The following is a 109,708-nucleotide window of genomic DNA, read 5'->3' on the forward strand; positions in this document are numbered from 1 at the left end:
TGGCCTACCCGCGCAACCTGCTCGCCCCCGACGAGGACGTCGTCGTCGACGCCCACCCGCACTGGAAGGCGCTCGTCGGCCCCGTCATCGTGTCGGCGCTGTCCATCGCGCTCGTGAGCCTCGTGCTGTGGTGGGTCGCGTCGGCCGACATGAACGCCACGCTCGAGGCCGGGCTGTGGATCGCCGCGGCGGTCGTCGCGGTCGTGCTGATCGCGTGGCTCGCGGTCTCGCCGTTCATCCGCTGGTCCACGACCCACTTCGTCATCACGGACCGGCGCGTGATCTTCCGCACCGGCGTGCTCACCAAGACGGGCATCGACATCCCGCTCGCGCGCATCAACACCGTGCAGTTCCGTCATGGCCTGGTCGACCGGATGTTCAAGACGGGCACGCTCATCATCGAGTCCGCGTCCGACGACCCCCTCGAGTTCGACGACATCCCCAACGTCGAGAAGGTCCACGCGCTGCTCTACGACGAGGTGTTCGAGTCGATCGAGGGCGACGACGAGCCCCCGGGCGGCACCGCCCGCGCGTAGCGCCGGCTCCCCGCGACACCCCGGGCGGGTCGCGCATTGTCCTTGTGCCGCCGCATCTGCGGCGATAGCCTCGCCCTCATGCCGCATCTGCGCATCTCCGAGGCCGCATCGCTCGTGGGCGTGAGCGACGACACGATCCGCCGGTGGATCGACGCGGACGGCGTCGCGACCGTGCGGGACGGCGCGGGCCGCATCCTCGTGGACGGCGTCGACGTGGCCGCGTTCGCGGCCCGCACCTCCGCGCCCGAGGACCCCACGGACGTGCGACGCTCGGCGCGCAACCGCTTCACGGGCATCGTCACGCGCGTGGTCGCGGACGGCGTGATGGCGCAGGTGGATCTCCAGTGCGGGCCGCACCGCGTGGTGTCGCTCATGAGCGCGGAGGCGGCGCGCGAGCTCGCGCTCGAGCCCGGCGCCGTCGCGACCGCCGTGGTGAAGGCGACCACCGTCATCGTCGAGACGCCGGGCGGCGCGCGGTGACCCGGCGCGCCCTGCCCACCCTCGCCGCCGCGGTCGCCGTGCTCGCCGCGGCCGGGTGCACCGCATCGTCCGCCGACGGCGCCGCCAGCCCGTCCACCGAGCAGCTCACCGTGTTCGCCGCCGCGTCCCTCACCGACGTGCTCGACGCCATCGACGCGCGCTTCGAGGCGGAGCACCCCGGCGTCACGGTGGTCGCGGCGTTCGCGGGCTCGTCGGACCTCGCGTCGCAGATCCGGGAGGGCGCGCCCGCCGACGTGTTCCTGTCCGCCGACGAGGCCCAGATGGACACCATCGCCGACACCCTCGACGGCGACCCCGTGCTGTTCGCGACCAACACCCTCACGATCGCGGTGCCGGAGGGCAACCCCGCCGACGTGACCGGGCTCGCGGACCTCGCGGACCCGTCCGTGGTGAGCGTCGTGTGCGCGCCGCAGGTGCCGTGCGGCGCGGCGGCCGAGCGCCTCGCCGCGCTCGACGGCGTCACCCTGGCGCCGGCCTCCGAGGAGCAGAACGTCACCGACGTGCTGGGCAAGGTGGCGGCCGGCCAGGCCGATGCGGGGCTCGTCTACGTCACGGACGTCGCGCGCGCATCCGGGATCGAGGCCGTGCCGATCGACGGCGCCGACCGCGTGGCGAACCGCTACCCCGCCGCCGCGCTCGCCGATGCGGCCGACCCCGACCTCGCTGCGGCCTACGTCGCGTTCCTCGCGGGCGACGAGGCGCGTGGCATCCTCGCCGACGCGGGCTTCGCGGCGCCGTGACCGGGGCCATCCGATGACCGGACCTCGCTGGCTGGCGCCGCTGGCCGCGCTGGGCGGGCTGCTCGTCGCGCTGCCGCTCGTCGGGCTGATCGCGCGCGTGCCGTGGTCGCGGTTCGTCGCGCTGGTCACCTCGGAGGACGCGCTCACCGCGCTGGGCCTGTCGCTCCGCACGTCTCTCGCCGCCACCGTGCTCACCGTGACGCTGGGCGTGCCGCTCGGGTTCGCGCTGCGCGCGCTCACCGGGGCGCTGCGGGGGGTGGTGCGGGCGCTCGTGCTCGCGCCGCTCGTGCTGCCGCCCGTGGTGGGCGGCCTCGCGCTGCTCTACGCCTTCGGTCGACGCGGGCTGCTGGGCGAGACGGTCGGCGGGTCGCTCGCCTTCACCACGGCGGCGGTGGTGATCGCGCAGACGTTCGTGGCGATGCCGTTCATGGTGGTGTCGGTCGAGTCCGCGCTCGCCGCGACCACGGGACGGCGCGAGGCCATCGCGGCGACGCTCGGCGCCTCGCCCACGCGGGTCCTCGCGCGCGTCACCCTCCCGACGCTCGCCCCGGCGCTCGCGACGGGCGCGGTGCTCGCGTTCGCGCGCGCCCTCGGCGAGTTCGGCGCGACGCTCACGTTCGCGGGCTCGCTCGCGGGCGTGACCCGCACCGCGCCGCTCGACATCTACCTGCTGCGCGAGACCGACCCCGAGGCCGCGGCCGCGCTGTCGCTCGTGCTCGTCGCGGTCGCCATCGGCGTGGTGGCGCTCGCCTACCGGCCCGTGCGGAGCGCCTCGTGACCGCGCTGGCGGCGGACGTGCGGGTGCCCGCGCGCGGCGTCGACGCGTCCCTCGAGGTGGCGCCCGGGCGCACGCTGGTCCTGCTCGGCCCGAACGGCTCGGGCAAGTCGACCGCGCTCGAGGCCGTCGCGGGCATCGTGCCGGGCGCAGCGGTGACCCTCGACGGCGCCGCCGCGCCGCGCGCCGCCCGCGACCGCCGCATCGGCCTCCTGTCGCAGGACGACGCGCTCTTCCCCGCGATGTCGGTGCGCGACAACGTCGCGTTCGGGCCGCGCTCGCGCGGGGTCGCGCGGGCCGAGGCGCGCGCGGAGGCCGACGCGTGGCTCGCCCGCGTCGGGCTCTCGGGCCTGGGCGACCGGCGCCCGCGCGAGTTGTCGGGCGGGCAGGCGAGGCGCGTCGCGATCGCGCGTGCGCTCGCCGCGCGGCCCCGCGTGCTGCTGCTCGACGAGCCGTTCGCGGGCCTCGACGTCGGCGCCGCGAGCACCGTGCGCGGGCTCGTCGCAGGGCTGCTGTCAGGCGTCACCGCGATCGTCACCACCCACGACGCGCTCGACGCGCACGCCCTCGCCGACGACGTCGCCGTGATGGAGGCCGGGCGCATCGTCGAGGCGGGGCCGGCCGCCGAGGTGCTCGCGCGGCCGCGCACGGCGTTCGCGGCGCGCATGGCCGCGCGCGTGCTGCTCGAGGGGACGATGCGCGGCGGGGCGCTCGAGCTGTCCGGCGGCACGCGCGTGCCGGTCACCGGCGGTCCGGGCGCGGGTGCGCGGGCGGCGATCGCGCTGCGACCGGCGGCCGTCACGGTGTCCCTCGGCGACGCGCCGCGCTCCCCCGCGCTCGTGTGGATCGCCGACGAGGTCGCCGGGCTCGAGCCGCGCGGCGACGAGGTGCGCGTGCAGGGAACCGTATGCGCCGCGGACGTCGATCCCGCGGTCGCCGGCGCGCTCGCCGCGCGCGCGCCCGTGTGGTTCGGGGTGCCGCGCGGCGAGGCCGCGTACGCGCTCACAGGCTGAGGGGCGCGTGCGGGAGCGCATCGCAACCCGGGGGAAACACGCGCGTTCGTAGACTGGCCGGCATGGCCCCGGACCTCACGGGCGTGCCCGCGCACGTCATCACCGTCTCCGACCGCGGCGCGGCGGGCGAGCGCGAGGACGCGTCCGGCCCGATCCTGGCCGATGCGCTGCGCGCCCTCGGCGCGGACGTCGCCACCCGTATCGTGCCCGACGGCATCGACTCGGTCCGCGCCGCCCTGAACGCGGCTGTCGGGGGCGGGGCGCGCATCGTGCTCACCACCGGCGGCACCGGGCTCGGGCCGCGCGACCTCACCCCCGAGGCGACGGCGCCCCTGCTCGCCCGCCCGCTCCCCGGGGTCGCCGAGCGCCTGCGCGCCGTCGACGCGGAGGCGGTGCCCACGGCGGTGCTGTCCCGCGGGCTCGCCGGGGTGACGGCGGCGCCGCGGAGCGCGATCGTGGCGAACGTCGCGGGCTCGACCGGGGCCGCGCGGTCGGCGGCGGCCCTCCTCGCGGCGATCCTGCCCCACGCGGTCTCGCAACTCGACGGGGGCGACCATTGATCGCGATCGCCGCGGTCTCGGACGCGCCGCTGTCGCTGTCCGCGCACGTGGACGCGGTCGCGGGGCCGCGCGCGGGCGCGATCGCGACGTTCCTCGGCACCGTCCGTGACCACGACCCGTCCGTCGAGGGCGTCGTCGTCGGGCTCGACTACTCGGCGCACCCGTCCGCGGCCCAGGTGATCGCCGAGATCGCCGCGCGCCACGACGCCCCCGACCTCGTCATCGCCGTGACCCACCGCATCGGCTCCCTGGCCGTCGGCGAGGCCGCGATCGTCGCGGCGGTGTCCGCGCCGCATCGTCGCGAGGCGCTCGACACGGTATCCGCGCTGGTGGAGGCGGTGAAGGCCGAGCTGCCGGTATGGAAGCGCGAGCTCCTCGCGGACGGCACTCACACGTGGGTGGGGCTCTCGTGAGCGACGCCCTGGTCGACCGGTTCGGGCGTGTGCACCGCGACCTGCGCATCTCGCTGACCGACCGCTGCTCCCTGCGCTGCACCTACTGCATGCCCGCGGACGGGGTGCCGTGGCTCGCCTCGTCCACCCTGTTGTCGACCGACGAGCTGGTGCGCCTCGCGCGCGTCGCCGTCGGGTTGGGGGTGACGGAGGTCCGCCTCACGGGCGGCGAGCCGCTGCTGCGGCCCGACGTGGTCGAGGTGGTGGCCGCGCTCGCCGCGCTGCGGACGCCCACCGGGGACCCGGTGGACCTGTCGCTCACCACGAACGCGCTGCGCCTGCCCGCGCTCGCGGCACCGCTGCGCGACGCCGGGCTCGCGCGCGTGAACGTCTCGCTCGACACGCTTCGACGCACGCGCTTCGTGGAGCTCACGCGGCGGGACAGGCTCGCGGACACGCTCGCGGGGATCGAGGCGGCGCGCGTCGTCGGATTCTCCCCGATCAAGCTCAACGCGCTCATCATGCGCGGGGTGAACGACGACGAGATCGTCGAGCTCGTGGACTTCGCGGTCGAGCGGGGGCTCGAGATGCGCTTCATCGAGCACATGCCGCTCGACGGGGGCCACACGTGGCGGCGCGAGGAGATGGTGACCGCGGAGGAGATCCTCACCGCGCTGCGCGCGCGCTTCCCGCTGGAGGAGCTGGGGCGCGACGGGTCCGCGCCGGCGTCGCTGTGGCGGATCGCGGGGACGGCGGCGACCGTCGGGGTGATCGCGTCGGTGACGGGCGCGTTCTGCGACCGCTGCGACCGCGTGCGCCTCACCGCCGACGGCCAGTTCCGCAACTGCCTCTTCGCGCACGACGAGTCCGACCTGCGCACGCTGGTTCGGGGCGGCGCGGACGATGCGCGGCTCGCCGCAGCGATGGTCGCGTGCGTGGCGCGGAAGAGGGTCGGGCACGGGATCGACTCGCCGTCGTTCGTGCAGCCGCTGCGGCCGATGAGCGCCATCGGGGGCTGACGCGCCGCGGGGACCGATGTCCACAGGCTTCCCGCCGACGGAACTTATCCACATACCAGGGATGATGGTCGGGAGTGGATGTCAGACCCCTCTGTTTGACTGGGTGCCATGGAGATCTCGATCATGGATGTCGCGAAGGGGCTGGTCCCGCTCACGCCCTTCGCGGGCCGTGACCTGGGCACCCTGACGGAGGCCGAGCTCGCGGCCGCGCATGACCTGTCGTGCCGGCTGACCCGGCTGGCCGAGGTCCCCGCCGCGCTCATCGCCGCCGAGCTGGCGCGCCGCTCCGCCGACAAGCCCGGCGGCGGCATGGCACGCCGCCAGGGCCACCGCAACGCCACCCGCATGGTCGCGAAGGGCCAGGGCGGCACCACCGGGCAGGCACGCGACGCGATCGTGACCGGCGGGCTCCTCGGCGGCGACGGTGAGGGCGACGGCACGGGCGAGGAGGCCGTGCGCTGGCCGGCGATCGCGGCCGCCGTCACGACCGGCGACCTGTCCCTCGCCCAGGCCCGCCTCCTCATCGAGACCCTCGACGGCCTCGTCGACACCGACGGCCCCGATGCCGACTTGGGGCGCCTGCACGCCCTCGAGGCGCAGCTCGTCGCCAAGGCGCTGAAGCTGTCGCTGATGGACCTGCGCAAGGTCTGCCTCGACGTCACCGCCCGCTGGAACCCGACCGCCTGGCAGACCAAGGAGACGCAGCGCCACGCCCAGCGCTACCTGAACTTCACCGAACGCGCCGACGGGATGTTCGCCATCACCGGACTGCTCGACCCCGCCTCCGCCGCACCCCTGATCGCCTGGGGCGACACCCAGGTCAGGGCCGCATTCAACCAACGCCGCGACGAAGGCCTGGGCCCAGCCGAGCCCGGCGAGGCCGGACGCATCCGCGCCGACGCGTTCGTCGACCTCGCCCGCCACGGCATGCGCTGCGACCAACCCGGATCCGGCATCTCCACCACCGTCGTCATCCGCCTGTCCGAGGAGGCGCTCCGCACCGAGCTCGGCCTCGGCTCCTGCGACAGCATCTCCACCCCCCTGACCGGAGGACAGCTGCGCCGCATGGCCGTCGACGCCGGCATCCTCCCCCTCGTCCTCGGCACCGGCTCCCGCGTCCTCGACCTGGGCTACACCAAGCGCTACTTCACCCCCGAGCAACGCCTCGCCCTGGCCGAACGCGACGGCGGCTGCGCGTTCTGCCACGCCCCCGTCGCCTGGTGCAACGCCCACCACATCGACTGGTGGGCCAAAGACCTCGGCCGCACCGACCTCTCCAACGGAGTACTCCTCTGTACCCGCTGCCACCACCGCATCCACGACGACGGCTGGCAGGTCCGCGCCACCGCCACCGAGGTGTGGTTCATCCCACCCGCCACCGTCGACCCCACCCGCACCCCACGCCAAGGCGGCAAAGCAGCCCTCCACATCCCCCTCTGACCACCCCGCCCCCACGGCGCCACCCCGACCACCCCGGAGGCGCCGCACCGGCATGCGCCGGCGCGCCGTCGACGGGTTGGGCCGCTCAGCCCCCCGCGAAGGGGGGCAGCACGTCGACGAGGTCCCCGGCGACGAGCGCGGCGGAGTCCTCGAGTCGCGACCCGTCGCGCAGGAGGGCGCACTGCGCGATGACGCGAGGCGCATCGTCCCCTCGGGAGGCGAGCGCCACCCGCAGGTCGCGCGCGGTGGCCGCCGGGAGCGCGACCTCCTGCGCCCCGACCGCCTCGGCCGCGGCCGCGAACAGGCGCACGCGGACCGCGCTCACTCCGCCCGCCTCCACGACCCCGACTTCCCGCCCTCCTTGGCGATCAGCCGCACGTCGCGGATCGAGGTGCCCTTGTCCAGGGCCTTCACCATGTCGACGATGTTGAGGGCCGCCACGGACACGGCCGTGAGGGCCTCCATCTCGACGCCGGTACGGTCGGCGGTCGACACGGTCGCGGTGATCGCGACCCCGGCGTCCTCGACGGCGACCTCGACCACGGCGCCGTGCACCCCGATGACGTGCGCGAGCGGCAGCAGCTCGGGCGTGCGCTTGGCCGCCGCGATGCCCGCGATCCGGGCGAGCGCGAGGGCGTCACCCTTGGGCACGGTGCCGTCGCGCAGCGCCGCGACCACGTGCGGCGCGCACGCGACGAACCCGGCGGCCGTGGCGCTGCGGACCGTGGGCTCCTTGCGGGTGACGTCGACCATGCGGACCTGGCCGCGCGCGTCGAGGTGGGTGAACAGGGACTCGCTCATGCGGTGAACCTCCTGACCGCGACGATATCGCCCGCCGCGACCTCGTCGAGATCCGCCCGCACCCGCGCCAGCCCGTCGGCCGCGGCCAGCCGCGCCGCCAGGTGCGAGCCCGAGCCGCCCGCGGTCGCCGGCCGCACCCCCGCCGCCGCCGTCACCACCGGCATCACCTGCTCCCGGCCCGGCGGGCACCGCCAACCCTCGAGGGCGCGCATCGGCACCCACGCGGGCTCGGGCACGCCACGCATCGCCCGCACCGCGGGACCCACGAACACCTCGACGCACACCGCGACCGCGACCGGGTTGCCCGGCAGGCAGATCACGGGCATGCCGCTCACGGTGCCGAGGCCCTGCGGTTTCCCCGGCTGGATCGCCACCTCGACGAAGTCGACCCCCGCGGGCGCGAGGCCCGCCTTGACCGGGTCGTGCGCGCCGACGCTCGCCCCGCCGGTCGTCACCACGAGGTCGGCGTCCGCGGCGGCGACCGCCGCGAGCACGTCCCCGGGCGAGTCGCCCACCGCGCCGAGGGCGACCGGGACCGCGCCGAGCGCGCGCAGGGCCGCCTCGAGGTAGACGGCGTTCGACTCGAAGATCTGCCCGGGGCCCAGGGACCCGCCGGGCGCCACGAGCTCGTCGCCCGTCACCAGGTACGCGACGCGCGGCGCCCGCGTCACCATGACGCGCGCCACCCCGGACGATGCGGCCGCGGCCAGGTGCCGCGCGCCCAGGAGGGTGCCGGCCGGGACGACCAGGTCGCCCTCCCCCGCGTCCTCGCCGCGACGGCGCACGTACGCCCCGAGCGGCGCCGGCGCGTCGACGAGCACCGTGCCGTCGGTCGCCGCGACCCGCTCCTGGGGGATCACCGCGTCCGCGCCCACCGGCACGGGCGCACCCGTCATGATCCGCACCGCCTGCCCGGGGCCGACCGACCCGTCCCACGGGTGACCGGCCGCGGACTCCCCCGTCACCGCGAGGCCGACGGGAGCGCCCTCGGTCGCCACGGCGACGTCCGCGGCGCGCACCGCGTAGCCGTCCATCGCGGAGTTGTCGAAGGGCGGCAGCGCGACCGCCGCATGGACGTCCGTCGCGCAGACCGCGCCGAGCGCCTCGGCGAGCGGCACCACCTCGAACGCCGGCGGCGGCACCACGACGAGCACCTGCGCGAGGTGCTCCGCCGCGCTACGCACGGACCCCTCCGGCGACCCCGATCGAGCGCCACGCGCCGTCGCGCGCGTCCAGTACCTGCAGCGTGCCGCGCAGCCCGGGCCCGGCGCCCGTGAGCAGCACGAGCGCCTGCGACGCCATCGCCGCGCCCACCTGACCGCACAGCGGGCCGAGCACCCCGCCGGCGTCGCACACCCCGAGGTCCGGGGCCGGCTCGGTCGGGAACAGGTCGCGCAGCGTGACACCGTCCCCGAACACCGTGACCTGGCCGAACCACCCCTGCACCGCACCCCACACGAGGGGCACGGCGCGCGCCTCGCACGCGTCGGCGACGGCCAGGCGCGAGGGCCACGTGTCGGTGCAGTCGAGCACGAGGTCGTGGCCGTCGAGCAGGTCCTCCGCGGTACCGGCGGACAGCCGCGCCTCCACCGCGCGCACCTCGACCCCGGGCGCGACCCGGGCGAGCGCGGATGTGGCGGCGGAGACCTTGGCAAGCCCCGCGTCGTCCGGGCCGAACAGCACCTGGCGGTGAAGGTTCGACACCGCGACACGGTCCGAGTCGATCAGCGTGAGCGCGCCGACGCCCGCCGCGGCGAGGTACAGCGCCGCCGGGCATCCCAGCCCACCCACCCCGACGATCGCGACGCGCGCACGCGCGAGCGCCTCCTGGCCGGCCTCGCCGAACCCGGGCAGTGCCCGCTGGCGGACGTATGCGTCAGCTCCCACCTGCGTCACGGTACCGGTCCAGCACGATCTCCACGAGGCGGGGATGCGGCGCGAGCGGGGCGGTCACGTGGTCGGCCCCCGACTCGGCGAGCCGCTTCTGGAAGAAGCCCGGTGCCAGGAGGAACGATGCGACGGCCACCTCGAAGTCCTCGCCGTTGGCGCGCGCGTCGGCCACCGCATCGGCCACCGTCGGGTGGATGCCCGCGGCGTAGCCGATGCGCACCGGCCCGCTCCAGCGGGCGCGGAGCATCTCGGCGGCCGCCTCCGTGTCGGCCTGGCTGCGCGGGTCCGAGGACCCGGCCGCCGCGAGGATCAGGGTGGCGGTCTCCGGGATGTGCGCCTCGTGGATGCGCTCCATCACGATGTCGATGAGCCGCGTGTCGGGTCCGAGCGCGGTCGCCGCGACGATGTCGTCGCGACCATGCACCGCCTCGGCGATGTCGTGGTAGACGTGGTATCCGCCGCCGAGCAGCAGCGGCACCACGACCGCCGCGGTGCCCGCTCCCGCCGGCGCGGTGTCGATGGCCTCGACCACGTCGGCGACGAACGGCCCGTGGACGTCGACGAAGGCCTCGCGCACGTCCGTCTCGGGCAGCGCCGCGCGGACGTCCTCGACGAGCCTGCGGATGGCCGCCTGGCCGTCCTCGTCGCGTGTGCCGTGCGCGCACCCGATGAGCACGCTCATGCTCCCGTCCCGTCCCGCATCGTCCCCCCTGTCAGCCACCGCTCACCCGATGCCACCCGGACCTCCTCGTCAGGACTAGTGCTCCGGCGTCGCGGCGATCTCCGAGGCCAGCAGGTCCGGTCGTGCGACGTCTCCGACGACGATAATGGCGGGAGGTTTCACCCCTGTTTCTGCCGCGATAAGAACTATGTCGTGGAGGTTGCCGCGAGTGACACGCTCGTCGGCGGTGGTCCCGGACTCGATGATCGCGACGGGTGTGGCGGGGTCCGCGCCGCCCGCGAGACCGGCCGCCACGATGTCCGGCAGCGCCTTGACGCCCATGAGGACCACGACCGTGGTGCCGTGCGCCATCGCCGCCACGGCGGCCGGGGCCGCGCCCGCGTGACCGCTGGTGACCAGCACCGAGGTGGACACGCCTCGCTGCGTCACGGGGATGCCCACCCGGGCCGGCACGGACAGCGCCGAGGTCACGCCGGGCACCACCTCGACCGGCACGCCGGCCTCGAGGCACGCGTGGACCTCCTCGCCGCCCCTGCCGAGCACGAACGGGTCGCCGCCCTTGAGGCGCACCACCGTCCTGCCCGCGCGCGCGTGGGACACGAGGATGCGGTTGATCTGGTCCTGCGGGACCGGATGGTTGTCGGGAGACTTGCCGACGTTGATCACCTCGACGTCGTACGGCACCGCGACGAGCAGCTCGGTCGCCCCCAGGCGGTCCGTCACCACCACGTCGGCCTCGGACAGCGCCTGCCGTCCGCGCACCGTGATGAGGCCCGGGTCGCCGGGACCCGAGCCTACGAGGATGACCCGGCCCTCGCCGGGGCGGCGACGGCGCAGGTCGACCTCGCCGGCGTCGATGTGCGCCGCGACCGCGTCGCGGACCGCGCGGATGCGGCGCGGGTCGGGGCTGTCCGTCGACACCACTCCGACGAGCAGGTCGCCGTGGCGGGACGTGGCCGCCTGGCGCGCGGAGCCGCGCGACGCGTCGGACGAGTCGATGCAGAACACGCGTCGCGCCTCCGCCCAGGCCGCGACCTCGGCGTTCACCGCGGAGTCGTCGGTGGCGGCGAGCACCAGCCACGCGTCGTCCAGGTCGGCCTCCTCGACGCGCCGCGCGACCCATTCGAGGTCGCCGTGCGCGGCGTGGCCGCGCAGGTCGTCGGAGGCCTCCGGGGCGACGATGCGCACGCGGGCGCCCTCGGCGAGGAACCGGCGCACGCGTCGGGTCGCGGTGGCGCCGCCACCCGCGATCACCACGCGGCGCCCGCGGAGGTCGAGGCCGAGGAGAGCGGTCACGCGGCACCTGCCCGAGGGGTCGTCATCGGGCCATTGTGGCGGTCGCGCGGGGCGCGGCCAAGTCGCGTACCCCACCCGGTATCCGGGCAGGCACGCGGCGGGGTCAGACCCGCGCCGCGACCTCCGAGTCCGCCCAGTGGGCGACAGTGGAGACGATGTGGCGCACGTCGTGGGCCGTGTGCGCGGCGGAGACGAACCACGCCTCGTAGGCGCTCGGCGGCAGCGCGACGCCCTCGCGGCGCAGCGCGTGGAACAGCCGCGCGAACGCCTCGGTGTCCTGGCGGGACACCTCCTCGAACGTGGTCGGGGCCTCGGACAGGCCGAGGAAGATCGAGAACAGCGTGCCCGCGCGACCCACGGCGTGCGTGATGCCACGCTCGGTCAGGGCGCCCGAGACGCCCTCGAGCAGGGTCGACGCGACCTTCGCGACCTGCGCGTGGACCTCGTCGGTGAGCAGGCGCATCGTCGCGAGGCCCGCGGCGACCGCGACGGGGTTCCCCGACAGCGTGCCCGCCTGGTAGACGGGGCCGAGCGGCGCGAGCTGCTCCATGAGGTCGCGGCGGCCGCCGAGCGCGGCGACCGGGAGCCCGCCGCCGATGACCTTGCCGAACGTGACCAGGTCGGGCGTCCACGGGTCGAGGCCCGCAGCGAGGTCGTGGTCGCGCTCGACGCCCCAGTAGCCGGAGGGGCCGGCGCGGAAGCCCGTGAGGACCTCGTCGAGGATCATCACGGCGCCCTCGTTGCGGCACAGCGTCGAGATAAGGCGGTTGAAGCCCGCGGGCGGCTGGATGACACCCATGTTGGCGGGCGCCGCCTCGACGATGACGGCGGCGATCTCCGCGCCGTGCTCCGCGAACGCGTCGGTGAGCGCGGCCTCGTCGCCGTAGGGCAGCACGATCGTGTCCCCCGCGGAGCCGCGCGTGACGCCGGCCGAGTCCGGCACGCCCGCGGTCGCGAGGCCCGAGCCCGCCGCGACCAGGAGCGCGTCCGAGTGGCCGTGGTAGCAGCCCGCGAACTTGATGAACTTGTCCCGTCCTGTCGCGGCGCGCGCGAGGCGGATCGCGGTCATGGTCGCCTCGGTGCCGGTCGACACCAGGCGGACCCGCTCGGCGGGCGCGTAGCGGTCGCGGATGATCTCCGCGAGCTCGACCTCGGCCTCGGTGGTGGCGCCGAAGGACAGCCCCTTCGCGGCGGCGGCCTGCACGGCGGCGACCACCTCGGGGTGCGCGTGACCCAGGATGGCCGGGCCCCACGACGCCACGACGTCGATCATCTCGCGGCCGTCCGCGTCGACGATCCGGGACCCGCTCGCGGACGCGATCGGCACGGGCTCCCCGCCGACGCCGTTCCAGGCGCGCACGGGCGAGTTCACGCCGCCGGGCAGGATCGCGCGGGCGCGCTCCGAGTACAAGGACATTCAGATCTCCTTGAGCCAGGCGGCGAGCTCGAGCGCCGCGTAGGTGACGACGATGTCGGCGCCGGCACGGCGCATCGACGTGAGGGCCTCGAGGTGCGAGGCGCGGCGGTCCAGCCAGCCGTTCGCGGCGGCCGCCTCGATCTGGGCGTACTCGCCCGACACGTGATAGGCCGCGACGGGCACGCGCGACTGCGCGGCGACCTCCGCGACCACGTCGAGGTACGGCAGGGCGGGCTTCACCATGACGATGTCGGCGCCCTCGAGCTCGTCGAGCTCGGCCTCGTGCAGGCCCTGGCGGCCGTTCGCGGGGTCGATCTGGTAGGTGCGTCGGTCGCCCTGGAGCTGACTGTCGACGGCCTCGCGGAAGGGCCCGTAGAACGCGGACGCGTACTTGGCGGCGTAGGCGAGGATCGCGACGTCGGTGAACCCCTCCGCCTCGAGCGCCTCGCGCACCACCGCGGTCTGGTGGTCCATCATCCCGCTGAGCCCCAGCACGTGGGCGCCCGCGCGGGCCTGCGCGAGTCCCATCTCGGCGTAGACCTCGAGCGTGGCGTCGTTGTCGACCCGTCCGTCGGCGGACAGCACGCCGCAGTGGCCGTGGTCGGTGAACTCGTCGAGGCACAGGTCGGCCATGATGACGAGCCGGTCGCCCGCCGCGTCCGCCGCGACGGCGATGGCGCGGTTGAGGATCCCCTCGGGATCCACGGCCCCGGAGCCGCGCGCGTCGCGCACCGACGGGATCGCGAAGATCATGAGCCCGCCGAGGCCCGCGGCGATCGCGTCCTCGACCAGCCCGGGAACGGCCGCCAGCGGGTGCTGCGAGACCCCAGGCAGCGACGTGATGGGGCGCGCCTCGGTCAGGTCCTCGTGCACGAAGACCGGCAGCACCAGCTCGGACGCGTGCGGGCGCACCTCGCGCACGAGGCGGCGCATCGCAGGCGTGGTGCGCAGGCGGCGCGGGCGGTACGAGGTCATGCGTGGTCCTCCTTCGAGGCGGCGGGATCGAGCGCCGCGTCGAGCGCGGCCCGGATCCCAGCGTAGGTCGGCGTGTCGGCGACGGCGTCCACGGTCAGCCCGGCGGCGCGGGCCCCGGCCTCCGTGGTGCGCCCGATGGCGACGATGCGCGTGCCGGGGGCGACGCGCGGGCAGGCGGCGGCGAAGCGCTCGGCGACCGAGCCGGACGTCAGCAGCACGGCGTCGAACCCGCCGCCCGCGACCGCGGCGACCGTCGCATCGTCCATCCCGGGACCGTCGACGGTGCGGTACGCCTCGATCGCGTCGACCTCCCAGCCCTTGCGGGCGAGCCCGCGCGCCAGGACGGGCGAGGCGAGGTTGCCCAGCGGCGCGAGGACGCGGCCCTCGCCCGACGGGAAGGACTCGACGATGCCGCGGGCGTCCGCCCGGTCCGACGGCACCAGGTCGACCGCGAGCCCGACCTCGGCGCACACGCGCCGGGTGGCCTCCCCCACCGTCGCGACGCGCGCGGCGGGCTGGGGCGCGGCGAGGGTGCGGCCATGGGCGCGCGCGACGCGGTCCATCGCGAGCACCGCGTTCCGGCTGGTGACGGCCATCCACGCGTAATCCCCCGCGAGCCACGCGAGGGTCGCCGCCTCGAGCGCGGCGGCGTCGGCGGGGGGCGCGATCGCGATGAACGCGACCGGCGTGACGAGCGCGCCCTCGGCCGCGAGGTCGTCGGCGAAGGCGGTGCGCTCCGCGGTCACGGGGACCAGCAGGCGGCGCCCGGCGAGGCTCACGCGCGGCCCATGAGCTTCTCGGCGCCGCGGCCCAGCAGCGAGAAGCCGCTCTGGCGGCCGATCGCGGCGGCCTCGGCCAGCACGCCGGAGTTCCGCTCGTTGAGGGCGAGCCGGCCGTCCTGGCCGATCACGCGCGTGTGCAGCGTGAGGCGGTCACCGTCGACGGTCGCGTGCGCGGCGACGGGCGCGGCGCAGCCGGCGTCGAGGACGCGCAGCGCCTCGCGCTCGGCGGTCACGCACGCGCGGGTGGCGGCGTGGTCGAGCGTGGCCAGCAGCTCCCGCAGGGCGTCCGACGCGTCGGAGCGGATCTCGATCGCGAGCGCACCCTGGCCCGGCGCGGGCACCATCGCGGAGACCGACAGCGGCTCGGTCGCGTCGGCGGCGCGGCCCAGGCGGTTGAGGCCGGCCGCGGCGAGCACCACGCCGTCGAGGTCGTCCCCGATGTGGCCCAGGCGGGTGTCGACATTGCCGCGCAGCGGCCGGACGTCGAGGTCGGGGCGCACCGCGAGCAGCTGCGCGGCGCGGCGCGGGGAGCCCGTGCCGATGCTCGCCCCGTGGGGCAGCTCCACGAGCGTGCGGCCGTCGGTGCACAGCGCGTCGCGCGGGTCCTCGCGCTCGGGGATCGCGACCACGTCGAGACCCGGGTAGGGCTGGGTGGGGACGTCCTTGAGGGAGTGGACGATGAAGTCGCAGTCGTCCGCGAGCAGCGCCTCGCGCAGCGCGGTGACGAAGACGCCGGTCTGCGACAGGCCCACGAGCGAGCCGCGGTCCACGTCGCCCTTGGTGGTGACCGTGACCAGCTCGACGGTCGCCTCCACGCCGGCCTCGCGGGCCGCCGCGACCACCGCATCGGCGAACTGCCCCGACTGTGCCGTCGCGAGCGCGGATCCACGGGTGCCGAGGCGGAGATTCATGCGGTCAAGGGTAGTCGCCGCGCGCGGCACCCCGTGCCCATCAGCGGCGGTAGCCGGGCCCCACGAAGACCAGCGCGACGGCCACGAGCGCGAGGCCCAGCGCCACCCACGCGGGCGCGACGAAGCCCAGACCGCCAGCGATGACGATCGCGCCCAGGCCCGTGCCCAGCACGGTCGCGGCGTTGAGCGCCGAGTGCGCGAGCGCCGCGCCCAGCGACGGCGACGTGTGGGTCGCGTCCATGAGGTGCGCCTGGGCGGCCTGCGAGAAGGTCTGGATGCACGCGCCGAGCAGCACGAGCGCGACGACGACCGGCCACCCGAGCGTGCCGACTAGCCCGAGCAGCAGCAGGGTCGCGGCCACCCCGATGATGCCGACCCGCGAGGTCAGCAGCACCGAGCGGTCGGTGAGGCGGCCGCCGAGGAACGCGCCCGCGGTCATGCCGAGCCCGAACAGCACGAGGATCACTGTGACCGCGGTGCTCGAGAACCCGTTGGTCTCCTCGAGCAGCGGCACGATGTACGACTGCACGGCGCCGAGCCCCGCGAAGCCCACGGTCACGGTGAGGATCGCCGTCCACAGCACCTTGCCGCGCAGCGCCGCCAGGTCGCCGCGGAAGCCCCCTCCCGGGCTGCCCGGCACCGACGGCGCGAACGCCCACATGAGCACGAAGCCGAGCAGGCCGACCGCGGTCACGACCGCGTACGCGACGCGCCAGCCCGCGTGGACGGACAGCCACTGCATGCCGGGCACGCCGATCACGGCCGCCGCCGTCAGCCCGTACATGAGCGTCGCGATCGCCTGACCGCGGCGCTCGGGGCCGAGCGCGAGCACGCCCACGTAGGTCGCGGTGCCGAGCAGCGCGCCGTGCGGGAGCCCGTTGAGGAAGCGGATCGCCATGAGCGTCTGCACGTTCGGCGCGAGCGCGGTGGCCGCAGCGGTGACCACGAAGAAGCCGGACATCGTCAGGAGCAGGCGGCGGCGGTTCCACCCCGCGAGCCCGACCATCAGCAGCGGCGCGCCGACCACCACGCCCAACGCGTACGCGACGATGGTCCAGCCCAGGGTGTCGACCGCGGTGCCGAGGTCGCTGGTCTGGTCGAGGATCACGCCGGCGGCACCCTGCTGCGACAGGCCTATCGCGAATCCCGCGACCACGAACCCCGCGAGGACGAGCGCGGGGTTGGCGGCGTGGGCGGTGCGCGGCAGCAGCCAGCGCGGGGTACCGGCCTCGGAGGCCGGAGGCAGAGCGGTCATCAGCTACCTTGCGTGACGAGCCACACCGCGGACGCGGTGGCGGGCGGGACGACGATCACGGTCGCCTCCGCGGTCTCCACTCGGATCCCGCCGCCGTCGCCGGGGCCGTGCACGCGGATCGAGGCGTCCACCGTCAATCCTAGGGTCGCGAGGTCCCGCAGCACGCCGGGATCCGCGTCCGACAGCCGCACGACGGTCCAGTCGCCGGGCGCGGCATCGGCGAGGTTGGTGCCGTCGAGGGTGACGATGCGTCCCGCGGCCGTGGGGATGGGGTCGCCGTGGGGGTCGCGCGTGGGGTGGCCCAGCAGCCTGTCGATCGCGTCGATCATGCGGGCCGAGCACGCGTGCTCGAGCACCTCGGCCTCGTCGTGCACCTCGTCCCACGCATACCCCAGCTGGGTCACCAGGAACGTCTCGATGAGCCGGTGGCGGCGGACCATGTCGAGGGCCTGCCGCTCGCCCGCCTCGGTCAGCGTGATCGCGCCGTAGGGGCGGTGGTCGAGCAGTCCCGCCGCGACCAGCTTGCGCACGTTCTCCGAGACGGTCGGCGCGGACACCCCGAGCCGCTCCGCGAGGAGCTTGGTGGTGACGGGCGTGTCGGACCACTCGGTGGCGCTCCACACCACCTTGACGTAGTCCTGCGCGGTCGGCGTCAGCGGCGCGTCGGTCATCGTCCCTCCCGGTGCAGCGCGGCCGCGGTCAGTCGTCGCGCTTGTTGCGCATCGCGATGACGAGGGCGACGATCGCGGCGCCGACGGCGAAGAGGATCACGTAGACCGCGGGGTTGGTGCCCGGCTGCTCCGTGAGGTAGGGCGCCTGGTAGCTGGGCGTGGTCGACGGGGTCGGCGCGACCGCGCCGGCGCTCGCGGAGGCCGACGGGGACGCGCTCGGCGAGGCCGATGCGGAGGGCGAGGCCGACGCCTCACCCGGCGGCGCGTAGGTGAAGGTGACGGTGCCCTCGATGGGGTGGCCGTCGGCGGACACGACTCGGAAGCTCAGCACGTTGTCCCCGGCCTGCAGCGTGCCGGCGGGCACCTGGGCCGTGATCGTCTCGGTGACGGGGGTGTCGATCTCGAGCGCCGTGCGGGTGCCGTCGGGCGCCTCGAGCGCGAGCTCGTTGCCGATGTCGAGCAGCTGCTCGGTGAACTCCAGCGAGACCTCGCTCAGCTCGGTCACCGTGGCACCCTCGACGGGCGTCGAGGAGACGAGCGCGGTGTGGGCGGACGCGGGTGCCGCGGCGAGCGCGACGGCGCCGGCGGCCGCCGCCAGGGCGGCGAGGGAGCGGGTGAGAACGCGGGGCATGGGGAAAGTCTCGCACGCGGCCGCCACAGCCTTCATCGACCCGTCACCCGATGGTCACGCGACATCAAGCCCCACGCAACCGGGGGTTCGCCCGCGGTCCCGAGACTGGCGGACGTGAAGGTCGCGCTGGTCGCAGAGTCGTTCCTGCCGCACACGAACGGCGTCACGCATTCGCTCCTGCGGGTGCTCGATCACCTCGCCGCCCGCGGCGACGAGGCGGTCGTCATCGCCCCCGAGGCGCCCGGTGCCCCCGAGGCCGTCGCGGGCGCCCCCGTCATTCACGTCCCCGCCGTCGGCTGGCCTGGCTATCGCGACGTCCGGGTCGCGCTGTCGACGGTGCGGCGGCTCACCCGGCTGCTCGACGAGGTGCGTCCCGACGTGGTCCACCTCGCGTCGCCGTTCATGCTGGGCTGGGCCGCCGTGCGCGCCGCCGCGGACCTCGGGCTGCCGACGGTCGCGGTCTACCAGACCGACGTGCCGTCCTACGCGGCGTCGTACCGCGCGCCCTGGGGCGAGCCGCTGCTGTGGGCGCGCGTGCGCCAGATCCACGCCGCGGCGGACCTCACGCTCGCGCCGTCGACCGCCGCGATGGGCCAGCTCGCATCGCTCGGCGTCGACAGGCTCCGGCTGTGGCCGCGCGGCGTCGACACGGCGCGCTTCTCTCCCGCGCATCGGGACGATGCGCTGCGGGCCGCGTGGGCGCCCGGCGGCGAGGTGGTGGTCGGGTACGTGGGCCGGCTCGCGGCCGAGAAGCGCGTCGGGGACCTCGCCCGGCTGTCCCGGATCCCCGGGGTGCGGCTGGTCGTCATCGGCGAGGGGCCCGAGGGGCCCCGCCTGCGGCGCGCGATGCCGGACGCGGCCTTCGCGGGCTTCCTCGGCGGCGGCGAGCTCGCGCGCGCCGTCGCGAGCCTCGACGTGATGGTCCACCCGGGCGAGCTCGAGACCTTCGGGCAGTCCATCCAGGAGGCGCTCGCGTCGGGCGTCCCGGTGGTGGCACCGCGCCGCGGGGGACCGATCGACCTCGTCGAGCACGGTACGAACGGCTTCCTCTACGCTCCCGGGCGGCTCGATCACCTCGAGGACGCCGTCGCGTCGCTGGTCGCGCAGGAGGACATGCGCTGGCTCCAGGGCGCCCACGCGCGGGTCTCGGTCGAGGGCCGCACGTGGCCGCGCGTGTGCGAGGCGCTCGTGCGCCACTACGAGGCCGCGATCGCGGCGCGGGCGGTGACGCGATGAGGATCGCCCAGGTCGCGAACTTCCACGGCCCCCGTTCGGGCGGGCTGCGCACCGCGCTGCACGCGCTCGGGAGGGGCTACGTGGAAGCGGGCGACGACGTGCTCCTGGTGGTCCCCGGCGACCACGACGGGGTCCGCGACACCCCGCACGGGCGCGTCCTCACGCTCCACAGCCCGCCCCTGCCCGGCAGCGGCGGCTACCGCGTGCTCACGCGGCTCGGCGCGGTCGAGGACGCGCTCACCGCCTTCGCGCCCGACGCGCTCGAGGTGTCGGACCGCACCACGCTGACGGGCCTCGGCACGTGGGCCCGCGCGCGCGGCATCCCCGCCGCGTTCGTCGCGCACGAGCGCGTCGACGGGCTCCTCCGGGAGGCGCTGCCACGCCTCCCGGAGGCCACGGTCGCGCGCCTGGCCGACGCGCACGCGCGCCGCATCGCCGGCCGCTTCGACACCCTCGTCGCGACGACCGCGTTCGCGGGCGAGGAGCTCGCCCGGGTCGGCGCGCCCGTCGAGACCGTGCCGCTCGGCGTCGACCTCGACCGCTTCCACCCGCGTCACGCGAGCGCCGCCACGCGCCGCGCCCACGCCCCCGACCACGCGCCCCTGCTCGTGCTCGCCTCGCGGCTGTCGCGCGAGAAGCGGCCCGGGCTCGCGATCGACGCGGTCCGCGTGCTCGCCGCGCGGGGCCGGCCGGTGCGGCTCGCCGTGGCGGGCGACGGGCCGGCCGCCGGGCGCGTGCGCCGAGCCGCCGCCGGCCTCGACGTCGAGCTGCTCGGCTTCGTGTCCGACCGCGCCGCGTTCGCCGCCCTGCTCGCGAGCGCGGACGTCGCGGTCGCCCCCGGACCCATCGAGACGTTCGGGCTCGCCGCGCTCGAGGCGCTCGCGTCCGGCACCCCGGTCGTCGTGAACGCCGCCTCGGCCCTGCCCGAGGTCGTGGGTGACGCGGGGCTCGCCGCCGCGGGCACCCCCGAGGCGTTCGCGGACGCGATCGAGCGCCTGCTCGCGCGCGACGCCCGGGAGCGCCGCCTCGCGGCGCGGGCCCGCGCGGTCGCGTTCCCGTGGTCCGCGTCCGTCGCCCGCATGCGCGCGCTCCACGCGCGGAGCCTGGCGGGCGTGCCGTGACCGGGCCGCGCATCGTCGCGCTGGGCGACTCCATCACGCTCGGCGTCGGCGACGGGGTCCAGCACGCGCGCGGCGACGTCGGCTGGGCGGCGCTCGCCGCGGCAGCGCTCGGCGCCTCAACTTTCGTCAACCTCGCCGCCAACGGGGTGCGGGCCCGCGACCTGCACCAGGTCCAGGTGCCGCGCGCGCTCGCCGCGCGCCCCGACATCGTCCTCCTCACGGCGGGCGGCAACGACGTGCTGCGCGGCGACTTCTCCCCCGCCGAGGTCGAGCGCGCCCTCGGCGCGTGCCTCGACGCCCTCGCCGGGCCCGGGCGGCGCCTCGTCACGGTGTCGCTCGACCGCATCGGCCTGTTCGACCTCGTGCCCCGCCGGGTCGGCGACGCCATGGCGCGTCGCATCGGCCTCGCGAACGCGGCGATCGCGCGCGCCGTCGCGCCGCGAGACGTCGCCGTGATCGACGGCGCGACGTTGCTCGCCGGCCTGGGCCGCGGCGCGTGGCACATCGACCGCATCCACCCGTCGCCGGCCGGGCATCGCGCGCTCGCCCGGGCCGCCGTCGACCTGGTCGCGCCCGACTGGCCCGCGCGGGGCCCCGTCCCTCCGCCGCCCCCGGCGCCCGGGCGCGCCGCGGTCGCGGCCTGGCTCGCGGTCAACGGCGTGCCGTGGGCGCTCAAGCGCAGCCGGGACCTCATCCCTCAGGTCACGCGGGTGGTCGCGCACGAGCTGCGCGAGGAGCGTGCGGAGCGCGCCGGGCGCCGCTCCGCGGGCCGGGCGCGGGCCGACGCCTGACCGGGCCCGGACACGACGAGGGCGGGACCCGAAGGCCCCGCCCCGCGTGCGCGCGACGCGCTAGACCAGCCAGCTCTTCTCGCCGACGAGGCCACGCCACCACTTCCCGATGCCGATGGTCTGGTGCTCGAGCTCCAGGTACACCGCGGAGAAGATGGCCAGGATGTAGATGATGTGCTCGTCGAACAGGGGGTTGGTCGACGGGAACATCTGCGTCATGTACATGAACAGCAGCATGAGGCCGCCGGCCCACGCCGCGACCTTGGTGCCGATGCCGAGCATGAGCGCGAGACCGACGCCCAGCAGGCCGAGCATGAACGGCCAGTCGGTCCACCGGTCGGCGCCCAGGTTGACGAAGAAGTCGTGGAACGGGCTGTTCACGTTGCCCGCGTACACGAGGTAGCCCTCGGTGACGTGCCCGCCCTTGACCCACGCGCTGTCGCACAGGGTGGAGATGGAGTAGCTGCCGTCGTCGTTCGTGGTGCGACACGTGGAGTACCCCAGGCCCAGGAGCTTGTCCAGGAAGGCCCAGAGGAAGTAGAAGCCCAGCACGATGCGCGTCAGGCTCAACATGACCCAGCCGAACTTGCTGCCCGTCTGACTGGTCGTGGTGGTGGTCGGTTCGGTGCTGCTCATCATTGCCTCCTGGGGATGCGATGCGGTGCGGTCCGAGGCCCTTGGCCCCACGGACGCCGTTGTCCGCACCGCCCACGCTACGCCGGATCGCGCATCGTCGCTGGAAGCGGACGAAAACGCGGGCCGCCTCGGGGGAAGCACAACGGGGCCCCGCGGATCGCGCGGGGCCCCGTGAGCACTGCAGGGAGGCTAGACCAGCCAGGCGTTCTTCTGCACGATGGGGAGCTTCCTCCACCAGGTGCCGAGCCCGACGTCCTGACGGGCGAGCTCGACGTGCACGATGCCGAGGATCGCGACGATGTAGATGATGTGCTCGTCGAGGATCGGGTTGGTGGCGGGCCACATCTGCGTCATGTACATGAAGAGCAGCATGAGCATCGAGGACCAGGCGGCGACGCGGGTGCCGATGCCGAGCATGAGGGCCAGGCCGATGCCGAGCAGGCCGAGCATGAAGATCCAGTCGGTCCAGCGCTGCGCGCCGAGGTTCACGAAGAAGTCGTGGAACGGGCTGTTGGTGTTGCCGCCGTAGACCAGGTAGCCCTCGGTGACGTGGCCGCCGTTGATCCACGCCTTGTCGCAGAACGCGTCGATGGTGACGGCGCCGCTCTCCGCGACGGTGCGGCAGGTCGAGAACCCGAGGCCCAGAAGCTTGTCGAGGAAGGCCCACAGGAAGTAGAAGCCGAGCCCGATGCGGGTGACGCTGAGCATGACCCAGCCGAGCTTGCTTCCAGTGGTGGCGGTCGCGCTCTCGGCGACCTGCGAGTTGACTGCCATTGTCGTTCTCCTTTGTCGCGGACCTTGTGGGCCCTGGGCACCGGGGTAGCGCCTACGAGAACGCTATGGCCGCGACATCACCGCTGGCAGGGACCAGGGTCCCAGATTCATGCGCAGTCATGGGAATTGTGCGGACAGGTGCGCCTCGACCGCCGCGACCATGTCCACCGACGGGTCCAGCAGCCACTGGACCTGGAGCCCATCCATGACCGCGACGAGCTGCGCGGCCGCCAGGCCGGCCCCTCCGACGGGCTCGCGCGCGCCGTCCTCGACGGCCTCGCGGTAGGCCCGCGCGACGGCCGCGCGCAGGTTCGCGTAGCGGCGCGCGAAGTACGCGTGGGCGGGATGGCCCGCGTCCGTCGCCTCGGCGGACAGGGTCGCGTAGAGGGAGACGATGCCGGGGCGGCCGACGTTGCGCCTCACCGTCGCGACGAGCTCGTCGAGCAGCGCCCGCCCGCGCAGCTCGTCGAAGCTGACGGCGCGACCCTCGGTGTCGTCGCGGCGCTCGAGGACGGCCATGAGCAGCGCCGCCTTGGTCGGGAAGTGGTAGATCAGCGCCGGGTGGGTCAGCCCGCAGCGCGCCGCGATCTCGCGCACCGAGGTGCCCTGGAAGCCCGCCTCGGCGAACGCCTGGGTCGCCGTGTCGAGGATGTGCTCGCGCGTGGCCCCGCCGCGGTCCGACAGCTCTCTCGCCATGCCCCGCCCCCCGTCCCGACCTCGCGGTCGCATCGTTTCGAGCATTGTTTTACCATGTGGTAGAACTCATCCCAGAGTAGCCCACCGCCGCGCGAGAGGATCCGCCCATGACCACCCCGTACCTCGACCCGTCGCTGACGACCGCCGCGCGCGTCGCCGACCTCCTCGGCCGCATGACGCTCGCCGAGAAGGTGGGCCAGATGATCCAGATGCACACGTACGACGGCGTGCCCCATCTCATCGAGGAGATGCACGTCGGCTCGATCCTGCACGCCTCCCCCGAGCGCCTCGCGCAGGCCCACGCCCTCGTCGCGGAGACGCGCCTGCGCATCCCGCTGCTCATCGGCGAGGACTGCATCCACGGCCACTCGTTCTTCAAGGGCGCGGAGATCTACCCGACGCAGCTGGGCATGGCCGCGACCTTCGACGCGGGCCTGCTCGAGCGCGTCGCGCGCGCCACCGCCGTCGAGGTCTCGGCGACCGGCATCCACTGGACCTTCTCCCCCGTGCTGTGCATCGCGCGCGACCTGCGCTGGGGCCGCGTGTCCGAGACCTTCGGCGAGGACCCCTACCTGCTGGGCGAGCTCGGCGCCGCGATGGTACGCGGCTACCAGGGCGACGGCCTGTCCGACCCGACCGCGATCCTCGCGACCGCGAAGCACTTCGCGGGCTACTCCGAGACCCAGGGCGGCCGCGACGCCTCCGAGGCCGACATCTCGCGCCGCAAGCTGCGCTCCTGGTACCTGCCGCCCTTCGAGCGCGTCGCGCGCGCCGGCTGCGGCACGTTCATGCTCGGCTACCAGGCCACCGACGGCGTGCCGATCACCATCAACGAGTGGCTCCTGGGCGACGTGCTGCGCGGCGAGTGGGGCTACGAGGGCACCCTCATCACCGACTGGGACAACGTCGGCAACCTCGTGCGCGAGCAGCGCCTCTTCCCCGACTACGCGCAGGCCGCCGCCGCGGCCGTCAACGCGGGCAACGACATGATCATGACCACGCCCGCGTTCTTCCAGGGCGCGCAGGACGCCGTCGCGCAGGGCCTGCTCGAGGAGTCGCGCATCGACGAGGCCGTCGCGCGCATCCTCACCCTGAAGTTCGACCTCGGCCTGTTCGAGGACCCGCGCCTCGCGGACGTCGAGCGCCAGGCCGCGGTGATCGCCCAGCCCGCGCATCGTGCCCTCAACCTCGAGGTCGCGCGCCGCTCGCTCGTGCTGCTCGAGAACGACGGCACCCTGCCGCTCGCCGCGGACCGCCCGCTGCGCCTGGCCGTCGTCGGCCCCAACGCCGACGACCCCGACACCACGCTCGGCGACTGGGCCGGCGCGTCCGGCCAGGCCGACTGGCTCATGGAGGGCCACCCGCGCGAGATGATCGCGACCGTGCTCGACGGCCTGCGCGCGCTCGCGCCCGCGGGCTCGGAGGTCACGTACGCGAAGGGCGCCGAGATCATCACCACCGGCCCCGACCCCAAGGGCGCCTACTTCCCCGACGGCCAGCCGCGCCCGCACATCGCGTTCCCCGTCGAGCCCGACGCCGCCATGATCGCGGAGGCCGTCGCGGCCGCGCAGGGGGCCGATGCGGTGGTCGCCGTCGTGGGCGACCGCATCCAGCTGGTGGGCGAGGGCAAGTCGACCGCGACCCTCGAGCTGCTCGGCGGCCAGGTCGCGCTGCTCGACGCCCTCGTGGAGACCGGCACGCCGGTGATCCTCGTGGTGCTCGCCTCGAAGCCGCACGTGCTGCCCGCGTCCGCGGACCGCGCCGCGGCCGTGATCTGGGCCGCGAACCCCGGCATGGCCGGCGGCACCGCGGTCGCCGAGCTCCTCCTGGGCGCGATCGAGCCCAGCGGCCGCCTGCCGATCTCGTGGCCGCGCCACGTGGGCCAGCAGCCCACGTTCTACAACCAGATCGACGCGCAGCACGGCTACCGCTACGCCGACCTCACGCAGGACCCGCGCTGGGTGTTCGGCGACGGCCTGTCGTACTCGTCGGTCGCCTACGCCGACCTGCGCCTCGCCGCGACGGAGCTCACCGCCGCCGACACGATCGAGGCGACCGTCACCGTCACCAACACCGGCGACCGCCCCGTGCTCGAGACCGTCCAGGGCTACGTCCGCGACGTCAACACGTCGGCCACGTGGGCCGACCGCGAGCTCAAGGCCGTCGCGCACGTAACGATCGAGCCGGGCGCATCCGCGGAGGTCGCGCTTCGGATCGCCGTCGCCGACTGCACGATCGTGAACGCGCGCGGCGAGCGCGTGGTCGAGCCGGGCGCGTTCCAGGTGCTCGTCGGCCCCACCTCGCGCCTGTCCGACCTGCTCACCGCGGACCTCTCGGTAGCGTGACGCCATGACGGTCCCCACCCCCGCCGCCGCGGTCGCGCCTCACCTCAGGCGCGCCCGCATCGGCGTGTCGATGATCTTCTTCACCAACGGCATCGTGCTGGGCGGCTTCGCGCCGCGTGTGCCCGAGATCCGCGCGTCTCTCGGCATCTCGTACGGCACGCTCGGCGTCGCCATGGCGATGTGGTCGGTCGGCGCGCTCGCGCTCGGCCTCCTCGCGGCCGTGATGATCCGGCGCTTCGGCTCCGCGAGGGTCGCGACGATCACGATGGCGGTGAGCGCCACGGCCATGCTCGCCGCGGGCCTCGCCCCGAACGTGTGGACGTTCGGCGCCGCGCTGTTCGTGGTCGGCGTCACCGACGCGTGGGTGGACGTCTCGCAGAACGCCCATGGCCTCGAGGTGCAGAAGCTCTACAAGCGCTCGATCCTCAACGCGTTCCACGGCCTGTGGTCCATCGGCGCCGTCGCGGGCGGCCTCATGGGAGGCGCCGCCGCGGGCCTCGGGATCGCGGTGCCGTGGCAGTTCGCGGCGTCGCTCGCGATCGTCGTGGCGGCGAACCTGGTCGCCTACCCGATGCTCCTCAAGAAGGACACTGCGACCCCGGACGAGGTCGACCACGCCGCCGACGAGGCCGCCGTCCCGCAGCACACGCCGCTGCGCCAGATCCCGGTGAGGGTGTGGGGCACGCTGCTGGCGCTCACCGTCATCGCGATCGCGGGCGGCTGGGCCGAGGACGCCGCCGCGACCTGGTCCGCCAGCTACCTCACCGACGAGCTGCTCGCCGGCGCGACGCTGGCTTCGCTCGCGTTCGTGTCGATGCAGGGCTTCCAGTTCGTGGGCCGCATGGTCGGCGACCGCATGGTCGACCGCTGGGGCCAGCGCGCCGTGGCACGCTTCGGCGGCGTCCTCGTCGCGGTGGGCATGGGCCTCGCGCTCGCCTTCCCGTCGGCCTGGGGCACCATCGCGGGCTTCGGCGCGGCCGGCTTCGGCGTGGCCACGCTCATCCCGGGCGCGATGCACGCCGCGGACGAGCTCCCCGGCCTCCGCGCGGGCACCGGCCTGACGATCCTGTCGTGGCTGCTGCGCCTCGCGTGGCTGCTGTCGCCGCCCGTCGTCGGTGCGATCGCCGACGCCACGTCGCTGCGCGTGGGCCTCACCCTCGTGCCGGTCTTCGGGATCCTGGTGGTGGTGTTCGCGGGCAGCATGGCGCCGCGCAAGGAGACCGCGCCCTCCGCCGCCCTTCGGGACGCTCAGTCCTCCTGAATCGCCTCCGCGGCCGGATCTCGGGACACTGAGTCCTCATGACCGTCACCAAGGCCGACCCCGCCGCCCCGCCCGGCTTCTTCGAGGCGGAGGCGGCGGGGCTGCGCTGGCTCGCCGAGGCGGGCGGCGCCCACGTCGCGCGCGTCGTCGACGTGGCCCCCGGGCGCATCGTCCTCGAGCGGATCGCGCACGCCCGCCCTACCCCCGCGGCCGCCCGCACCTTCGGTCGCGACTTGGCACGCACGCACGCGGCCGGCGCGGCGGCGTTCGGCGCGCGCCCGGACGGCTGGGCCGGGCCGCTCTTCATCGGCAGCCGCGAGATGCCCGCGCTCACCTCCCCGACCTGGGGCGCGTTCTACGCCGAGGCCCGCGTGCGACCCTTCATCGACCCCGCGCTCGCCGCCGGGTTCCTCGCCCCGGACGAGGCGCGCATCGTCCACCGCGCGTGCGACGCCATCGCGGACGGCGCGTTCGACGACGACGCCCCGCCCGCGCGGATCCACGGCGACCTGTGGGCCGGCAACGTCCTCTTCTCCCCCGCGGGCATGGTGCTCATCGACCCGGCCGCGCACGGCGGCCACCCGGAGACGGACCTCGCGATGCTCGCGCTGTTCGGGCTGCCTTTCCTGGACGATGCGCTCGCCGGGTACGCCGACGAGGCGCCCCTGCGCGTCGGCTGGCGGACCCGCGTGCCCCTCCACCAGCTGCACCCGCTGGCCGTCCACGCCGCGGGGCACGGGAGGGGCTACGGGGTCGCACTGGCGGACGCGGCCGCGGCGGTGCTGCGGCTCGCCTAGAGCTCGACCGACTCCCCCGGAGCGAGCCGCTCGACCGACACCGGCACCAGCGCCCCGGCGCTCAGGAACCGCGTCGCCGAGGCCAGCCCGATCTCGGACAGCATCGCGTCGTGGATCTGGAAGGCCCGTACGGGTGCGACCGCGCGCACGAGGTCCGCGGCATCCCCGAAGCGCGCCCACGGCCCGCTCACCGGCACGAGCAGCACCTCGACGTCGACGGGCGGCGCCTCGTACGAGTCGCCGGGGTGGAACACCCGCCCGTCGACCACGTACCCGACGTTCTCGAACAGCGGCAGGTCGGGGTGGATGACGGCGTGCGTGCCGCCGTGCACCGTCACGGACAGCCCGCCCGCGGAGAACGCGTCGCCGGGCGCGACCGCCGTCACCTGCGCCGGGAACCGCTCCTCCCACTCCGCCACCACCGACGCGGGGCCGAACACGCGCAGCTCGGGCCGCGCCGCGAGCGCGTCGAGGATCGGCTCGGCATCCACATGGTCGGGATGCACGTGCGTGTAGAGCACGGCGGGCGCGGCGGCGATGAGGGCGGCCGAATCCGGCTCGTAGACGCCGGGGTCGACCAGCAGGCTCCCCGCATCGGAGGCGAGCGAGACGCACGCGTGGACATGCTTGGTGAGACGCATACCCCCAGTTCACCACGCGCATCGTCCCGCGCCGGCCAATGCCCCGAAGGTCCCGGGCGCACGCGCCCGCGCGCCGGTGGAATAGATCCGAGGGGCTGGCGTTGATTACATGCGTACGCATATAATCGGCGGCATCGGCCGGGGCGAAGGTCCCGGGCCCGGCAGCGACAGCCCCCGAAGGAGGCACACCATGCAGTTCGGCATCATGTCCGTCTCGGACATCACGCGCGACCCCGTCAGCGGCCACACGCCCTCGGAGGCGGAGCGCATCAAGAACATCGTCCGCATCGCGGTCCACGCCGAGGAGGTGGGCCTCGACGTCTTCGCCGTCGGCGAGCACCACAACCCGCCGTTCTTCTCCTCCTCCCCCACCACCCTGCTCAGCCACATCGCGGCCCTCACCGAGCGCCTCGTGGTCACCACCTCCACGACGCTCATCACCACGAACGACCCCGTGCGCCTCGCCGAGGAGTACGCGATGCTGCAGCACCTCTCGGGCGGCCGCATGGACCTCATGCTCGGCCGCGGCAACACCGCGCCGGTGTACCCGTGGTTCGGCCAGGACATCCGCCAGGGCCTGCCGCTCGCGCTCGAGAACTACAACCTGCTGCACCGCCTGTGGCGCGAGGACGTCGTGGACTGGGAGGGCCAGTTCCGCACCCCGCTGCAGGGCTTCACCTCGACGCCGCGCCCGCTCGACGACGTCGCGCCGTTCGTGTGGCACGGCTCGATCCGCACCCCGGAGATCGCCGAGCAGGCCGCCTTCTACGGCAACGGCTACTTCGCGAACAACATCTTCTGGCCCAAGGAGCACTACCAGCGCCTCATCCGCTTCTACCGCCAGCGCTTCGAGCACTACGGCCACGGCACCCAGAAGCAGGCGATCGTCGGGCTCGGCGGCCAGGCGTTCATCGCGAAGAACAGCCAGGACGCGCACGACCAGTTCCGCCCGTACTTCAACGAGGCCCCCGTCTACGGCAACGGCCCGACGATGGAGGACTTCGAGTCCATGACGCCGCTGAGCGTCGGCAGCCCGCAGGAGGTCATCGACAAGACCCTGACCTTCCGCGACGCGTTCGGTGACTACCAGCGCCAGCTGTTCCTCGTGGACCACGCGGGCCTGCCCGTCGACATGGTCCTCCACCAGCTCGACCTGCTCGGCGAGCACGTCGTGCCCGTCCTGCGCGCGGAGCTCGAGAGCCGCCGCGACCCCGAGGCGCCGGCGAACCCGCCGTCGCACGCGGACCTCGTCACGGCCAAGTACGGCGACGAGTCCCCGCGCCAGCCGCGTCCCAACGCCAACCGCGGCGACAACGTCACGGGCGGCTCCCCGTACCAGGACTCCGAGACCGCCGTCTCGGAGTACCCGACGCTCTAGGAGGGACGATGTCCACCGCACCCGACGCTCCCGCCGTCACCCGCGCATCGTCCCGGGGCCGCACGCGGCTCGCGAACGAGGCCTGGGAGGCCGCGTTCACCGCGCACTCGACGCTCATGCGCCGCTTCGCCGAGGAGGACGTGTGGGCGGGCCTGTCGATGCGGGAGTACGACGTCCTCTACACCCTGTCCAAGTGCGACGGGCCGCAGCGGCTCGGCGACCTCGGCGCCCACGTGCTGCTCAGCCAGCCCGGGCTGTCGAGGCTCGTCGACCGCCTGGTCGAGCGCGGGCTCATCAGCCGCTGCGTCGACCCGACCGACAAGCGCGCGGCGCACCTCAGCCTCACGGACGAGGGGCGCGCGATCCAGCGCACGGTGGGCCGCGCGCACGGCGCGTCCGTCGCCGCGGCCATGACGGCCCGCCTCACCGACGAGGAGCTCACGCTCCTCGAGACCCTCTCCCGCAAGCTCATCTCCGACCCCGAGGAGACCCCATGACCGACTACCGCCTCGTCGTCGTCAGCGCCGGCGTGTCCGACCCCTCGTCCACGCGTCTGCTCGCCGACCGCGCCACCCAGCGCGTGACCGACCTCGCCCGCGAGCGGGGCCACGCCGTGTCCATCACCACGGTCGACCTGCGCGAGCTGCTGCAGGAGCTGCCCGCGGCGCTGTCGAGCCAGCTGCTCGGCCCGCGCTTCACCCGCGCGATCGACGCGCTCGGCGCGGCCGACGCCATCGTCGCCGCCACGCCCGTCTACAAGGCGGGCGCGTCCGGCCTGTTCACGAGCTTCTTCCAGGTGCTCGACAACGACCTCCTCATCGGCAAGCCCGTCATCCTCGCCGCGACGGCGGGCACCGCGCGCCACGCGCTCGTGGTCGACGAGGAGATGCGCGCGCTGTTCGCCTACCTGCGCGCACTCCCGGTCCCGACGAGCCTGTTCGCGTCGACCGAGGACTGGACCGACACCGCGCTCGGCACGCGCATCGACCGCGCCGCGCGGGAGCTGGTGCTGCTGATGGAGTCCGGCTTCGCGCGTGCCGTGAGGGACGATGCGTGGGGCGCCTACCAGCACACCTACGGCTCGGCGGGCGGCACGGAGCTGGACATCGACCTGGACTCCGACATGATGAGGTTGGCAACCGGCGGCTCGCTCCGCACGAGCGCCGAGGACGACCCGTTCGACCCCAGGAGGGCGTGATGACCGTCGAGGTGACCCGCGTCGCGGACGCCGGCCGCTACGAGATCACGGTGGACGGCACCCTCGCGGGGGTGGCCGAGTTCCGCTTGCGGTCGGGGCGCATCGTCTTCACGCACACCGTGATCGACGAGGCCTTCGAGGGCCGCGGGCTGGGCTCGACGCTCGCCCGGGAGGCCCTCGCCGACGCGGTCGCGCGCGGCGAGGTGATCGTGCCCCTGTGCCCGTTCATCCACGACTACCTCGAGCGCCACGACGTGCCCGGCGCCGACGTGGAGTGGCCGGCCGCATGACCCGCCTGGACGCCGGACCCGTGCCCGAGGTGCTCTGCCCCGGCGCGGGCCGGCGTCCCGGGCCCGTCGCGACGGTGCTCGAGCCGCGCGACGTGCCCCTGGGCGGCCTGCGCGCGATGACCGTCCGCCGCTCCCTGCCCCAGCGGGGGCTCACGACCATCGGCGCGTGGTGCTTCCTCGACCGGTTCGGCCCGCAGGAGGCGCGCATGCGGGTCGAGCCCCACCCCCACATGGGCCTTCAGACCGTCACCTGGCCCCTGACCGGGGAGATCCGCCACCGCGACTCGCTCGGCTCCGACGCGGTGCTGCGGCCCGGCGCGCTCAACCTCATGACCGCGGGCCACGGCGTCGCGCACTCCGAGTACTCGCTCGGCGAGGCGCCTGTGGCCCTCGACGCCCTTCAGCTGTGGGTCGCGCTGCCCGAGGAGGCACGCCACGGCGCCGCCGCGTTCGAGTCGCACGCGGCCCTGCCCGAGGCGGCCCTCGGCGACGGCGCCGTCGCGACGGTCATCCTCGGCACGCTGGCCGGTGTGACCTCGCCCGCCACCACGTACACGCCCATCGTCGGCGCCCAGGTCTCGCTCGCGCCCGGCGCGAGCGTCGCCCTGCCGCTCGACCCGGCGTGGGAGCACGGCCTCGTGCCCCTCGCGGGCGACCTCGCGGTCGCTGACGGTTCGGGGACGCTCCCGGCGGCGCCGGAGGGCGGCATCCTCTACCTCGGCACGGACCGGGATGCCGTGACCCTGACGTCCGTGCACGGCGCCACCGTGGTGCTGCTCGGCGGCGAGCCGTTCCCCGACGACGTGATCATGTGGTGGAACTTCGTCGCGCGCGACCACGACGAGATCGTCGCCGCGCGCGACGCGTGGAACGGCGACGACGGCCGCTTCGGCACGGTCCCCGGCCACGGCGACGTCCGCATCCCCGCGCCGCCCCTGCCGGAGGTGCGGCTCAAGCCGCGTCGGCGCGGGGCGTGAGCTCGCGCGCGGCCGCCCGTCCCGCGTCCTCGAGCCACCGCTCCGGCTCCACCATCGCCGCCTCGCGCGAGCCCGCGAGCACCGTCAGCGACGCCGACCACACGCCCGGGTCCTCCGCGACCTCGCCGGCGATCACCGCGACGCGCGGGAACGCCGCGAGCGCGTGCCCGGCCACCTTCCCGCCGCGGGACTGCGCGTCGAAGCGCCCCTCGCCCGTGATGACCAGGTCGGCGGCGCGCCCGGCCTCCTCGAGGCCGGTGAGGCGCGCGATCTCGGGCGCGCCCTCGCGCAGCGTGGCGCCCCACGCGAGCAGCGCGTAGCCCACTCCCCCGGCGGCGCCCGCGCCGGGCACGTCCGGGTCCGCGCCGAGCCGCGCCGCGACCCCCGCGAGCCTCGCCTCGAGGGCCGCGACCTCGAGCGGCGTGGCGCCCTTCTGGGGTGCGAACACCGCGGCCGCCCCGTCGGGCCCGAGCAGCGGCGCCCGCACGTCGGTGAGCGCGATCGCTCCGCCGGGAGGCGGGCGCCGGTCGCCCAGCGCCTCGAGCATCGGCAGCCCGCCGTCCGTGGAGGCCGAGCCCCCGAGCGTCACCACGAGCCGCTCGCAGCCCGCGTCGAGCACGCGCGCGATCACCTCGCCCAGGCCTCGCGAGGTCGCGCCGAGCGGGTCGAGGGCGGGCATGAGCCCGATCCCCGCGACCATCGCGAGCTCGACCACGGCGGTGCCGTCGAGGAGGTCGAGGTAGACGCCTCCCGTGCGGTCACCCGACGGGCCCGTGATCACGCCGACGCTGCGCGGCACGGCCCGCGGGACGGCCCTCATGAGGGCCCGCAGCGTGCCCTCGCCGCCGTCGGCCTGCGGCAGCTCGACCACCGCATCGTCCGGGCGCACGTCCCGCCAGCCGCGCGCGATCGCCGCCGCGGCCCGTTCCGCGGGGCACGAGCCCTTGAACGAGTCGGGCGCGACCACGAGGCGCATCGTCACGCCTCCTCGCGCGCCCGCGCGACCACGCGGCCCCGCTGCGAGCGCGGGAAGCGCTCGAGCATGGCGCGGATCTCCGCCGCGGTGGCGTCGGAGCCGAAGATCTCCGTGGGCGGCTCGAACGCGACGCCGGCGGCGAGGGGGCCGGCGTCGACCGGGTCGAAACCGAGCGCGTCGACGAGCGCCGCCACGGCCGCCCGGTCGGCCGCGTCGTCGCCCGCGACCGCGAGGCCGCGCCGCTCGGGGTGGCCCGCGGGGCGCCCGAGGTTCTCGAGCTCCCACACGCTCGCATGGCCGAACGCCTTGACCACGCGCGCGCCCGCGAGGAACGCCTGCACCGTCTCCGAGGTCGAGGTCGTCGGGTCGTCGAGGTCGGGGCGCGCGCCGTCGAGCTCCCACCAGTAGTTCATCGCGTCGACCACGAGCCGGCCGCGCAGCAGGTCCGCGGGCAGCGTCCGGTACCGCCCCAGCGGGATCGCGAGCACCACCACGTCGGCCGCGCACGCCGCGGCCGGGTCGTCGGTGGACGATGCGACGGTCGCCTCGAGCCCCGCCGCCCGGCAGGCGCGCGCGAGGGCGGCACCCACGCGCCCGGCACCCAGGATGCCCACCGTCCGGGGCGGGGCGGTCACGGTCGTCTCGCGCGCATCGTCCACGCGCACGAGGCTACCGACGCGTCACGGCCGTGCGACCTCGACCACGGCGTACACGCCGTCGTCGGCGAGGCACACGAGGGCGTCCGCGACGGGGATCCCCGCCACGGCGAGCAGGGCGGCGACGTCCTCGAGCGTGCGGCGCCTCACCGGGGGCCACGCGACCACCCCCGACGGCCGCGGGCGCTCCTCGAGCATCGTCGAGAACACGAACGAACCGCCCGGGCGCACGAGCGCGTACGCCTCCGCGAGCGCGGAGGCCGCCTCGTGCGGCTCGACCGAGTCGAGCAGGCCGAGCGCCTCGACCAGGTCCTGGGTCTCGGCGCCGATGCGGGCGGCGAGCCCGTCGAACGGCGACGCCGCGATGAACTCGTGGGCCGCGGGGTCGATCCCGTGCCAGAGCGCCACGCGGCGGCTCGCGGCGAGCACGTCGGTGCACGTCTCGACGAACGTCGCGAACACGTCGGCGCGCGCGTCCGCGGCCGCGCTCATCGCGCCGATGAGCGGGAACGCAGGGCCGCACGCGAGGCTGGTCCAGCGCACCGTGCGGTCGACGTCGATGACGGAGCGCACCGCGAGCCACTGCAGCACCCGGGCGCGGACGCGGACCGCGCGGGCGTCGACGTCGTGGGTGAGGTGGCGGCGCAGGGTGCCGTCGAGCGTGGCGCCGGAGAACGGCGCGACCCCGTCGGCGAGCGTCGACAGGCGTGCCGCGTGCGGCACGTAGACGTTGGGCAGCGCCGCGGGCGTGCCCACGCGCGCGGACCACTCCGCGAACACGCCGGTCGAGACCGGCGAGAGATGCGTGCCGGGGTCCGGCGACTCGTCGTCGGACTCGTCCCCGACCGCCAGTCGCAGCGCCCTCAGCCCTGACGGATGGAGCGCGGCCTCCCTTACCCGCACGTCGCGCCTCTCGAAGCGTCGCGCGGCCCCCTCAGCCGTGTGCACCATCAGAACCTCGCATCCCCCGCCGGCCGGCGGTCCCCCAGGACGAATGTGCCGGCGGGGTGCGCCGCCGGCGGTTGGCTTGAACGATGTTATGCGCGCCTCCGCCGCCTGACAAGCGCGGGCCGTGCCGCCGGGGTCCCCCGGACTGGGGGCTGACGCGATGTCGGACCCCCGGCGCACAATGGTCCGCATGACCGACGACCTGGTGACCCGCGACCGCGACGACGACGAGGTACGGGCTCGCGCCGCGGTCGGGAGCGCCTCGGAGCGCGACCCGGCGACGGCACGGCGGGACTCGATCGTCATCTGGGTGCTCATCGTCGCGGCCTTCGTGGTGATCCTCAACGAGACCGTCATGGGCGTCGCGATCCCCCACCTCATGGAGGACCTCGGCATCACCGCGGTCGCGGCGCAGTGGCTCACCACGGCGTTCCTGCTGACCATGTCGATCGTGATCCCGATCACGGGCTTCCTGCTCCAGCGCTTCCCCACGCGACCCGTGTTCCTCACCGCCATGTCGCTGTTCACGGCTGGCACCGTCGGCGCGGCGCTCGCGCCCGGCTTCGAGGCGCTGCTCGCGGCGCGCGTGGTGCAGGCGGGCGGCACCGCGATCATGCTGCCGCTGCTCATGACCACCGTGATGCAGCTCGAGCCGCCCGCGACGCGCGGGCGCCGCATGGGGTCCATCTCCGTGGTGATCTCCGTCGCGCCCGCGATCGGGCCCACCATCTCGGGCCTCATCCTCACGACGTTCTCGTGGCGCTTCATGTTCGTGTTCGTCGCCCCGATCGCGGCGGCCGTGCTGGTGATCGGGTGGCGCCTCATGCGCAACGTGACGGAGCCCAAGGAGGCCCCGATCGACGCGCTGTCCATCGTGCTGTCCGCGGTCGGCTTCGGCGGGATCGTGTTCGGGCTGAGCCGCATCGGCGAGGCGCAGGGCGAGGGCGTGCCGCTGTCCGCGATCGCCTGGATCGTCGTCGGGGCCCTCGCGATCGCGGCGTTCGTGTGGCGGCAGATCGTGCTGCAGCGCGTCGACGACGCGCTGCTCGACCTGCGCACCTTCCGCGAGCGCACGTTCGCGGTGTCGATCGTGATGTTCGTCATCATGATGATGGCGCTGTTCGGGATGATCATCCTGCTGCCGCTGTTCATGCAGGAGGTGCTGGGCCTGAGCGTGCTGCAGAGCGGGCTCATGCTGCTGCCCGGCGGCCTGCTCATGGGCCTGTGCGCGCGCCCCGTGGGGCGTGCGGTCGACCGCTTCGGTCCGCGCGTGCTGCTCGTGCCGGGCGCCGCGATCCTCGCGGCCGGGCTGTGGGTGCTCGCCGCGATCCTCGACGCGTCGACGCCGTGGTGGGCCCTGCTGGCCTGCCATGTGACCCTGAGCGCGGGGCTCGCGCTGATGTTCACGCCGCTGTTCACGGCGAGCCTCGGCGCGCTGCCGCGCACGCTGTACTCGCACGGCTCCGCGACCGTGTCGACCATGCAGCAGGTCGCCGGCGCCGCGGGCACGGCGCTGTTCGTGTCGACGATGGCCGCGGTCGCGGGCGCCCGCACGGCCGAGGGCGCCGCCCCGCTCGACGCGGCCGCGGCCGGCATCGCGACGTCGTTCGCGATCGCCGCGGGGCTCGCGACGTGCGCGGTGGTGGCGGCCTTCTTCATCCAGCGCCCCGTCGACGCGCCGGAGCACGTGGGCCACTAGCCGTCGCGCCCGCGTGGGCGCGCGGCTCAGGACTCGAAGCGCGTGACGGACCCCGGCGCGAGGGCGGCCTCGAGGCGCGCCGCCATCTCGGGCGACATGGGCGGCAGCGCGTCGACGTCGAACCACGCGACCTCGGAGTTCTCGCCGTCGGCGGGGAACGGCTCGCCGCTGACGTAGCGGCACCGGAACGTGAGGTCGAGGAACTGCACCTGGTCGCCGTTGGGATAGGTCGCGGGCGCCTGCACGTGGACCCACGCGAGCACCTCCGGCACGGCGACCACGCCGGCCTCCTCGAGCAGCTCCCGCGCGGCCGCGACCGCGGGCTGCTCCCCCGGGTCGATGATGCCGCCGATGGTGCCCCACGTGCGGAAGTCCGAGCGATGCGCGAGCAGCACCTCACGCGCTCCGGGACGCGAGGCCGAGTCGCGCACCACGACGGCGGTCGCGCTCATGAGCCACAGGCGCTGGGAGCCGACCCTCTCGCGCAGCTCGAGGATGAAGTCCGGGGTCGCCATGCGGCCACGCTACCCCGGCGCGCCGGGCCGCGACCAGGACGGACGGCGGTCAGAGGGTCCAGCGGCACACGTCGTCGTCGACCAGGCACGCGGCGATGCGGTTCGCCATGTCCTCGGGCATGTCGGGCATCTCGTCGAGCTCGAACCACGCCGCCTCGGTGTTCTCGCCGTCCGCGGGGAACGGCTCACCCGACACGTAGCGGCACCGGAACGTGAGGTCCAGGTACTGGGCGCGGTCGCCGTTGTCGTACTCCATCGGCGGCAACGCGTGCACCCACATGAGCGCCTCGGCCACGGCCACGACGTCGGCCTCCTCGAGGCACTCGCGCACGGCCGCGACCGCGGGCTCCTCGCCTGGATCGACGATGCCCGTGACCGGCGTCCACCAGCCGTTGTCCGCGCGCTTGACGAGCAGCACCTGCCGCGAGCCATCGCGCTCGGGCGAGGGGCGCAGCACCACGGCCGTCGCGGCGGGCAGCCACAGCAGGTCGGTGCCGATCTTGGAGCGCAGGTCGAGGATGAACTCAGGGATCGCCATGGCGTCACGCTACCGCGCGCCGCGCGCGGCCCCGCCGTCCCCCGTGGCGTCAGGCGGCGGGGGCCTCGATCGTCACCCACGTCGGATGCTTGGGCACGCGGCCGTCGCCCGACGAGCGCCCGGTGAGGCGGCGCCCGATCCACGGCAGCACGTAGCGGCCCACGTAGCGGGCCTGCTCCACCGCCCCGGGCCGGGACGGCCCGCCCGCGGGCGCGATCGGGAGGTCGGTCTCGACCCCGAGCGCGCCGAGGACGCGCGCGGCGACGCGCGAGTGCCCGAGCGGGTTGAGGTGGAGGCGGTCGTCGTCCCAGTACGCGGCGCGGCGCATCTCCGGGTCGCGGTAGTTGTCGACGAACGTCACGTCGGGGCGCTCGGCGACCAGGGTGTCGACGATCCCCATGAGCTCATCGGCGCGCGTCGCGAACGTCCGCCCGCGGGGCAGCCGCTCCGTCGGGTCGGGGCCCGAGAGGATCACCAGGCGCACGCCGGCGTCCGTGCAGCCGTCCACCACGCGCCGCATGAGCTCCTCGATGCGGGCGGCGTCCCAGCCGGGCCGCATCATGTCGTTGCCGGAGCCGTTGAAGGTCATGACGTCGGGCAGCGGGTCGAGTGCGAGGGCCGCGTCGAGCTGCTCGGTCGCGATGGGCTCGATCAGCCGGCCGCGGATCGCGAGGTTCGCGTACTCCACGGATCCGTGCGCCTGCGCGAGCCCGATCGCCACGAGGTCCGCCCAGCCGCGCACGCCGCCGTCCGGCTGCGGGTCGCCGACGCCCTCGGTGAAGCTGTCCCCGATCGCCACATATCTCACGTCTGTCGAGGGTAGCGCGCCGAGGGGAGCGGCCGTGACGCCGCTCCCCTCGGCGGGCCCGTCAGGCCCGGACCGTCGCGTCCGCCCCGGCGGCGGGCGAGGCCTCGCGCGAGGCCGCGTGCTTGCCGGCGAGGTAGCCGAACACGAGCGCCGGGCCCAGCGTCGAGCCGGCGCCCGGGTACGTGCGGCCGCACACGGACGCGCTGGTGTTGCCGGCGGCGTAGAGCCCCTCGATGACCCTGCCCGCGGTGTCGAGCACGCGTGCGTGCTCGTCGGTGAGGAGCCCGCCCTTGGTGCCGAGGTCGCCCAGCACGATCTTGATCGCGACGAAGGGTCCGTGCGCGATCTCACCCAGGTTGGGGTTCGGGCCGTGCCCGGGGTCGCCGTAGTAGTTGTCGTAGGCGTCATGCCCGCGGTGGAAGTCGCGGTCCACGCCGTCGCGGGCGAAGGCGTTGAAGCGCTGCACGGTCGCCTTGAACGTGTCCTTGTCGACGCCCATCTTGTCGGCGAGCTCCTCGAGCGTGTCCGCCTTGACCGCGACGCCCTCCTCGTAGAACGTCTTCGCGCCCATGAGGAACGCGTTGTTGAGGTAGCGACGGCGGTGGCGCACGTCGAGCACCATCCACGAGTGGTTGGTGCGCTCGAGCCCACGCTCGATCATCGCGTGGCCGAAGTCGACGTAGCTGGTCGACTCGTCGACGTAGCGGCTGCCCTCCTGGTCCACCACCATCGAGAACGGCATGGACCGCTCGGAGACGATGAAGATCGGGCCGGACTTCGACGTGGGCGCCACCGACGGGCCCCACCACGCATCGTCCATGAGCGCGACGCCGGCGCCGTGGCGCATCGCGATCGCGATCGCGGTGCCCAGGTTCTCCGGGTTGCCCGACGACGCCTCGACGTCGAGCCCCTGGTACTCCTTGCGCCACTCGGCGTTGTGGTCGAAGCCGCCGGCGCCCAGGTGGACGCCGCGGCGCGCGCGGATGCGGCGCTCGCCGTCCGGGCCCGCGACCACGGCGCCCACGCACGCGCCGTCCTCGATCACGAGGTCCGTGAGCGGGGTGGACAGGCGCACGTCGACGCCCTGCTCGACCTTCGCGATCCACATGAGCCGCGCCGCGAGCGACGCTCCCAGACCCGTGAGCCTGCGGCCGGTCACCGCGCCGCCGACGGCGCGGAACACGAAGCGCGCGCCGCCGACCATGCCCGAGAACGTCGACCACGAGCGCGCGAGCAGGTAGGTGTCGCCCGCGAACAGCGGCAGGCCGGGCGGCATCGAGTAGCGCGCGTGGTCGTACCAGTCGCCGAAGCGCTTGGCGTTGAAGGGCGCGGGCTCGACCGTGCGGCCGCCGGCGCGCCCGCCGGGCAGCGTCGGGTAGTAGTCGGGGTACTCCTTGGCGGTCTGCCACACGAGGCCGTGGTCCTCGAGCCACCGGTGGACCACCGGCGAGGTCCGCACGAATGCCCGGCGCCGCTCGAGGGACGATGCGGGACCCACCTCCTCGGGCGTGCCGACACAGGCGTCGAGGTAGGTGAGCACATCGCCCTCGGAGTCGGGCACGCCGATGTCCTTCATCCCCGGATGCGTCGGCAGCCAGCATCCGCCGCCGCTCATGGCGGTCGAGCCGCCCCACTTGTCGGAGCCCTCGACGACGAGGACCTCGAGCCCCTCATCCGCCGCCGCGATCGCCGCGGACATCGCCGCCGCGCCGGTGCCGACCACCAGGAGGTCGACCTCCTCGTCCCACTGCGTCATGCGCCCTCCCCTTCGAGAACCGCACCGGACAGCATTGTCCGGATGCTTCGGCCGACATTACCGGACAAGTCCGTCCGGTTGAAGGGGTCTCAGCCCATCCGCACCACGAGCGAGCCGCGGGCGCGGCCCGCGCGCAGGTCGCCCAGCGCATCGTCCACCCCGTCGAAGCCGTAGGTCGTGACGGCGGGCGCGAGGCGCAGGTTGCGCGCGAGCCGCAGGAACTCGGCGCCGTCCGCCCGCGTGTTGGCGGTGACCGAGCGCAGGTCGCGCTCGTAGAACAGCGAGCGGTCGTAGTCGATCTCGGGGATGGGCGACATGTGGATGCCGGCGCTCACGACGGTGCCGCCGCGCGCGGTCGCGTCGAGCGCCTGGGTGAGGATCGCGCCGACGGGGGCGAACACGATGGCCGAGTCGAGCAGCTCGGGCGGGACCGCGCCCTCTCCCCCGACGTAGTCGAGCTCGAGCTCGCGCGCGAGCGCCTGGTTGCGGTCGCCACGGGTGATCGCGACGACGGTCGCGCCGGCCGCCTTCGCGAGCTGCGCCGTGATCGACGCGCTCGACCCGAAGCCGTAGATGCCGAGCACCCCGCCGGGCGGGAGGTTGGCGCGCCGCAGCGCGCGGAACCCGATGATGCCGGCGCACAGCAGCGGCGCGAGCGCGAGGGCCTCGTCGTCGTGCGGCAGCGGGTAGGCGTACGCCTCGGGCACGGTGAGCAGCTCGGCGTAGCCGCCGTCGCGGTCCCAGCCGGTGAAGGTCGCCTCGGGGCACAGGTTCTCGCGCCCGGACCGGCACCATCGGCACGTTCCGCACGTGCGGTGGAGCCACGCGACCCCGACCCGGTCGCCCACGTCGACGGACCGCGCCGCCTCGCCCGCGCCCACGACCGTGCCCACGACCTGGTGGCCGGGGATCACCCCGGGACGATGCACGTCGAGGTCCCCGTCGATGACGTGCAGGTCCGTGCGGCACACCCCGCATGCCTCGACCCGCACGAGCAGCTCGTCGGCGGCCGGCACCGGGTCGGGCGCCGACTCGCGCCGCAGCCCGCCGTCGCGCACCCTCCAGGCGTCCATGGCGCACCTCCCCGACCAGTGAAGCACCGCGACGCCGCCCCCGTAGCCTGGGCGGGTGACCTCCCCCGCCGCGTCCTCGTCCCACCGCGCCGTCTTCCTCGACGTCGACGGCACCTACGCGCACCACGGCGTGGTGCCCGACGCCCACGTCGAGGCCGTGCGGGCCGCGCGCCGCGCGGGCCACGTCGTGCTGCTGTGCACGGGGCGCCCGCTGTCGCTGCTGCCCGACCGGATCACGGCGGCCGGCTTCGACGGCTACGTCGCGGGCGCGGGCGCGTACGCGGTGCTCGGCGACGAGGTGCTGCTCGACACCCGCTTCCCCGCGGACCTCGCCGCGCGCACGATCGCGGCCCTCGATGCCGCCGGCGCGCTGTTCCTGCTCGAGGGCCCGTACGCGACGCATGCGCGGCCCGCGACCCTCGCGGCGATGGCGGACCACCTGCCCGCGCGCGGCGACGCCGCCGCGGGTCGCCAGGACATCACGGCGTCGATCACCGCCGTCGAGGACGTCGGCGCGGTCGCGTTCGGCAAGGTCACGACGTTCCACGCGGACGCGCCCCTCGCCGAGGTCGCCGCGGCCATCGGGCCCGAGGTCGCGGTCATCCCCAGCTCGATCCCGGACCTGGGCCCCGGGGCGGGCGAGCTGTTCCTCAGCCACGTGCACAAGGCGGTCGGGATCGCCGTCGTCGCGGAGCGGCTGGGGCTCGCGCGCGAGGACGTGGTCGCGTTCGGCGACGGGCTCAACGACCTCGAGATGCTCGCGTACGCGGGCGTGGGCGTCGCGATCGAGGGGGCGGACGATGCGGTGCTCGCGGTCGCGGACCGCGTCGCGCGCGGCCCCTGGGAGGCGGGGCTCGCCGACGCGTTCGTCGAGCTCGGGCTGGCCTGACCCGCTACTCCTCCGCTGCCGCGCGCACGAGCGCGGCCACCGCGTCGGCCCCCACCCCGAGGGCGCGGGCGCGGGCGGCCAGGGCCAGCGCATCGTCCCGCAGCGCGGCGAGCGCTGCCGCGTGGGCCGACACGACGGCGCCGCGGCCGCGCCGCATCTCGACGAGGCCCTCGTCGCGCAGCAGCTGGTAGGCCTTGAGGACGGTGTGGAGGTTGACGTCGAGGGCGTCGGCGACCTCGCGGGCGGCGGGCAGGCGGTCCCCGTCGCGCAGCGTGCCGGCGGCGGCCTGGCCGCGCACCGCGCCCGCGATCTGGTCGTAGAGCGGCTGCGACGACGTCGGGTCAATCCTGAGCAGCATGGGCGGCCTCCCCCGCGGCGGCGAGCACGGCGGCCGCCGTCGGCGCATCGTCCACCGTGACGACGAAGCGGCGGCCCGAGCGGCGCGTGACCTCGACCGCGCGGCCCGCGCGCGTCACGATGGCGGTGGCGCCCGGGATCTGCCGGATCCCGTAGCCGCCGAACTGAGCGAGGCCGTGCACCTCGATCACGGTCACCGACGCGATGTCGGCGGCGGGCACACGCATCCGCACGAGCCCGGCGCCCGACGTGACCGTGAGGCCCGCCGCGTCGACCCGCACGCGGAACACCGTGAAGGTGAACGAGAGCACGGTGAGCAGGACGGCCACCGCGGTGACGATCCCGGCCGCGGCCGCGTCCCCGCCCACCCACATGAGGACCGCGCCGGCCCACGCCGCGAGCGTGGCTGCCACGATGAACGCGAACGCCCACGGGCTCATCTCGGAGCGCCCGAGCCACACGGCGCGCTCGCCCGGTTGCAGCGTGAGAGGTTCGACCGCCGCGGCGGGCGCCGCCACCCCGATCTCGCGCGACTGGGCGAGCCACGCGACGATCCCGACGACCGCGCCGGCGGGGAGCGCCACGAGCATCACGGGGCCGACCCCGCCGGCGTGGTCCGCGGACTCCAGCCCGCGCTGGAGCACGAGCATGCCCGCGAGGAGCGTGCCGAGGAACACCGACAGGCCGGCGGCGACGGCGGGCAGCAGGCGCAGCGTGAAGCCGCGCTCGCCGCGCGCGACGGCCCGCAGGGCGGACACGCCGAGCACGAGCGGCAGGACCCCCGCGACGAGCGCGGTCATGAGCGGCACCGTCCATGCCGGCGCGAAGCCGTTCGGCCCCTGCGGCCCCCAGTGGGTCGCGACCGGGTCGGGCAGGTCGCCCATCGCCACGAGCTCGACCGCGATCGCGGTCAGGGACGCCACGACGGGCGTCACCACCCCGGCGCCCAGCGCCCTCGAGAATGCCTTGCCCACCGCCGCCATCCCTACGCGATTGTTATAGATGAACTATAACTCTTGCGGGCGCACCGGCGCGCCACCGCATCGCCCTCCGCACCCGGGAAACACGAAAGGCCGCCCCGAAGGGCGGCCTTTCGATCAAGTGCTGTCTCAACACTTCGTGGAGCTGAGGGGACTCGAACCCCTGACCCCCTGCATGCCATGCAGGTGCGCTACCAGCTGCGCCACAGCCCCGTCATCCTTGCGGATTCCGTGCTCCTGAGAGCAAGAAAGACTTTAGCCTAGATTCTTGATGAAGTGTTAATCGGCGAACTCCGAGCCGTCTACCAGGGACGTTGCGGCCGAGTGGCCGTACCGCGCCATGGTCCAGCGGCCGTGGACGCCCTCGAGGGCGTTCCAGTGGGCGTGCGGGAGCTTGCCGAGCACCGTCGAGTGGACGTCCAGCCCGAGCAGCGCCAGGGAGCCGAGCGTGATCGCCGAGCCGTGGCTCACGGCGAACACGAGGCGCGCCCCGTCGCACGCCTCGACGAGGCCCTCGGCGACGCGCGCGGCGACGTCGGCAGCCTTGCCCCAGCCCTCGATCGCGGGGTCGAGGCCGCGGTGGCGGCGGTCGTGGTCCTCGGGCCAGCGCTCACGCACCTCGGCCCAGGTGAGGCCCTCCCACTCGCCGTAGGAGCGCTGCGTGAGGCGCGCGTCCGGCCGCGCGGGCACGCCGGTGGCGGCGGAGATCGCGGCGGCCGTGTCCGCGGCGCGCAGCAGCGGCGAGGTGACGATGCGGTCCGGCGTCCCGTACGCGGCGTGCAGCGCGCGGGCGGCCTCGCGGGCCTGCGCACGCCCCTCCTCCCCCAGCGGCACGTCGAGCGAGCCCTGGAGGCGCCCCTCGGCGTTGTAGCCGGTGCGGCCGTGGCGGACGAGCACGAGGACGGTCACAGCATCCTCCCCGGGGCCGGGGCGCCGACGTTGTGGGCCTCGAGGGACCAGCCTCCGCCCGCCGCGGGCACGAGGCGGGACCACGCCGCGTTCTGCAGGTGGCCGAGCGTGCGCCCCTCGAACGGCAGGCCCAGCATCGCGAGCAGCAGCATCCGCCCCGACGAGCCGTGCGCGACGAGCACGAGGTCGCCCGGCACGCGCGCGACCCACTCCTCGGCGGCGGCGGTCATGCGGGCGGCGACCTCGGCGTGGGTCTCGTAGTCGTCCAGATCCGGCTCGTAGCCGGCGCGCCAGGCGGCGTCCTCGTCCGGGTAGCGCTCGGCGCGCTCGTGGCCCAGGAGGCCCTCCCACGGCCCGTAGCGGCGCTCCGACAGGCGCGCGTCGCGGTGCAGCGCGACCGGGCGGTCGCCGACGATGATGCGCGCGGTCTCGGCCGCGCGGCCGAGGTGCGACGAGACGACCACCGCATCGTCCGCGAGCACCGGCCACAGGGACGATGCGGCGGCGTGCGCCTGGGCGCGCCCCGTCGCGTTGAGCGGGATGTCGGTCGACCCCTGCAGGCGACCGTGGAGGTTCCAGTCCGTCTGTCCGTGGCGGACGAGGAAGATCCGGGTCACTCCCCGAGCCCGAGGTCGATGACCGGGCAGTCCTTCCAGAGGCGCTCGAGCTCGTAGTAGCCGCGCTCCTCGTCGTGCATCACGTGGACGATGACGTCGTTGAAGTCGAGCAGCGCCCAGCGGCCCTCGCGGATGCCCTCGCGGCGCACCGCCTTGGCGCCCAGCCCATGGAGCTCCTCCTCGATCGCCTCGGCGACCGCGACGACGAGCCGCTCGTTGGACGCGGACGCGATCACGAACGCGTCCGCCAGCGGCAGGTGCGCGGACACGTCGAGCGCGACGATGTCCTCGGCCTTCTTGGCGTCGGCCGCACGCGCGGCCGCCCTCACCAGCGCGAGGGCCCGCTCCGAGGCCGCCATCACGCGTTCCCCGTGAGGTGCCACACGAGCACGCCGAGCAGGAACGCCACCGCGCCGATGACGGCGAGGTGGGCCCACGCGAAGTGGTGCGCGCCCTCCTCGAGGCCCTCGGGCTGCGGACGGCGCGGGTACTCTGAGCCGAGCGGCACCGTCGCGTCGGTCGCGCTCGGGCCGTCGCCGACCTCGCCGGCGGGCGCGGTGCCCGCCGAGGAGGTGGTGGACGCGTAGCCGTGCATGATCTTGGTGAAGTCGGGGATCGGGATGTCCTCCGACGGCGCGTAGTCCGCGACCTCGCGCGGCTGCGCCTGCGCGAGCGGGTGCGACTCCCATACGGAGGGGGCGGACGCGGCGGCCGGGCCGACCGCGCGCAGGCCCGCGGGCACGAGCGGGGCGCCGCCGCCGGGGGTGGCGACGGGCTCGTCGTCCGGCGCGACGGCCGGCAGCGGCGCCGAGGCGTCGACGGGCTCCTCGGCGGCGACCGCAGGGCGCACGTCGGCACCCGTCTCGACGGCCACCTCGGGCAGGTAGTCCTCGATCGCGGGCATCGGCAGGTCGGGTGCCGCGGGAGCGCTCTCGGCGGCGGCGTGCGCGTAGACCTCGGCGGGGTCGAGCACCTCGGTGGGCTCCTCGACCTCGACGACCTCCGCCTGCGGGGCCTCGGCCTCGACCGGGGTCGAGGCGGCGACGCGGGCCTGCTGGGCGCGGGTGATGCCGGCCATGGCCTCGGCGGTCAGGCGGCGGATCTCCGCTGCCGGGTCCTCCGCGGCGTCCTGCGCCGGGGCCTCGGGCTCCGCGACGGGGGTGCCGGCGGCGGGAGTGGTGCCGCCCTGCGCCGCACGCTCCTCGAGGCGGCGCGCCTGAAGCGAGCCCGGCGGGAACAGGTGGCGGTACTCCTCGGGGATCGTGTCGATCGCGCCCGTGGGGGTGGGCTCCTCGAGCGGCTCGGGCTCGGCGACGGCCTCAGGCTCAGGCTCCGGCTCCGGCTCCGGCTCCGGCTCCGGCTCAGGCTCGGGCTCGGGCTCGGGCTCGGCAACATTCTCGGGCTCCGCCGGAACCTCGACGTCCACCTCGGCCGGCGCATCGTCCACCGCGACGGGCGCCGGCTCCGCGTTGCCCGCGTGGCGCGCGACCAGCTCCTGCTGCGCGAGGAGGTCCGGCGTCATCTTCGGAAGCTGACCGGTGGCGATCAGCTCCTCCTCGATGGTCCACGTCTCGACGCCGTGCTCCCCGCGCTCGAGCGCGCGGCGCTCCTTGCGCGTGAGCGGCGTGCCGTCGGGATGCGTCGCGGGACCCGGCACGGTGGTCGGGATCGGCATGGTCGGCTGCTCCGGGGCGGCGCTCCTGGCCTCGGCCTCGCGACGCTCCTTGCGCGACAAAGGCCTGCCCTGGTCAGTCATCAAGTCCTCCGTAGTAGAGCCCGTTCTCGGCGATGTAGTCGGCCACGGATCGGGGTACAAGGTAGCGGATCGGCAACCCGGCCCTCACCCGGCGACGCACGTCGGTCGACGATATCGCCAGGGCGGGGGCCTCCACCAGGATATGTGGCCATCCCGACTCCTCCAACGCATGACCCGGCCGTGTCACTCCCACGAAGGTGGCGAGCTCCGCGAGCCTGTCGGCGTCCTTCCACTCGTCGAGCCGTGCCAGCGCATCGGCCCCGGTGATGAAGAACAGCTCGGCGTCGGGGCGCTGCTCGCGCAGGTCCGTCAGCGTGTCGACCGTGTAGGTCACCCCCCCGCGCTCGATGTCGACGGGCGACACGGCGAACCGGTCGTCCTCCGCGGCGGCGAGCTCGCACATCGCCAGCCGATGCGCCGGCGCGGCCGCGTCGATGCCCTGCTTGAACGGCTGCGAGTACGCGGGCGTCAGGAGGACCTGGTCGAGCCCCAGGCGCGCGCACACCTCCGAGGCCGCCGCGAGGTGGCCGTGGTGGAGGGGATCGAAGGTGCCGCCGAGCACCCCGACGCGCGCGAGGGGCGCGTCCACGTCAGTGGCGCGTGCCGACGCTCCGGAACGCGAACGTCACGAACAGCAGCGCCATCAGGCCGGTGAACGCCAGCAGGCCGATCGCGGGCGCGGGGATGGGGAGCTCGTTGACGACGTGCGACGTGGTCTCGACGGCCTCGGTGATCATGGGGGACTCCTCCTGTTGTCTCCCGAGATTATGGCACCGCCGGGGACGATGCGGGGACGGCTCAGCCGCGGATGTGGCCCTCGCCGTACGCGACCCATGTCGTGGTGGTGAGCTCTCCCAGGCCCATCGGGCCGCGCGCGTGGAGCTTCTGCGTCGAGATGCCGATCTCCGCACCGAGCCCGAACTCGCCGCCATCGGTGAAGCGCGTCGACGCGTTGACCATCACGGCCGCGGAGTCGACGTGCGCGACGAAGCGCTGGGCGGCGTCGATGTCGTTGGTGACGATCGCCTCGGTGTGGCCGGTCGAGTAGCGCGCGATGTGCTGGAGCGCCTCGTCCATCGAGTCGACCACCTTGACCGCGAGGTCGAGCGACAGGTACTCCGTCGCCCAGTCCTCCTCGGTCGCCGGCACCGTGGGGACGTTCGACGGCGCGAGGTCCGCGGCCGCATCGTCCGTGTGCAGGGTGACGCCCGCGCGGTGGAGCTCCTCGAGGATCACCGGCAGGTTGTCGGCGGCGTCCTTGTGCACCAGCAGCGTCTCGGCGGCGTTGCACACTCCCACGCGGTGGGTCTTCGAGTTGAGCACGATCGCGACGGAGCGGTCGAGCGGCGCCGACGCGTCGAGGTAGACGTGGCAGTTGCCCTCGCCGGTCTCGATGGCGGGGACCGTGGACTCGCGCACGACCGTCTGGATGAGGTCGCGGCCGCCGCGCGGCACGAGCACGTCGACCAGGCCGCGCGCGTTCATCAGGACCTTGGCGCCCTCGCGGCCGTAGGCGTCGATCGACTGCACGGCGTCGCGCGGCAGGCCCACGGACTCGAGCGCGTCCTGCAGGACCGCGACGATGACCTCGTTGGAGCTGGCCGCCGCGCTGCCGCCACGCAGCACCGCGGCGTTGCCGGACTTGAGCGACAGGCCGGCGGCGTCGACCGTGACGTTGGGGCGGGCCTCGTAGATCATGCCGACCACGCCCATGGGAACGGCCTTCTGGATGAGGCGGATGCCGTTGGGCAGCGTCGAGCCGCGGCGCACCTCCCCCACCGGGTCGGGCAGCGTGGCCACGTAGCGCAGCGCCTCCGCGATCGCGGAGATCCGGTCGGCGTCGAGCGCGAGGCGGTCCAGCAGGCCCGGGCTCATGTCGTTCGCGCGACCTCGCTCGAGGTCGATCGCGTTCGCCTCGACGATGCGCGGCGCCTGGGCGACGAGCGCGTCGGCCATGGCGTGCAGGGCGTCGTTCTTGACCGTCGTGGTCGCGGTCGCGAGCGCGCGCGACGCGAGCTTGGCGCGGCGGCAGGCCTCGAGGACGGCGGACTCGACGTCGGTGGGGGTCGCGGTGTCGGTCATGACATCCGAGTCTAGGAGCGGCGAGGGTGCCTGCCCAGGCCCACCTGGCACCCTCCGATTGCCAATGACAGATGTGACCGCTGTGACGGGCGCCTCCGGCGCCTCGTCACATGCGTCACATCTGTCATTGCGAATCGTCTACAGCACCACGAGGTGGTCGATGTGGATGAGCTCGCGCGCGTAGGCCTCGCCGAGGAGCTCGCCAAGGGCGTCCGTGGAGAGCCCCTTCATGCGGTCGGCCTCCTCGGAGGAGAAGCCAGCGAAGCCGCGCGCCACGAGCGTGCCGTCGCCGGACAGGAGGTCGACGGGCTCCCCCGCCTCGAAGTCGCCGTGGATCGCGACCACGCCCGCGGCGAGCAACGACGCATGCCGGCCGCGCAGCGCGCGCACCGCGCCGTCGTCGAGCACGATCCCGCCGCGGGTCTTCGCCGCGTCGGCGAGCCACTGCAGGCGCGTGCGCTCCGCCTTGCCCGTCGGATGGAACAGCGTGCCGACGTCCTCGCCCGCGACGGCGCGTCCCGCATCGGCCGCCGCCGCCAGCACCACCGTGACGCCGGAGGAGGTCGCGAGGGAGGCCGCCTCGATCTTGGTGATCATGCCGCCCGTGCCGACGGCGGAGCCGCGGCGCGAGATGTCGATGCCGTGGAGGTCGTCGGGGCCGTGGACCTCGGCGATGCGGCGCGCGCCCGGGCTGTCGGGGGCCGCGGTGTAGAGCGCGTCGACGTCGGTGAGCAGCACGAGCGCGTCCGCGCGCACCGCGGTCGCGACGAGAGCGGCGAGGCGGTCGTTGTCGCCGAAGCGGATCTCGTCCGTGGCGACCGTGTCGTTCTCGTTGATGATCGGCACCACGCCGAGGCTCAGGAGCGACTCGAGCGCGCGCCGCGCGTTGCCGTAGTGGGCGCGGCGGACCATGTCGTCCGCGGTGAGCAGCACCTGGCCCACGGTGAGGCCGTGGCGCGCGAACGCGACGGTGTACGCGTGGATGAGCTTGCCCTGGCCGACCGACGCGGCGGCCTGCTGGAGCTCGAGGTTGGTGGGCCGCGCGCCGAGGCCGAGGGGGCCGATGCCGGCGGCGATCGAGCCCGACGTCACGAGCAGCACCTCGCGGCCGGCCGTGCGGGCCGCGCCCAGCGCGTCGACGAGCGTGCCGAGGCGGGTCTCGTCGAGCTGGCCGTCCGGGCCCGTGAGGGACGACGACCCGACCTTGACGACGATCCGCCGTGCCTGCGTCACTCCCGCGCGCGCCTCGCTCACCGGTGCTCCCTCCGACGGGCCGTGGCGGCCCGGACCTGGGAGAAGGCTACTCGTCGTCCTTGCTCGGATCGGTCCAGTGGCCGGCGTCGCGCTCGGTCCACAGCTCCTTGCGGGCCTCCGCGCGGGCGTCCATCGTCTCCTTGTGGGCCTGACGCTTCTCCGCGCGGGTGGCGCGGTCGTGACGCTCGTGCTGCTCGATGCGCAGGTCGGAGCCGCGCTGGCCGAGCAGCTCGGCGCCCGCCATCATGGTGGGCTCCCAGTCGAACATGATGCCGCCCAGGCGCGGGCCGATGACGACCTCGCAGCCGGGGGTCGCGCCGGCCTTGAACAGCGCGGTCTCGACGCCCGCCTTCGCGAGACGGTCCGCCAGGTAGCCGACGGCCTCGTCGTTGGCGAAGTTGGTCTGCTTGACCCAGCGCTCGACCTTGGCGCCGCGCACCTGGTAGTAGTCCTCGGCGCCGTCGCGCACGTGGGTGACGGTGAAGCCGGACTCGTCGACGGCCTTGGGCCGGATGACGATGGGCGCCTTCTCGAGCACCGGGATCTTCGCGCGCTCCTCCTCGACCATCGCGGCGAGCGCGAAGCCGAGCTCCTTGAGTCCCTCGTGGCTCACGGCGCTCACCTCGAAGATCGGCATCCCGCGCTCCTCGAGCTCGGGACGCACGATCGCGGCGAGGTCCTTGCCGTCGGGGATGTCGACCTTGTTGAGGATGATGATCTGGGGGCGGTCGGCGAGCGGCACGCCGCTGATCGCCTCGTCGCCCGAGTACGCGCGCAGCTCCTTCGCGATGATGTCGAGGTCGCGCAGCGGGTCGCGGTCGCTCTCGAGCGTCGCGGTGTCGAGCACGTGCGCGATCACCGAGCAGCGCTCGATGTGACGCAGGAAGTCGTGGCCGAGGCCGCGGCCCTCCGACGCACCCTCGATGAGGCCGGGCACGTCCGCGATCGTGTAGCGGGTCGAGCCGGACTGCACCACGCCGAGGTTCGGCACGAGCGTGGTGAACGGGTAGTCGGCGATCTTGGGGCGCACGCGGCTCATGGCCGCGATGAGCGACGACTTGCCGGCGCTCGGGAAGCCCACGAGCGCGACGTCGGCGATCGACTTGAGCTCGAGGACGGCCGAGGCCTCCTCGCCCGGCTCGCCCAGCAGCGCGAAGCCGGGGGCCTTGCGCTTCATGGTGGCGAGGGCCGCGTTGCCCAGGCCGCCGCGGCCGCCGGCCGCGAGGACGTACTCCGCGCCCTCGCCCACGAGGTCGGCGAGGACCTCGCCCTCGCGCGTCTTCACGATCGTGCCGTTGGGCACGCCCAGGCGCAGATCCGCGGCGTTGGCGCCGTGACGCATGTCGCCGGCGCCCTGCTTGCCGTTCTCCGCGGTGCGGTGGGGCGCGTGGTGGTAGTCGAGCAGCGTGGTCACCTGCGGGTCCACCACGAGCACGACCGAGCCGCCGCGGCCGCCGTTGCCGCCGTCGGGGCCGCCGAGCGGCTTGAACTTCTCGCGGTGGACGGAGGCGACGCCGTGGCCGCCGTTGCCCGCCGTGACGTGCAGCGTCACGCGGTCGACGAACGATGCCATGGGTGCCTCCTGGTGCACGCGGCGGGGCGACGATGCGCGCGGGGGTGTCCCCCGCATCGTCCCCAGCCTAGAAACAAGTCAGGGGCGCTGCCTCGCGGCGCGCCCCTGACCGAAGTGTGGGTGTCGAGTGCTTACGCCTCGACGATGTCGATGACCTTGCGGCCACGACGCTGACCGAACTGGACCGAACCGGCGGCCAGCGCGAACAGCGTGTCGTCCTTGCCGCGGCCGACGTTGTTGCCCGGGTGGAAGTGCGTGCCACGCTGGCGGACGATGATCTCGCCTGCGTTGACAACCTCGCCACCGAAGCGCTTCACGCCGAGGTACTGGGGGTTCGAGTCGCGACCGTTGCGCGAGGAGCTCGCGCCCTTCTTGTGTGCCATGAGTGTCTCCTCGCTTACTTGATGCCGGTGACCTTGAGGCGCGTCAGGTCCTGTCGGTGACCGATGCGCTTGCGGTAGCCAGTCTTGTTCTTGTACTTGAGGATGGTGATCTTCGGGCCGCGCTCGTCGCGCACGACCTCGGCGGTCACCTTGACCTTGGCCAGCGCCTTCGCGTCGGAGGTGATCTTGTCACCGTCGACGAGCAGCACCGGAGCGAGCTCGACGGTCGAACCGGCGTCTGCCTTCAGACGGTCGACCACGACGACGTCGCCCACGGAGACCTTCTCCTGGCGGCCACCGGCCTTCACAATCGCGTACACCATGTCTATTCCTCGTGAAACTCGTTGGTACGACCCCGAATGAGGTCGGATTTCCTGCCGCAGCCGCTCCCGATGAGGGCGCAGGCAGGGCCTCAGCGCTCGACGCGCCGACGTACAAATGTACCCGCTGCACACCTCGCCGGTCAAACCGGGCGTGTCACCCGCGGACGCCGTCGGGACGGCCCGTCCGACACTGCCAACGGATCTCTCCGCGACACGCCGTCGCCGGCGTGTCCGGGCTTCACTCTACCGCCCCCGCCGCTCTTGCCGAGCGGGGACCGGTGCGCGCGAGTCACGGCGACTCACCCCGGTCCGCCGCAAGTGAACCCGGGGTAACGCTCAGATGAATGTCACCCAGAGGCACTTGCTGCATTACCAGGGAAATCGGAAACTCGAGCCACTGGCGGCAATCCGCCAGCACGCGGATCAAAGGGAGTCTGCCATGAGGAAGGTCGTCGAGGTCATCGCGCCCCTTGCCGTCGGCGCAGCGCTGGTGCTGGGCGTCGCGGCACCAGCGAGCGCCTACGCGGGCGCAGAGCAAGGCACCAAGTACTGCACTGAGGACAGCCCTGTGGCCACGAAGATCCGTGCCGACGGCACGCACTCCCACACCCAGCGCAACTACACGTCCGTCTTCTCGGACTACGGCTACGTTCACTACAGCTACAAGGGCTGGGGCTTCGCGTCCGCGTCGTACTACCTCACCGGCGGGATCGGCTACTTCTCGTACACGGACTCCAGTGCCTACTGCGCTGCTGACTGATCCGGGGCCCGGCGCCCACCTGATCGCCCGCAGCCGTGAGCGTTCCATGCTCGCGGCTGCGGCTGTGGTCGTCGCCCTCGCGCTCACAGGGTGCACGCACGCCCCAGTGCCGGTGACGGACTCCGGCACCCTGTCACCCGCTGCCGGCGCGGTCCACCAGGTCGCGGACCGCTACGACGCGATCTACTCCTGCATGGTGGACCGCGGCCTGCCGATCACCATTGAGAATGGCGGCTACTCCTACGACAACACGGTGCTCGACCAAGGCACCATCGACGCGACCTTCGACACGTGCGAGAGCGAACTCATGTCCTCCGGCGAGATCGGCGCCGATCCTCTCGACGACCCGGCGTATCTCAGCGCGGTCTTCGACGATCTCCTGGTTCAGGCCGAGTGTCTGGTTTCACACGGCTACCCCGTAGATGAACCGCCGTCGCGCGAGGCATGGATCGACTCGAAGGGAGCGGTGTGGAGCCCGTTCGACGCCGTCGCCGACGGCACCGTCGAGACGCTCGCCGAGGCGGAGTCCGCATGCCTGTAGAGCGAAGGACCGTCAGGTGAGACGCCGCATCGCGGCGGCCACGGTGTGGCTCGCGTCGGTCGCGATGGTCTCCGTTCTCACGTGGTCCGCGACCGAGCGCGCGCTCGCCTCCGAACCTGCGGGCCACGCGGACGACGCTTCGGTGACCGCGGTGGTGGCCGAGGGAACGGTGAGCCGCGAGATCCCCGCGACGGCGACGTTGACCTGGCCGGTTATGGCGGAGGTCCAGGCGGGCGCGGACGGTGTGGTCACGCGTCGAGTCGACGCTATCGCGGCAGACCAGGGGTCGACGCTCGCTTGGGTAGACGAGCGCCCCATCGTCGTCGCACTCGGCGACGTGCCGATGTACCGTCAGCTGTCGGTGGGCACGCACGGTCGCGACGTCGAGCAGCTGCAGCGCCTGCTCGTCGAGATCGGCGCGCTCGCCGCCGACGGGGGGATCGACGGAGTGTTCGGCGCGTCGACCGCGACCGCAGTGGAACGCTGGGAACGCGCGCTGGGTGGTGCCGCACCCGCGGATGGCGTCGTCGACCTGGGGCAGGTCGTGTTCGTTCCACAGCTGCCGGCCTCGTTCGCGCCGACGGCGGATCTCTCGGTCGGAGTACGCCTCGCAGCCGGCGAGCCGATCGGGGCCATCCGCGCCTCGACACCCGTGCTGACCATCCTGACCGAAGGCGACGTCGCACCGACGTTCCGGGTCGGCATGACGGTCAGCGCGGCGACGCCCGCGGGAGATGTCGCGGGCTCCCTCGGTCAGCCCGAGAAGACCGACGAGGGGCAGACGCGCATCCCGGTCGAGCTCGCGGACCACTGTGCGGCGCAGTGCGCCGACATCGCCGATGGAGCCCAGCTCGCTGTTGTGATCCAGGTGGTCTCGCCCGTCACGGGCGCGTGCGTACCGGTCGGCGCGATCCGCCAGGATGCCGTCGGCGAGACGTTCGTCATCACCGCGACCGGGGCGAGGCAGCGGGTGACGGTCCTGGCAGCGGACCGCGGCGTCGCCGTGGTCGAGGGCGTCGCGATCGGCACCACCGTGGTGCTAGCCGAGGTCGGCGCGTCATGATCGCCCTGCGCGACGTCACCTTCCAGTACCGCTCGGACTCCACCCCCGTACTCGATGGGGTCGACCTCACGCTCGCGCCCGGTGCGCTCACCGCGCTGCGGGGTCCCTCCGGATGCGGCAAGTCGACGCTCATGTACCTCTGCGGACTCATGCTGACGCCGCAAGATGGGGAGGTCCTGCTGAACGGACGTACTGTCTCACACCTGCCGGACCGGCATCGCAGCCGACTGCGCGCCGCGTCCATCGGCTTCGTCTTCCAGGATGCGATGCTCGACACCACGAGGTCGGTGATCGACAACGTGACCGAGGGCGCGGCCTTCACCGGCCGCGCCCCACGCGACATCGCGGCACGTGCCCACGCCCTGCTCGCCGAGTTCGAGCTGAGCGACCACGCGCGTGCAAAGGCGAGCTCACTGTCAGGCGGGCAGTCGCAACGCGTGGCGCTTTGCCGTGCGCTCGTCAAGGCGCCGACCGTGATCCTCGCCGACGAGCCGAGCGGAAACCTTGACCGCGCGAACGGCGACCGCGTCGTGGACCGGCTCCGGGACGAGGCGCATCGTCACGGCACCAGCGTGCTCGTGGTGACCCACGACGACCGGCTCGCGGCAAGGTGTGACGCGTCCATCGAGTTCGAGGTACTCAGTGCGCACCGCTCGGCTGCTCCGTGAAGCGTGGCGCGCGGCCGTGGCCGCGCGCGTGATGTCGGCCCTGGTGCTCCTGGTCGTGGCCGCGGCGCTCGTGTCGGCGGCGCTCACCTCGGGCCGCGCCGAGGTCGCGGCCGCCCGCGTTGCCGACGAGCTCGACTCCCCAGAGTTCCGGGTGACGGTCGTCTCCACCGAGTCCGCCGTCACCATCTCGCGTCTGGCGCTCGAGACCTACGCAGCGCGTTCCGACGTGGATGTCGTCGTCGCCGTCGGCGACGCGGTGGACATGAGACCGACCGTGCTGGGTGGCGGAGGCGCTCCTGTCCCCGTGCGCGAGGTGGCCCTGGCGGGAGCAGAACCGACGCTGATCGCCTTCCCCGGAGGCGGTTTGCCGGGGCTCTACATGCCGTCCTCGGGTCGGGATGTCGCAATCCGCGAGTACGCGCGGCGAGACGGCGTCGGCATTCCGGTGGCCGGCACGTATCGAGCGGATGCGACCGCCTTCACATCGCTGGCCGGGTCGGGCCTCGTGCTGGACGACGACGAGCCGATCGAGGCGCGCGCGGTCTACGTCCTGGCACCCTCTCCGGCTCTGGCGGCCCGCCACGCGCTCGATGCCCCGGCGCTCTTCGGCGAGGCTGCGACCCAGGTCTCGACCACCGCCGGTTCCCTTGAGTCGCATGAAGCGATCCGCGTCGAGGTCGATCGGTTCTCGCGCTACCTGGTGCTCGCGCTCGCAGGCGGCGGCGCGGCGCTGATCGGCATCATCGTGGTGGTGTGGACGCTTCTCCGACAGCGCGACCTCGGGCGTCGCCGTGCGCTCGGCGCAACGCGAACGACAATCGTCGCCATCGCCACCGCCCAGGTCGGCCTGCTCGCGGTCGGTGGCACCATGGTCGCGATGGTCACGCTCGGGATCGGCGCGGCGGCCGACGCGGTGAGCGCTCCGTCGGTGACCTACCAGCTCGCGATCGGCTGGCTCCTCATAGTCGCCGCATCCGCCGCGACGGCGGTTCCCTCATGGGTGTTGAGCCTGCGAGATCCGGTACGCGTCCTGCGCCAACCTTGACGGACACGCGTCGAGGCGCGCCCCTCGCGGGACGCGCCTCGTTCATGATGCGTGGACGGGCCTACTCGCCGTCGGCCTGCTCGCCCGGCTCGGGGAGGATGATCGGCACGTCGATGACCTTCTCGGCGTCGCCGGCGTCGGTGACGACCTCGTCATGGTCGTCGTGGTGGTGCGCCTTCTCGGCCGCGGCAGCGATCGACGCGAGCGTCGCCTTGACCGCGGCGCGCGCCTCCTCGCGGTCGTCGAGCGCGTGGGTCTCGCCGTGTGCGTGCGTGTCGGGCTCGACCGGCGCGGGCTGCTCCTCGGGCTGCTGCTTCTTCTGCTGCTGGCCCTGCTGACCACCCTGCTGCTTCTGCTGCGGGGACTGCTGGTTCTGCTGGCCGCCGCGCGAGCCGCGCGAGCGGCGCGTCTCGGGCTGCTTCTCGCTCGCCTCGGCCACGGGCTCGCCGTGGACCAGGAAGCCGCGGCCCTTGCAGTGCTCGCAGGTCTCCGAGAACGCCTCGACCAGGCCCTGGCCCACGCGCTTGCGGGTCATCTGCACGAGGCCGAGCGAGGTGACCTCGGCGACCTGGTGCTTGGTGCGGTCGCGGCCCAGGCACTCGATGAGGCGGCGCAGCACGCGGTCGCGGTTGGCCTCGAGCAACATGTCGACGAAGTCGATCACGATGATGCCGCCGATGTCGCGCAGGCGCAGTTGGCGGACGATCTCCTCGGCCGCCTCGAGGTTGTTGAGCGTCATCGTCTCCTCGAGCGTGCCGCCCTTGCCGACGAACTTGCCCGTGTTGACGTCGATGACCGTCATGGCCTCGGTGCGGTCGATGACGAGCGAGCCGCCCGAGGGCAGCCAGACCTTGCGGTCCATGCCCTTGGCGAGCTGCTCGTCGATGCGCGACTCCGCGAACACGTCGCGGTCGCCCACGAACTTGTGCAGGCGCGGCATGAGGTCGGGGGCCACCTGGCCGACGTACATGGACAGCGAGTTCCATGTGTCGTCGCCCTGGATGGTGAGCGAGTCGAAGTCCTCGTTGAAGATGTCGCGGACCACGCGGATGGCCATGTCGGGCTCGCCGCGCAGCAGCTTCGGCGCCTTGGTGCCGGGCTTGGACTCGTCGAGGATGGTCTGCCACTGACGCTTGAGGCGCTCGACGTCGGCGCGCAGCTCCTCCTCCGAGGCGCCCTCCGCCGCGGTGCGCACGATGACGCCCGCGTCCGACGGGATGACCTCGCGCAGCAGCTTCTTGAGGCGGTTGCGCTCGGTGTCGGGCAGCTTGCGGCTGATGCCGGTGACACCGCCGCCGGGGACGTAGACCAGGAAGCGGCCCGCGAGCGAGATCTGCGAGGTGACGCGGGCGCCCTTGTGGCCGATCGGGTCCTTGGTGACCTGCACCATGACGGTGTCGCCGGGCTTGAGCGCGAGCTCGATGCGCTTGGCCTTGCCCTCGAGGCCGGCGGCGTCCCAGTTGACCTCGCCGGCGTACAGCACGGCATTGCGGCCGCGGCCGATGTCGACGAACGCGGCCTCCATGCCGGGCAGTACGTTCTGGATGCGGCCGAGGTAGACGTTGCCCGCCATCGACTGCTGCGCCTGGTGGGAGACGTAGTGCTCGACCAGGACGTCGTCCTCGAGCACGGCGATCTGGACGCGGGAGTCCTTCTCGCGCACCACCATCGAGCGCTTGACGGACTCGCGGCGGGCGAGGAACTCGGCCTCGGAGATCACGGGGCGGCGGCGCTGGCCGTCGCGGGACTCGCGGCGACGCTGGCGCTTGGCCTGGAGGCGCGTCGAGCCCTGGAGCTGGTCGTCGTGGGACGATGCGCCGGACGACGAGGTCGACGACGACCCGGAGGAGGTCCGGGAGCCGCGGCTGCGGCGGCGGCGACGGCGCGTGCCGCCCTCGCCATCGGTGTCGTCGCCGGGCTCGTCGCCCTCGGACGAGGCCTCGGTGTCGGTCTCGTCGGCGGGCTCGTCGTCCCCGGGCGCCTCGGCGCCCTCCTCGGCGTCGGAGCCGCCCTCGTTCGGGCGCTTCTTGCCGCGGCCGCGGCCGCCACGCCGGCGGCGGCGGCGCGGGCCGCCCTCGCCGTCACCGTCGCCGGAGTCGCCGTCCGACGCCTCGTCCGTCTGCTCCTCGTCGGCCTCGGGCTCGGCGGGTGCCTCCTCGGCCTTGGCCTTGGAGGGCGCGCGGCGGCGCGCCGGACGCTCGGACGCCGGCTCGGCCGCGGCCTCGGTGGGCTCGGCCGCCTCGGTCGCCTGCTCGGCGTCGGTCGCCTTCGGCTTCTTCTTGCCGCCCGAGCGCTTGCGCTTGGGGGCCTCGTCCGGGGTGCGCTCCTCGGCCGGCGCGGGGGCGCTGGGGGCCGAGAACGGCGACGCGGACGGCGGGGTCGCCGACACCGGCGGCGGGGTGGCCGCCGCGGGAGGGCCGGCCGGTGCCGAGGCGCGACGCGAGCGGGTGGGCTCGGGCGCCTGGAAGATCGGGGCGGCGACGGGGCTGTCGGGGGTGGTGTTTTCCTCGCTCAACGCGGGTACCTCGAATCGGGACCGCCCACACGCGGTCCCGACCTCATCGTCGTTCGTGGCTCGCAAGCGGCCACGGAAGTCTGCTGGTCGCGGCGGACAGCGGCGATCTCGAGCGCCCATCCCCGATTTCTCCGCAGATGGCCTGTAGGCCTGCGTGATCCGGCGGGACTGGCAGCTACGTCCTCGCTGCGTCTGTCGCGCGGTGGGCATCCGGTGTGGCTGGATGCCTGACCTGCAGGCCATTGTGTCACAGGAGGCTCATGACACGGGTATCCGGCCGCGTGTCACGCGCCGTGTCCCGATCGAGACACGATCCGCCGACGGCCATCCGCCCTGCCACCAGGCCCCTTCGCGGCGTCCTCGCTGGTGCGATCGGGCCTCCAGGGACCTTTGTCCCGGTGCGCCGAGCCGGCGCCGGCACTAGGTTTCCCGGTAGGAACACCCAAGGAGGTCCCCGTCCCATGGATGCGCTCGAGCTTGCCCGTTGGCAGTTCGGTATCACCACCGTCTACCACTTCGTCCTCGTCCCCCTCACGATCGGCCTGTCGATCCTCGTCGCGATCATGCAGACCGCCTGGGTCCGCACGGGCAACGAGAGGTGGCTGCGTCTCACCAAGTTCTACGGGAAGCTGCTGCTGATCAACTTCGCGCTGGGCGTCGCCACCGGCATCGTCCAGGAGTTCCAGTTCGGGATGAGCTGGTCCGAGTACTCCCGGTTCGTCGGCGACATCTTCGGCGCGCCGCTCGCGATGGAGGCGCTGCTCGCGTTCTTCCTCGAGTCGACGTTCCTGGGCCTGTGGATCTTCGGCTGGGACCGCCTGCCGAAGAAGGTGCACCTGCTCACCGTGTGGTGCTTCTCGATCGGCTCGCTGCTGTCGGCCTACTTCATCATCGCGGCGAACTCGTGGATGCAGCACCCCGTCGGCGCGGAGTACAACCCCGAGACCGGCCGCGCCGAGATGAACGACATCGGCGCCGTGCTGACGAACAACACCACGCTGGTGGCCTTCCCGCACGTCATCGCGACCGCCTTCCTGGTCGCCGGGACCTTCGTGTCGGGCATCGCCGTCTACTGGATGGTCCGCAAGCACCGCGAGGACGCCGACCACCCGGATGTGTCGATGTACCGCACCGCGGCGCGCTTCGGCGCGGTCGTCATGATCCTCGCGGGCGTCGGCGTCCTCATCACCGGCGACCTGCAGGCGAAGCTGATGTTCAAGCAGCAGCCCATCAAGATGGCCGCGGCCGAGGGCATCATCGACACCGAGCAGCCCGCACCGTTCTCGTTGCTCGCGATCGGCAACCTCGCGGGCGACGACCCTGCCTCCGTCCGCCACCTCATCGAGATCCCCGGCCTCACGTCCTACCTCGCGACCGGCGACTGGAACGCCGAGGTCACCGGCCTCGACCAGCTCCAGGAGCAGTACGCGGAGCGCTACGGCGCGACCACGCCCGACGGCGAGACCATCGAGTACCGCCCCAACCTCGCGGTCACGTACTGGTCCTTCCGCCTCATGATCGGCCTCGCGGCGTTCTCCGCCGCGCTCGCGCTGAGCATCCTGTGGTTCACGCGCAAGAAGCGCACCGCGCTGCCCGGCTGGATGAGGACGCTCGCGCTGGTGTCCCTGCCGATGCCGTACCTCGCGGCGAGCTTCGGCTGGATCTTCACGGAGATGGGGCGCCAGCCGTTCGTGGTGGCCCCGAACCCCACGGGCTCCGACGAGATCTTCCTCATGACGCAGTTCGGCGTCTCGTCCTCGGTCAGCGCGGGCGAGATCCTCACGTCGATGATCACGTTCACCGTCGTCTACGCGGTGCTGGCCGTGTTCTGGTTCCGGCTCATCCAGCGCTACTCGGTCGAGGGCGCCCCCGAGGTCGAGGAGCCCGTGGTCCGCAAGGACGACGACCAGTCCACGCCGCTGTCGTTCGCGTACTAAGGAGTCCCCGCTCATGGAACTGTCCGACTTCTGGTTCATCCTCATCGCGGTCCTGTGGACCGGCTACCTGGTCCTCGAGGGCTTCGACTTCGGCGTCGGCATGCTCATGCCGATCATCGGCCGCTCGAACAAGGGCCGCCGCGTGGTCCTCAACACCATCGGCCCCGTGTGGGACGGCAACGAGGTGTGGCTGCTCACCGCGGGCGGCGCGACGTTCGCCGCGTTCCCCGAGTGGTACGCCACCATGTTCTCCGGGTTCTACCTGCCGCTCCTGCTCATCCTCGTCGCGCTCATCGTGCGTGCCGTCGCGATCGAGTACCGGGGCAAGATCAACGACCAGGCCTGGCGCTCGCGCTGGGACTACGTGATCATCGGCTCGGCCTGGGTGCCCTCGATCCTGTGGGGCGTGGCGTTCGCCAACCTCGTGCGCGGCGTCAAGCTGGACGCCGACCACCAGTACGTGGGCAACTTCTTCGACCTGCTCAGCCCGTTCGCCCTGCTCGGCGGCCTGGTCACGCTCGCGATCTTCCTCTCCCACGGCGCGATCTTCCTGTCGCTCAAGACCGACGGCGAGATCCGCGAGCGCGCCGAGGCGTTCGCCCGCAAGGCGTCGCTCGCGACCATCGTCGTCGCCGGCGCGTGGGCCGTCTGGGCCCAGCTGGCCTACTCGCGCAACACGTGGACGTGGGCGGCCGTCGCGCTCGCCGCGGTCGCGCTCGTCGGCGCGTGGTTCTCGACCCTCAAGGGCCGCTTCGGGTGGGCGTTCATCGCGAGCGCGGTCGCGATCGTGGGCGCCGTGCTGCTGATCTTCGGCTCGATGTACCCCAACGTCATGCCCGCCATCAACGACCCGGCGAACTCCCTCACCGTCGACAACGCGTCGTCCACGGACTACACGCTCACGGTGATGACGTGGGTCGCGGTGATCATGACCCCGGTGGTGCTCGCCTACCAGGCGTGGACCTACTGGGTGTTCCGCAAGCGGCTGTCGATGGAGCACATCCCGGAGCACAGCGAGCTCACGTTCTTCCCCAAGCGGAAGACCACCGTCTAGATGAAGCCCCTGGATCCGCGGCTCATCCGTCGGATCGGCCCGGCCCGCCGTCACATCCTCGTGACGGCGGGTCTGGGCTTTCTGACGTCCCTGCTCATCCTCGCCCAGGCGCTGCTGCTCGCCCGCATGCTCGCGCCCATCCTGTCCCCCGCCCCGCTGGACGCGGACGGTCTCGGCTGGTGGGGGCGCATCGTCCCCGAGGGGGCCCGCTCGCTCGCGACCGGGCTCGCGCTGCTCGCGTGCGTCGTCGCCGCGCGCACGGCCGTGCAGTGGCTGCAGGAGCGCCTCGCGCACCGCGCGGGCGTCCGGGTGGTCTCGCAGCTGCGCGAGATGGTCGTCTCCCATGTCGTCGCGCGCGGCCCGCGCTGGGGCGCCTCACGCACCGCCGACGTCGCGACACTCGTCACGCGCGGGCTCGACGACCTCCTGCCGTACTTCGTGCGCTACCTGCCGCAGCTCGCCCTGGCGGCGACCGTCACGCCCGTGATGATCGTCGTGGTGCTCGGCCTCGACTGGCTGTCCGCGGTCATCGTGGTCGCGACGCTGCCGCTCGTGCCCGCCTTCATGATCCTCGTGGGTCTCGTGACGCAGGAGCGGTCGGAGCGCCACCTCGAGGCCATACAGCGCCTCGGGACGCGCACGCTCGACCTGATCGAGGGCCTGCCGACGCTCAAGGCGCTGGGCCGCGAGCGCGGTCCCGCCGCACGCGTGCGCGAGCTCGGCGACGCCCAGCGTCGCGCCACGATGGGCTCGCTGCGCGTCGCCTTCCTGTCGGGCATGGTGCTCGAGCTGCTCACCACGCTCGCCGTCGCGATCGTCGCGGTGACCATGGGCTTCCGCCTCATCGACGGCGGCATCGGCATCGAGACGGCCCTCGCGGTGCTCATCCTCGCCCCCGAGGCCTACCTGCCGATCCGCAACGTCGGCACCCACTTCCACGCCTCTGCCGACGGGCTCGCCGCGGCCGACGCCGCGTTCACGCTGCTCGACGGGGCCGACGGCGCGCGGGAGCGCACGTCCCTCGGGCCCGCGCCCGCGCTGCGCGGCGCCACGCTGACGGTCGCCGGGCTGGCCGTCGCCACGCCGGACGGCACGCGCCTCGCCCCCGGCCCGCTCACGTTCGCCGCCGCCCCCGGCACGGTGACCGCCCTGCGCGGCCCCAACGGCGAGGGCAAGTCGACGGCCCTGCTCGCCCTGACCGGTCTGCTGCCCCTCGACGCGGGAACGGTCGCGGTGGCCGGCGCCGCCGTGCTGAGGGACGATGCGGCGGTCGACGAGCCGTCCTGGCTCGCCCAGGTCGCGTGGGTGCCGCAGCGCCCCGACCTCGGCCCCTCGGCTCGCACGCTCTCCCTCGGGCAGCGCCAGCGCCGCGCCCTCGCGCGCGCCTTCGAGTCGGGGCGGCCGCTCGTGCTGCTCGACGAGCCCACGTCCCACCTCGACCGCGCGTCGCGCGCGGACGTGATCGCCCGGATGCGAGCCCTCGCGGACGCCGGGGCGACGGTGATCGTGGCGACCCACGAGGCCGAGGTCCTCGCCGCCGCCGACGCGGTGGTCGAGGTCACCGCGACCCGCACGGAGGTGGCCGCGTGAGCGCGCGACCCGAGTCCGACCCCACCGTCCTGCGCGCCGCGATCCGCGACACCGGCGTGACGCGCTGGGCGATCGCCCGCGCGATCCTCGCGGGCACCATGGCCCTGGGCTCCGCTGTGGGCCTCGCGGCCGTGTCAGCCTGGCTCATCGCGAAGGCCGCCCAGATGCCCTCGCCCGCGGACGTCGCGCTCGCCGCCACCGTGGTCCGGTTCTTCGGCATCTCGCGCGGCGTGTTCCGCTACGTCGAGCGGCTCGCGTCCCACGACGCCGCGCTTCGCGGCGTCGTCACCCTGCGCGAGCGGGCCTACGACCGCCTCGCGCGCTCGGGCGCCCGCACCGTGCTCGGCCTGCGCCGCGGAGACATCGTCGCCCGCATGGGCGCCGACCTCGACGCGATCGGCGACGCCGTGGTCCGCGCCGTCATCCCGGTCGGCGTCGCGGTCACGGTGTCCGCGATCGCCGTCGCGATCGCGGGCGCGCTCATCCCCCTCGCGGGGCTCGCGCTCGGCGTCGCGCTGATCCTCGCGGGCGTGGTCCCCGCCGTCCTGACGGCCCGCTCCGCGCGCATCGCGGCGGTGGCGGGCACCCGTGCCCGCGCCGAGGTCACCGCGGCCGCGCTGTCCGCCATGGACGGCGCCGCCGAGCACCGCGTGTGGGGCACCCTCGACGAGGCGGATGCCGCGCTCGCCGGCGCCGACCGCGACGCCGAGCACGCGCACGAGCTCGCCGCGCGGCCCGCCGCGTGGGCCGCCGGCGCGCAGGCGCTGTTCCAGGGGCTCGCCGTCATCGCGCTCGTCGCGCTCGGCGTGCTCGCGGTGCGGTCCGGCGACCTCGACGGGCCCTCGGCCGCGGTGGTGGCCCTCCTGCCGCTCGCGGCGTTCGAGGCCATGGGCGCTGTCCCCGCCGCGGTCCAGCAGTACTTCCGCTCCGCGGCCGCCGCGCGCCGCCTCGCCGAGCTCACGGCCGAGGACGCGCCCGAGCCGGCGGCGCCCGCCCGCATGACCGGCGCATCGTCCCTGGTGCTGGACGGCTTGAGCGTCGCGTGGCCCGGCGCGGAGCCCACCCGGCCGGTGACCGCGACGGTCGATGCCGGGGCGGTGCTCGCGGTGGTGGGCCGCTCGGGCGTGGGCAAGACGACGCTGCTCACGACGCTCGCGGGCGCGCTGCCGCCCGCCGCCGGCACGGCCACGCTCGGCGGCACGGAGGTCTCCCCCGCGCTCACCGGCACGACGATCGCGATGACGGCCGAGGACGCGCACGTGTTCGGCACCACCGTGCTCGAGAACCTGCGCGTCGCGCGCGGCGACGTGACCGAGGATGAGGCGTGGGTCGCGCTCGCGCTCGTCGGGCTCGACGCGTGGGTGCGGGGCCTGCCCGCCGGCATCCACACCGAGCTCGGCCCGGGCGGGCGCACCGTCTCGGGCGGCGAGCGGCGCCGGCTGCTGCTGGCGCGCACGAGCCTGGTGCCGGCGCCGGTGCTCCTCATCGACGAGCCGGCCGAGCACCTCGACGACTCCGGCGCCTCGGCGCTGCGCGCGATGGTGTCACGGATGACGGCGGAGGGCCGTACCGTTGTCCTCGTCACGCACGATCTCAGCCTTCTCGACCTGGCGGATGCGGTGGTGAGCCTCGATGACTGAACCTGCCCCCCGGAAGGAGTCGCGCTTGTCCGACGCGATGACGGACGCGATCGTGTCGCTCAACCTCGAGCTCGACCTCGCCCACACGCTGGACATGCTCCTCACGGCGCTGATGGACCAGACGGACGCCAAGTACGCGGCGATCAACGTCCTCGACGAGGACGGCATCAGCGTCGACTTCCACTACAAGGGCATGCCGTCGGGCGTGTGGGAGCACATCCGGCGGGCGCCGAACGCGGTGGGCGTGCTGGGCAACATCCCCGACGAGGGCACGCTCGTGCTCGCGGACCTCACGCAGCACCCCGCGTTCCAGGGGATGCCCAGGCACCACCCGCCTATGGGCTCGTTCCTCGGCACCGCGCTCAAGGTCCGCGGCAGCGTGTTCGGCTACCTGTACCTCGCGAGCAAGCCCGGCGAGTTCACCCCCGAGGACGAGGCCGCGGTCGAGGCGCTCGCCGCGGCGGCGTCCGTCGCGATCGACAACGCGCAGCTGTACGAGAAGGCGCTCGCGCGCGAGCGCTGGCTCAACGCGTCGCAGGACATCACCACCGCGCTGCTCGCGGACCCGGGCGACGAGGAGGTCTTCGAGACCATCGTGCGCTCGGCCAAGGACCTCGCCGGCGCCGTCAACGTGGCGCTCGTGCTGCCCGGGATGGACGGCACGTGGACCATGGAGATCACCGCGGGGCCGCAGGCCACCGCGCTCCTGGGGCTCGAGCTGCCCACCGAGGGCCGCGCGTTCGAGGTCATCGAGTCCGGGCTCGGCGTGATCTCCGCCGAGCCGCCGGGCAACACCGTCCTCGAGGTGGTCCGCGGCTTCGGCCCCACCCTCTACGCGCCCCTGAGCGCCGAGCACCGTCCCGTGGGGCTGCTCATGCTGTGGCGCGACCGCGGCATGCCGACCTTCACCGCGGAGGACTTGGAGATCGCGCAGCGCTTCGCGACGCAGGCCGCGATGGCGCTGTCGGTCGCGGAGCTCTCGCACGTCAAGGGCAAGACGCAGCTCCTCGAGGAGCGCCAGCGCCTCGCCGACGACCTGCACGACTTCGTGTCGCAGGAGCTGTTCGCGACCGCGATGCAGATCGAGGCGATCTCGCACGACGTCGAGCCGCGCATCGCGGCGCGCCTGTCGCGCACGCTCGACCACGTCAAGCGGGCCCAGCACGAGGTGCGCGGCGTCATGAGCTCGCTGTCCGGGCACCGCACGTCGGAGCCCATCTCGGAGCGCATCCGCCGCGAGATCGTCATGGCGACGGACTCGATGGGCTTCGCGCCGCGCGTCCAGGTGGACTGGGGGCAGGTGTCGCACGCCGTGGGCGGCGACCCGTCGCTGTCGGACGACCTCGTCGCCGTGGTCCGCGAGATGCTCTCCAACGTCGCGCGGCACTCGCAGGCGACCTCGGTGTACATGGCGGTGTCGGGCGCGGACGGCCGCCTCGTCGTCGAGGTGGTCGACGACGGCATCGGCCCCGGCGGGGCGACCAACCGGCACTCGGGCACGTCGAACCTGGCCAACCGCGCGCTGCGTCGCAACGGCACCTTCACGCTCGCGCCGTCGCGCCCGGGCGCGGAGCGTCCCGGCACCGTCGCCGAGTGGAACGTCGAGGGCGCCGGCTGACGTTCGCGCGCGTGGCGCTGGCGCTGCCCTGATCACACACGAAGCCGCGCGAGAGCGCTCTCCACTGCAACTCGCGCGCCAAACCCCGAGGTGAGCGCCCGCAGGTGCAGAAGCCGTGTGGACCAGGGTCGACAGGCCAAGCCCGCCGGCCGGCGGCCGCCGGCCCCGCGCCGCTAGCCGCGGAAGGAGTGCGCGCGCTTGGCGGTCGCCCACGCGACCACCTGGGTGCGGCGCTGGAGGCCCATCTTGGCCAGCACGCTCGTCACGTGGTTCTTCACGGTCTTCTCGGCGATCCCGAGCTTGTCCGCGATCTCGCGGTTCGCGAGGCCCGCGCCGACGAGGTCGAGCACGCGGCGCTCCATCGGCGTGAGCCGGGCGACCACGTCGTCCTCGTGGACGGAGATGTGCTGGCCGTGCTCGCGACCCGAGGCGGCGTCGCGGACGGCCTTGAGGACCTCGTGCGAGTCGGCGGTCTTGGCGAGGAACACGTCGGCGCCGGCGTTGCGCGCGGCCGCGCGGGCCTCGTCGTCGTCGTAGCTCGTGAGCACCACCACGCGGGTCTCCGGCAGCTTGGCGCGGACGTGGTTGATCACGTCGAGGCCGGTGCCGTCGGGCAGGCGCAGGTCGGACAGGATCACCTGCGGCCGCACCGCCTCGGCGCGGCGCACCGCCTGCGCGACGGTCGACGCCTCGGCGACGACGGCGATGCCGTCGGCGCGCTCGAGGATGTCGCAGATGCCACGGCGCACGACCTCGTGGTCGTCGAGGACCAGCACGGTGATGTCAGACATAGGACGAATGGTATCGCGGTCCTAGGACCCGGGACCCGCGCGACGCGCGGTCCAACGGCGCTGGCACCGGGCGCACCAATGCGTCGACCGCCCGCCGATGCTCTCGCGCCGCAGCGGCGACCCGCACCGCGAGCACGGCTCCCCCGCCCTGCCGTACGCCTCGAGCGAGCGCGAGAAGTAGCCGGACTCCCCGTTGACATCGACGTACAGCGCGTCGAAGCTCGTGCCGCCCTGGGCGAGCGCGCGCTCCATCACCTCGCGCGCGGCTTCCAGCAGCGTGCGCGCGGACGATGCGGTGAGCGCGTGGGCGGGCCGCTCCGGGTGGACGCGGGCGAGCCACAGCGCCTCGTCCGCGTAGATGTTGCCGATCCCGCTCACGACCGTCTGGTCGAGCAGCACCTGCTTGATCCCGCGTGTGCCGCGCCGCAGCGCCCGGGTCGCCGCGGTCCGGTCGAGGCCGGGGTCGAGCGCGTCGCGGCCGATGTGCGCCACGGAGGCGGGCAGGAGGGGCAGCGGCGTGCCGCGGCCGCCGGGTCCGCCGTCGGGCGTGGGCACGAGCGGCTCGACGTGGAGGTAGCCGAACGTGCGCTGGTCGAGGAAGTCGAGGGTGAGCGCGGAGGCATCGGGCGCCGCGAGGGTGAACCGCGCGCGGCAGTGGCGGTGCGGCTCAGGGGCATCGGCGTGGACGCGGAACTGTCCCGACATGCCCAGGTGGGCCGACAGGGCGAGCACCGGCGCATCGTCCCCCGCCGTGGGCGCGAGCTCCGCCCACAGGAACTTGCCGCGACGGACCAGGCGCGACAGGGTGAGGCCGGTGACCTGGGCGGAGAATTCGGCGGGGCCGCCCGACAGCAGGCGGACGCAGGAGTCGCGGCGGATCTCGACGGCGTCGATGCGGGTGCCCGCGACCAGGGTCTCGAGGCCGCGACGGACGGTCTCGACCTCGGGGAGCTCGGGCACGGCGGAGGGGGTGGGGCCCGGCGGCTCAGGCGTCGGCGGTGACGGCCGCGTAGGCCTCCGCGGCGGCGTCCTGCTCGGCGTGCTTCTTGGCGGTGCCGGTGCCGGTGCCCTTGGGCTCGCCGGCGATCACGACGGTCGCCGTGAAGCGGCGCGCGTGGTCGGGGCCCTCGCCGACGACCTCGTAGACGGGGCTGCCGAGGCCGCGCTCGGCGCATGCCTCCTGCAGGGAGGTCTTCCAGTCGAGCGCGACGCCCGACGTGGCGGCGATCGCGAGGCTCGGACCCACGAGGCGCAGGACCACCTCGCGCGCGACGTCGATGCCGTGCGTGAGGTAGATCGCGCCCAGGATCGCCTCGAAGGCGTCGCAGAGGATCGAGTCCTTGTCGTTGCCGCCGGTCGCGCGCTCGCCCTTGCCCAGCAGGATGCAGGGGCCGAGGCCGATCTCGCGGGCGACCTGCGACAGGGCGCGCTGTGAGACGCACGCGGCGCGCATCTTCGCGAGCTCCCCCTCGGGGAGGTCGGGATGCGCGTGGTACAGGCGGTCCGTGACGATGATGCCGAGCACGGAGTCGCCCAGGAACTCCAGGCGCTCGTTCGTGGGGAGGCCGCCGGCCTCGTACGCGAACGAGCGGTGCGTGAGAGCGAGCACCAGCAGGTCGGGGTCCACCTGGACACCCAACCTGCTGATCAGGGCGTCAGCTGCCTGCTGCCCCGGAATGCTCATATGCTCGCGTCACGCCGTGAGGCGTGAACCTCAGCCCGCGTGCTCGGTGCGCAGCGCCTCGACGTACTGGCGGCCGTTGTAGGCGCCACACGAGGGGCAGGCGGTGTGCTGCAGCTTGTCGGCCTTGCACTGAGGGCAGGTCGAAAGGTTGGCAGCGGTCGTCTTCCACTGCGAACGACGTGCACGCGTGTTGCTGCGCGACATCTTGCGCTTCGGAACAGCCACGGCTAACTCTCTTTCTCGTTGATGAAACTCTGGAGCGCGGCCCATCGAGGGTCCCGCACATCATGCGTGTGGTCCGGGTCGTCCGCGAGCCGCGCGCCGCATTGGTCGCACAGCCCGGGGCAGTCCGGGCGACACAGGGGTGTGAACGGGAGGCTCGTCACCACCGCGTCTCGCACCACCTCTTCGAGCTCGAGGTTCTCACCGTCGAACTTGAAGACGTCCTCCGAGTCCTCGTCCTCGCCCGCGGAGCGCGTGTCGGGATACTCGAACAGCCCCTGCACCGGCGCGGCGATCTCTTGCCGCACCTCGTCCAGGCACCGTCCACACTCCCCGATCGCCGTCCCGTTGACGGTTCCGGAGACCCAGATGCCCTCCTGCACGGATTCGAAACTCAGCTCGAGCCTCACCTCCGCGCCTTCGGGCACGCCGATCAGGTCGGTGCCGAGGACCGCGGGGGCCGGGAAGGCCTCGGAGACGATGCGCTGCGCACCCGGGCGCCGCACGACATCTCGAACAGAGAAGGTGTACGGCGAGGGGGCAGGGCGTGAAGTGTGAGCCACACGCGCCTCCTGGTCGTTCCGGTCCGCGGGGACCTCGGCCTCGCCTTGTCGGCAGGGCCAGCCCACAACTGTACGCGATGAGGGCCGATTCGGCCAATTGCTCGGCCTCGTGCGACCCCCCTCCCCGGATGGGTGAGGTGCGGCCGCCTCCGGGGAGTCTACCCGCGGCCCGCGCGGGGGCCGCCGGCGCGCGTCAGGCGCGCCCGGTCGCGAGCGCCGCGGAGACCGCGTCGACGACGCCCTCGGGCACGTAGCGGCCGATGGCGCCGCCGTGGCGCGCGACGTCGCGCACGAGGGACGACGCCACGTGGCTGAGCGCGTTGTCGCCCGTGATGAACACCGTCTCGATGCCGGTGAGCGAGCGGTTCATGAGCGCCATGGGGCGCTCATAGTCGTAGTCGGAGCCGCCGCGCAGGCCCTTGACGATCACGCCGGCGCTGACGTCGCGGCAGAAGTCGACGAGCAGCCCGTCGACGGCGACGACCTCGACGCCGTCGAGCGGCGCGACGGCGCGGGTCGCGAGCGCGACGCGGGTCTCGAGGTCGAGCAGCGGGGTCTTGGTCGAGTTGTGGGCGACGGCGAGGATCACGCGGGAGAACATCGAGCGGGCGCGCGTCGCGATGTCGACGTGCCCCCACGTCACGGGGTCGAAGGTGCCAGGGAAGACTGCGGTGGTCATGCGTCGACGCTACCGCCGTCGGCATTGGCGTCCAACCGGACCGCCGCCGACTCGGCGTAGTGCACGGCCGTCTCCCCGTAGGCCTTCGCGGCGACCGGCCGCAGCTGCGCCGGCCACGGCGCCTCGCCCGCCCGCGACGCCCACTCGAGCACCACCATCCCGCCGGGCGCGAGGCGCGTCGCGACGGCCTCGAGCACCGCGGCGAGGTCCTCACGGGGGATGTCGTACGGAGGGTCGAGGACGATGACGTCCCACGGCCCCGCCTCGCGCGACAGGAAGGGACGGACCCGCTCCTTGACCACGCGCGCGCTCGTGCCGGCGGCCAGGTCGCGGACGTTGCCGCGCAGGACCGCCACGGCCCGCGCATCGGCCTCCACCAGGGTCGCGTGGGACGCGCCGCGGCTCAGCGCCTCGAATCCGAGCGCGCCCGAGCCGGCGAACAGGTCGAGCACGCGGGCCCCCCGCAGCACATCCTGGTGGTCGAGGCGGCTGAAGACGGCCTCGCGCACGCGGTCGGTGGTGGGGCGCGTGCCGCGGGGCGGCACCGCGAGGCGTCGGCCACCCCAGCGGCCGGAGATGATCCTGGTCACGCCCCCAGCCTAGGGGTCAGGCCTCGACGCGGCGCAGCACCTCCAGGCATGCGCGGGCATTGTGGTACGGACACTTCCAGGGCCCCATCTTGAGGTCGCCGGCACCGCCCGTGCGGGGCCGGTTCCGCTCGTCGAGCCGCGCGAACCACTCGCCGTGCTCGCGGTCCACCAGGTAGGTCTCGATGTAGTCCCACGCGCGGATCGCGGCGCGGCGGTCCTCCGCGCGCCCCCCGAGCTGGAAGGCGTTGAGCCAGCCGACCACGCCCTCGGCCTGCGGCCACCAGTGGCGGTCGCGGTCGGTGGGGCCGTCGGGGGTGCCCGCGTAGAGCACGGCGCCCTCGGCGTCGACGCCCTCGGTGCGGACGGCCTCCGCGAGCGCGAGGGCCGCCTCGCGCACGCGCCACTCGAGGTCGGCGTCGTCGACGCCGTGCGCCGCGAGGGCCTCCCACGCGTCCCACAGGAGCCACGAGGTCTCGATGTCGTGGCCGTACGAGACACCGTCGGAGCACGGGTCCCAGCCCTCGTCGAAGTACAGCGCGCAATGCGTGAACGGCGCGGTCACCACGATGGAGTCGAGCGCGGTGCGCAGCAGCGACTCGAGCGCCTCGCGGGCGGACAGGTCCGCGGAGGCGCGCAGCAGCTCGGCGAGCGCCTCGAGCATGTGGAGGTTGGTGTTCATCGACTTCGGCACGTCGGGGTCGACCTCGGACAGCGCGAGCCGGTCCGTGGGCGTCCAGTCCCGCGCGAGCGCCTCGACGTAGCCGCCGTACTCCAGGTCGCGGGCCGTGTCGTCGAGGGTGCCGGCCAGCCACAGGGCCCGCTCGAGCGCGTCCGCGTCGCCGGTCACGCGCGCCCACGCGGCCAGGCCGTACAGGGTGAACGCCTGCGCGTAGACCTGCTTGCGGTCGTCCGCGACGGTGCCGTCGGCGGCGAGCGCCCAGTACACGCCTCCGTGGTGCTCGTCCCACATGGGGCCGACGAGGAGGTCGAGGGCGCGCCGCGCGGTCGCGAGGTGCCGCTCGCGCTCGTCGGGCAGCGCGGCAGCCGCGGACGCGAAGGTCCACAGGATCCGGGCCGCGAGCACCGAGTGGCGCGGCAGGTCGTCGAGGTAGGACAGGTCGTCGCTCACGCCGCCGCGCAGCGTGCCGTCCTCGGCGAACGCGTGCGACTCCCAGAACGGGAGGATCCCGCGCGACAGCTCGCGCGCGGCGAGCTCACGCAGGGCGGACAGCTGGCGATCGGAGCGGATGGCTTCGGTCATGACTACGAATGTAAACGCTCACATGGGGGACCTCATGCACCTGCCGATATCCCGGTGGACCCCGAGGGAAGGGACGGCGCGTGGACGTGAGGACGCTGGTCGAGCGCGTGCCGGGCGGGCTGCGCGCCGCCGCGGCCGCCGTCGGGATCGTCGCGGCGAGCGTGGGCGGCGTGCTCTCCGTCTCGGCGCTCGCGCGGGACGATGCGCCGGCCCCGACCCCGACCGCCTCGCCTTCCGCCGCGGCGCGGGCCGTCACCCCGTCGCCGAGCACGACCCCGAGCGCGACGCCGTCGCCGTCCACCACGGTCCGCGCCGAGGAGCCGGCGTGCACGGCCGCGCTCGACATCCGCGACGCGTGGGAGGGCGGCTACACCGCGACGATCACGGTGACGGCCGCCGTCGCGCTCGACACGTGGACCGTGTCCGTCGACGTGGGCTCCTCGGTGGTGTCGGGCGCGTGGAACACGACCCTGGCGGCGGGCGACACCGGGCGCATGACCGCGGGTCCGGTCGACTGGAACGGCGCCCTCGCGGCCGGGACCTCCACCGAGGTCGGGTTCACCGCGGACGGCGGCGCCCCCGCGGCGGCGGACCTGCCCTGCACGGGCGGGGCCGAGGCGACGGCGAGCCCCGCGCCCGCCGCGACCGGCGCATCGTCCCCCGCGGCGGTCGCCCCCGCCGCGGCAGGCGACGGCGACGACTGGCTGCGCGCGGACGGCGCGCGCATCGTCGACCTCGAGGGTCACGACGTGAGGATGACCGGCGCGAGCTGGTTCGGCTTCAACACCTCCGCGCGCGTGCTGCATGGGCTGTGGACCGCGGACATGGACGCCGTGCTCGACCAGGTGGCGCGGCGCGGCATCAACACGCTGCGCGTGCCCGTCTCGACCGAGCTGCTGCTCGAGTGGAGGGCCGGACGCGCGACCATCTCCGGGAGCGTCAACCAGGCCGGGCCGCAGGCGGGCATGACGACGCTCGAGGTGTTCGACGCCTTCCTCGCGGGCTGCAAGGCGCGTGGCGTCAAGGTGATCCTGGACGTCCACTCGGCGCTGGCCGACGACAACGGCCACATGGCGCCGATGTGGTTCGCGGGCGCGGTGACCTCCGCGGACTTCGTGGACGCCTGGGAGTGGGTCGCCCGGCGCTACCGGGAGGACGACACGATCGTCGCGTTCGACCTCGAGAACGAGCCGCACGGCAAGGCCGGCGAGAGCCCGCGCGCCACCTGGGGCGGCGGGACGGCGTCCGGGGACTGGCGGGCGGTGGCACAGGACCTGGCGCTGCGGATCCTCGCGATCCACCCGAATGTGCTGGTGCTGGTCGAGGGCGTCGAGTCCTACCCCCGGGCGGGCGGGTCGTGGGCCTCCACCGATCCGGCGGACTACGACACCACGTGGTGGGGCGGGAACCTGCGCGGCGCCGCCGAGCACCCCGTGGACCTGGGCCGCTTCCAGGACCGGCTGGTGTACTCGCCGCACGAGTACGGGCCGCTGGTGTACGAGCAGCCGTGGTTCCGATCCGCGTTCAGCAGGGACTCGCTCGAGCGGGACGTGTGGGAGCCCCACTGGCTCTACCTCGACTCCGAGGGCATCGCCCCCGTGCTGATCGGCGAGTGGGGCGGTCGGCTCGGGCAGGACGAGCGTCAGGACCGCTGGATGACGGCGGTGCGCGACCTCATCGTCGAGCGCGGCCTCAGCCACACGTTCTGGTGCGTCAATCCCAACTCAAGCGACACCGGCGGGCTCCTGCTCGACGACTGGGCGACGTGGGACGAGGACAAGTACGCGCTGCTCGAGCCGGCGCTGTGGCAGGACGATGCGGGGCGCTTCGTCTCGCTCGACCACGAGGTGCCGCTGCCGGGCGGCATCACGGTGGCGCAGTACTACGCGGGCTGAGCACCGAACGGCGCAAGGATCTCGCGCAGCAGCGCCGCGGCCGCGGCCTGGATCCCGGGCGCCTCCGACTCGCGAGGGCCCGCGACGTCGAGCACCGGCGGCGTGCCCGGCGCCTCCCGCAGCGCCCCTACCAGGACCTGGCGCGCGGCGCCCGCGAGCCACAAGGGCCGCGCGACGTCGATCGGCAGGATGTGCACCGGCCGCCCCTCCTCGTGCGCCGCGCGCAGCGTCTCGCGCGTGCCCGGCGACGAGGCGCCCGCGACCTCGACGACGAGCACCGCACCCGCCTCGCGCACATTGAGCCGCGTGCGGGTCGCGGGGTCGGTCGACACCGTCGCCGTCAGTCCCGGGAACCGTCTCCGCAGGCCGGGAGGCTCCTGCATGTCCTCGGCCCAGCCGCCCGCGGGGCACCAGCCGCCGTACGGGATCCCCAGCCCGACCGCGACCTCGAGCGCGGCGCGATCCACCCCGCTCTGCCCGCCGGAGACGAGGCGCAGCCCGCGCGCGACGTCGCCCCGCCGCACGCGATGAGGAGGCCGCATACCAGCGACCTTAGGCGGTCACGAGCGCGCGAGGAAGTCCTCCCGCTCCTCGCCCAGCTGGGCCGCGATGGCGTCCGCGAGCGCGGGGCATCCCTCGAGGGCGGGGTCGCTCGCGACGAGGGCCGAGGCCTCCTCGCGGGCCTCCTCGATGACCCGGGCGTCGCGCACGACGCGCAGCAGCCGCAGCGAGTTGCGTCCGCCGGACTGCGCGGCGCCGAGCACGTCGCCCTCGCGGCGCAGCTCGAGGTCCTTCTCGGCGAGCTCGAAGCCGTCGGTGGTGGCGGCCAGCGCGGCGAGCCGCTCGTGCGCGACGGTGCCGTCCTCGGCGTGGGACACGAGCAGGCAGATGCTCGCCTTGTCGCCGCGGCCGACGCGGCCGCGCAGCTGGTGGAGCTGGGAGATGCCGAAGTGCTGGGCGTCGAGGATCACCATCACGGTCGCCTCAGGCACGTCGACGCCGACCTCGATCACGGTCGTCGCGACGAGCACGGGCGACGTGCCGGAGGCGAAGCGCGCCATGGCCGCGTCCTTGTCCTCCGGCGCGAGCCGGCCGTGCATCACCTCGACCCCGACGCCGGCGAGCGCCGGGGTGGCGCGCAGCAGCTCGGCGACCTCCGTCACCGCGGCCAGCGGCGGACGGTCCGCGGGGGCCTCCCCCGCATCGTCCAACGCGTCGAGCGGCGGCTCCTCGGCCTCCTCCTCGGCATCGCCGTCGATGCGCGGGCACACGATGTACGCGCGGCCGCCGCGGTCGACCTCCTCGCGCACGCGTGACCACACGCGCTGCACCCACGCCTCGTTGCCGGCGGGCACGAGGTGCGTGGCGGTCTGCTGGCGTCCCGCGGGCCTGTCGCTCAGCACCGAGGTCTCGAGGTCGCCGAAGACGGTCATCGCGACCGTGCGCGGGATCGGGGTCGCCGTCATCACGAGCGTGTGCGGCACGCGTGCGGCCCGGGCGCGGAGCGCGTCACGCTGCTCGACGCCGAACCGGTGCTGCTCGTCGACCACCACGAGACCGAGGTCCGCGAACTGCACCGTCTCGCTCAGCAGCGCGTGCGTGCCCACGACGATCCCCGCGGCGCCGGAGGCGGCCTCGGCGAGCGCCGCGCGGCGCTCGCGCGAGCCCTGGGAGCCGGTGAGCAGCACCACGCGGGTCGCGTCGTCGGCGGCGGTCAGCATGCCGCCCTCCGCGAGCGGGCCCAGGAGGGCGCGCAGCGAGCGGGCGTGCTGGGCGGCGAGCACCTCGGTGGGCGCGAGGAGCGCGGCCTGGCCGCCGGCGTCGACCACCTGGAGCATGGCGCGCAGCGCGACCACGGTCTTGCCGGCGCCCACGTCGCCCTGGAGCACGCGCAGCATCGGGGTGTCGCGCGCGAGGTCCGCGGCGATCGTGTCGCCCACCTCGCGCTGGCCCGCGGTGAGGTCGTACGGCAGGCGGGCGTCGAGCGCGTCGACGAGCCCGCCGGGGCGGGCGGGCCTCGCGGTGGCGGCCAGCGCATCGTGATCCGCGCGGCGGCGCGCCAGCGCGGTCTGCAGCACGAGCGCCTCCTCGAAGCGCAGCCTCTCGCGGCCGCGACGGTGGTCGGCCTCGGTCTCGGGCGCGTGGACCAGGCGCAGCGCCTCGAGCAGCGTGGGCAGACCGCGGCGCTCGCGGAGCTCCGCAGGGACGGGGTCGGGGACGTCGGCCTCGGTCAGCGGGTCGAGCACCGCACGCACGGCTCGGCCGATGCGCCACGTGGGGACCGATGCGGCGGCCGGGTACAGCGGGATCGGGCGGGAGGCCTCGGCCATCGCCTCACCCTCGTCGGCCGCGTCGACGCCGACGAGGATGTAGTCCGGGTGGGTGAGCTGCCGCCGGCCGCGATAGTCGCCGACGGTGCCGGTGAACAGGCCGCGGCGCCCCGGTCGGAGCTTGTCCTCGTGCATGCGCAGGACGCCGGCACGCTTGGCGAAGAAGGTGAGCTGCAGGCTGTCGCGGCCGTCCGTCACGATCGCCTCGAGCATCGCGCCGCCGCGCGAGCGCATCTGGCGCACGGTGGCGGTGCGGACCTTCGCCATCACGGTCACATGCTCGCCCACGCGCAGCTCCGCGAGCGCCGTCAGCTCGCCGGGCGCGCCGTAGCGGCGAGGGTAGTGGCGGAGCAGGTCGCCGACGGTGACGAGGCCGAGCTTCTCGAGCGAGCCCGCGGTGCGCGCGCCGAGGACCTTCTCGAGCGGCTCGTCGAGGCGGCCCGCGGGCGGCCGGTCGCGCGCCGCGCTCACGCGGGCACCGACTCGACGCCGATGAGGATGGGCGGCCACTCCTGACCGCCGCGGTAGACGGCGACCTCGGCGCCGGGCGCGCGCGCCTCGACCGACGCGCAGGCCTCGTCGGCGATCCCGGTCGCGACGCCGCGCGCGAGGACGAGCGTCACGACGTCGGTGGACGGCCCCACGAGCCGGTCCAGGTCCTCGTCGAGCGCGTCGCCCGTGCTCTCGCCGACCGCGGTGGACGCCACCGCGTCCCGCATCAGCCCCGCGACGTCCTCGCCCGGCGTGGCGAGCGCGGAGGCGGCGACGGCGGCCACGACGTGCGCCTCGTGGGAGGCGTCGATGAGCACGAGGTCGGGCTTGCCGCGGCGGTCCGCGAGCTCGCGCGCGGTGGCGAGCAGGGCGGGATCCCCCGCGACGACGATGGCCTCGGCACCGGAGGCGTCCCGCACGGCTCGGCGCAGGTCGCGCTTGCGCATCGCGGTCGGGTCGGGCACCACGAGCACGACGGCTCCCGCGTCCGCGAGCGGCTCGGCGAGCCCGGGGCACGTGGTGAGCGCGACCACGCCGGTCGCGGCGCGGTCCTGGAGCATGCTCATCGCGATCGAGCGCACCACGATCTGGTGGGCCTCGACGTCCTCGGCGACCGCGACCGCCCGGTCGGGATGGTCGGTGTGGACGTGGGCGTGCAGCAGGCCGTGGCCCGTGGTGACGGTGACGGAGTCGCCGACCTCCCCGAGCCGCGCGACCATGGGAGCCCGCGCGTCCTCGTCGCGATCCGCGACGAACATCACCTCGTAGGCGCCGCCGTGCGGGTCGCCATGACCGGGATGGCCCGGCTGGACCGTGTGGCGGCCGCGGCCGGGCACGCCCCACGCGACCTCGGGGTGGTCGACCAGCGCGCCCTTGCCGGCGATGGTCTCGGCGAGCATCTCGAGCTGCAGCACGAGCGCCGCCGCCCCCGCGTCGACCACGCCCTCGGCACGCGCGCTGGGCAGCTGGTCGGTGGTGCGGGCCAGCGCGCCGCGCGCGCCGTCGACGGCCGCGACGATGGTCTCCTCGCGGGTGCCGCGCCGCGCGGAGACCTCGGCCGCCGCGCCCGCCGCGGCGCGCGACACGGTGAGGATGGTGCCCTCGACGGGCGTGCCGACCGCCGCGTAGGCCGCCTCCGAGGCGCGCGCGAGCGCGATCGCGAGGCCCTCGGTGCCCACGCTCTCGAGACCGCCGTGCGCGTCGATCACCCGCAGCAGCGCGCTGAGGTACTGGCTGACGATCACCCCGGAGTTGCCGCGCGCCCCCATGAGCGCGCCGCGCGCGAACGCGGCGGCCACGTCGCGATGCGAGGCGTCCGCGGGAAGGCGCGCGATGGCGCGGTTGCCCTCCTGAAGGGTGAGGTAGACGTTGGTGCCGGTGTCGGAGTCCGCCACCGGGAAGACGTTGATCGCGTCGAGCCGACCGCGATCGCGGCGCACGGCGTCGAGCCCGGACCCGAGCCAGCGGCGCAGGGCATGCGCTTCGCTCACGGGTCTCACCTCCGGCACTGGATCGGCGCGGGGTCGCCGCCCGCGTACTATCGTGGCACGGCCCGCCGACAGCGCGGGCACCCCGCCCGACGGCGCCTCGCGTGTCCCGGGTTTGCCGCATGAGGGATATCTCGGTTACCCTAGTGCGGTTGCCCGAGCACCCGGGCCCCCAATCTTTGTGGATCGAGCCGTCGGTCCGCGCCGGAAACTAGGAGAACTATCGTGGCAGCTAACTGCGACGTCTGCGCCAAGGGCCCGTCCTTCGGCCACAGCATCTCGCACTCGCACCGCCGCACGAAGCGCCGCTGGAACCCGAACATCCAGCGCGTCCGTGCCGTGGTCGCGGGCACCCCCAAGCGTCTCAACGTGTGCACCTCGTGCCTCAAGGCCGGCAAGGTCCAGCGCGCCATCTGATGGTTGCGCGCTCACGCGCGCTCCGGCGCGGCTGACAGCCGCCTCACCCTGAGAACGGACGTCCACCTGGTGGGCGTCCGTTTTCGCATGCCCCGACGCCGTCGGGGGGACGATGCGCGGGCCTAGCCTGGAGGCGTGGCCCCCTTCCTCGCCGCGGCCGCCGTCGTGGTCCTCGCCGTGGCCGTCGCCGCCGCCAGCGCCGTGTGGGTGCTCGGCGACGCGCGCGCGGCCGAGGCGGAGCGCCGCCCCGTCTCCGCGCGCATCGGCGGCCTCGAGATCGACAGGCCCGAGGTGCGGGCCGCGGCCTGCGCCGTCGTGTGGGTGTTCGCGCTGCCGCTCTACCTCGCGGCGCGCAGGGCGCGGTAGGCCCGCTCAGCCCCCGAAGTGGTCCCAGCCGAGCGTGTCCGGGATCTCGCCGTCGAGGCGCACGCCGGTGAACGCGTCGGTGGTCTCCCCCACGATCGTCCAGCCCGCCGGCACGGCCTCCGCACGCGGGAACACCGCGAGCATGTGGTGGTCCTCGCCGCCGGTGAGCGCCCAGTTGCGCGGGTCGACCTGCAGCTCGATGGCCGCGAAGCGCGCACCCTCGTGCACGGGGACGTCGTCGGCGCGGATGTCGATGCCGACCTCGGAGCGTCGCGCGATGCGTCCCGCGTCGCGCAGCAGCCCGTCGGAGATGTCCATGAGGGCGGTCGCGCCGTGCAGCGCCGCCTCGAGGCCCGCGCCGATGCGGGGACGCGGGCGCAGGAACAGCCCGATCGTCTCCTCGTCGATCCGCCGTCCCTCGGTGAGCTGGATGTAGCCCGCGGCGGCCGCCCCGAGCGGCGCCGACACCGCGACCACCTGCCCGGGCAGCGCATCGGCCCTGGTGATCGGCTCCGTGCCGTGCGTCTCGCCCATGACGGTCACGCACACCGACACCTCGCGCGCGCCGGACAGGTCGCCGCCCACGACACCGACGCCGTGCGGCTCGCACGCCTCGCGCAGGCCGTCGGCGAAGCGCATCACCCAGTCGGCGTCGAGGCTCGCGGGCGCGGCGAGCGTGACCTGCAGCGCAGTAGGGACGGCGCCCATCGCGTCGATGTCGGCCAGGTTCTGCATGGCCGCGCGCCAGCCGACGTCCTCGGGAGTCGACCACTCCATGCGGAAGTGCCGGTCCTGAACCAGGATGTCGGACGAGACCACGAGGTCGCCGTCGACCGCGAGCACCGCCGCATCGTCGCCGGGCCCGAGGATCTCGGAGTCGGACACGGGCAGCCGCGGGGCGAACGCCGCGATGAGCGCGTCCTCCCCCATCTCACCGATCGTCGCCATGGGGACAAGCGTAGGGCGGGACGATGCGCGCCCCGGCCTCGCGCGACGCCGGACGATGCGCGAGCCTGGTCCCATGGAGATGCCCCGTCCCACCGACGCCCACCGGGACGCGTTCCGCGCACTCGTGCCCGACGCCCCCGGCGTGGAGCTGCGGCCCATGTTCGGCCAGCTCGGGGCCTTCGTCCACGGCAACCTCTTCATGTGCCTCTTCGGCGACCGGGTGACGTTCAAGCTCGCGGCCGCGGACCTCGAGGCCGCGCGGGCGCGCCCCGACGCGGAGGCGTTCGCGCCGGGCGGCAGGACGATGCGCGAGTACGTCGCGCTCCCCCTCGCCGCGGACGGGCTCGACGGGCCCGCGGAGCGCGCGCTCGCCTACGTGGCGACGCTGCCGCCCAAGCGTCCGCGCTAGGCGCGACCCGTCGCGGCGATGCCGTTGAGGAGCACCCGCAGCGCCCACGCCGAGCGCTCCTCGACAGAGCCGGCGATGAGGTCGAGCCCCACCTCCCGGATCTGCGGGTAGCCGGTCCCCGTCATCGCCGCGATGAGCGCCTGCGAGGTCGCGGAGTCCGGCGCGGACTCGGCCTCCTGATCGGCATGCTCGGCGGCCGTCGCGGTGGCCCACAGGAGCAGGATGTCCACGCCCCACGCGCGCTGCCCGACGGGGACGCCTCCCTCGGCGAGAAGCGCGAGGAGCCGTTCGACGAGCGCAAGGGTGTGCGGCCCCTGGGGCCGCGCGGTGAGCGCCGAGCGCGCGAGGTCGGGGTGCGCGAACAGCAAGCCGACGAAGCCCTCGATCACCGCGATCACACGGTCCTGCCAGCCGCCCTCGCCGGCCTCGAGGTCGAGCTCGCCCAGCTGCCGGTCGAGCAGCAGCCCATGCAGCTCCGCGACGTTGCGCACGTGCACGTACAGCGACGCGGGCCCCGTGTCGAGGTCCCACGCGACCTTGCGCATCGTCACGGCCGCGAGGCCGTCCTTGTCCATGATCTTCGCCGCCGACTCGACGATCGCCTCGCGGCTGAGCGCCTGGCGACCCCCGCGGCGCGCGCGCCCCGGCTGCGCGGATCTGCCCTGGTGGCCGCCGCGGGCGCCGCCGCGCGGGCCGCGCGGCCCGAGGCCCCGCTCGGCGGCCGCCTCGAACCATTCCTGGCGCATCTCGTCGCGCATGCGCGACACGTCGGCGCGCATCTCCTCACGCAGGCGCTTCATCTCCTGCTTGGCGATCTCGCGGGACTCGTCCGTCATGCGCCCCAGGGTACGCGGAACATGGGCATGTTGCGAACATGTTCGTTCCGAACTTGTTCTTAACGAACATGTTCGTTTACAGTCGAGGGCGTCGGCGCCGCGCCCCGCGGCGCCCCGATCCCGGGAGGGAACCCATGACCGAACCCCGCTGGGCCATCGAGGCCCACGGCCTGGTCAAGACCTTCGGCGCCCAGCGCGCCGTCGACGGTCTCGACCTCCAGGTGCCCACCGGCACCGTCTACGGGGTGCTCGGCCCCAACGGTGCGGGCAAGACCACGACCATCCGCATGCTCGCGACCCTGCTGCCCCTCGACGGCGGCTCTGCGACCGTCTTCGGCCACGACGTCGCGACCGATGCGCACCGCGTGCGCCAGCTCATCGGCGTCACCGGCCAGTACGCGTCCGTCGACGAGACGCTCACCGCGCGCGAGAACCTCGACATCTTCTGCCGCCTGCACGGCCTGCGCGGCAAGGCGATCCGGACCAAGTCCGACGAGCTGCTCGCGCAGTTCGGCCTGTCGGACTCCGCCACCAAGCCCCTGCAGAACTTCTCCGGCGGCATGCGACGTCGGCTCGACCTCGCGGCGAGCCTCATCGCCCGGCCGCCGCTGATCTTCCTCGACGAGCCCACGACGGGCCTCGACCCGCGCACGCGCGGGCAGATGTGGGACACCATCCGCGAGCTCGTCCGCGACGGCTCGACCGTGCTGCTCACCACGCAGTACCTCGACGAGGCGGACCAGCTCGCGGACCGCATCGCCGTCATCGACACCGGCCGCGTGGTCGCGGAGGGCACCTCGGACGAGCTCAAGGCCCAGGTGGGCGCGTCGTCGCTCCACCTCACGCTGGACGATGCGGCGGACACCGAAGCCGCCCGGCGCATCGTCGCCGAAATGGTCCGGGCGGACGTCGCCCTCACGCCCGAGGCGCGCCGGCTCACGGCACCGCTCACGGACGCCGACCTCGTCACCGACGCGCTCGTGCGGCTCCGCGACGCGGGTATCCGCGTCGCCGAGATGGCGGTCTCCAAGCCCAGCCTCGACGAGGTCTTCCTCACCCTGACCGGCCGCGGCACCGCCGCGCCCGAGACCGCCGACTCCGAGGAGCATGCCGCATGACCGCCACCGCCATCACCCCGGGCTACTCGCGGGCGCTGCCCCGCCGCGTCCCCTTCCGCCAGACCGTGCGCGACTCGCTCGTCATGGCACGCCGCTCGCTCGTGAAGATGCGCCGCACACCGGAGCAGCTGATCGACGTCACGGTGCAGCCGATCATCTTCACGGTGATGTTCACCTACATCTTCGGCGGCGCGATCGCCGGCGACGTCGCGAGCTACCTGCCTGCCTTCATCCCCGGCATCCTCGCGCAGACGGTGCTCACGGGTGCCTCCGCGGCCGGGACCACGCTGCGCGAGGACATGGACAAGGGCGTCTTCGACCGCTTCGCGTCGCTGCCGATCGCGCGCATCGCCCCGCTCGCGGGCGCGCTGCTGGGCGACGTGGTCCGCTACCTCATCGCCACCACCATCACGTTCGCCATGGGCTTCGCGATGGGCTGGCGCCCCGAGGGTGGCCTGGTCGGCGTCGCCGGCGCGGCGCTGCTCATCATCGCGGTCGCGTGGGCGCTGTCGTGGATCTTCGCGCTCGTGGGCGTGACGGCGAAGTCGGCGCGGGGAGTGCAGGGCATCAGCTTCCTCATCCTGTTCCCGCTGACCTTCCTGTCGAACGCGTTCGTGCCGGTGGACACCATGCCGGGCTGGCTTCAGGGCTTCGTGAGCGTCAACCCGGTCTCGCACGTCATCACCGCCGCGCGCGACCTGTGCAACGCCGGCACCTTCGGCGCCGACGGATGGCTCGCGCTGCTCGGCGCGGTGGTCGCCGTCGCGATCTTCGCGCCCCTGACCGTCTCCAAGTACCGGCGCCACGCGCGCTGAGCGACCATCAAGGGTGCGCCCCGGAGCCGGGGCGCACCCTTGGTCTCTGCCGACAGTTGACCACAAGTGGGGTATTGACCGCGGACGGGCGCCGGGCGTAGGCCGGGAACCGCGGAGCGACGACGCCCGCAGACCGCGTGTGAACGGCCTGGCTGTCGGGTCCCCGGTGTCGCCCGCGAAGGGGGAGGCCATGCGCACCGCATACAGGTGGCTCGCCTACAGCATCGCCATCCTCGTGGCCGTTCAGGCCGCGGCGATGGTGTTCTTCATCTCGGGCCTGATGGTCTGGGTCGACAACGGCGGCGTGCTCGACAAGACGGTGATCGAGAGCGACAACGCGCCGTTCAGCGAGGAGTCGGGGCTCAGCCTCCACTGGGTCAACGGCACCATGGTGATCCCGCTGGTCGCGATCGCCCTGGTGGTCGTCGGGTTCCTCACGCGCGACCGACGCGCGATCCGCTGGGCATGGCTCACGTTCCTGCTCGTGGGGCTCCAGATCTTCCTGGGGCTCGCCGGCTGGGGCGCGTCGATCGCGGGGCTGCTCCACGGCGTCAACGCGATCGCGCTCGTGACCGTGGCGCTCTACACCGGCGCGCGCGTCACTCCTCAGGCGCCACCCGGCTCGCCGGAGCAACGGTCGACGGAGGCGCCGCTCGCGGCCGACGCCTGACCCGCCGAGCATCGAGACCCCCAGAAATGGGGGTGGCCGCTCACCACAAATAGGGGCAGAACGGACATTGACCGTGCCCGTGCCGGAACGGATCCTGGGTGGCGCGGGTGCAGGCACCCGAGTCTCCCGCGGGCACCGGATCCCGCACTCGTGCCTGGTCCCGCGGGGGGACACCACCATGCGCATCATCTACCGCGCACTCACTCTGCTGCTCGTCGCGCTCGCCGCGATCCAGACGGCCGCGCTCGCCTGGTTCATGGGTGGCGCCATCACCTGGACCGATGCGGGCGGCACGCTCACCGACGATCTCATGTGGGGCGACGCCCCGCCGTTCGCCGGGGTCCATGGGCTCACCGTCCACTGGTTCGTCGGCTCGATCCTGGTGCCGGCCGTCGCGCTGGCGGTCGCGGTCGTCGCCGCGCTGTGGCGCAACGAGCTCGCGATCGTCGCGTCGCTCGCCCTCGTCGGCCTCGCCGTCGTGCAGGCCATGATCCTCACGGGGATCGTCGTGGGCCCCGCGACGCCGGCGCTCCAGGGCGCGATCATCGTCGTGATCGCGGCCGTCGCGGCCGTGGCACCCAAGGGCGCGGCGTGGGCCGACGCGAACCGCGAGAAGGTCAAGCTCGCGTTCGGCACCACGCCGCTGCCGGCGTAGGTCGCACCGCCAGGCCGAGGGCCGGTCCCGCAGGGGGCCGGCCCCGGCCGTGAGCGGTCAGGCGTGCGCCGCCTCGAGCCACGCGCCACGGCGGGTCACCCGCGCGTACGCGATCCCCAGGAACACGCCGCGCGCCACGTTGAACAGCAGGAAGGCGCGCCACAGGTCCGCGTTGCGGGGATCCGCGATCCAGGCGAAGCCGCCCAGCAGCACGGGCACGAACACGAGCAGCGCCGAGGCGGCCATGGTCGTCACCATCGCGCGCGTGCGCCCCGAGCCCAGGAACACCCCGTCGAACAGGTACGCGAGCGACGAGGCGAGCGGCAGCCACACGACCCACCCGATGTACTGGTCGGCGGTCTGCGTGACCGACGGGATCGAGGTCAGCACCGCGATGAACGGCCCGGACGCGACGAGGTAGAGCAGCGTGAAGAGCGCGCCGATCGCGACGGCGGGCAGCGCCGCCGCGACCACGGCGCGGTGGAACTCGGGAACGTCGCGCCGGCCGATCTCGCGCGAGACCATCGCCTCCGCGGCATGGGCGTAGCCGTCCTGGCCGTAGCTCGACAGGAACATCAGCTGCATGAGGATCGCGTTCGCGGCGAGGATGTCGGGCCCGAGGCGGGCTCCGTAGGCCGTCACGAACGTGAGGACCGCGTAGAGGATCGCGGTGCGCACGAACAGGTCGCCGTTCATCGCGGCCAGTCGTCGCCAGCCGGTCCGCAGCCCGCGGCCGCGCCAGCGGCGCGCGGCGGCACGGATGCGCGGCGACGCCGCGCGCCACCACAGGGCCAGCGCCAGGGCGAGGCCCAGCCACTCCGCGATCGCGGTCGCCGCCGCGGCGCCCGACGAGCCCCACCCCAGGCCGCCCACGAACGCGACGTCGAGGCCCAGGTTGACCACGTTGACGGTCGCGACGATCGCGAGCGGCCGGCGCGTGTCCCCCGACCCGACGAACCACCCCGACACCACGAGCGTGAGCAGCGCGGCCGGCACCGACGCGAAGCGGATCCACGCGTACTGGATCGCGAGGTCCCGCACCTCGCCCGCCGGCGCGAGGATCGCCATGATCGCGGGGATCGCGACCCACTGGAGCACCACCGCGCCCAGGCCCAGGGCGAGCGCGAGCAGGGTGGCGCGCTGCGCGTGGGCCACCGCCGCATCGTCCCTGCCCGCGCCGCGTGCGCGCCCCACGAGCGACGTGGTGCCGGTGCGCAGGAAGCCCGTGAGCCACATGACCGCGCTCAGGACGGTCGAGCCGAGCGCGACCGCGCCGATGTGCGTGGCGTCCGAGTAGTGGCCGAGCATCGCGGTGTCGACGAGCCCGACGAGCGGCACCGTCACGTTGCCGACGATCGCCGGCCACGCGAGCGAGAACGCGCGACGATGCGGGAGGCCGGCGAGGTTCACGCGTCGACGGTACCCGGTGACCGGTGTGACCCTGCCCACACCCGGCTGTCACGCGGCGCCGTCGCGTCAGTATCCTCACCGCGTGGACCCCTTGACCCTGCGCGTCGCGCTCGCCTCCGTGGCGACCACGCTGCTGGTGCTCTCGTACGCGGGGGTCTACCGCCGGACGCGGTCGCGCTACTCCGCGTGGTGGAGCCTGTCGCTCGTCGCGTCGGCGTCCAGCACCGCGCTGTACCTGTGCAACGGCACGCCCCTGCAGGTGGTCGCGAACCCGACCGCGAACGGCATCGCGGTCCTCGGCGTGTCCTTCACGTGGGCGGCGGCGCGGTCGCTGCGCGGACGGCCCGCCCCGTGGTGGATGCTCGCCGTCGGGCCGGTCATCGCGTGGGTCCTCGGTGTCGCCGACGATCCCGCGCACGACATCTGGACCGGCGGCGCCGCCAACCTGGGCGGCATGGCCGTCATGTTCACCATGACGACGGCGGAGGCGCGGCGGGTGCTGGCCGACCGGGCGGCGCTCGACGCGCCCCTGCCGGGCGACCGCGCGATCCGCCTCCTCACGGCGACCAGCGGCGCGCTCGCCGCGATCTACTGGCTGCGTCTCGTGCTGTTCGTGACGGTCGGCCCGGACGCGCGCCTGTTCGTCACGCTCGTCGGCACGGTGCCCGCGACGCTCGCGCTCATCGTCGCGCTCGTCGTGGTGACCTTCACCATGACCGAGCTCGCGGAGGTCGAGCGCACCCACCAGCTGCGCCTGCAGGCGACGCTCGACCCGCTCACGGGCCTGCTCAACCGCGCCGAGTTCGAGTCGCGCGCCGTCGCGCGGCTGGCACGCACCCGGACGCGTCACGCGGTCGTGTTCGCGGACCTCGACCACTTCAAGGCCATCAACGACACCCACGGCCACGAGACCGGCGACCGCGCCCTCGCGGCCTTCGCGGACGCGTGCCGGCAGGTGCTGCGGCGGGACGACGTGGTCGGCCGGATGGGTGGCGAGGAGTTCGTCATCCTCATGGCCACCGACGACCCGGCGGATGCCCGCACGAGCGTCGAGCGTCTGCGCGGCGCCTACGCGGGCCTGGTCGCCCGGATCGGCGTGCCCGAGGCGACCGTGAGCTACGGGATCGCTGTGGTCGCCGAGTCCGACGACCTCGCCCAGGCGCTGCGCCGCGCGGACGCCGCGATGTACCGCGCGAAGCGCGCCGGCCGCGATCGTGCGGTCCTCGACGGGGCCGGCGCGGGGGACGATGCGGCGTCCGGCGGGGCCCTCCCGCTCACCTAGGCTGGGCGCATGCCCCGCACGCTCCCGCTGATCGCGCTCGCCCTCGTGGCCCTGCCGCTCGCGGGATGCGCGACGCCGCTCGTCGTGGAGGCCGCGCCATACGCCGCCGACCCCGACTGCGCGCGCGTCATGCTCGCCATGCCGGACGTGCTGGGCGGGCTGGACTACCGCGAGACCACCTCGCAGGCCACCGCCTCGTGGGGAGACGAGTACCCGCTGGTGATGCGCTGCGGCGTCGAGCCGCCGGGCCCCACCACCCAGGAGTGCCTGTCGGTCGACAGCGGCGGCACCACCGTCGACTGGCTCGTCTACGACGAGGGCGAGAACTGGCGCACCGTCACGTTCGGCCGCTCCCCCGCCGTCGAGCTCACGGTCCCCAAGGTGCGCGCGCAAGACGCGGTCGGCGACGTGCTGGCCGAGGTCACGCTGGCTGCGGCCAAGGCGCCGTCCAACGGCCTCGCCTGCCGCTGACGCCGCGCCCGGGGCCGGCCCCGTTACCCCTGTCCACACAAGGGACCTGCTGAGAGCGCTCTCCGCTGCAACTCCCGCGGCAACGCTCGAGACGAGCGCTCACGGATGCAGAATCCGTGTGGAGCACGGTAACGGCACGGGGTGCCCCGCGCCCCGTGCGTCAGCGCAGCCCGACCGGCCTGTCGAGCGCGACCGCGAGCAGCGTCTCGATGAGCTCGGGGTACGTGATGCCCGCGGCCGCGGCCATGCGCGGGTACATCGACGTGGGCGTGAAGCCCGGCATGGTGTTGATCTCGTTGACCACCACGCCGCCGTCGGGCTTGACGAACACGTCGACGCGCGCGAGCGACTCGGCGCCGACCGCGCGGAACGCGCGCTTGGCGTAGTCCGCGACGGTCGCGGCGACCGCGCCCTCGAGGGTGGTCGGGCACAGCAGCGTGACGGCCGCCTCGTCGAGGTACTTCGCCTCGAAGTCGTAGAACTCGTGGTCGCCGCCGGTGATGATCTCGCCCGCGGGCGAGGTCAGCAGGCCGCCCGCGGTCGCGAGGACCGCCGTCTCGACCTCGCGGCCCACGACGGCCGCCTCGATCAGCACCTTCGGGTCATGCTTCTGCGCGTCGGCGACCGCCGCCTCGAGCGCGGACCACGACGACACCTTGGAGATGCCCATCGAGGACCCGGCGCGGGCCGGCTTGACGAACACGGGCAGCCCGAGCGCCTCGATCTCGAGGCGCTGGTCCTCGATCCCGCGGTGCGGCGACACCACCACGTCGCGCGCGACGGGCAGCCCCGCCTCGCGGAACGCCGTCTTCATGTACTGCTTGTCCATGCCCATCGCGGACGCGAGCACGCCCGACCCGACGTAGCGGACGTCGGCGAGCTCGAGCGCGCCCTGGATGGTGCCGTCCTCGCCCCACGGGCCGTGGAGCAGGGGGAACACGACGTCGATCTCGCCGAGCTCGCGCAGCCCGTCGGGGCCGGCGACGCGCCACAGGCGCGATCCGGCCTCGAACGGAGGAACGACGACCTCGTCGGACGCGGCGACCGTGGGCATGGCGCCGTCGACGATGCGCCAGTCGGCCGGGTCGGTCGACGCGGGGGTCCAGCGCCCCTCACGCGTGATGCCGACGGCGACCACGTCCCAGCGCTCCCGGTCGATCGCGCCGAGCACGCCGCCCGCGGTCACGCACGACACGCCGTGCTCCGACGAACGGCCGCCGAACACGACGGCCACGGTGGGCTTCGACATCAGTCGACCTCCGCCTTCCTGGGGCGCGACAGCAGCGCCTCGACCACGGACTCGAGCGGCACCTGCTTCGACAGCATCGTGACGACGCCATCGCAGATGGGCACGTCCACGTCCGCGGCGGACGCGAGCTCCTGCAGCGCGTTCGCGGTCTTCACGCCCTCGGCGGTGCCCTGCGTGCGGGCGATCGCCTCGTCGAGCGAGGCGCCGCGGCCGATCTGCGCGCCCAGCGTGTGGTTGCGGGACAGCGGCGAGGCGCAGGTCGCGATGAGGTCACCCATGCCGGCGAGGCCGGAGAACGTCTCGATGCGCGCGCCGAGCGCGAGGCCCAGGCGCGACATCTCCGCGAGGCCGCGCGTGATGACCGTCGCGGTGGTGTTGTGGCCGAAGCCGAGGCCGTCGGCGATGCCGACGCCGACCGCGATGACGTTCTTGTAGGCGCCGCACAGCTCCACACCCACCAGGTCGTCGTTGGTGTAGGGCCGGAAGTAGGACGATGCGGTGGACGCCGCGACCAGCTCGGCGGCCTCCGCGTCGGCCGACGCGACGACGGTCGCGGTGGGCTGGCGCTGCGCGATCTCGCGCGCGAGGTTCGGGCCGGAGACCGCGGCGACGCGCTCGGGGCCGAGGCCCCACGCCTGCGCGAGCACCTCGGACATGCGGGCGTGCGTGCCCAGCTCGATGCCCTTCATGAGCGACACGGCGACGGCGCCGTCGGGAACGAGGTGGCGCATCGGCGCGATGATCTCGCGGGCGCGCTGGGCGGGGACGGCGACGGCGACGATGTCGGCTCCCGCGAGCGCCTCCTCGATGTCGGTGGTCGCGTGGATGGCGGGCAGCTCGACGCCGGGGATGGACCGCTCGTGGCGACGCTCGTCGCGCACGGACCGGACCACCGCATCGTCCCGGCCCCACAGCGTGACGTCGGTGCCGGCGTCGGCGAGGACGGCGGCGAACGTGGTGCCCCACGCCCCCGCCCCGAGGACGGCCGCGCGGGTCATCGGAGGGGCCTCCCGCCGTCGCCCTTCTTGCGGATGTCGTAGGGCTCCGCCGGCGGCGTCTCCCCACGGATCTCGGCGACCATGCCCGTCAGCGTAGCCATGATGCGGTCGGTGGCGGCGCGCAGCGTCGCGGTGTCGAGCTCGCCCGTGCGCAGGTCGTCGAGGTCGATCTCGGGACCGGCGACCACCGTGATCCGCTTGCGCGGGAAGGGGTGGATCATCTTGCCGTAGCGCGGGAGCAGGCGGTGCGCGCCCCACTGGGCGACCGGGATGACCGGCACGCCGGTCGACAGGGCCATGCGCGCCACGCCGGTGCGGCCGATCATGGGCCACAGCTCGGGGTCGCGCGTGAGGGTGCCCTCGGGGAACATCGCGATCATGTCGCCGCGCTCGAGCACCTCGACGGCCGCGTCGACGGCCTCGGCCGCGCGGGACGTGCCGCGGTGGACCGGGATCTGGTCGAAGCCGCGCAGCAGCCACCCGATGAACGGCGCCCGGAACAGGCTCTCCTTCGCGAGGATGCGCGGCGGGCGGCCGTTGTTGTACAGGAAGTGCGCGAGCGTGAGCGGGTCCGCGTACGTCACGTGGTTGGACACGGCGATGAAGCCCCTGTCCATGGGCAGGTGCTCGGCGCCGTGCCAGTCCTTCCTGGTCACCGACGTCATGAGCGCCTGGAGCGGCCTCGCGGCGTTGCGGTAGAAGCGGGATGCGGGGGTGGGCACGGCCTACTCGACCTCGGCGCCGAGCGCGGAGAGCTTCGCGCGGAAGTTCTCGTAGCCCCGGTCGATGATCCCGATGCCGCGCACCGTCGAGGTGCCCTCTGCGGCGAGCGCCGCGATGAGGTGCGAGAAGCCGCCGCGCAGGTCCGGGACCTCGATGTCGGCGGCCGCGAGCGGCGTCGGGCCCGAGATGACCGCGGAGTGCTGGAAGTTGCGCGCGCCGAAGCGGCACGCCACGTCGCCGAGGCACTCGTGGAACAGCTGGACGTGCGCGCCCATCTGGTTGAGGGCGTCGGTGAACCCGAAGCGGTTCTCGTAGACGGTCTCGTGGACGATGCTCAGGCCCTTGGCCTGCGTGAGCGCCACCACGAGCGGCTGCTGCCAGTCGGTCATGAAGCCGGGGTGCACGTCGGTCTGGAGCGCGATCGACCTGAGGTCGCCGCCCGGGTGGTAGAAGCGGATGCCGTCGCGGACCACCTCGAACTCGCCGCCAACCTTGCGGAAGACGTTGAGGAACATGCCCATGGTGCGCTGCTGCGCGCCGTGCACGAAGATGTCGCCCTTGGTCGCGAGCGCGGCCGCGGCCCACGAGCCGACCTCGATGCGGTCGGTGAGCGCCACGTGGTCGTAGCCGCGCAGGCGCTCGACACCCTCGATCGTGATGGAGCGGTCCGTCGACACGGAGATGATGGCGCCCATCTTCTGGAGCGTGTCGATGAGGTCCTTGATCTCGGGCTCGACCGCGGCGCCCTCGAGGTGCGTGATGCCCTCGGCGAGGACGGCCGTGAGGAGCAGCTGCTCGGTCGCGCCCACGGACGGGTACTCGAGCTTGTGCTTGATGCCCTTGAGGCCGCGCGGGGCGGTGAGGTAGAGGCCGTCCTCCATCTGCTGAACCTCGGCGCCGAACTTCTTGAGGATCTCGAGGTGGAAGTCGATGGGCCGGTCGCCGATGCGGCACCCGCCGAGGTCGGGGATGACCGCCTCGCCGAGGCGGTGCAGCAGCGGGCCGCACAGCAGGATCGGGATGCGGCTCGAGCCCGCGTGCGCGGCGATCTGGGCCGCGTCCGCGTGCTGCAGCTCCGAGGTGTCCATCGCGAGCACGCCGGACTCGACGTCGTAGTCCACGCCCACGCCGTGGAGGCGCAGCAGCGAGGACACGACGGCGACGTCGCGGATGTCGGGGACGTTGCGCAGGGTCGACGGGGTCGAGCCCAGCAGCGCGGCGACCATGGCCTTGGAGACGAAGTTCTTCGCACCGCGGACGGAGATCTCGCCCGTGAGGGGGCGCCCGCCGGTGACGCGGATGGAGTCGGTCATGGCGTCCATCTTCCCCTATCGGCGCGCTCCCGCCCGCATCCGGCCGTGTCGCTACGCTGACGGCGTGACCGCCGCCGCACTGTTCGCCGGGCTCGCGACGCTCGACATCGTCCAGCTGATCGACCGCCTGCCCGCGCCCAACGAGAAGGTCGCGGCGCTCGACTTCGCGGTGTGCGCGGGCGGTCCCGCGACCAACGCGGCCGTCGCGTTCGCGCGCTGCGGGGGCGCCCCGACCGTGGTGACCGCCCTGCCCCGCCACGAGCTCGCCGACCTCGTGCGCGCGGACCTGTCCCGGTGCGGGGTGGGCGTGCTCGAGGCGGCCTCCTACGACGGCCCGCCGGTCACCGCGTCGATCATGGTCACCCGCTCCACCGGCGACCGCGCGGTGGTGTCGCCGTCCGGCGTCGCGACCGGGGGTGCGCTCGCGCCCACGGTCGAGGCGCCGCTCGAGGGGGTGGGCGCGGTCCTGATCGACGGCTACTTCCCCGAGGTCGCGCTGCCGCTCGCGGCGCGGGCGCGCGACGCCGGGATCCCGGTCATCCTCGACGCGGGGTCCCACAAGCCGCACACCGACACGGTCGTCGCGGCGTGCGACATCGCCGTCGTGTCGGACGACTTCGCGCCGCCGGGCACCGGCGGCTCCCCCGCCGCGGTCCTCGCGTACCTCGCCGGGCTCGGCGTCACCGCCGCCGTCATGACGCGAGGCGCCGCTCCCGCGCTGTGGCGCGCGGGCGCATCGTCCGGTGAGGTCGCGATCCCGCCCGTCTCCCCCGTGGTCGACACGCTCGGCGCGGGCGACTTCTTCCACGGCGCCTTCACCTGGCGCCTCGCGTCCCTGGGAAGGGACGATGCGCGCCTTCCGCAGGACATCGCGTTCGCCGCGGCGGTGGTCGCCGAGTCGCTCGGGTCCTTCGGGACGCGGGCGTGGCTCGGCTGACTCGCCCCGCCCCGCCCCGCCCGCCCCGTCACCAACCGGCGTATGAGCGGCCAGTCGACCCGACCGACCAGGAGCGATGCTCCCCCACCCGCCATCTATGCGCCGGTTGCGTCCGGGTGCCTAGGGCCTTGGCGCCTCAGCCGGGGATGACCAGGTCCGCGGTCACCCGCGTCGCCGCGACGAGCCGCGCGTTGGCCGCGTCGACCGTGTCGACCCACGCCGCGGCCGGCTCCGGCGCGCGCCCGGTGGCGATCCGGCGCGCGACCAGCCGCTCCCGCGCGACGTCCCACGGCACGTCGAGGAACCACAGCTCGTCGAGCGCGGGCCTCACGGCCCCCCACCCTTCGGAACGAAGTCCCAGGTAGTTGCCCTCTGTGACGATCACCGTCGCGTGCGTCGGGATGGCGAGGCGGTCCGGCACCACGTCGTGGAGGCCGCGGTCGTAGTCGGGCGCCCGCACCCCTTCCCCCGCTCGGATCCGGCCGAGCATCGCGACGAAGGCGTCGACGTCGAAGGTCTCGGGAGCGCCCTTGCGCTCCGCGAGGCCGCGCCGCGCCAAGGCGGCGGCGCTCAGGTGGAAGCCGTCCATAGGCAGGTAGGCGGCGCGCGTCCCCGCGTTCTCGAGGGCCGCGACCAGGTCGCGGGCGAGCGTGGACTTGCCCGCCCCCGGGATCCCCGCGATGCCGACGATCGCGCGGCCGTCCGAGGCGAGCGCCGCGGCGCGGGCGACGAGGGCGGGATCCATGACGCGAGCATCCCACGCAGGAACGCCGCGAGGGCCGCACCCCGGATGGGATGCGGCCCTCGCGGACGATGCGGTGGTTACGCGACGGGGCGCGCGGCCTCGATCTCGACGCTCGGCAGGTGCTTGGCCGGCAGCGTCTGGGGGCGCCACGCCGCGCGGGTGCCCTCGAACGCGGTGATGTCCTCCTCGTGCTGGAGGGTGAGGCCGATGTCGTCCAGGCCCTCCATGAGGCGCCAGCGGACGTAGTCGTCGATCTCGAACGGCACGGTCAGCTCGCCGCACGTGACGGTGCGGTCCCCGAGGGAGACGGTGATCTCCTTGCCCGGCTCCGACTCGAGCAGCTTCCACAGCAGCTCGATGTTCTCCTGCGACACGACCGCCGCGAGGAGGCCCTGCTTGCCGGAGTTGCCGCGGAAGATATCGGCGAAGCGCGAGGCGATGACCACGCGGAACCCGTAGTCCTTGAGCGCCCACACGGCGTGCTCGCGCGACGAGCCGGTGCCGAAGTCCGGGCCCGCGACGAGCACGGAGCCGTGGGTGTACGCGTGCTGGTTGAGGATGAACTCCGAGTCGCCGCGCCAGGCCGCGAACAGCGCGTCGTCGAAGCCGGTCTTGGTGACCCGCTTGAGGTAGACGGCCGGGATGATCTGGTCGGTGTCGACGTTGGAGCGGCGCAGCGGGACGCCGACGCCGGTGTGGGTGGTGAACTTCTCCATTGCTCTCTCCTTACACCAGCGCCGCGGGGGCGTCGACGAGGTCGGCCGGGCTGGACAGCGTGCCGCGGACGGCGGTCGCGGCGGCGACGAGCGGCGACACCAGGTGGGTGCGGCCGCCCTTGCCCTGGCGGCCCTCGAAGTTGCGGTTCGACGTGGACGCCGAGCGCTCCTGCGGACGCAGCTGGTCGGGGTTCATGCCGAGGCACATCGAGCAGCCGGCGTTGCGCCACTCCGCACCGAAGTCCTTGAAGACCTGGTCGAGGCCCTCGGCCTCGGCCTGGAGGCGCACGCGCGCCGAGCCGGGGACCACGAGGAAGCGCACGCTCGCGGCCTTGGTGCGGCCCTTGATGACGTCGGCGGCGGCGCGCAGGTCCTCGATGCGGCCGTTGGTGCACGAGCCGAGGAAGACCGTGTCGATCGCGATGTCGCGCAGCGGCGTGCCCGGGGTGAGGCCCATGTACTCGAGCGCGTTCGCGGCGGCCTCGCGGTCCACCTCGTCGGCGATGTCCTCGGGGTTGGGGACATTGGCCGACAGCGGCAGGCCCTGGCCGGGGTTGGTGCCCCACGTGACGAACGGCTCGAGGTCGGCGGCGTCGAGGTTCACCTCGGTGTCGAAGACCGCGTCCTCGTCGGTGACGAGCGTCTTCCAGTACTCGACCGCGGCGTCCCAGTCCTCGCCCTCGGGGGCGTGGGGACGGCCCTCGACGTAGTCGAAGGTGGTCTGGTCCGGCGCGATGATGCCGGCACGGGCGCCGGCCTCGATCGACATGTTGCACACGGTCATGCGCGCCTCCATGGAGAGGGCGCGGATCGCGTCGCCGCGGTACTCGAGCACGTAGCCCTGGCCGCCGCCGGTGCCGATCTTCGCGATGATCGCGAGGATGATGTCCTTGGCGGTGGTGCCCTCGGGCAGCTCGCCGTTCACGTTGATCGCCATGGTCTTGAACGGCTTGAGCGGCAGCGTCTGGGTGGCGAGCACGTGCTCGACCTCCGAGGTGCCGATGCCGAAGGCCAGCGAGCCGAAGGCGCCGTGGGTCGAGGTGTGCGAGTCGCCGCAGACCACGGTCATGCCCGGCATGGTGAGGCCGAGCTGCGGGCCCACGACGTGGACGACGCCCTGGTCGGCGTCGCCGAGCGAGTGGATGCGGATCCCGAACTCGGCGGCGTTGGACCGCAGCGTGTCGATCTGGATGCGCGAGGTCTCGTCCGCGATCGGCAGGTCGATGTCGAGCGTGGGAGTGTTGTGGTCCTCGGTCGCGATCGTGAGATCGGGGCGGCGGACCTGACGGCCGGCCAGTCGAAGACCCTCGAAGGCCTGAGGCGACGTCACCTCGTGGCACATGTGCAGGTCGATGTAGATGAGGTCGGGCGCGCCGTCCTCACCCTTCCGGACCAGGTGGCTGGTCCACAGCTTCTCGGCGAGGGTGGTTCCCATCGCGATCTCCTTCGCAGGTCGACATCTCATGATTTGAGACGTTAGTATCGCTCCGTGGACAATCATAGCGGTGTCGGAGTCATTGACAAGGCGGCGGCGATCCTGGGGGCCCTGGAGCAGGGGCCGGCGACGCTCGCGGAGCTGGTGGCCTCGACCCACCTCGCGAGGCCGACGGTGCACCGCCTGGCCCTCGCGCTGGAGCACCACCACCTGGTGGGCCGCGACGTGTCGGGGGCATTCGTCCTGGGTCGTCGCTTCGCGCAGCTCGCGGCGTCCGTCAACGAGGACCGCCTCGTGTCCGCCGCGCAGCCCGTGCTCACGGTCCTGCGCGACCGCACCGGCGAGTCCTCGCAGCTCTACCGCCCGCACGGCGACGAGCGCATCTGCATCGCCGCCGCGGACCGCCCGGTGGGCCTGCGCGACTCGATCCCCGTCGGCACCACGATGACCATGAAGGCCGGCTCCGCCGCGAAGGTGCTCCTCGCGTGGGCCGAGCCCGAGCGCATGCACCGCGGGCTCTCCGACGCGCGCTTCAGCGCCGACGACCTCGACCGCGTCCGCCAGCAGGGCTTCGCCGAGAGCGCGAGCGAGCGCGAGGCCGGCGTCGCCTCGGTCTCGGCGCCCGTGTGGGGCGCCGCGGGCACGGTCATCGCCGCCGTGTCCATCTCGGGCCCCGTCGAGCGCCTGTCCTTCGCCCCCGGCACCGTCCACGCGGCCGCGGTGACGGACGCCGCGCGCCAGCTCACCGAGGTGCTCCAGCGCACCGTCATCGCCTGAGCCTCGGCGCCGAGGCGCGCGCCGCGCATCGTCCCCCGGGACCCCCGTCCCTGGCGACGGCCGCCAGGCGCGACCACACTGTGCGCATGGACATCGTGGTCTACGAGTCGCTGTACGGGAACACCGCCGCCGTCGCGCGCGAGATCGCCGCGGGCCTGGGCGAGGACGCCCGCGCGATGCCCACGTCCGAGGCGACGCCCGACGTGGTCGCGGCCGCGCGGCTCGTGGTCGCCGGCGCACCCGTCCACGCGCTGAGCCTGCCGACCGCGAAGAGCCGCGAGTCGGCGCGCGCGAAGCCGCAGGGCCACGAGCGCATGGCGGCCGACCTCGGGCACGTCGCGATGCGCGAGTGGCTCGCCTCGCTGCCCCGCGGAGCGCGCCTGGGCGCCGCCTTCGACACGCGCGTCAAGGGTCCCCTCGGGCACGGCGCAGCGACGGCCATCGCCACCACGCTCGCCGCCGACGGCTACACCCTTCTCGACGAGCCGCACGGCTTCACCGTCCACATGCACACCTCGGCCTCCACGCCGGGCGCGCTGCTCGCGGCGGGCGAGCGCGAGGCCGCGCGGGCGTGGGGCGAGCGCCTTCGCGCGGCGGCGGCCGCCCTCGCCTGAGCACCCCTGACGCTGGGACGATGCGCGCGATCGTGGTCTTCGACGGCGACTGCGCCCTGTGCAACGGCTTTGTCGCGTGGCTGGTGCGCCACGACGACGACGGGCGCTTCCTGCTCGCCGGGTCGGCGGGCCCGGTGGGACGCGAGGCCCCCGAGGCGGCCGGCCTCGGCACGGCGATCGCGGCCTCGAGCATCGTCGTGTGGGACGGCGGCGTCGGCCTGGTGAGGACCGATGCGCTGGCCCGGATCGCGCGCGGCCTGGGCTGGCCGTGGCGGGTGGCGGCGGCGGTGCGCGTGCTCCCCCGCCGGATCCGCGACGGCGCCTACGACGCGATCGCGCGGCGGCGGCCGCGCCGACCCGCCGAGGACGCCGCGTGCGGCACTCCCCCGCCCGCGCTCGTGACGCGCTGGCGGTCGCGGCTGGCGACGCCGGACGACGTGGCGGAGCTCGCCGCCCGGTGACGGACCGACGCCCCGCACCTAGGGGGTGTGCGGGGCGTCGGCGTGGTGCTCGGACGCCCTGGGGGGCACGGCGTCGACGAGCGGTTCGACGGCTCCCGGCTGAGGGGTGCGGGCGCCGTCGAAGTCTGGGGGGTCAGCGGTTCTTCTCACCCGCCGTCCGGGCGGCCTGCGCGGCGGCGCTGTTGCCGCCGGCCTGCGCGGAGCGCGCGGGCGAGACGCCGGTCTCGGCACCGGCCGGGGCCTTGCCGTTCGCCTTGCCCTTCGCAGGGTCGGCCTGCTCGGTCGCCTCATCCGCGGGCGGCTCCGCTGCCGCGGCGGCGGAGCCGGCGGCCTTCTCGGTCGCCTTGGCAGCCTTCTTGTCGGCCTTGCCGGGCTTGTCGGCCTTGCCCTCGGCGGCGCCGGGGGCGACGTCCGTCGGCTCCGGGGACGCCTCGGGCGCGGCCTCGGCGGCCTCGGACGACGCCGGGCTCGGTTCGGCGGACGCCTCGTCGCCGCGAGGCTCGGCAGACGCCTCGGCGTCCTGCTTCACGGCCGCGTGGAGGGCGTGGTGACGCGCAGCGACGCCCTGGCCGAAGTCGCGGCCGGTGGCGTCGGTGGTGGACATCCAGGCGAGGATCTCGGCAAGGCGCTCGTGGACCTGCCGCGAGACCTCGGAGCCGTGCGTCGCGTCGGCGCCGTCCACGGCGTCCGCGACGGTGGAGTCATCGTCGGCCGCGTCGTCGCCGAGCACGTCCGCGACGGCCTCGTCCACGAGCGCGATCGCGGTCTCGGTGTCGCCCGAGTCCTCGGCGCTGCGCGCCTCGTCGATGCGCTCCTGCGCGCCGCCGTCGCCGAGGCCCACGCGCTCGAAGGCGCGGTCGAGCCCGTACAGCGCGTCGCCGGGCGCCGCATCGTCCGCCGCCGCGGTGCCGCCCACGAGAGCGGCGGCGAGCAGCGCGACGCCGCCCGCGATCGCGGCGCGGGCACGGGCCGGCGAACGGCGGACCGGCGCGGATGCGGCCGGCGCCTCCTGCGCGGCCGCCGTGGCGATCGTCGCGAGCACGGCGGCCACGCGGGCGGCCTCGGCCTGCGTCGGCGACGAGTCGAGCGCGCGGATGCGCTCGACCGCGTCCGCCACGTCGGCGAGGCCCTCGGGCCGCTTGCCGGCGAGCAGGCGTTCGACGTCGCGATCGTCGCGCTCGGGGATGCTCATGTCCCTGTCATCGCCCGGAGACGCGGATCGGTTACACCGGATCCAGATTCTCGCGATCGGCGGCGCGACGCAGCGCCGCGAGCGCACGGTGCTGGGTGACCTTGACGGAGGACTCGCTCGCGCCCACGACGGCGGCGGTCTCCTTGACGGACAGGCCCGCGACGATGCGCAGCAGCAGGATCTCCCGCTGGCGCCCGTTGAGCCCGGCGAGCAGGGCGTCGACGGTCTCCGCCTGCGAGCGCAGCAGCGCCTCCCGCTCGGCGCTGGGGGCGGCCTCGCGCACGAGCGCGGCAAGCGCGTCCTCGTCCGCGGGAGCCTCGGGGCGGCGGCCGGCGCGGCGGTGCGCGTCGACCATGCGCCGGTGGGCGATGGAGAACACCCACGAGCGGAAGTCCGACTCGTCGCCCGTGAACCCGCCGATCCCCTTCGCGACATGCAGGAAGGTGTCGGCGGCCTCGTCCTCGGGGGACGGGGAGCCGCGCCCGGCGAGGTAGCCGCGGACCGGGCCGGCGAGCTCGCGGTAGATCTCGGTCCAGGCCCATTCCTCCCCGGCGCGCGCGGCGGTGAGGACGGAGTCGAAGGCGGGGCCGAGCCTCATCGGGCGCTCGGCGCGGTCTTCGGTGCGCGCTCACGACGTTCGGACACGGCTGGCGACGCTAGCACGGACGGGGACGTTCGCCGCGCATCGGACATCGCGGGCGCACCCCGGAGGAAGCAAAGAACCCCCCGCCCGGCTGGGCGAGGGGTTCCAGTGGTAGCCCCGACGGGATTCGAACCCGCGCTACCGCCTTGAGAGGGCGGCGTGCTAGGCCGCTACACAACGGGGCCCTAGCTGCTGTCGCCACCCTGACCGGGCGGCTGGCGCGAGATAAGACTTTACAGCATGGTCCGCGCGGATTCCAAATCGGGGTCCGGCGGCAGGTCTCGCGGCGCCACCATGGTCGCACATCCAGGGATGACATCGAGATGCCGGGGCGCGCGGGGGCGGCTCCGGGAGCCCAAGCGACCGCGATGTGACCCACACCACACCGCTCCCCCGGCGCCGCCATCCCTTGCGACCACGAAACGCATTATGTAAAGTTGAGCGTAGGCGGCTCAAGTATGCCGCCGCATCATCCACCAGCAGGAGGTTCCCATGACCGCTCAGCCCTACGCCCCTGACGCCCAGGAGCAGCAGAGCGCGCTGGAGCAGTTCGGCCAGGACTTCACCGCCCTCGCCGAGCAGGGCGCGCTCGACCCCGTCATCGGGCGCGACGAGGAGATCCGTCGCGTCATGCAGGTGCTCACGCGCCGCACCAAGAACAACGCCGTCCTCATCGGCGAGCCCGGCGTCGGCAAGACCGCGATCGTCGAGGGCCTGGCCCAGCGCATCGTCGCGGGCGACGTGCCCTCCTCCCTCAAGGACCGCCGGGTCATCGAGATCGCGATGAGCTCGCTCGTCGCGGGAGCGGCGTTCCGCGGCCAGTTCGAGGAGCGCCTCAAGGCGATCCTCAAGGAGGTCGAGGAGTCCGAGAGGCGCATCATCCTGTTCGTCGACGAGCTGCACACCATCGTGGGCGCCGGCCGCGCCGAGGGCTCCGTGGACGCCGGCAACATCCTCAAGCCGATGCTCGCGCGCGGCAAGCTCCGCATGATCGGCGCGACCACCCTCAACGAGTACCGCGAGCACGTCGAGACCGACTCCGCCCTCGAGCGCCGCTTCCAGCCCGTCTACGTGGGCGAGCCGTCGATCGAGGACACCGTCGCGATCCTGCGCGGCCTGCAGGAGAAGTACGAGGTCCACCACGGCGTGAAGATCACCGACGAGGCGATCGTGCAGTCCGCGCGCCTGTCGGACCGCTACATCACCGAGCGCTTCCTTCCCGACAAGGCCGTCGACCTCATCGACGAGGCCACGTCCGCGCTGAAGATGCAGCTCGACTCCATGCCGATCGAGCTCGACCGCGCCCGCCGGCGCATCATGCAGCTCGAGATCGAGCGCACCCAGGTCGCCAAGGACAAGCACGAGGCGGCGCGCGCCCGGCGGGACGAGATCGACGCCGACATCGCGCGCCTGCGCGCGGACTCGGACGTGCTCAACATGCGCTGGGCCCGCGAGAAGGACCTCATCGTCCGGGTGTCCCACGCCACCGAGCGGCTCGAGAGCCTGCGCGGCGACCTCGACCGCGCCGAGCGCTACGGCGAGCTCGAGCGGGCGGGCCGGATCCGCTACGGCGAGATGCCGGCCGCGGAGAAGGAGATCGCCGCGGCGCGCGCCGAGCTCGACGCGATCCCCGCCGAGGAGCGCATGCTGCGCGAGGAGGTCACGGGCGAGGACATCGCCGCGGTGGTCGCCAAGTGGACCGGCGTGCCGGTCGAGAAGCTGCTCACCGACGAGTCGGGCAAGCTGTCCCACCTCGAGGACCGCCTGCACGACCGCGTGATCGGCCAGCACCGCGCCATCTCCTCGGTGGCGGACGCGATCCGTCGCGCCCGCGCCGGCATCTCCGACGCGAACCGACCCATCGGCTCGTTCCTGTTCCTCGGCCCCACCGGCGTGGGCAAGACCGAGCTCGCGCGCGCCCTCGCCGAGCAGCTCTTCGACGACGAGCGCGCCATGATCCGCATCGACATGTCGGAGTACATGGAGTCGCACGCGGTGTCGCGCCTCATCGGGTCGCCGCCCGGATACGTGGGCTACGACCAGGGCGGCCAGCTCACGGAGGCCGTGCGCCGGCGCCCGTACAGCATCGTCCTGTTCGACGAGGTCGAGAAGGCCCACCCGGACGTGTGGAACGTCCTGCTGCAGGTCCTCGACGACGGCCGCCTCACCGACGGCCGCGGCCGCACCGTCAACTTCACCAACACCATCATCGTGATGACGTCAAACCTGGGATCGGACCTCGTGCTCGCGTGGGACGGCGAGGACCGCGAGGCGCTCGAGGCGTCGCTCCAGCAGGTGCTCCGCCGCGCCTTCCGGCCCGAGTTCCTCAACCGGCTCGACGACGTGGTGGTCTTCGACCGCATCGACCCGTCCGCCATGGAAGGGATCGTGGGCACGGAGCTCGCGCGGGTGGCCGCCCGCCTCGCGGAGGCCAAGGACATCCGCCTCACGGTGGACGATGCGCTGCGCGCCTCGCTCGCGCACGACGGCTTCGACCCGGCGTTCGGGGCGCGGCCGCTCAAGCGGCTCATCCAGACGCGGCTGCTCAACGAGCTCGCCAAGGAGATCGTGGACGGGCGCGTGCGGGAGGGAGACGCGGTCACCGCCGGCTGGGACGGCGAGAGAGTGACCCTCACGGTGTCCTGACCGCTCGGCCACCGGCCTCCCTCCACACACGATCTGCAACTCGGGCCCCGTTGGTCGAGGTTCGCGACGGGAGTTGCAGAGTTGACACGATTCATGCGCTCTCGTGTGTGGAGGGAGGCCAGGGGTGCGACGGCGGCGCCGGATGCGCGGCCCTCCAGCGGTCGATCAGCTCCCGCTCCCTGGGGCTCGGCGCGCGGCAGCCGCACGCCTCCTGATGGGCGGCATGCCAGGCGCCACGCTGCTCCTCGGTGGGGCGCGCGGGCATGACGTGCGCGTCGTGCCACTCGCGGTTGATCGTTCCCATGACGGCCTCCTCACGCACCGGCGGGACCCACCCACGCTACGCCTCGTGCCGCCGACGCACACCCCGCGCGCGGCGCATCGTCCGCGGCTACGGTGAGAGACGTCCCCCCTGATATCAAGGAGGTTCGCAATGGCGCGAACATATGTGATCACCGGTGCCGCGTCAGGCATCGGCAAGGCCACGGCCGACCTGCTCCGGGGCCAAGGCCACGCCGTCATCGGCGTCGACCTCCGCGACGCCGACATCACCGCCGACCTCACCACCGCGCACGGGCGCGCCGGCCTCGCCGACGCGGTCCGCGAGAAGGCGCCCGACGGCATCGACGCGGTCCTCGCGGTCGCCGGCCTCGCCCACCCCATCCCGGCCACGGTGGCGGTCAACTACTTCGGCATGGTGGCGACTCTCGAGAACCTGCGCCCGCTGCTCGCGGGCTCCCCCGCCCCGCGCGCCGCCGGCGTGTCGTCCATGGCGAGCCTCATGGAGGGCGACGCCGCGCTCGTGGACGCGATGGTCGCCCACGACGAGGATGCCGCGCTCGCGCGGGCAGCGGTGCTGGCCGAGGACGAGGCGACCGGGCAGCAGATCTACGCGTCGACCAAGATCGCGTTCGCCCGCTGGATCCGCACCCACGCCGCGACAAAGGACTGGGCGGGCGCCTCGATCCCGCTCAACGCGGTCGCGCCCGGCATCATCCGCACGCCGATGACGCAGGACATGATCGCCTCGAAGGAGGCCGAGGAGCAGCTGCTGCAGCTGGTGCCCATGCCGCTCAACGGCGTCGCGGAGCCCGTGGTGGTGGCGCGCCTCCTGGCGTGGCTCACGAGCGAGGAGAACACGCACCTGTGCGGCCAGGTCGTGTTCGTGGACGGCGGCTCCGACGCAGTCATCCGGGGCGACGCGACCTGGTGATCGCGCCTCTGGGGAAAGCGAAAGGGCCCGCCGTGAGGCGGGCCCTTTCGTCTTCAGAAGCTGGGCTACAAGGATTCGAACCTCAACTAACGGAACCAGAAACCGTCGTGCTGCCAGTTACACCATAGCCCACTGCGTTCCAGCGGAACGGGAAACAACTCTACCCGACGCCCGGCGAGAAACCAAATCGCCTCATCCGGCCGCGTGCCGGATGGAGTCGAGCACCGCCACCCCCGCGGCGTCGCCGTCGCAGTAGTGGCCGAGCAGCCCATAGTACGTGTCGTCGTGGCCGCCGCCGGGCAGGTCCGCGAGCACCGCGACGGTCCCGATCGCGGTGACCGCGTCGCCGTCCGCGAACAGCACGCCGTCCACGTCGGCGGACCCGCCCGACCCCGGCATCGTCCCCGGTGGCCACACGATCCACGGCTGGGTGCCGTTGTCGCGGGCGAGCATGAGGCACCCGTTGGCGAGCGCCGTGACGGTGCCGTGGAACTCGACCCGCGCCCCGGGGATGGCGCCGATCCCGCCCTGCGAGGCGAGGTAGCCCGCCTGGGTCTCGTCGCCGCCCGCGCAGCCCGCGAGCAGGCACGATGCGATCATCACGACCGCGACGCGCCTCACCATGGGCTCACCGTACGCCGGGAGCGCGCGGGAGCCGCGATGGCCGCGCGCCGCCGTCCGTCCCGGACGGGGCGCGCGGCCGCGAGTCAGATGACGTCCACCAGCCCGCACCACGCGTTCGCGTTGGCGGTGCCGAGGAACGGCTCCGCGCCCACGATGCCGTCGACGGCCGCCCGCACGGCGGCCTCGCTCGGCGTGTAGCAGTTGACCAGCGCGCCGACCATCGGAACGTCGGCAAGATGCGTGGGCACGCCGAACGACACGAACACCGTCGGGACCTGGCCCGCCCACCACGGGGCGGCGGGCCCGAGCGCCATCGGCCAGCGCAGGCGCGACACCGTCGACTGCACCCCTCCGCCGACGTAGTGCGCGACCACGACGGCCGCGTCGAACGCACCCTCGACCGCGACGTTGCCCTCGGCGACCACGCGCATGTAGTCCCCGAGGCTGCGGACCGGCGGCAGCGGCTCGGGGAACGAGACCTTGAAGCCGCGGCGCTCCAGGTCGGCCGCCATCCACCGGGTCAGCGGCAGGTGCTCGATCGGGATCGGGAACTCGGCATTGCCCGCGAGCTCCGAGTTGACGATGAGCCGCACGCGGCGGTGCGTCTCCGGACGCAGCGGCAGGACGCCCTTGTCGATCACCAGGGTCGCGGAGCGGCGAGCGACGTCCTCGCCGATCGCGCGGTGCACCGCGCGATCCACCCGGGGCCGCTCGTGCGCGACCGCGCCGGGCCCGCACAGCCCCATCGCGACCTTGAGCGCGAGCACGCGCGTGACCGCCTCGTCGACCCGCTCGGCCGCGATGCGTCCGTCCCGCGCGCCCGCGAGCACCGCCTCGACATCGGCCTCCGCGTCGCGGAGGAACAGCAGCAGATCGCAGCCCGCGACCACGGAATCGACCAGCAGGTCCTCGCGACGGCCCTGGCTGGTGAAGCCCACCATGTGGGTCGCGTCGGTCACGGTGACGCCGTTGAAGCCGAGCTCGTCGCGCAGCAGCGTGGTCGCGAGCTCGGGGGCGAGCGTCGCCGGCCGGATCGGCGCATCGTCGCCGAGCAGCTGCCGGGTGATCGCGGGCTGCGCGATGTGGCCGACCATGATGGTCGGCACGCCGGCCTCGATGAGCGCGCCGTAGACGCGCCCGAAGGTCGCGCGCCACTCCCCCGCGTCGAGGGTGTTGACCGTGGCGACGAGGTGCTGGTCGCGCTCGTCCACCCCATCGCCCGGGAAGTGCTTCGCGCACGTCGCGAATCCCAGGCCCGCCGCGCCCGCCGCGGCGCCGCGGTGATAGGCCGCCGCATACGCGGCGACGTCCTCGGCCGTGTCGCCGAACGCCCGGTGGGACGCGATCGAGTTGCGCCAGTTCAGGTGGATGTCGGCGACCGGCGCGAACGCCCAGTTGGTCCCCGCCGCGAGCCCCTCGACGGCGCACACGCGACCGAGGTCCTCCGCCGTGGCGGTGTCGCCGGTCGCCACGCACTGCAGCGGCGCTCCGATGAGCGTGCCGTCCTTCGCCGCGCCGTCACCGCCGAACTCCAGGTTCGCGCCGACGAGCAGCGGGATGTCGGAGGCGGCGTTGAGGCGGTCGACGAACGCCGCGACCTCGTCCGCGGTCCCGCTCCCCGGTCGCACGCCGGCGAGCTGGAAGCGGCGCACCAGCGCCACGGAGTCGTCGTCGAGCTCGGCGTGGGCGACGAACATCTGCCCCACCTTGGCCTCGAGGGGCATCGCGGCGACACGGTCGCGCACCCATGCCTGCTGGTCCGGGGCGAGCGCGTAGGGCGCGGCCGACAGGTCGGTGGTCATGCGGGTGCTCCTAGGGTCGAGGGGACGGGGTCGGCGGCGCGGGCGGCGCGTTCGAGCGGGTGGTGGCACGCGACGCCGCGGTCGGGGCCGACCATGGTGAGCGCCGGGCGCTCCGCGGCGCACAGCGCGGTGGCGGCCAGGCAGCGGTCGCGGAACGAGCAGCCCGTGGGCTTGATGCGTGGCGAGGGCGGGTCGGCGTCGGTCATGCCCGGGTCGCCCAGCGGGACGCCCGGCTCGGGCACGGCGGCGCGCAGCGCGGCCGTGTAGTGGTGCGCCGGTGCGGACAGCACCGCCTCCGTCGGGCCGATCTCGCACAGCTGGCCCAGGTGGAGCACCGCGACGGTGTCGCTGACGTTGCGCACGACGGCGAGGTCGTGAGAGATGAACAGCATGGCGACGTTCTGCTGGTCGACGATGCGGCGCAGCACATTGAGGACCGTGGCCTGCACCGACACGTCGAGCGCGGACACCGCCTCATCGGCGATGAGCACGGCGGGCTCGGTCGCGAGCGCACGCGCGATCGACACGCGCTGCGCCTGGCCACCGGAGATCTGCCCCGGCCTGCGGGCGCCCACCGTGTCCGCGTCGAGCCCGACCATGTCGAGCAGCTCCCGCACGCGCGCACCCCGCTCCGCCTTGCCGACGCCGCGGTTGCGCAGCGGCTCCGCGATGTTCTGCTCGACCGTCATGAACGGGTTGAGGGACCCGACGGGGTTCTGGAACACCATCTGGATGTCCGCGCGCGTGGCCTTGTCGCGGTGCACGCGCTGCGCGGCCTGGGTCCGGCCACGCAGCAGCACCTCACCGGCGGCGGGCTCGACGAGGCCCACGACGGCCTTGGCGATGGTCGACTTGCCCGAGCCCGATTCCCCGACGAGGGCGAGGGTCTCCCCCGCGCGCATCGAGAGGCTCACGCCGTTGACGGCGTAGACGGTCGCGCCGCCGGATCCGAAGCGGACCTCGAGGTCCGTCACCTCGAGGACGGGGATGTCCTCGGCTGCGATGGTGGACTCGGTCATCGGGAGGCCTCCTGGTCGTCGGCGACCGCCCAGCAGTGGGCGGTGTGCCCGTCGGCGACGGTCACCGCGGGTGGTCGTTCGGTGAAGCATCGCTCCTGCACCACGGGGCAACGGGCCGCGAACGGGCAGCCCGCGCGGGGCGCGCTCAGCGGCGGCAGGCTGCCGCCGATCGCGGGCAGCTCGCGCTGGATCGGGCCGCTGAGCCGTGGGATCGCGGCCAGCAGGCCGCGGGTGTACGGGTGGGCCGGGGTGGAGGCGACGATGCCGGTGGGCCCGGTCTCCATGATCCGGCCGGCGTACATCACGACGGTGCGATCGGTGCGGTCGGCGAGCAGGCCCAGGTCATGGGTGACGAGGACGAGGCCCATGCCCGACGCCGCGCGGACGTCGTCGAGCAGGTCGAGCACCCGGCGCTGCACCGTGACGTCGAGCGCCGTGGTGGGCTCGTCGGCAAGCAGCAGGTCCGGGTGGGAGGCGATCGCGGCGGCGATCCCCACGCGCTGGAGCATGCCGCCGGAGAACTCTCCCGGGTACGCCATCGCGCGCGCCTCGGGGTCGGGCACCCCGACGGACCGGAGCAGCTCGACCGCCTGCGCCCGCGCATCGTCTCGGCGCACGCGCCGACGGTTGGTGATCGCCTCGACGATCTGCCGCCACACCCGAACGGTCGGGTTGAGCGAGCTCATGGGGTCCTGGTAGATCATCGACGCGAGGTCGCCCGCGCGGGAGCGGATCTCCGCGTCGGTGGCCGCGAGCTGGTCGGCGCCGGCGACGCGGATCGATCCGTGGATGTCGACGACGCTGCCGCGCGGCCGGATTCCAAGGATGGTGCGGGCGAACACTGACTTGCCCGAGCCGGACTCGCCGACGATGCCGACCGCCTCGCCCTGGCGGACGTCAAGCGACACCCCCTCGAGCACGTACGTGACGGTCTCCCCCGACACGAAGTTGACCTCGAGGTCGCGGACCTCGAGCGCGAGGGTCTCCGATGCGGTGGCGGTCATGAGTACCTCTCCTTCACACGCTCGCCGATCGTCGTGATCGCCATGACGGTGGCGGCCAGCGCGAACGCGGGAGCGAGGGTGATCCAGGGCGCCGTGGCCAGGTCGGACCGGCCCTCGGCGATGATGCCGCCCCAGGAGGGCGCGGGCGCGGCGAGGCCGTACCCGAGGAAGCTCAGCGAACCCTCCGCGACGATCGCCGCGGTCATCGCGGTGAACGCGTAGGACACGAGCGCCGGCGCGACCGCGGGCAGCACGGACCTCACGAGGATCCTGGGCGTGGGCGTGTCGATGAGCAGGGCCGCCTTGACGTAGTCGCGCTCGCGCACGGTCAGGGCGATGGACCGTGTGACGCGGGCGAACGCAGGCACCATGAGCAGGCCGATCGTCGAGCCGATGCTCACGATCGAAGGGCCGCGGAAGCTCACGATGGTGATGATGAGGATGAGGGCCGGGACCGCGAGCACGACGTCGATGAGGAAGCCGATGACGTTGTCGAGCGCGCCGCGGAAGTAGCCGGCGGCGACGCCGATGAGCGTCCCGCCGACCGCGCCCACCGCGAGCGTGATGACCGCCACCACCAGGGAGTTCTGAGCGCCGGCGACGGTGCGCGCGAACACGTCGCGGCCGTTGCCGTCGGTGCCGAACGGGTGGGCCAGGCTCGGCCCGAGCTTCGCGGCGGTGAAGTCCTGGAAGTACGGGTCGAGCAGCGGCGTCGCGATCGACACGAGCGTGAGGACGGCGAGCACGGCGAGCCAGACGGCCGCGACGGTGGTGGCCGTCGCGTCGGCCCGGCGCCTCCTCCTGGTGGCGCGCACCGCGGCGGCCACGCCGGCCGAGGCGTGCGGCGCTGCGGCGGAGGCGGCGGCCGGCGCGGGTGCCGGGGCGGGGGCGTCGGCGGGTGCCCTAGTGGCGAGCGTCATGGGCGATCCTCGGGTCGATGAGTCGGTAGCTGAGGTCGACGAGGAGCGTGGCGACCACCATGGCGGCCGCCAGGATGATCGTGGTGCTCTCGATGACCGGGTAGTCGCGCTGGCCGATCGCGGTCGCGACGTAGCGCCCCATCCCGGGGATGGCGTACATCGTCTCGACGACGAGCGTGCCGCCGAGCGCCATGCCCAGGTTGAGCCCGACGAGGGTCACCAGGGGCAGGGACGCCGGGCGCAGCGCGCGGGCGAGCAGCAGCCGGGACGGGCGCATGCCTCGCGCCTGGGCGGCGTGGATGTAGGTGCTGCCGAGCACGTCGTCCGCGTCGGCG

Annotated in this window: 116 protein-coding genes and 3 tRNA genes (2 of these 119 running past the window's edge); 48 read left to right on the forward strand and 71 right to left on the reverse strand. The window is 73.9% G+C overall.

Translation table 11 applies throughout. The features are described from left to right. The 9 genes from AOM04_RS08290 to AOM04_RS08330 form a co-directional block, all read left to right on the forward strand. Positions 1-536, forward strand: the 3' portion of a protein-coding gene (locus AOM04_RS08290; RefSeq protein WP_062464289.1) for a PH domain-containing protein. Its footprint begins 1 nt before the window's first position; only the last 536 of its 537 coding nucleotides appear in the window; the start codon is cut by the window's left edge — 2 of its three bases fall inside, at positions 1-2; it ends in the stop codon at positions 534-536. 78 nt (positions 537-614) lie between these two features. Further along, a complete protein-coding gene (locus AOM04_RS08295; protein WP_062464290.1) occupies positions 615-1,016 on the forward strand; it encodes a TOBE domain-containing protein in 402 nt (133 codons plus the stop codon). Continuing rightward, the gene (gene modA, locus AOM04_RS08300) at positions 1,013-1,777 is read left to right on the forward strand and encodes a molybdate ABC transporter substrate-binding protein (protein ID WP_062464291.1); all 765 of its coding nucleotides are present in this window, start codon (positions 1,013-1,015) and stop codon (positions 1,775-1,777) included. Before AOM04_RS08295 ends, modA begins: the two co-directional genes overlap by 4 nt. A gap of 13 nt (positions 1,778-1,790) precedes the next feature. Next, on the forward strand, positions 1,791-2,555 hold the full coding sequence (locus tag AOM04_RS08305; protein WP_062464292.1) for an ABC transporter permease: 765 nt from the start codon (positions 1,791-1,793) through the stop codon (positions 2,553-2,555). Continuing rightward, positions 2,552-3,565, forward strand: coding sequence for an ABC transporter ATP-binding protein (locus tag AOM04_RS08310; protein WP_062464293.1), 1,014 nt, complete (start codon positions 2,552-2,554; stop codon positions 3,563-3,565). The genes AOM04_RS08305 and AOM04_RS08310 overlap by 4 nt, the downstream gene beginning before the upstream one ends. Positions 3,566-3,627: 62 nt before the next feature. Further along, positions 3,628-4,125, forward strand: coding sequence for a MogA/MoaB family molybdenum cofactor biosynthesis protein (locus AOM04_RS08315; protein ID WP_062464294.1), 498 nt, complete (start codon positions 3,628-3,630; stop codon positions 4,123-4,125). Continuing rightward, positions 4,122-4,538: a molybdenum cofactor biosynthesis protein MoaE gene (locus tag AOM04_RS08320; RefSeq protein WP_062464295.1), complete on the forward strand. Its 417-nt coding sequence runs from the start codon at positions 4,122-4,124 to the stop codon at positions 4,536-4,538. The genes AOM04_RS08315 and AOM04_RS08320 overlap by 4 nt, the downstream gene beginning before the upstream one ends. Then, positions 4,484-5,536, forward strand: a complete 1,053-nt coding sequence (gene moaA, locus AOM04_RS08325; RefSeq protein ID WP_082104506.1) for a GTP 3',8-cyclase MoaA — start codon at positions 4,484-4,486, stop codon at positions 5,534-5,536. The genes AOM04_RS08320 and moaA overlap by 55 nt, the downstream gene beginning before the upstream one ends. Positions 5,537-5,644: 108 nt before the next feature. After that, positions 5,645-6,976 (forward strand): HNH endonuclease, encoded by a 1,332-nt coding sequence (locus tag AOM04_RS08330; RefSeq protein WP_062464297.1) that lies wholly within the window; start codon positions 5,645-5,647, stop codon positions 6,974-6,976. An 85-nt stretch (positions 6,977-7,061) separates the two neighbouring features. Here AOM04_RS08330 and AOM04_RS08335 read toward each other — a convergent pair whose 3' ends face one another. The 13 genes from AOM04_RS08335 to AOM04_RS08395 all read right to left on the reverse strand — a co-directional run bounded on the left by AOM04_RS08335 (position 7,062) and on the right by AOM04_RS08395 (position 18,287). Further along, entirely contained in the window at positions 7,062-7,301 is a 240-nt protein-coding gene (locus tag AOM04_RS08335; RefSeq protein WP_062464464.1) for a MoaD/ThiS family protein, read from the reverse strand. Then, positions 7,298-7,777 (reverse strand): cyclic pyranopterin monophosphate synthase MoaC, encoded by a 480-nt coding sequence (gene moaC / locus AOM04_RS08340; protein ID WP_062464298.1) that lies wholly within the window; start codon positions 7,775-7,777, stop codon positions 7,298-7,300. The genes AOM04_RS08335 and moaC overlap by 4 nt, the downstream gene beginning before the upstream one ends. Continuing rightward, positions 7,774-8,961 (reverse strand): molybdopterin molybdotransferase MoeA, encoded by a 1,188-nt coding sequence (locus tag AOM04_RS08345; RefSeq protein WP_062464299.1) that lies wholly within the window; start codon positions 8,959-8,961, stop codon positions 7,774-7,776. Before AOM04_RS08345 ends, moaC begins: the two co-directional genes overlap by 4 nt. After that, entirely contained in the window at positions 8,954-9,664 is a 711-nt protein-coding gene (locus AOM04_RS08350; RefSeq protein ID WP_062464300.1) for a HesA/MoeB/ThiF family protein, read from the reverse strand. The genes AOM04_RS08345 and AOM04_RS08350 overlap by 8 nt, the downstream gene beginning before the upstream one ends. Then, a complete protein-coding gene (locus tag AOM04_RS08355; protein WP_062464301.1) occupies positions 9,654-10,349 on the reverse strand; it encodes a sirohydrochlorin chelatase in 696 nt (231 codons plus the stop codon). Before AOM04_RS08355 ends, AOM04_RS08350 begins: the two co-directional genes overlap by 11 nt. Positions 10,350-10,424: 75 nt before the next feature. Continuing rightward, positions 10,425-11,645 (reverse strand): uroporphyrinogen-III C-methyltransferase, encoded by a 1,221-nt coding sequence (cobA, locus tag AOM04_RS08360; protein WP_062464302.1) that lies wholly within the window; start codon positions 11,643-11,645, stop codon positions 10,425-10,427. A gap of 103 nt (positions 11,646-11,748) precedes the next feature. Further along, positions 11,749-13,062 carry a glutamate-1-semialdehyde 2,1-aminomutase gene (hemL, locus tag AOM04_RS08365; protein WP_062464303.1) on the reverse strand — a complete coding sequence of 438 codons (1,314 nt, stop codon included), beginning with the start codon at positions 13,060-13,062 and terminating at the stop codon, positions 11,749-11,751. Next, on the reverse strand, positions 13,063-14,037 hold the full coding sequence (hemB, locus tag AOM04_RS08370) for a porphobilinogen synthase (protein ID WP_062464304.1): 975 nt from the start codon (positions 14,035-14,037) through the stop codon (positions 13,063-13,065). Next, on the reverse strand, positions 14,034-14,816 hold the full coding sequence (locus AOM04_RS08375; protein WP_062464305.1) for a uroporphyrinogen-III synthase: 783 nt from the start codon (positions 14,814-14,816) through the stop codon (positions 14,034-14,036). Before AOM04_RS08375 ends, hemB begins: the two co-directional genes overlap by 4 nt. Continuing rightward, positions 14,813-15,730: a hydroxymethylbilane synthase gene (gene hemC / locus AOM04_RS08380; protein WP_062464306.1), complete on the reverse strand. Its 918-nt coding sequence runs from the start codon at positions 15,728-15,730 to the stop codon at positions 14,813-14,815. The genes AOM04_RS08375 and hemC overlap by 4 nt, the downstream gene beginning before the upstream one ends. A gap of 40 nt (positions 15,731-15,770) precedes the next feature. Beyond that, positions 15,771-16,985 (reverse strand): MFS transporter, encoded by a 1,215-nt coding sequence (locus AOM04_RS08385; RefSeq protein WP_082104508.1) that lies wholly within the window; start codon positions 16,983-16,985, stop codon positions 15,771-15,773. Further along, entirely contained in the window at positions 16,985-17,656 is a 672-nt protein-coding gene (locus tag AOM04_RS08390) for a metal-dependent transcriptional regulator (RefSeq protein ID WP_062464307.1), read from the reverse strand. Before AOM04_RS08390 ends, AOM04_RS08385 begins: the two co-directional genes overlap by 1 nt. 28 nt (positions 17,657-17,684) lie before the next feature. Next, complete coding sequence (locus AOM04_RS08395; RefSeq protein WP_062464308.1) at positions 17,685-18,287, reverse strand: copper resistance CopC family protein; 603 nt, start codon at positions 18,285-18,287, stop codon at positions 17,685-17,687. A gap of 114 nt (positions 18,288-18,401) precedes the next feature. On the opposite strand from AOM04_RS08395, the gene AOM04_RS08400 reads away from it, so the two are divergent. From AOM04_RS08400 to AOM04_RS08410, 3 genes are read left to right on the forward strand one after another with little or no spacing between them, the layout of a single operon-like run. Further along, entirely contained in the window at positions 18,402-19,523 is a 1,122-nt protein-coding gene (locus AOM04_RS08400; RefSeq protein ID WP_062464309.1) for a glycosyltransferase family 4 protein, read from the forward strand. Next, positions 19,520-20,644 carry a glycosyltransferase gene (locus AOM04_RS08405; RefSeq protein WP_062464310.1) on the forward strand — a complete coding sequence of 375 codons (1,125 nt, stop codon included), beginning with the start codon at positions 19,520-19,522 and terminating at the stop codon, positions 20,642-20,644. The genes AOM04_RS08400 and AOM04_RS08405 overlap by 4 nt, the downstream gene beginning before the upstream one ends. Beyond that, positions 20,641-21,435 carry an SGNH/GDSL hydrolase family protein gene (locus tag AOM04_RS08410; RefSeq protein WP_062464311.1) on the forward strand — a complete coding sequence of 265 codons (795 nt, stop codon included), beginning with the start codon at positions 20,641-20,643 and terminating at the stop codon, positions 21,433-21,435. Before AOM04_RS08405 ends, AOM04_RS08410 begins: the two co-directional genes overlap by 4 nt. 60 nt (positions 21,436-21,495) lie before the next feature. Here the strand turns inward: AOM04_RS08410 and AOM04_RS08415 are convergent, their stop codons facing one another. The 3 genes from AOM04_RS08415 to AOM04_RS08425 all read right to left on the reverse strand — a co-directional run bounded on the left by AOM04_RS08415 (position 21,496) and on the right by AOM04_RS08425 (position 23,541). Further along, positions 21,496-22,071 (reverse strand): hypothetical protein, encoded by a 576-nt coding sequence (locus AOM04_RS08415; RefSeq protein WP_062464312.1) that lies wholly within the window; start codon positions 22,069-22,071, stop codon positions 21,496-21,498. A 189-nt stretch (positions 22,072-22,260) separates the two neighbouring features. Continuing rightward, complete coding sequence (locus tag AOM04_RS08420) at positions 22,261-22,845, reverse strand: hypothetical protein (RefSeq protein ID WP_062464313.1); 585 nt, start codon at positions 22,843-22,845, stop codon at positions 22,261-22,263. Between the two features lie 117 nt (positions 22,846-22,962). Continuing rightward, a complete protein-coding gene (locus AOM04_RS08425; RefSeq protein ID WP_062464314.1) occupies positions 22,963-23,541 on the reverse strand; it encodes a TetR/AcrR family transcriptional regulator in 579 nt (192 codons plus the stop codon). A gap of 107 nt (positions 23,542-23,648) precedes the next feature. On the opposite strand from AOM04_RS08425, the gene AOM04_RS08430 reads away from it, so the two are divergent. The 3 genes from AOM04_RS08430 to AOM04_RS08440 are packed head-to-tail and all read left to right on the forward strand — an operon-like array spanning position 23,649 to position 27,944. Then, entirely contained in the window at positions 23,649-25,886 is a 2,238-nt protein-coding gene (locus AOM04_RS08430) for an exo-beta-d-1,3/1,6-glucosidase (RefSeq protein ID WP_062464315.1), read from the forward strand. 4 nt (positions 25,887-25,890) lie between these two features. Next, the gene (locus tag AOM04_RS08435; RefSeq protein ID WP_062464316.1) at positions 25,891-27,147 is read left to right on the forward strand and encodes an MFS transporter; all 1,257 of its coding nucleotides are present in this window, start codon (positions 25,891-25,893) and stop codon (positions 27,145-27,147) included. A 38-nt stretch (positions 27,148-27,185) separates the two neighbouring features. Continuing rightward, positions 27,186-27,944 (forward strand): fructosamine kinase family protein, encoded by a 759-nt coding sequence (locus AOM04_RS08440; RefSeq protein WP_062464317.1) that lies wholly within the window; start codon positions 27,186-27,188, stop codon positions 27,942-27,944. Here AOM04_RS08440 and AOM04_RS08445 read toward each other — a convergent pair. After that, positions 27,941-28,585, reverse strand: coding sequence for an MBL fold metallo-hydrolase (locus AOM04_RS08445; protein ID WP_062464318.1), 645 nt, complete (start codon positions 28,583-28,585; stop codon positions 27,941-27,943). The two genes, AOM04_RS08440 and AOM04_RS08445, sit on opposite strands and share 4 nt — an antisense overlap. A 190-nt stretch (positions 28,586-28,775) precedes the next feature. On the opposite strand from AOM04_RS08445, the gene AOM04_RS08450 reads away from it, so the two are divergent. From AOM04_RS08450 to AOM04_RS08470, 5 genes are read left to right on the forward strand one after another with little or no spacing between them, the layout of a single operon-like run. After that, the gene (locus AOM04_RS08450) at positions 28,776-29,963 is read left to right on the forward strand and encodes an LLM class flavin-dependent oxidoreductase (protein WP_062464319.1); all 1,188 of its coding nucleotides are present in this window, start codon (positions 28,776-28,778) and stop codon (positions 29,961-29,963) included. Between the two features lie 8 nt (positions 29,964-29,971). Beyond that, positions 29,972-30,460, forward strand: coding sequence for a MarR family winged helix-turn-helix transcriptional regulator (locus tag AOM04_RS08455; RefSeq protein WP_062464320.1), 489 nt, complete (start codon positions 29,972-29,974; stop codon positions 30,458-30,460). After that, positions 30,457-31,161, forward strand: a complete 705-nt coding sequence (locus AOM04_RS08460; protein ID WP_062464321.1) for a CE1759 family FMN reductase — start codon at positions 30,457-30,459, stop codon at positions 31,159-31,161. Before AOM04_RS08455 ends, AOM04_RS08460 begins: the two co-directional genes overlap by 4 nt. Next, positions 31,161-31,451, forward strand: coding sequence for a GNAT family N-acetyltransferase (locus AOM04_RS08465; protein ID WP_062464322.1), 291 nt, complete (start codon positions 31,161-31,163; stop codon positions 31,449-31,451). Before AOM04_RS08460 ends, AOM04_RS08465 begins: the two co-directional genes overlap by 1 nt. Continuing rightward, positions 31,448-32,428, forward strand: a complete 981-nt coding sequence (locus tag AOM04_RS08470) for a pirin family protein (protein WP_062464465.1) — start codon at positions 31,448-31,450, stop codon at positions 32,426-32,428. Before AOM04_RS08465 ends, AOM04_RS08470 begins: the two co-directional genes overlap by 4 nt. On the opposite strand, the gene AOM04_RS08475 is transcribed toward AOM04_RS08470, so the two are convergent. The 3 genes from AOM04_RS08475 to AOM04_RS08485 are packed head-to-tail and all read right to left on the reverse strand — an operon-like array spanning position 32,403 to position 35,011. Beyond that, positions 32,403-33,404, reverse strand: coding sequence for a glycerate kinase family protein (locus tag AOM04_RS08475; protein WP_062464323.1), 1,002 nt, complete (start codon positions 33,402-33,404; stop codon positions 32,403-32,405). The genes AOM04_RS08470 and AOM04_RS08475 overlap by 26 nt on opposite strands. A 2-nt stretch (positions 33,405-33,406) precedes the next feature. Then, complete coding sequence (locus AOM04_RS08480) at positions 33,407-34,063, reverse strand: NAD(P)-binding domain-containing protein (protein WP_228373671.1); 657 nt, start codon at positions 34,061-34,063, stop codon at positions 33,407-33,409. A 21-nt stretch (positions 34,064-34,084) separates the two neighbouring features. Further along, positions 34,085-35,011 carry a hypothetical protein gene (locus AOM04_RS08485; protein ID WP_062464324.1) on the reverse strand — a complete coding sequence of 309 codons (927 nt, stop codon included), beginning with the start codon at positions 35,009-35,011 and terminating at the stop codon, positions 34,085-34,087. 187 nt (positions 35,012-35,198) lie between these two features. Between AOM04_RS08485 and AOM04_RS08490 the strand changes: the two genes are divergently transcribed. After that, positions 35,199-36,707: a DHA2 family efflux MFS transporter permease subunit gene (locus tag AOM04_RS08490; protein WP_082104511.1), complete on the forward strand. Its 1,509-nt coding sequence runs from the start codon at positions 35,199-35,201 to the stop codon at positions 36,705-36,707. A 26-nt stretch (positions 36,708-36,733) separates the two neighbouring features. Here AOM04_RS08490 and AOM04_RS08495 read toward each other — a convergent pair whose 3' ends face one another. The 5 genes from AOM04_RS08495 to AOM04_RS08515 all read right to left on the reverse strand — a co-directional run bounded on the left by AOM04_RS08495 (position 36,734) and on the right by AOM04_RS08515 (position 41,397). Next, positions 36,734-37,222, reverse strand: a complete 489-nt coding sequence (locus AOM04_RS08495) for an NUDIX hydrolase (RefSeq protein WP_062464325.1) — start codon at positions 37,220-37,222, stop codon at positions 36,734-36,736. A gap of 49 nt (positions 37,223-37,271) precedes the next feature. Next, positions 37,272-37,760, reverse strand: coding sequence for an NUDIX hydrolase (locus AOM04_RS08500; protein ID WP_062464326.1), 489 nt, complete (start codon positions 37,758-37,760; stop codon positions 37,272-37,274). 49 nt (positions 37,761-37,809) lie between these two features. Then, positions 37,810-38,568, reverse strand: a complete 759-nt coding sequence (locus AOM04_RS08505; protein ID WP_062464327.1) for an SGNH/GDSL hydrolase family protein — start codon at positions 38,566-38,568, stop codon at positions 37,810-37,812. 61 nt (positions 38,569-38,629) lie between these two features. Beyond that, complete coding sequence (locus AOM04_RS08510; protein WP_062464328.1) at positions 38,630-40,324, reverse strand: FAD-binding protein; 1,695 nt, start codon at positions 40,322-40,324, stop codon at positions 38,630-38,632. 89 nt (positions 40,325-40,413) lie between these two features. Then, the gene (locus tag AOM04_RS08515; protein WP_062464329.1) at positions 40,414-41,397 is read right to left on the reverse strand and encodes a zinc-binding alcohol dehydrogenase family protein; all 984 of its coding nucleotides are present in this window, start codon (positions 41,395-41,397) and stop codon (positions 40,414-40,416) included. A gap of 55 nt (positions 41,398-41,452) precedes the next feature. Here AOM04_RS08515 and AOM04_RS08520 point away from each other — a divergent pair, with 55 nt between their 5' ends. Then, positions 41,453-42,286 carry an HAD family hydrolase gene (locus AOM04_RS08520; protein ID WP_062464330.1) on the forward strand — a complete coding sequence of 278 codons (834 nt, stop codon included), beginning with the start codon at positions 41,453-41,455 and terminating at the stop codon, positions 42,284-42,286. A 4-nt stretch (positions 42,287-42,290) separates the two neighbouring features. On the opposite strand, the gene AOM04_RS08525 is transcribed toward AOM04_RS08520, so the two are convergent. The 14 genes from AOM04_RS08525 to rplU form a co-directional block, all read right to left on the reverse strand. Then, positions 42,291-42,644 (reverse strand): GntR family transcriptional regulator, encoded by a 354-nt coding sequence (locus tag AOM04_RS08525; RefSeq protein WP_062464331.1) that lies wholly within the window; start codon positions 42,642-42,644, stop codon positions 42,291-42,293. Beyond that, positions 42,628-43,617, reverse strand: coding sequence for a DUF1648 domain-containing protein (locus AOM04_RS08530; protein ID WP_156160666.1), 990 nt, complete (start codon positions 43,615-43,617; stop codon positions 42,628-42,630). Before AOM04_RS08530 ends, AOM04_RS08525 begins: the two co-directional genes overlap by 17 nt. Positions 43,618-43,763: 146 nt before the next feature. Next, a tRNA-Ala gene (locus AOM04_RS08535) sits at positions 43,764-43,836 on the reverse strand. A 66-nt stretch (positions 43,837-43,902) separates the two neighbouring features. After that, entirely contained in the window at positions 43,903-44,532 is a 630-nt protein-coding gene (locus AOM04_RS08540; protein ID WP_062464333.1) for a histidine phosphatase family protein, read from the reverse strand. Then, positions 44,529-45,149: a histidine phosphatase family protein gene (locus tag AOM04_RS08545; RefSeq protein ID WP_062464334.1), complete on the reverse strand. Its 621-nt coding sequence runs from the start codon at positions 45,147-45,149 to the stop codon at positions 44,529-44,531. The genes AOM04_RS08540 and AOM04_RS08545 overlap by 4 nt, the downstream gene beginning before the upstream one ends. After that, positions 45,146-45,508: a ribosome silencing factor gene (rsfS, locus tag AOM04_RS08550; RefSeq protein ID WP_062464468.1), complete on the reverse strand. Its 363-nt coding sequence runs from the start codon at positions 45,506-45,508 to the stop codon at positions 45,146-45,148. Before rsfS ends, AOM04_RS08545 begins: the two co-directional genes overlap by 4 nt. Continuing rightward, on the reverse strand, positions 45,508-46,905 hold the full coding sequence (locus AOM04_RS08555; RefSeq protein ID WP_156160667.1) for a hypothetical protein: 1,398 nt from the start codon (positions 46,903-46,905) through the stop codon (positions 45,508-45,510). The genes rsfS and AOM04_RS08555 overlap by 1 nt, the downstream gene beginning before the upstream one ends. Further along, positions 46,898-47,494 carry a nicotinate-nucleotide adenylyltransferase gene (gene nadD, locus AOM04_RS08560; protein ID WP_062464336.1) on the reverse strand — a complete coding sequence of 199 codons (597 nt, stop codon included), beginning with the start codon at positions 47,492-47,494 and terminating at the stop codon, positions 46,898-46,900. The genes AOM04_RS08555 and nadD overlap by 8 nt, the downstream gene beginning before the upstream one ends. 1 nt (position 47,495) lies before the next feature. After that, entirely contained in the window at positions 47,496-47,642 is a 147-nt protein-coding gene (locus AOM04_RS14815) for a hypothetical protein (protein ID WP_156156223.1), read from the reverse strand. Positions 47,643-47,703: 61 nt separating this feature from the next. Then, positions 47,704-48,987, reverse strand: coding sequence for a glutamate-5-semialdehyde dehydrogenase (locus AOM04_RS08565; RefSeq protein WP_062464337.1), 1,284 nt, complete (start codon positions 48,985-48,987; stop codon positions 47,704-47,706). A 138-nt stretch (positions 48,988-49,125) separates the two neighbouring features. After that, positions 49,126-50,241, reverse strand: a complete 1,116-nt coding sequence (gene proB / locus AOM04_RS08570) for a glutamate 5-kinase (protein ID WP_062464338.1) — start codon at positions 50,239-50,241, stop codon at positions 49,126-49,128. A 46-nt stretch (positions 50,242-50,287) separates the two neighbouring features. Next, positions 50,288-51,814, reverse strand: a complete 1,527-nt coding sequence (gene obgE, locus AOM04_RS08575; protein WP_062464339.1) for a GTPase ObgE — start codon at positions 51,812-51,814, stop codon at positions 50,288-50,290. 131 nt (positions 51,815-51,945) lie between these two features. Next, positions 51,946-52,197 carry a 50S ribosomal protein L27 gene (rpmA, locus tag AOM04_RS08580; protein WP_062464340.1) on the reverse strand — a complete coding sequence of 84 codons (252 nt, stop codon included), beginning with the start codon at positions 52,195-52,197 and terminating at the stop codon, positions 51,946-51,948. 14 nt (positions 52,198-52,211) lie between these two features. Continuing rightward, a complete protein-coding gene (gene rplU, locus AOM04_RS08585; RefSeq protein WP_062464341.1) occupies positions 52,212-52,520 on the reverse strand; it encodes a 50S ribosomal protein L21 in 309 nt (102 codons plus the stop codon). Between the two features lie 439 nt (positions 52,521-52,959). On the opposite strand from rplU, the gene AOM04_RS08590 reads away from it, so the two are divergent. From AOM04_RS08590 to AOM04_RS08615, 5 genes are all read left to right on the forward strand, one after another. Then, on the forward strand, positions 52,960-53,280 hold the full coding sequence (locus AOM04_RS08590) for a hypothetical protein (protein ID WP_156160668.1): 321 nt from the start codon (positions 52,960-52,962) through the stop codon (positions 53,278-53,280). Between the two features lie 106 nt (positions 53,281-53,386). Continuing rightward, complete coding sequence (locus AOM04_RS14560) at positions 53,387-53,821, forward strand: hypothetical protein (protein WP_062464343.1); 435 nt, start codon at positions 53,387-53,389, stop codon at positions 53,819-53,821. 16 nt (positions 53,822-53,837) lie between these two features. Next, positions 53,838-54,884 (forward strand): peptidoglycan-binding domain-containing protein, encoded by a 1,047-nt coding sequence (locus tag AOM04_RS08605; protein WP_169816426.1) that lies wholly within the window; start codon positions 53,838-53,840, stop codon positions 54,882-54,884. Next, entirely contained in the window at positions 54,881-55,552 is a 672-nt protein-coding gene (locus tag AOM04_RS08610; protein WP_062464346.1) for an ABC transporter ATP-binding protein, read from the forward strand. The genes AOM04_RS08605 and AOM04_RS08610 overlap by 4 nt, the downstream gene beginning before the upstream one ends. Beyond that, entirely contained in the window at positions 55,527-56,597 is a 1,071-nt protein-coding gene (locus AOM04_RS08615; protein ID WP_062464347.1) for an ABC transporter permease family protein, read from the forward strand. Before AOM04_RS08610 ends, AOM04_RS08615 begins: the two co-directional genes overlap by 26 nt. A gap of 61 nt (positions 56,598-56,658) precedes the next feature. Here AOM04_RS08615 and AOM04_RS08620 read toward each other — a convergent pair whose 3' ends face one another. Then, entirely contained in the window at positions 56,659-59,322 is a 2,664-nt protein-coding gene (locus AOM04_RS08620) for an Rne/Rng family ribonuclease (protein WP_169816427.1), read from the reverse strand. 251 nt (positions 59,323-59,573) lie between these two features. Here AOM04_RS08620 and AOM04_RS08625 point away from each other — a divergent pair, with 251 nt between their 5' ends. From AOM04_RS08625 to AOM04_RS08645, 5 genes are read left to right on the forward strand one after another with little or no spacing between them, the layout of a single operon-like run. Beyond that, positions 59,574-61,049: a cytochrome ubiquinol oxidase subunit I gene (locus AOM04_RS08625; protein ID WP_062464349.1), complete on the forward strand. Its 1,476-nt coding sequence runs from the start codon at positions 59,574-59,576 to the stop codon at positions 61,047-61,049. A gap of 13 nt (positions 61,050-61,062) precedes the next feature. Then, a complete protein-coding gene (cydB, locus tag AOM04_RS08630) occupies positions 61,063-62,103 on the forward strand; it encodes a cytochrome d ubiquinol oxidase subunit II (RefSeq protein WP_062464350.1) in 1,041 nt (346 codons plus the stop codon). Beyond that, on the forward strand, positions 62,104-63,693 hold the full coding sequence (locus AOM04_RS08635; protein ID WP_062464351.1) for an ABC transporter ATP-binding protein/permease: 1,590 nt from the start codon (positions 62,104-62,106) through the stop codon (positions 63,691-63,693). Continuing rightward, positions 63,690-65,333 carry a thiol reductant ABC exporter subunit CydC gene (cydC, locus tag AOM04_RS08640; RefSeq protein ID WP_062464352.1) on the forward strand — a complete coding sequence of 548 codons (1,644 nt, stop codon included), beginning with the start codon at positions 63,690-63,692 and terminating at the stop codon, positions 65,331-65,333. The genes AOM04_RS08635 and cydC overlap by 4 nt, the downstream gene beginning before the upstream one ends. A gap of 25 nt (positions 65,334-65,358) precedes the next feature. Then, the gene (locus AOM04_RS08645) at positions 65,359-66,951 is read left to right on the forward strand and encodes a GAF domain-containing sensor histidine kinase (protein WP_062464353.1); all 1,593 of its coding nucleotides are present in this window, start codon (positions 65,359-65,361) and stop codon (positions 66,949-66,951) included. 173 nt (positions 66,952-67,124) lie between these two features. On the opposite strand, the gene AOM04_RS08650 is transcribed toward AOM04_RS08645, so the two are convergent. The 8 genes from AOM04_RS08650 to AOM04_RS08685 all read right to left on the reverse strand — a co-directional run bounded on the left by AOM04_RS08650 (position 67,125) and on the right by AOM04_RS08685 (position 72,741). Then, positions 67,125-67,742 carry a response regulator gene (locus tag AOM04_RS08650; RefSeq protein WP_062464354.1) on the reverse strand — a complete coding sequence of 206 codons (618 nt, stop codon included), beginning with the start codon at positions 67,740-67,742 and terminating at the stop codon, positions 67,125-67,127. Between the two features lie 21 nt (positions 67,743-67,763). Next, positions 67,764-68,702, reverse strand: a complete 939-nt coding sequence (gene mutM / locus AOM04_RS08655; protein ID WP_062464355.1) for a bifunctional DNA-formamidopyrimidine glycosylase/DNA-(apurinic or apyrimidinic site) lyase — start codon at positions 68,700-68,702, stop codon at positions 67,764-67,766. Positions 68,703-68,727: 25 nt separating this feature from the next. Beyond that, positions 68,728-69,426 carry a ribonuclease III gene (gene rnc / locus AOM04_RS08660; RefSeq protein ID WP_062464356.1) on the reverse strand — a complete coding sequence of 233 codons (699 nt, stop codon included), beginning with the start codon at positions 69,424-69,426 and terminating at the stop codon, positions 68,728-68,730. 30 nt (positions 69,427-69,456) lie between these two features. Next, complete coding sequence (gene rpmF, locus AOM04_RS08665; RefSeq protein WP_042216516.1) at positions 69,457-69,651, reverse strand: 50S ribosomal protein L32; 195 nt, start codon at positions 69,649-69,651, stop codon at positions 69,457-69,459. A 2-nt stretch (positions 69,652-69,653) separates the two neighbouring features. Further along, positions 69,654-70,154 (reverse strand): YceD family protein, encoded by a 501-nt coding sequence (locus AOM04_RS08670; RefSeq protein ID WP_228373673.1) that lies wholly within the window; start codon positions 70,152-70,154, stop codon positions 69,654-69,656. A gap of 250 nt (positions 70,155-70,404) precedes the next feature. Beyond that, positions 70,405-70,890: a pantetheine-phosphate adenylyltransferase gene (coaD, locus tag AOM04_RS08675; protein ID WP_062464357.1), complete on the reverse strand. Its 486-nt coding sequence runs from the start codon at positions 70,888-70,890 to the stop codon at positions 70,405-70,407. Next, positions 70,887-71,480 carry a 16S rRNA (guanine(966)-N(2))-methyltransferase RsmD gene (gene rsmD, locus AOM04_RS08680; protein ID WP_062464358.1) on the reverse strand — a complete coding sequence of 198 codons (594 nt, stop codon included), beginning with the start codon at positions 71,478-71,480 and terminating at the stop codon, positions 70,887-70,889. The genes coaD and rsmD overlap by 4 nt, the downstream gene beginning before the upstream one ends. A gap of 16 nt (positions 71,481-71,496) precedes the next feature. Next, positions 71,497-72,741 (reverse strand): AGE family epimerase/isomerase, encoded by a 1,245-nt coding sequence (locus AOM04_RS08685; RefSeq protein ID WP_062464359.1) that lies wholly within the window; start codon positions 72,739-72,741, stop codon positions 71,497-71,499. An 80-nt stretch (positions 72,742-72,821) separates the two neighbouring features. On the opposite strand from AOM04_RS08685, the gene AOM04_RS08690 reads away from it, so the two are divergent. Continuing rightward, positions 72,822-74,636, forward strand: coding sequence for a cellulase family glycosylhydrolase (locus AOM04_RS08690; RefSeq protein ID WP_062464360.1), 1,815 nt, complete (start codon positions 72,822-72,824; stop codon positions 74,634-74,636). Here the strand turns inward: AOM04_RS08690 and AOM04_RS08695 are convergent. Genes AOM04_RS08695 through AOM04_RS08705 form a run of 3 tightly spaced genes read right to left on the reverse strand, consistent with a single transcriptional unit; the run spans position 74,624 to position 78,948 of the window. Then, positions 74,624-75,178: a YpsA SLOG family protein gene (locus AOM04_RS08695; protein WP_082104516.1), complete on the reverse strand. Its 555-nt coding sequence runs from the start codon at positions 75,176-75,178 to the stop codon at positions 74,624-74,626. The two genes, AOM04_RS08690 and AOM04_RS08695, sit on opposite strands and share 13 nt — an antisense overlap. 18 nt (positions 75,179-75,196) lie before the next feature. Then, positions 75,197-77,437: an ATP-dependent DNA helicase RecG gene (locus AOM04_RS08700; RefSeq protein ID WP_062464362.1), complete on the reverse strand. Its 2,241-nt coding sequence runs from the start codon at positions 77,435-77,437 to the stop codon at positions 75,197-75,199. Continuing rightward, on the reverse strand, positions 77,434-78,948 hold the full coding sequence (locus AOM04_RS08705) for a DAK2 domain-containing protein (RefSeq protein ID WP_062464363.1): 1,515 nt from the start codon (positions 78,946-78,948) through the stop codon (positions 77,434-77,436). Before AOM04_RS08705 ends, AOM04_RS08700 begins: the two co-directional genes overlap by 4 nt. A 222-nt stretch (positions 78,949-79,170) precedes the next feature. On the opposite strand from AOM04_RS08705, the gene rpmB reads away from it, so the two are divergent. Both rpmB and AOM04_RS08715 read left to right on the forward strand, forming a co-directional pair. Next, positions 79,171-79,362 (forward strand): 50S ribosomal protein L28, encoded by a 192-nt coding sequence (gene rpmB / locus AOM04_RS08710; protein ID WP_062464364.1) that lies wholly within the window; start codon positions 79,171-79,173, stop codon positions 79,360-79,362. Between the two features lie 135 nt (positions 79,363-79,497). Further along, the gene (locus AOM04_RS08715; RefSeq protein ID WP_062464365.1) at positions 79,498-79,728 is read left to right on the forward strand and encodes a hypothetical protein; all 231 of its coding nucleotides are present in this window, start codon (positions 79,498-79,500) and stop codon (positions 79,726-79,728) included. Between the two features lie 6 nt (positions 79,729-79,734). Here the strand turns inward: AOM04_RS08715 and AOM04_RS08720 are convergent, their stop codons facing one another. Continuing rightward, the gene (locus AOM04_RS08720) at positions 79,735-80,676 is read right to left on the reverse strand and encodes a thiamine-phosphate kinase (protein WP_062464366.1); all 942 of its coding nucleotides are present in this window, start codon (positions 80,674-80,676) and stop codon (positions 79,735-79,737) included. A 73-nt stretch (positions 80,677-80,749) separates the two neighbouring features. Here AOM04_RS08720 and AOM04_RS08725 point away from each other — a divergent pair, with 73 nt between their 5' ends. Continuing rightward, on the forward strand, positions 80,750-81,085 hold the full coding sequence (locus tag AOM04_RS08725; protein WP_062464367.1) for a TfoX/Sxy family protein: 336 nt from the start codon (positions 80,750-80,752) through the stop codon (positions 81,083-81,085). Here the strand turns inward: AOM04_RS08725 and AOM04_RS08730 are convergent. Beyond that, a complete protein-coding gene (locus tag AOM04_RS08730) occupies positions 81,082-81,921 on the reverse strand; it encodes a TetR/AcrR family transcriptional regulator (RefSeq protein ID WP_228373674.1) in 840 nt (279 codons plus the stop codon). The genes AOM04_RS08725 and AOM04_RS08730 overlap by 4 nt on opposite strands. 134 nt (positions 81,922-82,055) lie before the next feature. Here AOM04_RS08730 and AOM04_RS08735 point away from each other — a divergent pair, with 134 nt between their 5' ends. From AOM04_RS08735 to AOM04_RS08750, 4 genes are all read left to right on the forward strand, one after another. Beyond that, complete coding sequence (locus AOM04_RS08735; RefSeq protein ID WP_062464368.1) at positions 82,056-83,039, forward strand: ATP-binding cassette domain-containing protein; 984 nt, start codon at positions 82,056-82,058, stop codon at positions 83,037-83,039. Further along, positions 83,036-83,854: an ABC transporter permease gene (locus AOM04_RS08740; protein ID WP_062464369.1), complete on the forward strand. Its 819-nt coding sequence runs from the start codon at positions 83,036-83,038 to the stop codon at positions 83,852-83,854. Before AOM04_RS08735 ends, AOM04_RS08740 begins: the two co-directional genes overlap by 4 nt. 190 nt (positions 83,855-84,044) lie before the next feature. Beyond that, positions 84,045-84,524 (forward strand): COX15/CtaA family protein, encoded by a 480-nt coding sequence (locus AOM04_RS08745; RefSeq protein WP_062464370.1) that lies wholly within the window; start codon positions 84,045-84,047, stop codon positions 84,522-84,524. Positions 84,525-84,702: 178 nt separating this feature from the next. Beyond that, positions 84,703-85,179, forward strand: a complete 477-nt coding sequence (locus tag AOM04_RS08750) for a hypothetical protein (RefSeq protein ID WP_062464371.1) — start codon at positions 84,703-84,705, stop codon at positions 85,177-85,179. A gap of 57 nt (positions 85,180-85,236) precedes the next feature. Here AOM04_RS08750 and AOM04_RS08755 read toward each other — a convergent pair whose 3' ends face one another. Further along, positions 85,237-86,589, reverse strand: a complete 1,353-nt coding sequence (locus AOM04_RS08755; protein WP_062464372.1) for an MATE family efflux transporter — start codon at positions 86,587-86,589, stop codon at positions 85,237-85,239. A gap of 82 nt (positions 86,590-86,671) precedes the next feature. Here AOM04_RS08755 and AOM04_RS08760 point away from each other — a divergent pair, with 82 nt between their 5' ends. Next, the gene (locus AOM04_RS08760) at positions 86,672-87,871 is read left to right on the forward strand and encodes a GGDEF domain-containing protein (RefSeq protein ID WP_062464373.1); all 1,200 of its coding nucleotides are present in this window, start codon (positions 86,672-86,674) and stop codon (positions 87,869-87,871) included. Between the two features lie 9 nt (positions 87,872-87,880). Continuing rightward, entirely contained in the window at positions 87,881-88,342 is a 462-nt protein-coding gene (locus AOM04_RS08765; protein ID WP_062464374.1) for a DUF3515 family protein, read from the forward strand. Positions 88,343-88,502: 160 nt separating this feature from the next. Here the strand turns inward: AOM04_RS08765 and AOM04_RS08770 are convergent, their stop codons facing one another. Genes AOM04_RS08770 through murA form a run of 4 tightly spaced genes read right to left on the reverse strand, consistent with a single transcriptional unit; the run spans position 88,503 to position 92,625 of the window. Further along, positions 88,503-89,591: a D-alanine--D-alanine ligase family protein gene (locus AOM04_RS08770; RefSeq protein WP_062464375.1), complete on the reverse strand. Its 1,089-nt coding sequence runs from the start codon at positions 89,589-89,591 to the stop codon at positions 88,503-88,505. Then, positions 89,591-90,589 (reverse strand): NAD(P)H-dependent glycerol-3-phosphate dehydrogenase, encoded by a 999-nt coding sequence (locus AOM04_RS08775; protein ID WP_062464376.1) that lies wholly within the window; start codon positions 90,587-90,589, stop codon positions 89,591-89,593. The genes AOM04_RS08770 and AOM04_RS08775 overlap by 1 nt, the downstream gene beginning before the upstream one ends. Further along, positions 90,586-91,311 (reverse strand): lysophospholipid acyltransferase family protein, encoded by a 726-nt coding sequence (locus tag AOM04_RS08780; protein ID WP_156160670.1) that lies wholly within the window; start codon positions 91,309-91,311, stop codon positions 90,586-90,588. The genes AOM04_RS08775 and AOM04_RS08780 overlap by 4 nt, the downstream gene beginning before the upstream one ends. Positions 91,312-91,314: 3 nt before the next feature. Further along, positions 91,315-92,625: a UDP-N-acetylglucosamine 1-carboxyvinyltransferase gene (murA, locus tag AOM04_RS08785; protein WP_062464471.1), complete on the reverse strand. Its 1,311-nt coding sequence runs from the start codon at positions 92,623-92,625 to the stop codon at positions 91,315-91,317. Between the two features lie 64 nt (positions 92,626-92,689). Between murA and AOM04_RS08790 the strand changes: the two genes are divergently transcribed. Beyond that, a complete protein-coding gene (locus AOM04_RS08790) occupies positions 92,690-93,562 on the forward strand; it encodes a PfkB family carbohydrate kinase (protein WP_062464377.1) in 873 nt (290 codons plus the stop codon). A gap of 136 nt (positions 93,563-93,698) precedes the next feature. On the opposite strand, the gene AOM04_RS08795 is transcribed toward AOM04_RS08790, so the two are convergent. From AOM04_RS08795 to leuC, 3 genes are all read right to left on the reverse strand, one after another. Then, positions 93,699-94,307, reverse strand: coding sequence for a nucleoside/nucleotide kinase family protein (locus tag AOM04_RS08795; RefSeq protein ID WP_062464378.1), 609 nt, complete (start codon positions 94,305-94,307; stop codon positions 93,699-93,701). Positions 94,308-94,384: 77 nt separating this feature from the next. Further along, positions 94,385-95,023: a 3-isopropylmalate dehydratase small subunit gene (gene leuD / locus AOM04_RS08800; RefSeq protein ID WP_062464379.1), complete on the reverse strand. Its 639-nt coding sequence runs from the start codon at positions 95,021-95,023 to the stop codon at positions 94,385-94,387. 10 nt (positions 95,024-95,033) lie between these two features. Beyond that, on the reverse strand, positions 95,034-96,458 hold the full coding sequence (gene leuC, locus AOM04_RS08805) for a 3-isopropylmalate dehydratase large subunit (protein WP_062464380.1): 1,425 nt from the start codon (positions 96,456-96,458) through the stop codon (positions 95,034-95,036). 54 nt (positions 96,459-96,512) lie between these two features. Here leuC and AOM04_RS08810 point away from each other — a divergent pair, with 54 nt between their 5' ends. The 3 genes from AOM04_RS08810 (at position 96,513) to AOM04_RS08820 (ending at position 98,310) form a co-directional block, all read left to right on the forward strand. Further along, positions 96,513-97,235 (forward strand): IclR family transcriptional regulator, encoded by a 723-nt coding sequence (locus AOM04_RS08810; protein WP_062464381.1) that lies wholly within the window; start codon positions 96,513-96,515, stop codon positions 97,233-97,235. An 86-nt stretch (positions 97,236-97,321) separates the two neighbouring features. After that, entirely contained in the window at positions 97,322-97,849 is a 528-nt protein-coding gene (locus AOM04_RS08815; protein WP_062464382.1) for a flavodoxin family protein, read from the forward strand. A 20-nt stretch (positions 97,850-97,869) separates the two neighbouring features. After that, complete coding sequence (locus AOM04_RS08820; protein WP_062464383.1) at positions 97,870-98,310, forward strand: thiol-disulfide oxidoreductase DCC family protein; 441 nt, start codon at positions 97,870-97,872, stop codon at positions 98,308-98,310. Positions 98,311-98,443: 133 nt separating this feature from the next. Here AOM04_RS08820 and AOM04_RS08825 read toward each other — a convergent pair whose 3' ends face one another. The 3 genes from AOM04_RS08825 to AOM04_RS08835 form a co-directional block, all read right to left on the reverse strand. Beyond that, on the reverse strand, positions 98,444-99,502 hold the full coding sequence (locus AOM04_RS08825; protein WP_062464384.1) for a hypothetical protein: 1,059 nt from the start codon (positions 99,500-99,502) through the stop codon (positions 98,444-98,446). Positions 99,503-99,533: 31 nt separating this feature from the next. Beyond that, the gene (locus AOM04_RS08830; protein ID WP_062464385.1) at positions 99,534-100,100 is read right to left on the reverse strand and encodes an RNA polymerase sigma factor; all 567 of its coding nucleotides are present in this window, start codon (positions 100,098-100,100) and stop codon (positions 99,534-99,536) included. Between the two features lie 154 nt (positions 100,101-100,254). Further along, positions 100,255-100,330 (reverse strand) — tRNA-Glu (locus AOM04_RS08835). A 307-nt stretch (positions 100,331-100,637) separates the two neighbouring features. On the opposite strand from AOM04_RS08835, the gene AOM04_RS08840 reads away from it, so the two are divergent. Continuing rightward, positions 100,638-102,791 (forward strand): ATP-dependent Clp protease ATP-binding subunit, encoded by a 2,154-nt coding sequence (locus AOM04_RS08840; RefSeq protein WP_062464386.1) that lies wholly within the window; start codon positions 100,638-100,640, stop codon positions 102,789-102,791. 433 nt (positions 102,792-103,224) lie between these two features. Then, on the forward strand, positions 103,225-104,004 hold the full coding sequence (locus AOM04_RS08850) for an SDR family oxidoreductase (RefSeq protein WP_062464388.1): 780 nt from the start codon (positions 103,225-103,227) through the stop codon (positions 104,002-104,004). A 60-nt stretch (positions 104,005-104,064) separates the two neighbouring features. Here the strand turns inward: AOM04_RS08850 and AOM04_RS08855 are convergent. The 7 genes from AOM04_RS08855 to AOM04_RS08885 all read right to left on the reverse strand — a co-directional run. Continuing rightward, positions 104,065-104,136 (reverse strand) — tRNA-Gln (locus tag AOM04_RS08855). A 60-nt stretch (positions 104,137-104,196) separates the two neighbouring features. After that, entirely contained in the window at positions 104,197-104,628 is a 432-nt protein-coding gene (locus tag AOM04_RS08860) for a hypothetical protein (protein WP_062464389.1), read from the reverse strand. 83 nt (positions 104,629-104,711) lie between these two features. Next, complete coding sequence (locus AOM04_RS08865; RefSeq protein ID WP_062464390.1) at positions 104,712-106,430, reverse strand: glycoside hydrolase family 3 N-terminal domain-containing protein; 1,719 nt, start codon at positions 106,428-106,430, stop codon at positions 104,712-104,714. Beyond that, a complete protein-coding gene (locus AOM04_RS08870; RefSeq protein WP_062464391.1) occupies positions 106,427-107,449 on the reverse strand; it encodes an ABC transporter ATP-binding protein in 1,023 nt (340 codons plus the stop codon). The genes AOM04_RS08865 and AOM04_RS08870 overlap by 4 nt, the downstream gene beginning before the upstream one ends. After that, positions 107,446-108,453, reverse strand: coding sequence for an ABC transporter ATP-binding protein (locus tag AOM04_RS08875; protein WP_062464392.1), 1,008 nt, complete (start codon positions 108,451-108,453; stop codon positions 107,446-107,448). Before AOM04_RS08875 ends, AOM04_RS08870 begins: the two co-directional genes overlap by 4 nt. Further along, positions 108,450-109,373 (reverse strand): ABC transporter permease, encoded by a 924-nt coding sequence (locus AOM04_RS08880; RefSeq protein WP_062464393.1) that lies wholly within the window; start codon positions 109,371-109,373, stop codon positions 108,450-108,452. The genes AOM04_RS08875 and AOM04_RS08880 overlap by 4 nt, the downstream gene beginning before the upstream one ends. Continuing rightward, a protein-coding gene (locus AOM04_RS08885) for an ABC transporter permease (protein ID WP_169816428.1) crosses the window boundary here: on the reverse strand, positions 109,357-109,708 show its end. It continues 590 nt past the right edge of the window; only the last 352 of its 942 coding nucleotides appear in the window; the start codon falls outside the window, past its right edge; the stop codon is at positions 109,357-109,359. The genes AOM04_RS08880 and AOM04_RS08885 overlap by 17 nt, the downstream gene beginning before the upstream one ends.

This window comes from Demequina soli, assembly GCF_000971195.1.
Classification (GTDB): Bacteria; Actinomycetota; Actinomycetes; order Actinomycetales; family Demequinaceae; genus Demequina; species Demequina soli.

Bases quoted from the DNA above. Each gene is read 5' to 3' on its own strand.
- AOM04_RS08770 (WP_062464375.1), bottom strand. From the start codon at position 89,591: ATGTCGAAGCCCACCGTGGCCGTCGTGTTCGGCGGCCGTTCGTCGGAG.
- AOM04_RS08765 (WP_062464374.1), top strand. From the start codon at position 87,881: ATGCCCCGCACGCTCCCGCTGATCGCGCTCGCCCTCGTGGCCCTGCCG.
- AOM04_RS08305 (WP_062464292.1), top strand. From the start codon at position 1,791: ATGACCGGACCTCGCTGGCTGGCGCCGCTGGCCGCGCTGGGCGGGCTG.
- AOM04_RS08415 (WP_062464312.1), bottom strand. From the start codon at position 22,071: ATGAGCAGCACCGAACCGACCACCACCACGACCAGTCAGACGGGCAGC.
- AOM04_RS08430 (WP_062464315.1), top strand. From the start codon at position 23,649: ATGACCACCCCGTACCTCGACCCGTCGCTGACGACCGCCGCGCGCGTC.
- AOM04_RS08590 (WP_156160668.1), top strand. From the start codon at position 52,960: ATGAGGAAGGTCGTCGAGGTCATCGCGCCCCTTGCCGTCGGCGCAGCG.
- AOM04_RS08515 (WP_062464329.1), bottom strand. From the start codon at position 41,397: ATGGACGCCTGGAGGGTGCGCGACGGCGGGCTGCGGCGCGAGTCGGCG.
- AOM04_RS08870 (WP_062464391.1), bottom strand. From the start codon at position 107,449: ATGACCGAGTCCACCATCGCAGCCGAGGACATCCCCGTCCTCGAGGTG.
- AOM04_RS08850 (WP_062464388.1), top strand. From the start codon at position 103,225: ATGGCGCGAACATATGTGATCACCGGTGCCGCGTCAGGCATCGGCAAG.
- cydB (WP_062464350.1), top strand. From the start codon at position 61,063: ATGGAACTGTCCGACTTCTGGTTCATCCTCATCGCGGTCCTGTGGACC.
- AOM04_RS08610 (WP_062464346.1), top strand. From the start codon at position 54,881: ATGATCGCCCTGCGCGACGTCACCTTCCAGTACCGCTCGGACTCCACC.
- coaD (WP_062464357.1), bottom strand. From the start codon at position 70,890: ATGACCACCGCAGTCTTCCCTGGCACCTTCGACCCCGTGACGTGGGGG.
- murA (WP_062464471.1), bottom strand. From the start codon at position 92,625: ATGACCGACTCCATCCGCGTCACCGGCGGGCGCCCCCTCACGGGCGAG.
- AOM04_RS08525 (WP_062464331.1), bottom strand. From the start codon at position 42,644: ATGCTGCTCAGGATTGACCCGACGTCGTCGCAGCCGCTCTACGACCAG.
- AOM04_RS08355 (WP_062464301.1), bottom strand. From the start codon at position 10,349: ATGAGCGTGCTCATCGGGTGCGCGCACGGCACACGCGACGAGGACGGC.
- AOM04_RS08875 (WP_062464392.1), bottom strand. From the start codon at position 108,453: ATGACCGCCACCGCATCGGAGACCCTCGCGCTCGAGGTCCGCGACCTC.
- AOM04_RS08750 (WP_062464371.1), top strand. From the start codon at position 84,703: ATGCGCATCATCTACCGCGCACTCACTCTGCTGCTCGTCGCGCTCGCC.
- AOM04_RS08435 (WP_062464316.1), top strand. From the start codon at position 25,891: ATGACGGTCCCCACCCCCGCCGCCGCGGTCGCGCCTCACCTCAGGCGC.
- AOM04_RS08405 (WP_062464310.1), top strand. From the start codon at position 19,520: ATGAGGATCGCCCAGGTCGCGAACTTCCACGGCCCCCGTTCGGGCGGG.
- AOM04_RS08685 (WP_062464359.1), bottom strand. From the start codon at position 72,741: ATGACCGAAGCCATCCGCTCCGATCGCCAGCTGTCCGCCCTGCGTGAG.
- AOM04_RS08865 (WP_062464390.1), bottom strand. From the start codon at position 106,430: ATGACCACCGACCTGTCGGCCGCGCCCTACGCGCTCGCCCCGGACCAG.
- AOM04_RS08860 (WP_062464389.1), bottom strand. From the start codon at position 104,628: ATGGTGAGGCGCGTCGCGGTCGTGATGATCGCATCGTGCCTGCTCGCG.
- rsfS (WP_062464468.1), bottom strand. From the start codon at position 45,508: ATGGCGGCCTCGGAGCGGGCCCTCGCGCTGGTGAGGGCGGCCGCGCGT.
- AOM04_RS08725 (WP_062464367.1), top strand. From the start codon at position 80,750: ATGGAGATGCCCCGTCCCACCGACGCCCACCGGGACGCGTTCCGCGCA.
- AOM04_RS08735 (WP_062464368.1), top strand. From the start codon at position 82,056: ATGACCGAACCCCGCTGGGCCATCGAGGCCCACGGCCTGGTCAAGACC.
- AOM04_RS08795 (WP_062464378.1), bottom strand. From the start codon at position 94,307: ATGGATCCCGCCCTCGTCGCCCGCGCCGCGGCGCTCGCCTCGGACGGC.
- AOM04_RS08495 (WP_062464325.1), bottom strand. From the start codon at position 37,222: ATGGCGACCCCGGACTTCATCCTCGAGCTGCGCGAGAGGGTCGGCTCC.
- AOM04_RS08650 (WP_062464354.1), bottom strand. From the start codon at position 67,742: ATGTCTGACATCACCGTGCTGGTCCTCGACGACCACGAGGTCGTGCGC.
- AOM04_RS08830 (WP_062464385.1), bottom strand. From the start codon at position 100,100: ATGAGGCTCGGCCCCGCCTTCGACTCCGTCCTCACCGCCGCGCGCGCC.
- AOM04_RS08745 (WP_062464370.1), top strand. From the start codon at position 84,045: ATGCGCACCGCATACAGGTGGCTCGCCTACAGCATCGCCATCCTCGTG.
- AOM04_RS08485 (WP_062464324.1), bottom strand. From the start codon at position 35,011: ATGGTGCACACGGCTGAGGGGGCCGCGCGACGCTTCGAGAGGCGCGAC.
- AOM04_RS08455 (WP_062464320.1), top strand. From the start codon at position 29,972: ATGTCCACCGCACCCGACGCTCCCGCCGTCACCCGCGCATCGTCCCGG.
- AOM04_RS08825 (WP_062464384.1), bottom strand. From the start codon at position 99,502: ATGAGCATCCCCGAGCGCGACGATCGCGACGTCGAACGCCTGCTCGCC.
- leuC (WP_062464380.1), bottom strand. From the start codon at position 96,458: ATGGGAACCACCCTCGCCGAGAAGCTGTGGACCAGCCACCTGGTCCGG.
- leuD (WP_062464379.1), bottom strand. From the start codon at position 95,023: ATGGAGAAGTTCACCACCCACACCGGCGTCGGCGTCCCGCTGCGCCGC.
- AOM04_RS08775 (WP_062464376.1), bottom strand. From the start codon at position 90,589: ATGACCCGCGCGGCCGTCCTCGGGGCGGGGGCGTGGGGCACCACGTTC.
- AOM04_RS08315 (WP_062464294.1), top strand. From the start codon at position 3,628: ATGGCCCCGGACCTCACGGGCGTGCCCGCGCACGTCATCACCGTCTCC.
- AOM04_RS08500 (WP_062464326.1), bottom strand. From the start codon at position 37,760: ATGGCGATCCCTGAGTTCATCCTCGACCTGCGCTCCAAGATCGGCACC.
- hemB (WP_062464304.1), bottom strand. From the start codon at position 14,037: ATGACCTCGTACCGCCCGCGCCGCCTGCGCACCACGCCTGCGATGCGC.
- AOM04_RS08695 (WP_082104516.1), bottom strand. From the start codon at position 75,178: ATGCGGCCTCCTCATCGCGTGCGGCGGGGCGACGTCGCGCGCGGGCTG.
- AOM04_RS08450 (WP_062464319.1), top strand. From the start codon at position 28,776: ATGCAGTTCGGCATCATGTCCGTCTCGGACATCACGCGCGACCCCGTC.
- AOM04_RS08465 (WP_062464322.1), top strand. From the start codon at position 31,161: ATGACCGTCGAGGTGACCCGCGTCGCGGACGCCGGCCGCTACGAGATC.
- AOM04_RS08385 (WP_082104508.1), bottom strand. From the start codon at position 16,985: ATGACCGCTCTGCCTCCGGCCTCCGAGGCCGGTACCCCGCGCTGGCTG.
- AOM04_RS08330 (WP_062464297.1), top strand. From the start codon at position 5,645: ATGGAGATCTCGATCATGGATGTCGCGAAGGGGCTGGTCCCGCTCACG.
- rpmA (WP_062464340.1), bottom strand. From the start codon at position 52,197: ATGGCACACAAGAAGGGCGCGAGCTCCTCGCGCAACGGTCGCGACTCG.
- AOM04_RS08565 (WP_062464337.1), bottom strand. From the start codon at position 48,987: ATGACCGACACCGCGACCCCCACCGACGTCGAGTCCGCCGTCCTCGAG.
- moaA (WP_082104506.1), top strand. From the start codon at position 4,484: ATGGAAGCGCGAGCTCCTCGCGGACGGCACTCACACGTGGGTGGGGCT.
- rplU (WP_062464341.1), bottom strand. From the start codon at position 52,520: ATGGTGTACGCGATTGTGAAGGCCGGTGGCCGCCAGGAGAAGGTCTCC.
- AOM04_RS08420 (WP_062464313.1), bottom strand. From the start codon at position 22,845: ATGGCAGTCAACTCGCAGGTCGCCGAGAGCGCGACCGCCACCACTGGA.
- AOM04_RS08510 (WP_062464328.1), bottom strand. From the start codon at position 40,324: ATGACGCAGTGGGACGAGGAGGTCGACCTCCTGGTGGTCGGCACCGGC.
- AOM04_RS08730 (WP_228373674.1), bottom strand. From the start codon at position 81,921: ATGACGGACGAGTCCCGCGAGATCGCCAAGCAGGAGATGAAGCGCCTG.
- AOM04_RS08445 (WP_062464318.1), bottom strand. From the start codon at position 28,585: ATGCGTCTCACCAAGCATGTCCACGCGTGCGTCTCGCTCGCCTCCGAT.
- AOM04_RS08395 (WP_062464308.1), bottom strand. From the start codon at position 18,287: ATGCCCCGCGTTCTCACCCGCTCCCTCGCCGCCCTGGCGGCGGCCGCC.
- AOM04_RS08840 (WP_062464386.1), top strand. From the start codon at position 100,638: ATGACCGCTCAGCCCTACGCCCCTGACGCCCAGGAGCAGCAGAGCGCG.
- moaC (WP_062464298.1), bottom strand. From the start codon at position 7,777: ATGAGCGAGTCCCTGTTCACCCACCTCGACGCGCGCGGCCAGGTCCGC.
- AOM04_RS08460 (WP_062464321.1), top strand. From the start codon at position 30,457: ATGACCGACTACCGCCTCGTCGTCGTCAGCGCCGGCGTGTCCGACCCC.
- AOM04_RS08740 (WP_062464369.1), top strand. From the start codon at position 83,036: ATGACCGCCACCGCCATCACCCCGGGCTACTCGCGGGCGCTGCCCCGC.
- AOM04_RS08620 (WP_169816427.1), bottom strand. From the start codon at position 59,322: ATGCCCACCGCGCGACAGACGCAGCGAGGACGTAGCTGCCAGTCCCGC.
- AOM04_RS08425 (WP_062464314.1), bottom strand. From the start codon at position 23,541: ATGGCGAGAGAGCTGTCGGACCGCGGCGGGGCCACGCGCGAGCACATC.
- AOM04_RS08720 (WP_062464366.1), bottom strand. From the start codon at position 80,676: ATGGCGACGATCGGTGAGATGGGGGAGGACGCGCTCATCGCGGCGTTC.
- AOM04_RS08555 (WP_156160667.1), bottom strand. From the start codon at position 46,905: ATGACTGACCAGGGCAGGCCTTTGTCGCGCAAGGAGCGTCGCGAGGCC.
- AOM04_RS08490 (WP_082104511.1), top strand. From the start codon at position 35,199: ATGACCGACGACCTGGTGACCCGCGACCGCGACGACGACGAGGTACGG.
- AOM04_RS08635 (WP_062464351.1), top strand. From the start codon at position 62,104: ATGAAGCCCCTGGATCCGCGGCTCATCCGTCGGATCGGCCCGGCCCGC.
- rnc (WP_062464356.1), bottom strand. From the start codon at position 69,426: ATGAGCATTCCGGGGCAGCAGGCAGCTGACGCCCTGATCAGCAGGTTG.
- AOM04_RS14815 (WP_156156223.1), bottom strand. From the start codon at position 47,642: ATGATCACCGAGGCCGTCGAGACCACGTCGCACGTCGTCAACGAGCTC.
- hemL (WP_062464303.1), bottom strand. From the start codon at position 13,062: ATGTCCTTGTACTCGGAGCGCGCCCGCGCGATCCTGCCCGGCGGCGTG.
- AOM04_RS08390 (WP_062464307.1), bottom strand. From the start codon at position 17,656: ATGACCGACGCGCCGCTGACGCCGACCGCGCAGGACTACGTCAAGGTG.
- AOM04_RS08470 (WP_062464465.1), top strand. From the start codon at position 31,448: ATGACCCGCCTGGACGCCGGACCCGTGCCCGAGGTGCTCTGCCCCGGC.
- AOM04_RS08295 (WP_062464290.1), top strand. From the start codon at position 615: ATGCCGCATCTGCGCATCTCCGAGGCCGCATCGCTCGTGGGCGTGAGC.
- hemC (WP_062464306.1), bottom strand. From the start codon at position 15,730: ATGAATCTCCGCCTCGGCACCCGTGGATCCGCGCTCGCGACGGCACAG.
- AOM04_RS08815 (WP_062464382.1), top strand. From the start codon at position 97,322: ATGGACATCGTGGTCTACGAGTCGCTGTACGGGAACACCGCCGCCGTC.
- obgE (WP_062464339.1), bottom strand. From the start codon at position 51,814: ATGGCATCGTTCGTCGACCGCGTGACGCTGCACGTCACGGCGGGCAAC.
- AOM04_RS08820 (WP_062464383.1), top strand. From the start codon at position 97,870: ATGCGCGCGATCGTGGTCTTCGACGGCGACTGCGCCCTGTGCAACGGC.
- AOM04_RS08880 (WP_062464393.1), bottom strand. From the start codon at position 109,373: ATGACGCTCGCCACTAGGGCACCCGCCGACGCCCCCGCCCCGGCACCC.
- AOM04_RS08625 (WP_062464349.1), top strand. From the start codon at position 59,574: ATGGATGCGCTCGAGCTTGCCCGTTGGCAGTTCGGTATCACCACCGTC.
- AOM04_RS08440 (WP_062464317.1), top strand. From the start codon at position 27,186: ATGACCGTCACCAAGGCCGACCCCGCCGCCCCGCCCGGCTTCTTCGAG.
- AOM04_RS08475 (WP_062464323.1), bottom strand. From the start codon at position 33,404: ATGCGCCTCGTGGTCGCGCCCGACTCGTTCAAGGGCTCGTGCCCCGCG.